Raw genomic sequence first — 113,873 nt, 5'->3', positions numbered from 1 at the left:
GCCAAAGAGCGTAAGCCAGCGCGTGCGGTTATAGGTTGATGTGTTCATGGCAGTTGTCCTGCAAGAGAAATTAAGGAAGTTCGCTGAGGACAACGATAAACAAAACCTTAAAACGCCTGGGGTAAAACGGCATGAAATGCAGGCGGAACGGAATGAAATGCCTGGAATCGGGAATGAATGGCCTGGCCCGGGAATAAAGCGACAGCATGTTAGTATCTGCTATCGCTGTAAAGCCCGTGGTTATTGTATTCGAGATGTTATCGTAACGTTTAAAAAAGTAACAACTCTAGAATTTCGCGCTAACGCCGAGAGTGTATAAAAACTCCTCACCGGTGGTGGTGTGCTCCCCCTGAGCCAGCGACGCATAGGCCGCCATGTACGTGTTAAAGGGAATATCCGTTCCCACGGTGACATCCATCCAGCTACCGCTTTGGGCAGGGGCTGGCGTTTGCGGCATTCCAAACTGCGATTTCCACTGGTTTTCACCAAACTGCTGGTTATAGCTAATCTGCGCCCATGGACGAAGATCGCCGTACTGGGTATTCACGCGCCATCCAAGCGTGCTGACGCTGGCATGCCAGAGCGGGTCGGTGATTGCCTGCGTCGACGCGCTATCACCAAACTCGTTGATCATCATGGGCGCCGTGCCGTCGTATCGCCACGCCACCACCGGGCCGGTGGTGATACGTGCTGAAACGGGAAAATTCCAGCCCACGCTCATTGCCCCCTCCGTCGTTCTGCCAGACGGTATATTCAGGGCAAGTCCCGGTGCGTTCTGCGAAGACTGAATACGCTCAGCCAGAATATCCTCATAACGCGGTTGGTGATCCGCATCCCATGTATAGCGTTCCGCCGTATTATTTTGGGCATCTGAAACGATATATTCCTGTTGCCAGGCAGACGCTGTATTACAAAAAAACAGGCAGGCTGAAATTCCCACCAGGCCAGAAGCAGCATGGCGACCACTGATTTTTTTTATCATCATCAACGCGACCCCAGAGAGAGCCGAATTCGGCGATATTTGTCGTTATTCAGGAAGAACTTATAGACCTTGTATTAACTATTGTCTTTATAGTAAACACGTCAAGCCAGTCAGAATGAAAATTTTGCGAAATCAGTAGTAATAAGGGAGATGACGGATGGAACGTTGCGGTTGGGTAAGCCAGGATCAGCTTTATATCGACTATCACGATCGGGAATGGGGCGTGCCGGAAACGGATGGCAAAAAACTCTTTGAGATGATCTGCCTGGAGGGCCAGCAGGCGGGGCTGTCGTGGATTACGGTACTGAAGAAACGCGAAAACTACCGCAACGCCTTCCACCAGTTCGATCCTGTTGCCGTCGCCGCCATGACCGATGAGGACGTGGAACGACTGGTGCAGGACGCGGGCATCATCCGCCATCGCGGTAAGATCCAGGCCATCATCGGTAACGCACGCGCTTATCTGGCAATGGAACAAAACGGTGAATCGTTCTCAGAGTTTGTCTGGACGTTTGTGAACAACGATCCGCAGGTCACCCAGGCCGCCACGCTTGCGGAAATCCCGGCCTCCACCCCGGCCTCGGATGCACTCTCGAAAGCCCTGAAAAAACGCGGCTTTAAGTTTGTCGGTTCCACCATCTGCTACGCCTTTATGCAGGCCTGTGGCCTGGTCAACGACCATGTTACCGGCTGCTTCTGTCATCCGGGAGGCCATCATGATCCGCAAATGGCAAAGTGAGAATACCGCGCCGCTTCTGAGCCTGTGGCTTGAAAGCACCACGGAAGCGCATCCGTTTATCGAGCCGGGTTACTGGAAAGAGAACGAGGCCATGGTGCGGGACGTTTACCTTCCGTCGGCGGAAACCTGGGTCTGGGAAGAGGATGGCGAACCTTGCGGATTTATCAGCGTGATGCAGTCTCAGTTTGTCGGCGCGCTGTTTGTCGCACCGTCATGCATAGGGAAAGGCATCGGGCGCGCGCTGCTGAACCATGTTCAACAGCGCTTCCCGCATTTAACGCTGGAGGTATATCAGAAAAATGTGCGGGCGGTGAATTTCTACCATGCTCAGGGCTTTCGCATTGAAGACAGCGCCTGGCAGGATGATACCCAGCACCCGACATGGATCATGAGCTGGCAGGCGGATCAAACGCCGTTAAGGTAAGCTCGGGTCCCTGATATTTCTCTACCCAGGCCAGCGCCGTGTTCCCTGCGCAGCCATTCCCCAGTTTCGAGCTGGGGAGATCTTTGGTCAGCACGTTAACCGCCCCGTTTTTACAGATCCCTCCCTCGGCGGGCTCAAGGTCGGGCCATGCGCCCTGATGAATGCAGATCACGCCCGGTTTAATCCCGTCGCTCACCACTGCCCCTGCCAGCACCTGCCCGCGCGAGTTCCAGACGCGCACCACGTCGCCGTCCGCGATCCCGCGGGCTTTCGCATCAAGGGTATTCAGCGTGATCGGCTCTCGCCCGGCGACCGCATACTGCTCGCGCAGGGAGGTATAGTTAAGCTGGCTGTGCAGACGGTGAGCGGGATGCGCAGACAACACCTGCAGCTGTTCCGGCTGGGCGTTGCCGTGCCACTCGTCCGGCTCGAGCCACATAGGGTGTGGCGGGCAGTCGGCATAGCCAAAGCTGGAGATACGCTCGCTATAGATCACGATCTTTCCACTCTCGGTTTTCAGCGGGTGGCTCTCCGGGTCGCGGCGGAAATCGGCAAAACGGACAAACTTCGCGTTCTGTTCGCTCTCCGGCATCTCGACGAGCTGGTTCGCCTCCCAGAATTCAGCAAATGGCGGAAGCGTCACGCCCTGCGCCGCGCCGCGCTGTCCGGCAATCTGGTAGAAGCTCTCCAGCCATTGCAGATCGCTTTTCCCCTCGGTAAAACGCTCGCGACCGCCCGCTTCCCACAGCTCGCTCAGTTCAGCAAACACGTCAAAATCATCACGCGCCTCATCGCGCGGGGCCAGAACGCGCTTCATCGGGACCATATGCTGGTTGCTGTAGTCGCCGGTCATGGTGAGATCGTTACGCTCAAACGAGGTGGTCGCCGGCAGCACGATATCTGCATGCTTAGCCGAACCGGTCCAGAAGCACTCGGAAATCACCACCAGCTCCGGCTTTTGCCAGGCGCGTATCAGCCGGTTGGTATCCTGATGGTGCGTGAAGTTCGATCCGCCCGCCCACCAGACAAATTTAATGTCCGGGAAGTGGCGGTCCAGACCGTTGTGCTGATAAAAACCGCCGGGGTTTTCCAGAGCTTCAACGATCCGCGCCACCGGGATTTTATCCACGGCATCCACGCCGCCCTGCACCGAGCCTTGCAGTGACGCCAGCACCGCCGCTTTACGCGTTGGATTACCGCCGTTCGCAAAGTGATAGGAGAGACCAAAACCCCCGCCCGGCGTGCCTATCTGCCCAAGCATTGCGGCAAGGGTGACCAGCATCCAGTGTTTTTGCTCGCCAAACTGCTGGCGCTGCATTCCCCAGCCGGACATTAACATGGTGGTATTTTTATGGAACAACGCCGCCAGTTCGCGGAGTTTGTCCGCAGGAACGCCACAAATTTCTGCGGCCCACTCTGCCGTTTTTGCTACCCCATCGGATTGGCCCGTCAGGTAGTGGGCGAATTTATCGAAACCGGTGGTACAGCGCGTCAGGAATTCAACATCGTGCCAGCCGTTTTCGACCAGCGTATGGGCAATCCCTAGCATCATCGCCACGTCGGTGCCCATATGCGGGGCAATCCACTCGGCGCTGTCGCCGAAGAAATCCATGGTTTCAGAGCGCATAGGGTCAATGCAGATGATGCGCTTGCCGCTTTTGCGCAGCGCGTCGAAATACCCGATGCCCTGCTCGTCGCTGGCGTTCCAGGCAATTTTCAGCGTGTTGAGGGGGTTAGCGCTCCAGAGCACCACCACGTCGGTATGTGCCAGCACCAGCGGCCAGCTGGTCTGCTGCTGGTACACTTCGTTCCCCCCCACGACGTACGGCATGATCGCCTGCGCCGCGCCGGTGGAGTAATCCCCCAGATGGCCGGTATAGCCTCCCGCCAGGCTCATGTAACGCTGCAGCAGCGTCGAGGCCTTGTGCAGCACGCCGTTAGAACGCCAGCCGTACGACCCGGCGAAAATGGACGACGGACCGTAGCTGTCGCGAATGCGCTTGTGCTGGGCGTGGATCAGCGCCAGCGCGTCATCCCAGCTCACGCGAACAAACTCATCCTGACCGCGAATCCCCTGTGGCTTATCCGGCGAGGCCAGAAAACCTTTACGCACCATCGGCCAGCGCACGCGCGTTTTGCTATGCACCTGATCGCGAACGACGGTCTGTAACGAGTTGGAATGTTGGGTTGGCAGTGCCCCGCGGGACGACAGAACATTTTCGCCATCGGTTTCGACCAGCATCGGCCCCCAGTGGGCGGCGGTCAGAATGGTTTTCGTTGAGGTGCTCAAGCGTGCGCTCCTGGTTGCGTGCAGGTTTACGGCCTTCTTTCTGAGGCAGTTTATGGTTTGTCACAAATTTCAGAGTTATACCCGGAATTTTCTCCGTATTTGGACGTCATAATCAACTGCCACGCTCGCCGTGGCAAAGAATAAAAAGGATTAAGGAAAGAAGATGAAAAAACGCGTACTCGTTATTGCCGCTCTGGTGAGCGGTGCCCTGGCTGTTTCTGGCTGCACAACTAACCCTTACACCGGTGAGCGTGAAGCGGGTAAATCCGGCATTGGCGCGGGTATCGGCTCGCTGGTCGGCGCAGGCGTGGGGGCGCTATCCTCCTCCAAGAAAGACCGCGGCAAAGGCGCGCTGATTGGCGCAGCGGCGGGCGCGGCGCTGGGTGGCGGCGTTGGCTATTACATGGACGTGCAGGAAGCGAAGCTGCGCGACAAAATGAAGGGAACCGGCGTGAGCGTGACGCGCAGCGGCGATAACATCATCCTGAATATGCCGAACAACGTGACCTTCGACAGCAGCAGCGCAACGCTGAAACCAGCAGGCGCAAACACCCTGACCGGCGTGGCGATGGTGCTGAAAGAGTACAATAAAACCGCCGTTAACGTGATTGGCTATACCGACAGTACCGGCAGCCAGGATCTGAACATGCGTCTGTCTCAGCAGCGCGCCGATTCCGTGGCCAGCTCGCTGATTACCCAGGGTGTTGAAGCGAACCGTATCCGCACCAGCGGCATGGGCCCTGCCAACCCTATCGCCAGCAACAGCACGGCGGAAGGCAAAGCGCAGAACCGCCGCGTTGAGATTACGTTAAGCCCAATTCAGTAGGTAAAAGCAAAACGGCAACGCTCGTTGCCGTTTTTAGTGGTTGCACCCTCTCCCGTGGGAGAGGGTTGGGGTGAGGGCACCAGACCGCAACCTCCGGTAAGCGCAGCGCCACCCGGCAAATTACTTGATTCGTCCGATTTTCCCGTTAAGGTATTCTCACTAAATTCAGGGAAATCAGCGATGAGCAAACCAGCCCGGGCCACCATCAGCGACGTGGCGAAAGCCGCCAAAACCGGTAAAACCAGCATTTCGCGCTACCTTAACGGCGAGAAACACCTGCTGTCCGACGCATTGCTGGCGCGTATTGAACAGGCCATTGCCGATCTCGACTACCGTCCCAGCCTCATGGCGCGCGGGCTCAAACGCGGCCGCACCCGTCTTATCGGGCTTATCATCGCCGATATCACCAACCCCTATTCCGTTAACGTGCTCAGCGGTATTGAAGCCGCCTGTCGCGAGAAAGGTTTCACGCCGCTGGTCTGTAATACCAACAACGAAGTTGACCAGGAGCTGCATTACCTCGATCTGCTGCGCAGCTATCAGGTCGAAGGGATTGTGGTGAACGCGGTGGGCATGCGGGAAGAGGGTTTAAACCGCCTGCAGCAGTCCTCTCTGCCTATGGTCCTCATCGACCGTAAAATCCCGGAATTTGCCTGCGATGTGGTCGGTCTGGATAACACCCAGGCCGCCACTACCGCCACCGAACATCTGATCGAACAGGGCTTCGAGGCCATTCTGTTTCTGAGTGAACCGTTAGGGATGGTCAATACCCGTCGCGAGCGCCTGAGCGCATTTCGCACCACGCTGGAGCGATATCCCGGCGTGATCGCCGAAAATGCCGAAACGCCGCTTCACGAAGCTGACCAGCTCGATAACACCCTGCGCCAGTTCCACACGCGCCATCGCGGCATGCGCAAAGCCGTTATTTCCGCCAACGGGGCGCTGACGCTTCAGGTCGCCCGCTCGCTCAAGCGCATTGGCCTGCACTGGGGCAGCGATATCGGTCTGCTGGGGTTTGATGAACTGGAGTGGGCGGAGCTGGCGGGCGTCGGCATTACGACCCTCAAACAGCCCACATGGCAGATTGGCTATGCTGCTGTTGAACAAGTGGTTCGTCGCATTGAAGGCACCAGCGATGCCGTTCGCGAGCAGGTCTTCTCCGGAGAGCTGATCGTTCGCGGCTCCACGGCGCGTTAATTTTCCCTTGTGATACCGATCATAAATTCGACATCCTGACCTTTTCTTTGGAACCGGTTCCATCTAGCGTAGTAGTATTGATATGTTGCGATGGAGTCCGAAGATGGGCAGGAAAATTATGGTGGTCACCGCCGCGTACGGTGCGGAACAGGTGCGACAGGCAGGCGGCCAGCGGGCAATGCTTCCCGTTATTGCAGGCGCGGGGGCAGACGGCGTGGAGATCCGCCGGGAACTGTTCAGCAGCGAAGAGCTGCTGACGCTGCCTGCGCTGGGCGAATCCATTGAGCTGCTCGGCCTGCTGGCGTGCTACTCCGCCCCCGCCGCCCTGTTTATGCCTGACGGCACCCTCAACCCGGACCTGACCCGCTATCTCTCTGAGGCCAGCACCCTGAACGCCCTGTGGCTGAAGGTTTCCCTGGGCCATTTCCGCGACGCGCAGCCTCTCGACGCCCTGCGTACCCTGCTGAACGCAAGCGGCATGGCGCTGGTCGTGGAGAACGATCAGACCGACTGCGGACAGCTCGCGCCCATGCAGCGCTTCCAGGCCGCCTGTCGGGAAATGGCCTTACCCGTCACGCTGACCTTCGATATGGGCAACTGGCTGTGGGTTGGCGATTCGCCTGAAGAGGCCGCGCGTCATCTGGCCCCTGCGGTGAGCTATATCCACGTGAAAGCGGCCGTGCCGCACAAAGATAACTTCCGTGCCGTGGCGCCAGACCACGCCGATGCGCGCTGGCTGGATCTGCTCGGCCAGCTGCCTGCCGATGCCCCGCGCGGTATCGAGTTCCCGCTGGAAGGGACGGATTTAACCGCCGTTACCCGCCATTACGTCAACCTGCTGCGCGAGGAGTAAACCATGCACAAGACGCTGGATGTCATCACGATCGGCGAAGCCATGGCGATGTTTGTCGCCACTGAAACGGGCGAACTGAGCGCGGTGGAGCACTTTATCAAGCGCGTGGCAGGCGCAGAGCTGAACGTCGCAACTGGCCTGGCGCGTCTCGGCCTTAACGTCGGCTGGGTCAGCCGCGTGGGGGACGACAGCTTTGGCCATTTCGTTCTCGACTCGCTGAAAAAAGAGGGAATTGATGCCGCAGGCGTCACCCTCGATGGACGCTTCCCTACCGGCTTTCAGCTTAAATCTAAGGTCGAAAATGGAACCGATCCCATCGTGGAATATTTCCGTAAGGGATCGGCCGCAAGCCACCTCTCAGTGGCAGATTACCACGCCGACTATTTCGCCTCCGCGCGCCATCTGCACCTGAGCGGCGTCGCGGCAGCGCTGTCCGCCAGCTCGTATGAACTGCTGGATCACGCGGCAGCCACTCTGAAAGCCCAGGGAAAAACGATCTCTTTCGATCCGAACCTGCGCCCGGTGCTGTGGAAAAGCGAAGCGGAAATGGTCGAGAAGCTCAACCGCCTGGCGTTCAGAGCGGACTGGGTTCTGCCGGGCCTGAAAGAAGGGATGATCCTGACCGGCGAAAGCACGCCGGAAGGCATTGCCGATTTCTACCTGAATAAAGGGGTAAAAGCGGTGGTGCTGAAGACCGGCGCCGATGGCGCATGGTTTAAGACGGCCGACGGCCAACAGGGCGCGGTCGCGGCGGTGAAGGTTGAGAACGTTGTCGACACCGTCGGCGCGGGCGACGGTTTTGCCGTGGGCGTGATTAGCGCCCTGCTGGAAGGCAAAACGCTGCCGAAGGCCGTGGCGCGGGGCAACAAGATTGGCTCGCTGGCCATTCAGGTGCAGGGCGACAGCGAAGGATTACCCACTCGAGCAGAGCTCGGCATTTAAATTCCCTCTCCCTGTGAGAGATGGCCAGGGTGAGGGCAGCAAGCCACACCAAATAATTAAGCCACCGTGTACCCTACAGACAACGGCGGTAACAACCTCAACAACAGAGGCAAGCCTATGAACAGTTCGACCAATCCAGTAAAACGCTGGTGGTACATCATGCCAATCGTGTTTATCACGTACAGCCTGGCGTACCTTGACCGTGCCAACTTCAGCTTCGCGTCCGCAGCGGGGATCACAGAGGACCTTGGGATCACCAAAGGTATCTCCTCCCTGCTGGGTGCCCTTTTCTTCCTGGGCTACTTCTTCTTCCAGATCCCGGGCGCGATTTATGCAGAACGCCGCAGCGTGCGTAAGCTGATCTTCGTCTGTCTGATCCTGTGGGGCGCCTGCGCATCACTGACCGGCGTGGTGAACAATATTCCTGCCCTGGCCGCCATTCGCTTTATCCTCGGCGTCGTTGAGGCGGCGGTCATGCCGGCGATGCTGATCTACATCAGCAACTGGTTTACCAAATCTGAACGCTCGCGCGCGAATACCTTCCTGATCCTCGGTAACCCGGTGACGGTGCTGTGGATGTCGGTGGTGTCTGGCTACCTGATCCAGTCCTTCGGCTGGCGCGAGATGTTTATCATCGAAGGGGTTCCGGCAGTGATCTGGGCATTCTGCTGGTGGGTACTGGTAAAAGATAAACCAGCCCAGGCGAAATGGCTTTCCGAAGACGAAAAAGCGGCGCTGCAGGCGCAGTTGGATAAAGAACAGCAAGGTCTGAAGGCGGTACGCAACTACGGTGAAGCCTTCCGCTCGCGCAACGTGATCCTGCTCTGCGCGCAGTATTTTACCTGGAGCATTGGCGTATACGGTTTTGTGCTGTGGCTGCCGTCGATTATCCGCAGCGGCGGCGAGAACCTCGGCATGGTAGAAGTGGGCTGGCTCTCTTCCGTACCGTATCTGGCCGCGACCATCGCCATGATCGTCGTCTCCTGGGCGTCGGACAAGCTGCAGAACCGAAAATTGTTTGTCTGGCCGCTGCTGCTGATCGCTGCTTTTGCCTTTATCGGCTCGTGGGCCGTGGGTGCAAATCACTTCTGGGCCTCTTATACCCTGCTGGTGGTCGCCGGTGCCGCCATGTATGCCCCGTATGGTCCATTCTTTGCCATCATCCCGGAAATGCTGCCGCGTAACGTCGCGGGTGGCGCGATGGCGCTGATTAACAGCATGGGTGCGCTGGGGTCGTTCTGCGGCTCATGGTTCGTCGGCTACCTGAACGGTGCCACCGGCAGCCCGTCCGCATCGTACATCTTTATGGGGGTGGCGCTTTTCGCCTCCGTGTGGCTTACTCTGATTGTTAAGCCTGCTAATAATCAACAACACCCTGTCGGCGCACGCCACGCCTGAATCCTTAAAAATTAACGGAGATTAGCATGAAGCCGTCCGTCATTTTGTACAAAGCACTGCCGGAAGATCTGCAGAAACGCCTTGAAGAACACTTCACCGTCACGCAGGTGAAGAACCTGAGCCCGGAAACCGTGGCGCAGCACGCCGAAGCGTTCGCCAGCGCCGAAGGCCTGCTGGGTTCAAGCGAGAAAGTGGATGTCGCCCTGCTGGAGAAAATGCCGAAGCTTCGTGCTACCTCTACCGTTTCCGTGGGTTACGACAATTTCGCTGTGGATGCCCTTAACGCCCGCAAGATCCTGCTGATGCATACGCCACATGCCCTGACGGAAACCGTGGCCGATACGCTGATGGCGCTGGTACTCACCACGGCACGTCGCGTGGTGGAAGTAGCCGAGCGCGTCAAAGCGGGCGAATGGACAAAAAGCATTGGACCGGACTGGTTCGGCGTGGACGTTAACGGCAAAACGCTGGGCATTGTTGGCATGGGGCGTATCGGGCTGGCACTGGCGCAGCGCGCGCATTTTGGTTTTAACATGCCGATTCTGTATAACGCGCGTCGCCATCACAGTGAAGCCGAAGAACGCTTCAACGCCCGCTACTGCGAGCTGGATACCCTGCTGGAGGAAGCCGACTTTGTTTGTCTGGTTCTGCCGCTGACGGACGAAACCCGTCATCTGATTGGCAAATCCGCATTTGAAAAAATGAAGAAATCCGCCATTTTCATCAACGCGGGTCGCGGCCCGGTGGTGGATGAGAAGGCGCTGATTGAAGCTCTGCAGAACGGTGAGATCCATGCCGCAGGTCTGGACGTATTTGAACAGGAGCCGCTGCCGGTGGATTCCCCGCTGCTGGCAATGCCAAACGTCGTCGCCCTGCCCCACATCGGCTCAGCCACCCATGAGACGCGCTACAACATGGCGGCCACTGCGGTCGATAACCTTATCGCCGCCCTAAGCGGAAAGGTGGAGATAAACTGCGTGAACCCGCAGGTGCAACGATAGAAACGAAAAAACCCGCCAGAAGGCGGGTTTTTGAATTTTGTGCTACTGGGTTGGAAGCTTACAGGCTTACAACGTTACCAGCTGCTGGGCCTTTAGCGCCGCTTTCGATGGTGAAGGAAACTTTCTGACCTTCGTCCAGAGATTTGTAGCCATCGTTCTGGATAGCAGAGAAGTGTACGAACACGTCTTTAGAGCCATCGTCAGGAGTGATGAAGCCGAAACCTTTATCAGCGTTGAACCATTTTACCAGACCAGTCATTTTAGCAGACATAGAAATTACCTTATTAACAAATATATTGAGCCTTCCGGCTTGATGGATTGCGTTACAGATTTTTAAGCGATGAAGGAAGGGTCACAACGAAGGGTATCTATGGATAACAATCTGGACTGCTTTACTAAACTGCTTTAGGTCTGTGTAACAAACCGACGGGGATAGTTATACCGATGTGGTAGAAGAATGACAAGCGTTATTTTCCATAAGCATAAAAAAACCCCGCCGGGAGCGGGGTTTTTTCGGTTTATTCTGTGGCCGTGACAGCGGCACTCCAGGCCTGGCTAAAGGCCTGATGCTGGGAGGCCAGCGGCCCAATCAGCGTATTGTACTGGCTTGCCTGCTGCGAGGTCGGGAACTGAATGCCGTTAGCAACGAAGCTCACCTGAGTATCCTGCTGGGCAATAAAGTCGCCCACCTGAACCAGCTGCTGCGTGAAGATTTGCGCGGCCGGAATCAGCGGTTGCAGCGCTTCAGACGGTTTCGTCACCACTTTCTCATACACTTTGTCGAAGACAGGTTTGAGATCGTCACCCTGCTTCAGCGCAGAACGTGACGCGTCAGCCTGCATTTTCGCATTCTGCAACTGCTGGCTCAGCACGCCAAGCGCACCGTTGGACTGGCGCAGCGGTTCACGCTGCGTCACATAATCCTGTGGAACGCGGATGGCGTTCACGCTATCCACTACCGGGCGGATACCGGAATCCATCGCCTGGCTCACCTGCTGTGAATAACCATAAAGAATGGCGTAATCGGACACGAAGGGGCCAAACTGTTTTTTCTGATCCGCAGTCAGCGTCGGCAACCGCTCGCCGCTGCGCATCACTGTATTCTGCAGAAAATCGATAAACGCTTTGCGCTGATCGCCTTCTTTATCAAAACACCCACTCAGGCTAACAACCATCAACAACGCCGCAATAGGCGCAAACCAGCGAGAGCAGGACTTTCCTGTCGCCATTTTATTACTCCTTTCACCCAAAAAAGCGCACACCGGCACACGCGTGCCCGACGCTGACAAGGATAGTCCAGGTCAGCCTTGCAAGATACTCTTTTCATGCAAAACGGCTAGTGCCGATTTATTTCTTACCATTTACAAAAAAATACCTGCCGAAGCCGACATATGAGTAATCAGGTAATTAGCATAACTATCCATATCGCTGAATCGGGTAAAGCGATCGTTATCGCACGATTAATCACACCCGTGACGATCCTGGGTTCGTATTAGGGACTATTCTTAACTGGCTCTCTGATGTTCTTGATCACGATGTGAGATTTAAGAGGAGTCCTCAATGGAATATAAAGATCCTGAGTTTGAGCTGCTGAGCAGTCTGGAACAGATCATTTTTAAAGACGTACCGCAGACGATTAGCCTGCAACAAAAATCCAATCCCTTTACAGAATATGAGCAATTGCGCAAAGGGACAGGACTGAAAACCGAAGAATTCGCCAGAGCGATGGGTGTCAGCGTGGCTATGGTGCAGGAGTGGGAGTCAAAACGTGAGAAACCCACCCCAACCGAGTTAAGGCTGATGCGCCTGATTCAGGCCAACCCTGCACTCAGCAAACAGATAGCGTAGTGAAGATTGAATGCCCCCGCCTCTGCGGGGGCTTGTGTTTTAAAGGCTCTCGCAACGCCAGCCCGCCTCTTCCCATACCCACTCATGCGTTAACGTTAAGCCTCTTAAAAAAGCCTCGTCGTGTGATACCACCAGCAGAGCTCCAGGGAAACCGGCCAACGCCGCTTCAATGGCCTGGATCGAGGCCAAATCCAGATGGTTGGTCGGTTCATCCAGCAGCAGAAGCTGCGTGGCCTCCGCGCGCCACAGCACGCAGGCCAGGGCGGCCTTAAGACGCTCGCCGCCGCTGAGCTCCGCCAACGGGAGTGTAACTTTGTCGGCACCCAGTTGAAGCTGCGCCAGACGAGTTCGCAATATCCCCTCTTCCAGAGGCGTATGACTCAGGTTGAGATGCGTCATGACTGACTGCGAAAGATCGAGCCGGGACAGATGCTGGTCGAGATAAGCACAGCTGACGGAAACCTTACAGGTACCCGAACGAGGAGCAATCTCGCCGAGGAGGGTTTTTAACAGCGTCGATTTGCCGCAGCCGTTCGGTCCCTTAAACGCCACGCGCATCGGTCCGTCCATTCGCAAGTTGAGCGGAGGAACAGGCACATGCGGCAGCACCAGATCCTCCAGTACCAGCACCTGCTTCCCCTCCGGGATCTGACTCCCCGGCAGGGTGAACATTACCGGGTTATCTTCCTCAACGCGTTCACGCGCCTTATTTACCGCGGCGTTCAGGGCTTCATTTTGCTCGCTGTGCTGTTTTTTCCAGGAGCCGATCCGCTCCTTTGCCGCGCCTTTATATTTGACCCGCTCGAACGACGCGATATTCAGGGTATCGACGGTGCGCAATGTCTTTGCCGAACGCCGCTGGCTGTCGTCATGCTCTTTTTGCATGCGTACCCGGGTGCGTTTGCGCTCGGTTGCCGCATGTTCCAGCGCCGCGCGGGCCGCCTGCTGTTCGGTATCGCGCTGGGTTTGATAATCCGCATAATTCCCGCCGTAGCTGCGCAGACCCGAGGCGCTCAGCTCAAGGATACGCGGCACCTGCTCCAGAAGTTCGCGGTCATGGGAGGCTAGCAGCACGCCGCCCTGAAAACGGTGGAGCTGGTCGTAGAACCACGCCCGGCCCTGTCGGTCCAGATGGTTAGTGGGCTCGTCCAGCAGCATGAAATCGGCTTCAGCCGTAAACGCCCCGCACAGCAGGGCGCGAATGCGCTCGCCGCCGCTGAGTTCGCCGGCGGGTTTATCCGGATCAAACGGTGGGAGCTGCGCATTGATAAACGCCTCGCTCAGGCGCTCGGCGACATCCCAGCGGCCGTCAAGCAGCTCCAGATCGTCAGGCTGGTAATCGCCGCTGTCGATGCGCTTACGCGCCGCAAAAATCGCGTCATACCCGAGCAGTTCAGCAAGCGTCGTCTGCGACGAAATGACGTGCTGCTGCGCCACCCAGGCATGCGAGCCAAAGCGTTCAATATGACCGGAAGCCGGTTCGTCCAGCCCCGCAAGCAGACGCAGCAGACGCGTTTTCCCGCTGCCGTTGCGGCCAACCAGCGCGCACAGGGAGGGTTCCAGCGTGAGATTCAGCGGACCAAAAAGGGTATCGCCCGTCGGAAACTGACAGGTGACCTGATGCAAAATAAAAGAAGGGGACTGCGCAAAATGAGCCATAAGCACTCCTGAATGAAATCAAAACATCCCCTGCCGACGCGGTGGCGTTTAGCAAGGATCGAAATTCATCAGTCGTGTTTGTTCATTTTTGGGGGGGCGCTCCAGCGCGAGAAAGTTAACACGTTAAGGATAGCGGTAATGCGTTGAAGGTTTCAAGGTTAAATTTTGGGCGAAACGGTATAAAAAAACCCGCCGAAGCGGGTTTTTCTCACCTGTAGGCCCGTGCAAGCGAAGCGCCGCCGGGCAGCGGGCACATTACTGCAGCAGCGAAATATCCGCTACGCGCAGGAACAGCTCGCGCAGTTTCTCGAGCATAGAGAGACGGTTAATACGCAGTTCTTTATCTTCTACGTTCACCATCACTTTCTCGAAGAAGGCGTCGATAACGTCACGCAGCTCGGCCAGCTCCACCAGCGCTTCCTGGTAGCGACCTTCCGCGAAGTACGGCTCGAGCTTGTCGCGCAGCACCACAACCTGCATCGCCAGGGCGATCTCTTCCGGCTCTTTCAGGGTTGCAGCGTTCACGCGCTCGTTCAGCGTCTCGTCGGATTTCGCGAGGATGTTGGATACACGCTTGTTGGCCGCGGCCAGGGCAGATGCCGCTTCCAGCGTACGGAAGTGGGAAACCGCCTTCATACGCGCATCGAAATCAGCCGGACGGGTTGGACGACGCGCCAGCACCGCCTGAATGGTGTCAACGGTGTAACCTTCGTCCTGATACCACGCGCGGAAACGACCGAGCATAAAGTCGATCACATCATCCACAACCTTCGCGTTGGTCAGCTTGTCGCCGTACAGACGCACCGCTTCTTCGGTCAGGGTCTGCAGATCGAGGTTCAGGTTCTTCTCAACGATGATGCGCAGCACGCCCAGCGCGGCACGACGCAGCGCGAACGGGTCTTTATCGCCTTTAGGATGCTGACCGATACCGAAGATACCCGCCAGGGTGTCCATCTTATCGGCAATCGCCACAGCGCACGCAACCGGGTTGGACGGCAGGTCGTCACCCGCGAAGCGCGGCTGATACTGCTCGTTCAGGGCCACGGCCACGTCTTCCGCTTCGCCATCGTGACGCGCGTAGTGCATGCCCATCACGCCCTGGGTGTCGGTAAATTCGAACACCATGTTGGTCATCAGGTCGCACTTGGACAGCAGGCCTGCACGCGTCGCGTGGTTGACGTCAGCACCGATTTCACGGGCAATCCAGCCTGACAGCTCCGCAATGCGGTCGGTCTTGTCGCGCAGCGTGCCCAGCTGCTGCTGGAACAGTACGGTCTGCAGGCGCGGCAGGTTATCTTCCAGACGCTTTTTACGGTCGGTGTTGAAGAAGAACTCCGCATCCGCCAGACGCGGACGAACGACTTTCTCGTTACCGGAGATAATCTGGATCGGATCTTTCGATTCGATGTTTGCCACGAAGATGAAGTTTGGCAGCAGCTTGCCGTCGTTGGCGTAAACCGGGAAGTACTTCTGGTCACCCTTCATGGTGTACACCAGCGCTTCAGCCGGAACGGCCAGGAATTTCTCCTCGAACTTCGCGGTCAGCACAACCGGCCATTCAACCAGAGAGGTCACTTCTTCCAGCAGGCTTTCGCTCAGGTCGGCGTTACCGCCAATCTGGCGCGCCGCTTCTTCAGCGTCCGCTTTGATTTTGGCTTTACGCTGTTCGTAGTCGGCAATGACCTTACCGCGCTCCAGCAGGATCTGCGGATACTGGTCGGCATTGTCGATGGTGAACTCTGGCTCGCCCATAAAGCGGTGGCCGCGGATCACGCGATCGGACGCCACGCCCAGAATGGTCGCCGGGATAACGGTATCGCCCAGCAGCAGGGTCACGGTGTGAACCGGACGCACGAAATGCACGTCGGACGCGCCCCAGCGCATCAGCTTAGGAATCGGCAGCTTTGCCAGAGACGTGGCAATCATGTCCGGCAGCAGCGCTTCCGCGCTTTCGCCTTTCACGTGCGCACGGTACAGCAGCCACTCGCCTTTATCCGTGGTCAGACGCTCGGCCTGATCGACGGTGATGCCGCAACCGCGCGCCCAGCCTTCAGCCGCTTTGCTCGGCTTGCCTTCCGCGTCAAACGCCTGGGCAATCGCCGGGCCACGTTTTTCGACTTCGCGATCCGGCTGAGACGCCGCCAGATTTGCCACTTTCAGCGCCAGACGGCGAGGTGCGGCAAACCACTCAATTTTACCGTGTGCCAGGCCAGCGTTATCCAGCTCGGCGGTTACGTTCGCAGCGAAAGATTCAGCCAGGCTGCGCAGGGCTTTTGGTGGCAGCTCTTCGGTGCCGATTTCCACCAGGAAAGTTTTCTCAGACATGGCCGCCTCTTATTTGTTTCGGTTGCACATCGGGAAGCCAAGGGCTTCACGGGACGCGTAGTAAGCTTCTGCAACGGCTTTGGTCAGGGTACGAATACGCAGAATGTAGCGCTGACGTTCAGTCACGGAGATGGCTTTGCGGGCGTCCAGCAGGTTGAAGCTGTGGGCGGCCTTCAGAATACGCTCGTAGGCAGGCAGAGGCAGCGGAGTCTCCAGCGCCAGCAGCTGCTGCGCTTCTTTCTCGTACTGCTCGAAGCAGGTGAACAGGAAGTCCACGTCCGCGTATTCGAAGTTATAGGTGGATTGCTCCACTTCGTTCTGATGGAACACGTCGCCGTAGGTGGTTTTACCCAGCGGGCCGTCGCTCCAGACCAGGTCGTAAACGCTGTCTACGCCCTGAATGTACATCGCCAGACGTTCCAGACCGTAGGTGATTTCACCGGTGATTGGCTTACACTCCAGACCACCCACCTGCTGGAAGTAGGTGAACTGGGTCACTTCCATGCCGTTCAGCCACACTTCCCAACCCAGCCCCCAGGCACCCAGCGTTGGGTTTTCCCAGTTATCTTCCACGAAGCGAATGTCGTGGATGGTTGGATCCATACCCAGCTCTTTCAGCGACCCGAGGTACAGTTCCTGAATGTTGTCGGGTGATGGCTTAATTACCACCTGGAACTGATAGTAATGCTGCAGACGGTTCGGGTTCTCACCGTAACGACCATCGGTCGGACGACGGGAAGGCTGCACATACGCGGTCGCCATTGGCTCTGGCCCCAACGCGCGCAGGCTGGTCATCGGGTGTGAAGTGCCGGCGCCGACTTCCATGTCCAAAGGTTGAACAATGGTACAGCCCTGACGAGCCCAGTAATCCTGTAAGGTCAGGATCAGGCCCTGGAAGGTCTTGGTATCAAACTTTTGCATAGTATTTCGTGCTGGATACGTGTGGTTTTAAATGGAAGGGACCAGTATACCCGCTGGCTGCAAGATATACAGTACGAAACGGGGTTGTTTAGGGAAAATTGGGAAATAAGCCTTCCGGCCAGAACGCTGACGGCGTCTGGCTGCTGATTATACGAGCAGGCTAGCGCATGGAGAGGTGTAAAAACTGACCGTCCGCATCAAACGAGCAGACAAAGCCCTCTTTACGCGCCGTATATCCTCTTAGTTCATAGCTGCCCTGAAAGCGCTCGAATCCGATGATGTTAATTTTCTGAATGTCCGAGTTATAGCGGCGGGCGGCCTTGTCCTTGCAGAGAGACTCCATATTCAACGAACGTTCCGGGCTCATTTTACCCTGCTGCGCTTTTTGCACAGGTGCTTCTTGCGACGCGCTGCATCCCGCCAGGATCACCAGCAGAAAGAGTGACGCCACACGCTTCATCATCATTTTTATTACCGCCCTGGTCAGTGGCTGTTATTTTTAGTATCAAAGCTTTTATAGATTAAGGTCCGGCATTCTGCGAATCTCGCGGCCTCCCTACAAGCCTGCTGAATAAAACTCAGAATTTTCCAAGCGAAGACTTTTGGACAATGGCAGTCACACTCAATTTACAGGGAATATGAGGAACTGATGCAGTCAAAAATTAACTGGATTGATAACCTGCGAGGAATAGCGTGTCTGATGGTGGTCATGATCCACACGACGACCTGGTACGTCACGAATGCCCACAGCATCAGCCCCGTTAACTGGGATATCGCCAATATTCTCAACTCTGCGTCACGCGTCAGCGTGCCGCTGTTCTTTATGATTTCCGGCTTTCTCTTTTTTGGCGAGCGTAGCGCGCAGCCGCGGCACTTCATCCGCATCGCGGCCTGTCTGGGGTTCTACAGCGCCGTTGCCCTGCTCTATATCACGCTGTTCACCTCCATTAACGCCGGGCTATCGCTGAAATACTTGCTGCAAAAACCGGTGTTCTACCACCTGTGGTTCTTCTTCGCCATTATCGTTATCTATCTGGTCTCCCCGCTCATCCAGGTAAAAAACGTCAGCGGTAAAATGCTTCTGGCCCTGATGGTGGTTATCGGTATTGTCGCCAACCCGAATACGCTCTCACAGAAAATCGACGGATTTGAGTGGTTGCCGGTGAACCTTTATATCAATGGCGATACTTTTTACTACGTGCTTTACGGCATGCTGGGGCGCGCCATCGGGATGATGGACACGCAAAAACGCGGTCTGAACTGGCTCTGCGGGGCGCTGTTTATCGCTGGGGTGGCGGTGATTTCACGCGGGACGCTGCACGAGCTGCAGTGGCGCGGCAATTTTGCCGATACCTGGTATTTGTATTGCGGGCCGATGGTCTTTATCTGTGCCGTTTCGCTGCTCACGCTCGCCAAAAATACCCTGAACGCGCGCGCCCTGCCCATGCTGAGTCTTATCTCGCGGCACTCTCTTGGGATTTACGGTTTTCATGCGCTGGTGATCCACGCGCTGCGCACGAGAGGCGTTGAGCTTAAAAGCTGGCCGGTGCTGGATATCGTCTGGATTTTTGCCGCCACGCTGGCGATCAGCCTGCTGCTGTCGATGCTGCTGCAAAAAATAGACGTTCGCCGCTTCGTCAGTTAACGCTGCGCTGCCGGGCACGATGATACTGGCGCGGGGAGGAAAACCCTGCCGCCAGTGAGGCCTGTTCCACGCCGCGCCCCTGCAATAGCCACTGTTCCGCCACCGCCAGACGCAGCTGCTCCAGATAATCGCGAACGCTAATCCCTAAATGTGACTGAAAAAGCCGGGTGAGGTGACGCGGGCTGACGTGCGCCAGCGCAGCAATGTCAGGCAAGCTCCACGTTTTTTGCGGCTCGGCGGTGAGCGCATCCTGCGCCCGATGAATCGCCGGGTGAAGATGATTGCGGTAGCGCAGCCACGGAGATAGCTGGGGATCGTCGCCGGAACGGCGGAACCAGATCACCATCTCACGCGCCACGGTCAGTGCCTTTTCAGGGCCGCACAGGCGGTTAATCATGTGCAGCGCCAGATCGATGCCCGACGTGATCCCGGCGCTGGTCCAGATATTCTCATCCTGCACAAATATGCGGTTTTCTTTAATCGTCGCCGTGGGCGCCGCAGTGCGTAAACGGCTAATAACGTCATGGTGAGTTGTGCACTGTCGATTGTTCAGCAGGCCCGATTTTGCCGCCAGCAGCGCGCCAGAACAGACGCACATCACCGTGATATCCCGGCGCTGTATCTGCGGCTGCAGGCGCATCAGCCAGTGCTGTATCTGTAACGCCTGTGGTGTCGAAAACTGAGCGCGGGAGTCGCTCACGCCGGGCAATACCAGCAGGCTTCCCTCTGGAAGACGCTCCGGCAACGGCTGGATGCCGCCCATCGTCAGGCCAATCGACGTCGGAACCTCCGGCTGAGGGCCAATGTAATGCAGACGAAACGCGTCGCCTGCCAGCACAAAGGTTTCTGCCGGGCCGGTCATGTCTAATGACAGCACCCCGGGCAACATCACGAACCAGACGTCGATGCTCATTACAGGGACTCCAGCGTCTCCGCTACCGTTTTAATCTCGGCAAAACGCCCGGACAGTACCGTTTCGGTACGGTGGCGAATTTCCGCTGCGCTAAGGGTAATGCCCCTGTACGTCATGGGGAACGTCAGCGTGGCCTCGCTAACAAAGGACACAGCATAACCCAGATCGGATGCCACCCGGGCGGTGGTTTCACAGCATTGTTCAGTGCGAATGCCGCAGATAATCACACTGTTGATATCACGCTCGCGCAGCCAGCGGTCAAGCCCGGTATCCGTGAAGGCATTATGGACGTGTTTCTGGAAAACCACATCCGGCTGATGGCGTAAAAAGGCCATCGGTTTGACGTAGCCGCTTTGTAGCGTGAAGGGGCCATCTTCATCCACATGAAAAATATCAACGACCGGAATACCGCGCGCCTGGCAGCCTTCAATCAGCCCCAGCATCGCCTGCTGAAAGGCAGGAATGTCGTCCTCCTGCCAGTAATTGCGATGATGGAACGACTGCTGAGTATCGATGTTGATTAATGCAGTGCGTGACATGTTGGATCTCCTCGCCAGTGGGTGTAACACCATACTGGCAAGGAAATGAAGGCACGCACAGACCAAAAAAGGACATCCTCGTGCCTCTCCAGGACAAGCGTATTTACGACATCAGAGGCAGCAGCTGCTGGTAGATTTTGCGGAACACGTCGCGCCTTTCCGCGTACCGCGCATGGCGCGTTGCATCAGGCAAATGCGCCTGTTCAAGCTTCAGCTGCGGCAACAGTTGCGAAAGCAGCTGTTCCGGATGAATGGCTATCTGCGCCAGACGCGCGGCACCGAGCGCGGGCCCGACATCCCCGCCGGTGCGGAAATCCAGCTGCAAACCGCTGATATCCGACAGCATCTGTCGCCAGTAAGGGCTTCGCGCACCGCCGCCAATCAGGGTGACGCTCGTCGGTTTCAGGCCGCAGTCGTGCACCACGTCCATCCCGTCGGCCAGCGCATAGCCCACGCCTTCCAGAACCGCACGCGCCAGTTCTGCCGGGCCATGTTGATGAGTTAAGCCAAAGAACACCCCTTTCGCTTCCGGGTTGTTGTGCGGCGTACGCTCGCCGGAAAGATACGGTAAAAACCAGACGGTACCCGCAGCGTCATCCGCCTGCTGGGCTGCGGAAATGAGCGCCGGAACGTCGGCCATGCCGGTGAGTTTTGCCGCCCAGTCCAGGCAGGATGCCGCGCTGAGCATCACCGACATCAAATGCCATTTCCCGGGAAGGGCATGACAGAAACTGTGCACAGCGCTTTCAGGATTACTGCGATACCCGTCGCTGACGGCAAAATAGACGCCAGACGTTCCCAGTGACAGCATCGCCTGGCCCGCCTCAACCATCCCTACACCGACTGCGCCCGCCGCGTTATCGCCGCCCCCGGCTACCACCGGTACGGCAGGCATATTCCAGCGTTCAGCAACGGCTGGCAGCAGTGCGCCTGTCACCTCACAGCCTTCGTACAGCGCGGGCATATGTTCCCGGGTCAAATGGCAGGCATCCAGCATCGCCTCGCTCCAGTCGCGCTTCGCCACGTCGAGCCACATGGTGCCCGCGGCATCCGACATGTCGCTGGCGAAATCGCCCGTCATGCGAAAACGCAGATAGTCTTTCGGCAGCAGGACTTTCGCCACCTGACGGAAAATCTCCGGTTCATGGCGCTGCACCCACAGCAATTTGGGCGCAGTAAAGCCGGGCATCATCAGGTTATCGGTAATCTCGCGGGAATTGGGTACGCGTTCCTCAAGAAGCGCACACTCTTCCGCACAGCGGCCATCGTTCCAGAGGATCGCAGGACGCAACACACGATGCTGGCTATCGAGCAGCGTAGCGCCGTGCATTTGTCCGGCAATCCCCAGCGCTTTCACGTCGCGCAGGCTGTGCTGCTCACCTAAGGCTTTGATTGCGCGATCCGTCGCCTGCCACCACTGTTCCGGATCCTGTTCCGACCATAGCGAATGCGGACGTGAAACCTGCAGCGTTTCCGTCTGCGTTGCTAACACGTCGCCCTGCTCGCTCAACAGGATAGCTTTCACACCCGATGTGCCAAGATCGATCCCGATATACATTACGGTGACTCCTTTAACAGAAATGCCCGGTGGCGCTAACGCTTACCGGGCCTACGTGCATCTTCAGCTCAATCACTTATCAAACAGATAGTGGTTTACGAGATTTTCCAGCAGTTCCTGGTGCCCGCTCTGGTGCTGCGGCGCCAGCTGCTGTTGTTCAGCGTACTTCGCAATTTCCGCCAGCGATAACTGACCTTTCAAGATTTGCTGGCCCAGCTCACTGTTCCAGCCGCTGTAACGCTTCGCTACGCGCTTATCCAGCTCGCCGTCTTCAATCATGCGCGCGGCCACTTTCAGCGCCAGCGCCATGGTGTCCATCGCGCCAATGTGGCCGTAGAACAGATCGTATTTGTCGGTGCTCTGACGACGTACCTTGGCGTCAAAGTTCAGGCCGCCGGTGGTGAAACCGCCCGCTTTGACGATCTCGTACATCACCAGCGCATTCTCTTCCACGCTGTTCGGGAACTGATCGGTGTCCCAGCCCAGCTGTGCATCGCCACGGTTCGCATCGACAGAGCCGAAAATGCCCAGCGCAATGGCAGACGCGATCTCGTGATGGAAAGAGTGGCCCGCCAGCGTGGCGTGGTTGGCTTCAATGTTCACTTTGATCTCTTTTTCCAGACCGAACTGCTTCAGGAAGCCATACACTGTCGCCACGTCGTAGTCATACTGGTGCTTGGTCGGTTCCTGCGGTTTCGGCTCGATCAGCAGCGTGCCGCGGAAGCCGATTTTGTGCTTATGGTCGACAACCATCTGCATAAAGCGGCCAATCTGCTCGCGCTCCTGACGCAGGTCGGTGTTCAGCAGCGTTTCATAACCTTCACGGCCACCCCACAGGACATAGTTCTCGCCACCCAGCTGATGCGTAGCGTTCATTGCCGTCACCACCTGCGTGGCTGCCCAGCTAAACACTTCCGGATCCGGATTGGTTGCCGCGCCCGCGCCGTAGCGTGGGTTGGTGAAGCAGTTTGCCGTGCCCCAGAGCAGCTTCACGCCGCTTTGCTGCTGTTTCGCCGCCAGTACATCCACCATCTGCGCAAAATTGTTCAGATACTCTTTCAGCGACGCCCCTTCCGGCGACACGTCCACGTCATGGAAGCAGTAGTACGGCACGTTCAGCTTGTGGAAGAACTCAAACGCCACATCGGCTTTGCGCTTTGCCAGCTCAATGGCCTCACCCGGCTGCTGCCACGGGCGGTCAAAGGAACCCACGCCGAACATATCGGCGCCGTTCCAGCAGAAGGTATGCCAGTAACAGGCGGCAAAGCGCAGATGATCTTCCATGCGCTTACCCAGCACCAGCTCATCCGGGTTGTAGTGACGAAATGCTAAAGGATTGGTCGTTTTTGGGCCTTCGTAACGAACACGATCGAGTTGGTCGAAATAAGCTTGCATATTGAGCTCCATAATCAGGGTATGCGGCGAGTCGTTGATACAGGAGTAATAGTGAATAGACATTTTGGGTTGCTCAATTACGTTATTTCACACTGCTATTGAGAGAATGCACAACTGTGCGCTGGCTCGCAAAATAATGCGCAGACAAACTATTTTTCGGCGCGTATTCCAGAATCAAATGTAATTAAGACGTTACGTATTTTAAAATCCGATCGCGGTCATAAATTCAGAAATAAACCAAATATCATAATGAGAAGATAAAAATCTGTAATTGCCAGCCCGCCTTTCCGCGTTAAAAATTTGCTGCGTCTCAGCAGTGAATGTTTCTTTTATCTCAGCAACACATACCCCTACAAAAAGGCCTAATAATTATGAAGATAAAGAACCTGACTCTAACGCTCTGCACTACGCTCCTCCTTGCAAGCTTTGCAGGACATGCCAAAGAGGTCAAAATTGGTATGGCGATTGACGACCTCCGCCTGGAGCGCTGGCAAAAAGATCGCGATATTTTTGTGAAGAAAGCAGAATCCCTCGGCGCCAGCGTGTTTGTTCAGTCGGCTAATGGCAATGAAGAAACACAAATGTCGCAGATCGAGAATATGATCAACCGTGGCGTCGATGTTCTGGTCATTATCCCCTATAACGGCCAGGTATTAAGTAACGTGGTGAAAGAAGCCAAACAGGAAGGCATAAAAGTCCTGGCCTATGACCGCATGATTAATAATGCGGATATTGATTATTATATTTCGTTCGACAATGAAAAAGTCGGGGAATTACAGGCGCAAAGCCTGATCGACAAAGTGCCTCAGGGCAATTATTTTCTGATGGGCGGCTCTCCGGTAGATAACAACGCCAAACTGTTCCGCGAAGGGCAAATGAAAGTCCTTAAGCCGTACATCGATAACGGGAAAATTAAAGTGGTTGGCGATCAGTGGGCCGACGGCTGGCTGCCAGAAAACGCGCTGAAAATTATGGAAAACGCGCTGACGGCCAACAACAACAAAATTGATGCGGTTGTGGCCTCCAACGATGCCACTGCAGGCGGTGCTATCCAGGCCCTGACCGCACAGGGGCTGGCCGGAAAAGTCGCCATTTCAGGACAGGATGCCGATCTGGCTGGCGTAAAACGCATTATCGCAGGCACCCAAACCATGACGGTCTACAAACCGATTACCCAGCTGGCCAATACGGCGGCGGAAATCGCCGTGGAGCTGGGCAATGGCAAACAACCTAAAGCAGATGCAACGCTGAATAACGGCCTGAAAGACGTTCCAGCTCGCCTGCTCACGCCGATTGAAGTCAACAAAGAGAACATTGACGCCACCGTGGTTAAAGACGGTTTCCACAAGAAGAGCGAACTGTAATCCGGCGCAGCCCCTGCTCTGCGGGGGCGCATCACGTTGTACTGTTCTTCCCTCGGGTTATGTGGAGCGGTTATGCCCTATTTACTTGAAATGAAAAGCATCACCAAGCGCTTCGGCACGGTGAAAGCCGTCGACAACGTTAGCCTCCGGTTGAACCCCGGCGAAGTGGTTTCGCTGTGCGGCGAGAACGGCTCGGGCAAGTCGACGCTGATGAAAGTGTTGTGCGGGATTTACCCCCACGGCAGCTACGAAGGCGAAATCGTCTTTGCCGGCGAAGTGATTCAGGCGACACACATCCGCGATACCGAGCGCAAAGGCATCGCCATTATTCACCAGGAGCTGGCGCTGGTGAAGCATCTCACCGTGCTGGAGAACATTTTCCTCGGGGCCGAAATTTCCCACCGCGGCGTGCTGGATTACGACACCATGACGCTCCGCTGCGAAAAGCTGCTGGCGCAGGTGAGCCTCAACATTTCACCGGATACCCGCGTGGGGGATCTGGGCCTCGGGCAACAGCAGCTGGTCGAAATAGCGAAAGCGCTTAATAAGCAGGTCAGGCTGCTGATCCTTGATGAGCCCACGGCCTCGCTCACCGAACAGGAAACCGCGGTTCTGCTCAACATCATTCGCGATCTGCAAAACCACGGCATCGCCTGTATCTACATTTCGCACAAGCTGAACGAGGTTAAAGCTATTTCGGACGCCATCTGCGTGATCCGCGACGGGCAGCACATCGGCACGCGTGAAGCCGCAGGCATGAGTGAAGATGACATCATCACCATGATGGTGGGCCGCGAGCTGACGGCGCTCTACCCGAATGAACCCCACGCAACGGGCGATGAAGTGCTGCGCGTGGAAAACCTGACCGCGTGGCACCCCGTTAACCGCCACATCAAGCGCGTCAATAACGTCTCGTTTTCCCTTCACAGCGGTGAAATTCTTGGGATTGCTGGCCTCGTCGGTGCCGGGCGCACCGAAGCCGTACAGTGCCTGTTTGGCGTGTGGCCTGGGCGCTGGGAGGGCACGGTTTATATCGACGGTCAGCCGGTGAAAATCGACAACTGCCAGCAGGCGATTGCCCACGGCATTGCCATGGTGCCGGAAGATCGTAAGAAAGACGGCATCGTACCGGTGATGGCTGTGGGTAAAAACATTACGCTTGCGGCACTCGATCGGTTCTCCGGCGCGCTGAGCAGCCTGGACGACGCCGCCGAGCAGCAGTGCATCCTCCAGTCGCTTGCCCGGCTGAAGGTCAAAACCTCCTCGCCGGAACTGGCGATTGGCCGTCTGAGCGGGGGAAACCAGCAGAAGGCGATTCTGGCACGCTGCCTGCTTCTCAATCCACGCATATTAATCCTTGATGAGCCGACGCGCGGGATTGATATCGGTGCCAAATATGAAATCTACAAACTGATTAATCAGCTTGTACAGCAAGGGATTGCCGTCATTGTCATTTCGTCTGAGTTACCCGAAGTGCTCGGCCTGAGCGACCGCGTGCTGGTCATGCACGAGGGAAAACTGAAAGCCAACCTGATTAACCAGAACCTGACGCAGGAGCAGGTGATGGAAGCCGCTTTAAGGAGCGAACGTCATGTCGAAAAGCAATCCGTCTGATATCAAAGTCGCTGTTCCGACGCCCGGTGCGTTCGCGGGGCTAAAAGCGCTTAACCTGCAGGTTTTCGTGATGATCGCGGCCATTATCGTCATCATGCTGTTCTTTACCTGGATGACCGATGGCTCGTACTTAAGCGCGCGTAACGTCTCCAACCTGCTCCGCCAGACCGCTATTACCGGCATTCTGGCCGTGGGCATGGTGTTCGTGATTATCTCCGCGGAGATCGACCTGTCGGTCGGGTCGATGATGGGTCTACTCGGCGGCGTGGCGGCGATTTTTGACGTCTGGCTCGGGTGGCCGCTGCCGCTGACCGTGGCGGTCACGCTGGTGCTGGGTCTGGTTCTGGGTGCCTGGAACGGCTGGTGGGTTGCCTACCGTAAGGTGCCATCGTTCATTGTCACCCTGGCGGGGATGCTGGCCTTTCGCGGAATTTTAATCGGTATTACTAACGGTACCACGGTCTCCCCCACCAGCGCGGCCATGTCGCAAATTGGCCAGAGTTACCTCTCAGATAGCGTGGGCTTTACCCTCGGTGTGGTTGGGTTGCTGGGGTTTGTCGCGTGGCAATGGCGTGGACGCATGCGTCGTCAGGCGCTGGGGCTGGCATCGCCTGCATCAACGTCCGTGGTGGGGCGCCAGGCGCTCACGGCGGTCATTGTGCTCGGCGCCATCTGGCTTTTAAACGACTATCGCGGCGTTCCGACCCCCGTCCTGCTGCTGGCGCTTCTGCTGCTGGGCGGCATGTTTATGGCCACGCGCACCGCGTTTGGTCGCCGTATTTATGCCATTGGCGGCAACCTTGAAGCGGCCCGCCTCTCGGGTATCAATGTCGAGCGTACCAAGCTGGCGGTCTTCGCCATTAACGGCCTGATGGTCGCTATCGCCGGGTTGATCCTCAGCTCGCGTCTGGGTGCTGGCTCTCCCTCCGCCGGTAACATCGCCGAGCTGGATGCTATCGCCGCCTGCGTCATTGGCGGCACCAGCCTCGCAGGGGGTATCGGGAGCGTGGCGGGCGCGGTCATGGGGGCATTTATCATGGCGTCGTTGGATAACGGGATGAGTATGATGGACGTCCCGACGTTTTGGCAGTATATCGTCAAGGGGGCCATTCTTTTACTGGCAGTCTGGATGGACTCGGCCACCAAGCGACGGGCCTGATAACCGTATTGTGACTTAATTGGGAAGTGAGCCATGTTTGAAAAGCGTCACCGCATTACGTTGTTATTCAATGCCAATAAAGCCTACGACCGTCAGGTGGTGGAAGGTGTTGGTGAATATTTGCAGGCGTCGCAATCTGAATGGGACATTTTTATTGAAGAAGATTTTCGCACCCGTCTGGAGAACATTAAAGACTGGCTGGGCGATGGCGTCATTGCCGACTATGACGATCCCGTCATTGAGCAGCTGTTGACCGACGTCGACGTCCCGATTGTGGGCGTCGGCGGCTCCTATCATGCGCCCGAACACTATCCGCCGGTCCACTATATTGCCACCGATAACCATGCCCTGGTCGAGGCCGCCTTTCTCCATTTAAAAGAGAAAGGCGTCCATCGCTTCGCGTTTTATGGGTTACCGGCCACCAGCGGCAAGCGCTGGGCCGTTGAGCGAGAACACGCGTTTTGCCAGCTGGTCGCACAGGAGAAGTATCGCGGCGTGGTGTACCAGGGGCTGGAGACCGCGCCGGAAAACTGGCAGCACGCGCAAAACCGCCTGGCGGACTGGCTGCAAACGCTGCCGCCGCAAACCGGTATTATCGCCGTGACGGACGCTCGCGCGCGGCACGTGCTGCAGGTCTGCGAACACTTACACATTCCGGTGCCCGAAAAGCTGTGTGTGATTGGCATAGATAACGAAGAACTGACCCGCTATCTGTCTCGCGTGGCGCTCTCCTCCGTTGCTCAGGGCACGCGTCAGATGGGCTATCAGGCGGCGAAGCTGCTGCATCGTCTGCTGGATAAAGAATCTCTGCCGCTTCAGCGTTTGCTCGTGCCTCCTGTCCGCGTGGTGGAGCGTCGCTCAACCGATTATCGCTCCTTAAGCGACCCGGCCGTCATTCAGGCCATGCACTACATTCGCAACCACGCCTGCAAAGGAATTAAGGTCGATCAGGTGCTGGATTCGGTGGGCATTTCGCGTTCGAATCTGGAGAAGCGTTTTAAAGAAGAGGTGGGCGAAACCATTCATGCCGTCATTCATGCTGAAAAGCTGGAGAAAGCACGCAGCCTGCTCATTTCCACGTCGCTGTCGATTAACGAAATCTCGCAGATGTGCGGTTACCCGTCTCTGCAATATTTCTATTCGGTGTTCCGCAAAGAGTATGACACCACGCCGAAGGAGTATCGGGATCGCCACAGCGAGGTGCTGATCTAGAAAAGAAAACGCCTTCCGGTGGAAGGCGTTTTTTTGAGATTACATATGGGCGGCGATTAAGCGCTGGTTATCCTGGTACATGGCGAACAGATAGTTGTTATAGCTCTGTCCCTTTGTCGAATAACCTTTCAGCTTGTGGATCATCGTACTGGCCGTCACTTCCTGGTCCGCTTTACGCAGCTGAGCGCGTGATTTACGGAAAGATGAGTAGGCCGGGTGCGTGTTCAGATTCACTACGTAAGCGCTGACGGAATCTTTCACAGATTCAAACTGCGAATAGCCTTTCACCTTGCCAGGGGCATTATTACAACGACCTTTCACACATTTCATGCCGAAAAGGTTGTTGTTGCTACGCGCAAGCTTAGACGTCCCCCAGCCGCTTTCGGCAGCAGCCATGGTCGCAACCATGCTTCCCGGGATGATATCAACACGCTCAAGGAGAGCATTCCACGGCACACGACGGGTGTTACCGTTCCAGCTCAGCTTGTAGCGCTTCGTGATATCTTTCAGACGCGCGCGCTCTGATGGCGACCAGCGGCTATCGTACTGTTTGGAAATCAGCCAGTTACGATCCGCAGTAATCGCGGCATTTTGACTCGTGATGTAAGGCATTACCGTCCGGAGAAACGCTTTTTTCCTTGGTGTTCCGGAAGGGTATTTTCGCAAATCAGGAAGTGAACTACTCTTTGCACTATTGCGAGAATACTCTTGTTTACTGCTAACCTTACTACTTGTCGTCTTTATTACGTGGGCTTTCTTACTCGTTGTATCCGTGTGCGTCTTCGCAAGCACCTCACCCGAAAATGCCGTGGTGAGTAACATGAGTATCGCAGCCCCATATCGTCGAATGGGAGTCGATATCATTAGGTCTCCTGGTCGGATGTAATCATCCCAACACCTTATTTTTTTCACAAATTTGAGAGCGGAATCTCAAATCATATCAAAAATAGACTTCAAGAGCACGTATAGAAATAGTCCAATTCCGAAACTATGTCACCTGAAACTTGCTCATAAAAACATCATTCCACAAAAACTGTGTGCGCTATCGCAGATAACTGCCTAATTTTGCGCGAGATCACTCATCCTCACGCATCCTCCTGGCAGAAAGCGACAGGGGATGAGTTTCATCCCCCCGCCTGATGGCACACTGGTCAAAAATGCCGCGACAGGAAAAAGGAATGAAACGTACCGCATTAGCCTTTCTGATGTTACCCGCACTGGCACATGCCGACTGGTCATCGCCGGGGTTTAACGCATTTACCGCCGAAGGCACCGGTGTCTTCACCAGCCAGGCAAAGCTTGCGAAGGGTACGCGTCCTCTGACGCTGAGTTTTGACAAGACGTGCTGGCAGCCTGCGGATGCGATAAAACTCAATGAGATGCTGTCGCTCAAGCCCTGTGACGGCACGCCGCCGCAGTGGCGCCTTTTCCGCGACGGTGACTACCAGATGCGGATTGATACCCGCTCCGGCACGCCCACCCTCATGCTGACGATTCAGAGTACCGCAGAACAGCCGGTTGCAAACGTTATCCGCCAGTGTCCGAAGTGGGACGGCAAACCGCTGACGCTGGACATCAGCAGTACCTTCCCGGAAGGCTCCGTGGTGCGCGACTACTACAGTAAACAGACGGCGACGGTGCAGAATGGAAAAATCACCCTGCAGCCAGCCGCTAACAGTAACGGCCTGCTGCTGCTTGAGCGCGCCGAAACCGACAGGCCGGCGCCGTTTAGCTGGCAAAACGCCACCGTCTATTTTGTGCTGACCGACCGTTATGTGAATGGTGACCCGGGCAACGACAACAGCTACGGTCGTCATAAAGACGGTATGCAAGAGATTGGCACCTTCCACGGCGGGGATCTCAAAGGACTTGCCGGCAAGCTCGATTATTTACAGCAGTTGGGGGTGAACGCGCTCTGGATAAGCTCCCCGCTTGAGCAGATCCACGGCTGGGTAGGCGGTGGCACCAAAGGAGATTTCCCCCACTACGCCTATCACGGCTACTACACCCAGGACTGGACCAGGCTCGACGCCAACATGGGCACCGAAGATGATTTACGCCATCTTGTCGACGAAGCGCACAAGCGCGGGATCCGCGTTCTGTTTGATATCGTTATGAACCACGTTGGCTATGCCACGCTGGCAGACATGCAGGAATTTCAGTTTGGTGCCCTGTACCTTCAGGGTGATGAGCTGAAAAAGACGCTGGGAGAACGCTGGACGGACTGGAAGCCGGGCGCGGGCCAAAGCTGGCACAGCTTTAACGACTACATCAACTTTAGCGACAAAGCCGCATGGGAGAAATGGTGGGGCAAGAAATGGATCCGCACGGACATCGGCGATTACGACAACCCTGGCTTCGACGATTTGACCATGTCGCTGGCATTTCTGCCGGATCTGAAAACGGAATCCACGACGCCTTCCGGATTGCCTAACTTTTACCAACACAAGCCCGACACCCGCGCGAAGGCCATCCCGGGATATACCCCGCGCGATTATCTGACCCACTGGCTGAGCCAGTGGGTACGCGACTACGGCATCGACGGTTTCCGGGTGGATACGGCGAAACACGTTGAGCTTGCGGCCTGGCAACAGCTGAAAGACCAGGCAAGCCAGGCGCTGGCCGCCTGGAAAGGGGCGAACCCGGACAAAAAGCTCGACAACGCACCCTTCTGGATGACCGGGGAATCCTGGGGCCACGGGGTGATGCAAAGCGATTATTACCGCCACGGTTTTGATGCGATGATTAACTTTGACTATCAGGAGCAGGCGGCAAAAGCGGTGGATTGTCTGGCAGATATGGATCTCACCTGGCAGCAGATGGCGGAAAAGCTGCAAAGCTTCAACGTGCTGAGCTATCTCTCATCACACGATACGCGTCTGTTCCGCGAAGGGGGCCAGCGAGCTGCGGAGCTGCTTCTGTTAGCACCGGGCAGCGTACAAATCTATTACGGGGATGAATCCGAGCGTCCGTTCGGGCCGACAGGTTCTGACCCATTACAGGGCACCCGATCAGATATGAACTGGCAGGACGTCACGGGCAAGCAGGCCCTAACCGTCGCCCACTGGCAAACGCTGGGTCAGTTCCGCGCCCGCCATCCGGCGATCGGTGAAGGCAAGCAAACCACATTGTCGCTGAAAGAGGGATATGGCTTCGTGCGAGAGCACAAGGGCGATAAGGTGATGGTGGTATGGGCAGGTAATCAATAATTCTCCCCCACCCTAACCCTCTCCCCACAGGGGAGAGGGAACCGCACGGCGCCGTCTTTTCCCCTTCTCCCTCTTGGAAGAGGGTCGGGGTGAGGCAAAATCCACCAGAACTATTCACTGTATAAATCCAACTCCGCCATACAAAACAACAAATCCGACCACATCACCCGATTTGCACCAGCACGGTGCTAGCGTTATGGTTACCCACTTTCAAAATAAGCTCGACAGATCACCTGCTATGACGTTTTCACTTTTCGGCGACAAATTTACCCGCCATTCAGGCATTACTCGCCTGATGGAGGACCTCAACGACGGGCTGCGCACACCGGGCGCAATCATGCTCGGCGGCGGAAACCCGGCTCAAATTCCGGAGATGAATACCTATTTCCAGACGCTGCTCGCTCAGATGCTGGAAAGCGGCAAAGCAACCGATGCGCTTTGCAATTACGACGGCCCGCAGGGGAAAACTGAACTGCTGGCACTCCTCGCCGAAATGCTGCGTGACGAGCTGGGTTGGGATATCGAACCACAGAATATTGCACTGACAAACGGCAGCCAGAGCGCGTTTTTCTACTTGTTTAACCTGTTCGCAGGGCGTCGCGCCGACGGCACCACCAAAAAAGTGCTGTTCCCGCTGGCGCCGGAGTATATCGGCTACGCCGATTCCGGCCTGGAAGAGGATTTGTTCGTCTCCGCGCGCCCGAACATCGAGCTGCTGCCGGAAGGCCAGTTCAAATATCACGTCGATTTTGAACACCTGCATATTGGTGAAGAGACGGGCATGATCTGCGTATCGCGTCCGACTAACCCAACGGGCAACGTGATCACCGACGACGAACTGATGAAGCTGGATGCGCTGGCGAATCAGCACGGCATTCCGCTGGTGATCGATAACGCCTACGGCGTGCCGTTCCCGGGCATTATCTTCAGCGAAGCACGTCCGCTGTGGAACCCGAACATTGTCCTGTGCATGAGCCTCTCTAAGCTGGGTCTGCCGGGCAGCCGCTGCGGCATCATCATCGCCAACGAGAAAATCATCACCGCCATTACCAATATGAACGGCATTATCAGCCTTTCACCGGGCGGCATTGGCCCGGCGATGATGTGCGAAATGATTAAGCGCAACGATCTGCTGCGTCTGTCTAATGACGTGATCAAGCCATTCTATTACCAGCGCGTTCAGGAGACGATTGCGATACTTCGCCGCTACTTGCCGGAAGAACGCTGCCTGATCCACAAGCCTGAAGGGGCGATTTTCCTGTGGCTGTGGTTTAAGGATTTGCCTATCACCACCGAACTGCTCTACCAGCGCCTGAAAAAGCGCGGCGTGCTGATGGTACCAGGCGATTATTTCTTCCCGGGACTGGATAAGCCGTGGCCGCATACACACCAGTGCATGCGCATGAACTACGTGCCCGATCCGGAAAAAATCGAAGCGGGTGTTAAAATTCTCGCCGAAGAAATTGAAAAAGCCTGGCGCGAAGACGGTCAGTAAGTTCTTACGCCAGATTATGCAGCCGTTCGGCGCGTAGTCTGGCAGGATCAACGCATCGCAACGCGTGGGTTGGACAGGCCTCCACGCAGGCCGGTCCGCCTTCGCGTTGCAGGCATAAATCACATTTCAGCGCCTGCGCCCTATTTCCCTCCAGGCGCACCTGCATCGCCCCGAACGGACACGCCACCATACAGCTTTTGCACCCAATGCAGCGCGTCTGCTCAACGAGCCAGGCTCCCGCCGTACGACTGATGGCATGGGTTGGGCAGACGTTAGCACAAGGCGCGTCCTCGCACTGATGGCAACCCACTGCCGTTGTGTAGTCGTCCCCCTTAACCACCCGAAGGCGGGGCGTAAAGGCATGAGCGGAGACGGCGTCCTGATGCGACACCGCGCAGGCCACTTCGCAGGTGCGGCACCCAATGCATTTTTCCGCATCCGCCACGATAAATCGGTTCATCTGTTACGCCTCGCGCACGTTAAAATCCAGTTCTTTTGAGATAGCCGCTGGCGCTACCGTCGGAATCAGAATGAATGTAAGCTGGATAAAACATAACGACTCCTGATATCCGTGCTTAATTCCCACCCGTCGCCAAATACGGGCGAGAGTGCACGGTTTAATTTTCTTTAAGAATGATACACATGATGCACACCTTTATTGATGGCGCAGATCGCATTAGCGTATCAGGAATATTAATGAGGAAGTCATGACGGGAAGGGAAAACGGAAGATCGGTACTCTCAAATATGCCCGGCGGCGCTTCGCTTGCTCGGGCCTACGTAAAACTGCGATGGCAGTCCATGTAGGCCGGGTAAGGCGAAGCCGCCACCCGGCTTTAACGCATCAGAAACGCCAGGTCAGGCCGGTCATCAGCGCGAAGCTGTCGTCGCGGTCGATCATCGGGCTGTTCTTCACGTCGTCAGGCAATACGGTGTAGACCGCGCTGGCGTTGAGATACAGCTTCTGGGTTAACTGATATTTGGCCGCCAGGCCAACGTATGGCGTCCAGCTGTCACCGGCGGTGTATTCATCCAGACCTGAGCGGCGAGACTCGCTGCCGGATACGCCGTAGTAGTAGTCGTTATAGCTTTCGTCGCTATAGAAAATACCGACAGAGGGCGTCAGGGTCAGGCGTTCCATCCTGATTGGACGGAAGTAAGAAACCTCGCCGATCATACCGCCGCTTTCATCCGTGGCATCACCGGAGACCGCCACTTTCAGAGAACCCCAGCTTTCGTGGCGGTAGTAAGCGCCGCCGAGGAAGGCAGAGGCTTTACGCTCATCAAGCTGTTTCATCTGATGGTCGTCGTTGTCATCTGGATCGAAATGCAGCGGCATCCACGATGCGGTCAGGCTGAGTTCATTTTTTGCATCTTTCCACAGGATCCATCCGCCCGTGGTCTGGCGAACATAAAAGTTGTCGCCTTCGTAACTAATTAACGGTACTGCGGTCGTATTTTCGTTATAGCCTTTGTAAGGAGACTCATTAAATACAGCCCCCGCTCCTAGTGAAAAGTCACCGGCCATTGCTGAGGATGTTGCAAATAACGTGGCCGCGATGAGTAAATTGTATTTAATAGTCATTACATGTAATCCATTAAAATGCCAAACAAGCGAGGCGCATAATAATAGTTACAAATTTGCCAATGCAACGCTGTGGTTTATATAATATTATATATAAAATCATATAGATGGGTGTGCAGGATGAGTAATTTACAGCTGAAGCCACGCGAATTAAAAATCATATCCGTCATCGCCGCAACTCGCAGCATTGGTGATGCCGCCGCCCTGCTGGGCATGGCGCAGGCCAACGTCAGCAAATATCTGTCTGATTTTGAAACACGGGTTGGACTCAAGGTTTTTGAACGCACCACGCGTCAACTGGCGCTTACTCAGTTCGGTGAAGCGTTACTTCCCTATGTTAACGCCACGCTGGATAAAAATACTCAACTTGTTAATTTCATTGCGGATTACAAGCATGAAAAACGCGGAAAAGTCACGATTTACGCCCCTACGGGTATCGTGACCTATCTGTCGCGGCATGTGATCCACAAAATCAATGATATCGGTGACATCCGCATATCCCTGAAAACGTACAATCTGGATCGCAATGAATTTGCGGAAGGTGTTTCGTTTCCAGATGATTGCGATATTTTAATTACCTATGCGCAGCCGAAAGATGAAAGCCTGGTCGCCAGCGTGTTGACAAAATATTCCGTTACGGCATTCGCAACCGTTGAGTATTTAAATAAACACCCCTTAAAGGGACCTGAAGATTTAATTAATCATTCCTGTATTCTCATTGACTCCATGCTGGTCGATGATGCAAATATCTGGCGTTTCCGCGTGCACGGCAGTGATAGCGTGCATGACTACCGGGTGACCGGTAATTATATTTGCGACAATACGCAGACGGCCCTGGAGCTGGCAAGAAATAATCTTGGGATTGTTTTTGCGCCAAAAGAGAGTCTGAAAAAAGAATTAACGCAAGGGATGCTGGTCCCCTGCTTCCCGCACCAGGAAGAGTGGTGGCTCGATCTGACGGCCATCTTCCGCAAACGCGAATACCAGCCCTGGCGCGTGCAATACGTTCTGGATGGCGTTCTGAACTGCCTGCGCCAGCAAATTGCTCAGGCCGCCCATGGACGGCCTGAGCTGGGCGATTAGAACAGCCCCAGCGGTTTATCGGAATAGCTGACCAGCAAACATTTCGTCTGCTGGTAATGCTCCAGCATCATCTTGTGGGTTTCACGCCCGATGCCCGATTGCTTATAACCGCCAAATGCCGCGTGCGCAGGATAGGCGTGGTAGCAGTTGGTCCATACGCGCCCGGCCTGAATGCCTCTGCCCATTTTATAGGCCAGATTACCGTTGCGGCTCCAGACGCCTGCCCCCAGGCCATACGGCGTGTCGTTGGCAATCTCCAGCGCCTCCTCCATCGTTTTGAAGGTGGTCACGGCCAGCACCGGTCCGAAAATTTCCTCCTGGAAGACGCGCATGTTGTTCTGACCGAACAGGATCGTTGGCTCCAGGTAATACCCTTCCTGCAGATCCCCACCGAGCACCTTACGGCGACCGCCGGTCAGAATATCCGCCCCCTCTTTCTTGCCGATATCGATGTAGTTGAGGATGGTTTCCAGCTGTCCATGCGAGACCTGCGCCCCCATCTGCGTCACGTTATCGAGCGGGTTACCGCTGCGGATAGACTCGACGCGGCGAATGGCCCGCTCCATAAAGCGCTCATAGATGGACTCCTGCACCAGCGCGCGGCTTGGGCAGGTGCAGACTTCGCCCTGGTTAAACGCAAACAGCGCAAACCCTTCTAGGGCTTTATCAAAGAAGGCATCCTCTTCCTCCATCACGTCCGCGAAGAAGATGTTCGGGGATTTCCCGCCCAGCTCCAGGGTCACGGGAATGATGTTCTGCGTGGCGTACTGCATAATCTGCTGGCCCACTTCCGTCGACCCGGTAAACGCCACTTTAGCGATCCGTTTCGAGGTAGCCAGATATTCCCCTATCTCACCGCCCGCACCGTTGACCACGTTAATCACGCCCGGCGGCAGAAGGTCGCCAACGATTTCCATCAGCAGCAGTACCGAGAGCGGGGTCAGACGCGCCGGTTTCAGCACAATGCAGTTGCCGGCCGCCAGCGCGGGCGCCATTTTCCAGCTCGCCATCAGCAGCGGGAAGTTCCACGGAATGATTTGCCCGACGACGCCCAGCGGTTCGTGGAAATGATACGCCACGGTGTCGCTGTCTACCTCGCTTATTCCGCCCTCCTGAGCGCGAATGCAGGAGGCAAAATAGCGGAAGTGGTCGATGGCCAGCGGCACGTCTGCCGCCATCGTTTCCCGGATCGGCTTGCCGTTATCCCAGGTTTCCGCCGTCGCCAGCAGCTCCAGATTCTGCTCCATCCGGTCAGCGATTTTGAACAAAATAGCCGCGCGGTCCTGAACGGAGGTATGGCCCCATTTATCTTTCGCTTTGTGCGCCGCATCCAGCGCCAGATCGATATCGCGCTTGCCGGAGCTGGCTATTTCGCACAGCGGCTGGCCGGTTACGGGGGTCAGGTTGGAATAGTATTCGCCGTCGACGGGAGCTACCCAGTCGCCGCCAATAAAGTTGTCATAACGAGGCTTCAGCTTGAGGGGAAAACCATACTCGCCGGGCTGGATACGCGATGAGGGAGGATTGTTTGTCATGACCGTCTCCTTGCTGTTGGTGTACAACAAGGGTAGTTCCGGCTGGCGTTTTTCTCGCCAGTGGGTGACGGGTTTACGAGCCGTATCACGGATTACCGTACTTTACGTTTCGTTTCTGCCACTGAGCCATACTTAACAAGTCAAGAGCTCATAAGGAACGATGCGATGCAGCTATTTATCGGTTTTGACGTAGGCGGAACCCATATCAAGCACGGCGTGATTGATGAAAATGGCAAGGAGCTGACGACAGACGAGTACGATACCCCTGAGGATAAAAACACCTTCAAAAAGAAGTGGAAAGCGGTAGTTGAAGCGTATCAGGACGAATACGATATCGTCGGTATCGGCGTGAGCTTTCCCGGCCATATTAATCACCATAGCGGCGAAGCGGCTAAAGCGGGCGCGCTCGACTATCTCGACAGCGAAAACCTGTGCGAACTCTTCTCCGATCTGACCGATCTTCCCGTCACCGTGGAAAACGACGCCAACTGTGCAGCGCTGGGCGAGCGCTGGCAGGGCGCGGGTAAGGATTACGAGCATTTCGTCTGTATCACCATTGGCACGGGCATCGGTGGCGGGATTGTGATGGAAGGCGATCTCTATCGCGGGTCGCATTACCGCGCCGGCGAATTTGGCGTGCTGCCCGTGGGGGACCAGGGCGAACCGATGCACGAGGTTGCGTCTGCCAGCGGCCTGATGAAAGCCTGCCGCCGCGCGCTGGCCGTTTCAGAAGAAGAAATGCCTGACGGCAAGGAGCTGTTTAAACGTATGGAGAGCGACGTGCATCTGCGCGAAGCTATTGAAGCCTGGGCGCATTTTCTCTCGCGCGGCATTTATAGCGTGATCTCGATGTTCGATCCACAGGCAGTGCTGATTGGCGGAGGGGTAAGCGAGCAGGAGAAAATCTATCTCCTGCTCGATAAGTACCTGGAGCGATTCGAGGAATGGGAAGCACTCAAAGTGCCCATTCTGCCCTGCGAGCTGGGTAACCAGGCAGGAAGACTGGGCGCGGTATGGCTGGCAAAGCAAAAACTCTCCCGCCACACGTAGCGCTCAGGGAAATAGCTGCGCGTCACGAAGCAGATGGTCATTACCCCGACGGCGGGTAAAGCCGATACGGTTGAAATATTCCAGGATCTGTATCGCCAGCTTGCGGCCCACGTTCAGTCGATCGCGGAAATCGGCTGCGCAGGTAGAGCCCCGCTCCTGATCCAGCTCGCGGATCAGGTTCGCAAACGCCACAATGCGATCGTTACGGTAATAACGATCTTTCACGATCGCGACTATCAGCCCCTGCTGCGCCGCATGGCGCAATACCTGACGCATTACCTGCTCGTCGGTATTCGTTTCGCGGGCCAGATCGCGAACCCACCACGGCTCATCGCCAAACAGCGAGGCCACTTTTTGCCATACCGCTTCTTGCTCTGCGGTAAACCCGGCCTTGTGATCCGGCAGATGCAGCCAGCCGTGATGGCTTTTGATCGCCCCGCTTTCGCGCATGTTTTCAATCAGCAGCAGCACCAGCGCATCGTCTTCCATCGGCAGCGCCATGCGCCGCAGACGCTCACGACCCGGGCCAGGCTCATCCTGATGCTGTTCATGGTACGTTGCGAGCGTGCTCAGTATCTTACGCTGCCAGTTCGCAGCAACCGGGGCGTTTAGCAGACTGTTTCCAGCCTGAATAAAGCCCGGCTGCTGGGCCAGCAGGCGTAACCCTTCCTCGCTCAGCTGGCGTGCCCATGCAAAATCACGCAGGCTCACCGCACCGCGCTCAAGATGCACCCGCAGCGCGGCGTTATCATCGCTGGCCTGCGCCAGAGCAGCCAGCCACTGCAGATATTCAGGTTTACGCTTGCCGCGTCGAGGTGGATTCAGCGCGACCACCCGTGCCCCGGCAAGCGTTTCCCGCGCGGAAATATCACGCAGAACCAGACGATCGTTGTCTGCAAGCCAGAGCGGTGAATCGAATACCAGTTCGGCAAGGTCGTTTTCCAGCAGCGACACGCGTCCGGTGATATGGCTGGCCGCGTGGTGAATATGCAGCGGCTGCCATTGGGTCAGGGGCACGTTTGTCTGCAGGCAAACAATGACGCGTTCAGACGGCTCAGGTGGGGCATCGGCCAGCAGCCAGTCGCCGCGGTTAAGCTGCTCTTTTTCCGCATCCCCGGCAATGTTCAGCGCGATCCGCTGCCCGGCATGAGCACGCTCCGCGGGCTGGTTTTGCGCATGTAAGCCGCGCACGCGCATCGGCTTGTTAACGCCCGTCAGCCAGAGCGTATCACCTACGTTCACTTCACCGCTCAGCGCCGTACCGGTCACCACCAGCCCCGCGCCTTTGACGGTAAACGCCCGGTCAATTGCCAGACGGAAGCGGTGATGGCTGGCGTGGTCACGCGACGAAAGCTGCCGTAAGTGGTGGCGAAGTTCATCGATACCGCGCCCTTCTGTCGCCACGGTGACAAAAAGTGGTGCATCGGCAAAACCATACTCCTGCAAGGTCGCCTGTACCGCTTCGCGCACCTCGCTGACGCGTGCGTCATCCACGCGATCGGCTTTGGTGAGCGCCACGGTCAGCTGCGGGTTGCCGGTCAGTTGCAGGATCGCCAGGTGCTCGCGGGTTTGCGCCATCACGCCGTCATCACAGGCCACCACCAGCAGGGCATGATCGATGCCGCCCACGCCCGCCAGCATGTTAGACAGAAACTTTTCATGCCCCGGTACATCTATAAAACCCAGTACGCGACCGTCAGGCTGGGGCCAGTAGGCATAGCCCAGATCGATGGTCATACCGCGCTTTTTCTCTTCCGGCAGGCGGTCGGCGTTTATGCCGGTAATCGCCTGCAGTAGCGTGGTTTTTCCGTGGTCGACATGACCGGCGGTGGCAATAATCATTTCAACAACATCTCCAGAAATCGCTCTTCATCTTCAAGGCAGCGCAGATCCAGCCACATTCGGCCATCGTAAATCCGCCCGATAACCGGCGCGGGCAGGCCACGCCAGCGCGACGACAGGGCTTCAAGGTGGCTGCCGCGCCCGTCACGCGGGGTGAACGTGAGCGCTTCACTCGGCAGCCTGTCCACCGGCAGCGAACCGCTGCCAATCTGCGACTGGCAGGGTTCAATGCGAACGTCAAAATCGGGGTAGCACGGGGCAATGCGCGGCAGCAGTAATACGGCCTGGGCGCGAATCGAAGCGGCATCGCGGGTTAACAGACGCAGCGTGGGCAGGCGGTCGGCCAGTTTCTCCGGATGGAGATAGAGCCGCAGCGTCGCCTCCAGCGCGGCAAGCGTCATTTTATCGGCTCGCAGGGCGCGCTTGAGCGGATGCTGCTGGAGCTGCGCAATCAGCTCGCGCTTGCCGACGATAATCCCGGCCTGCGGCCCGCCAAGCAGCTTGTCGCCGGAAAAGCTGACCAGGCTGACGCCTGCGGCAATCATCTCTTGCGGCATCGGCTCTTTGGGCAGCCCGTAAAGGCTCAGATCCACCAGCGAGCCGCTGCCGAGATCGGCAATCACCGGAATATTCAGTTCGCGGCCAATCGCCGCCAGCTCGCCCTCTTCAACCGTTTTGGTGAAGCCTTCAATATGATAATTGCTGGTGTGAACCTTCATCAGCAGGGCGGTATTTTCATTCACCGCCGCGCGATAATCTTTCGCATGGGTGCGGTTGGTAGTGCCCACCTCATGCAGCGTGCAGCCCGCCTGGCGCATCACGTCCGGAATACGAAACGCCCCGCCAATCTCCACCAGCTCGCCGCGGGAAACCACCACCTCTTTGCCGCTGGCGGTGGCCGCCAGCATCAGCAGCACCGCTGCGGCGTTGTTATTCACAATGCAGGCATCTTCCGCGCCGGTCAGCTGGCACAGCAGGTCCGCCAGCGCCCGGTCACGATGCCCGCGTCCGGCGCCGTCCAGATCGTACTCCAGCGTCACGGGCGCCCGCATGGCCTGTACAACCGCAGCCACCGCTTCTTCCGCCTGCTGCGCGCGTCCCAGGTTGGTATGCAGGACGGTACCGGTCAGGTTAATCACCGGGCGTAACGCGCTTTGCGCTTTCTCATCCAGCCGGTGCTCAACTTCCTGCTCCCACGCCGCGCACCAGTCGGGCAAGGCGTTTTCTGCCTGAATAGCGCATCGGGCTTCGTCCTGAAGCAGGCGTAACATTTCCACCGTCGCGGTATGGCCGAAACGCTCAACTGCAGCATGAATGCGGGGCTCGCGAAGGAGACGGTCGGTAGCGGGGATCTGGCTGTACAGCGAACGATGAGTAGTCATGAAAGCGCCTGGCGAGTAAATATCTTCCCCCCTCCCGACGGGAGAGGGAGTTAACATGTGGAGGGATTGTACCGCCTCCGACGCCGAAGTGTTATAACCCGCATCAAGCCTTTGGCGGTTCGGTACGGGCAAAGCTCTCGCGGCTAAAAAGCGTGTCTGCAAGTTTCACCAGCAGCGGACGGTCGACGCACCAGCCAGGGGAAACCCGGCGGAAGTTGAGATAGCCGATGGCGCAGGCGATAGCGATAGTTGCCAGGTTCAGGCTGTCTGTTTGAATCTTTCCTTCCCGGATGAGCTGTTCGCACCTGTCCAGGCTGCGGCTGATTTTTTCCCGCTGGCGTAACAGTTCCGCTTCCGACTGCTGGGCGACGGGCCTTGCCTGTTCACGCACGGAGGTTAACGCCGCATCCATAATGCCATCGGCCAGGGCTTCAATTTGCTTCACTGCCAGCGCCGCTTTTGGGTCAGCCGGCAGCATTGCCGGGGCAACGCCCAGCAGCTCGATATACTCCGCAATAATCGGGGAATCGAACCAGTATTCGCCCTCGTCCGTCACCAGCGCCGGGACTTTCCCCAGCGGGTTGTACTGCGTGACGCCGTTTTCAGCGTTGTAGGGCTGTTCATTGATGAATTCAAATTCAATCCCTTTCTCCAGCAGGAGAATCGAGATCTTTCGCACGAAGGGACTGGTGTAGCTACCGATGAGTTTCATTGCCTGATCCTTGATGCCGGAAAAAAATCAGTATGGATCAAGCGATGAAAAAAGGGCAGGTTTGCGTGTCGCATTCCTGCCCCGGAAGGATTAGTGATCGAGATAGAGGTAGTGCATCCAGCTGGTCATGCGCAGCAATACTTTACGCATCACCGAGACGTGGGCGAAATGGTCCGAGTAGACCGCCACCTGGGCATAGATACCGTCTGGCAGGGCATCGACATCGGCGTTAGGCTCCAGCTCAATCAACGCCTGTACGCCATCCGTACCCGGCACGACTGTCAGTGCCTGCAGCGCACCCTGTGCCTGATAAGACCCGCCTGGCACTACTGGCAGAACGCTGGTGAGCTTACCGGTAAACACCTGACCCGGGAGTGCGTTAAACACCACTTCCGCTTCATCGCCCGGCTTCAGACGCAACAGCGAGTTCTGGCGGAACTGGGCCACAATCTGACGCTTCTGTTCAGGAATAAAGACCATCACCGGACGCAAAGGCAGCGCGGCGGCATAGGTCCCCGGACGAATCAGCACCTGGGTGATATAACCATTGCTCGGCGCACGCACCACGGTCTGATCCAGGTTGTATTTCGCTTCAGCAAGCTGCGCGCGTAAGGAGGCAATCTGCGACTGCTCGCCGTTCACCATGCTGTCCAGCTGGCTTTGAATTTGCGTCTGTTCAGCAACGGAGCCTTTCACCAGCGCATCCTGCGCGAGCGCGAGATAGTTCTGCCGCGCGTTGTCGATATCGCTTTCAGAGAACGGATTCACCTTCGCCTGACTGCCTTTCAGGTAGCGCTGATAATCTTTATACAGGCGGTCACGCTCTGCGGAGACGCGCGTCGTATTGGCGACGGCTTCCGCCAGCTGCGCTTTAAGATTGTCGATATTATGCGTCGCGGTCACCAGGTCGGCCTGGAGTCTGTCGACGCGCGCCTGATAGCGGCCCGGATCCAGTTTAAATAACACTTCGCCTTTTTTAATGAGCTGGTTATTTTTATCGGTCACTTCACTAACCACCCCGGTAACCTGCGGCGTAATCGGAATAGAAATAACCGCTTTTTGCGCCGTAAAGGTGTACGGATGGTTATAGTTCATTAACAGAATAAGTCCGGCAACAATAAACACCCCGCCTAATGTTGCGGTGGCAAGCGTCCACTGGTTTACCGGAATGCGGAATATTTTAAAGATGGCCCAGGCAAATGCCACGTAGGTCAAAATAATCAACAGATCCATGATTAGCGCTCCAGCGTGTTATTATCAGCAGCAGGCTTTACCGCGGCCAGCTTTTGTTCTAATTCTGCCACGCGTTTGGCCAGCGCATCCATGCCCGGAACCTCATCAGGCTTGGTGATGTGGTTTTGCATCCCCCAGCCGCGATCTTCACGGTACAGCGTGGCCCATATCCACAGGAACGGCCAGATGGCATGGAGCGTAAACAGGCTAATCCAGCCTGCCGTATGAATCGCATCGGCATGCGGATGGTTACGCTTTTTGGCCATATTATAAGGAATGTCATGGATGGCGATGATTCCATAAAACAGAACCAGAAATACAAAAATCAATACGCCCAGCGCAAAATAGTTGAGAAACATATTCTCCTCACTTAAACAACGTCAACTCATTGAATTAATAAAACAGTACGCAACCTAATTAATTTATTTTAAAATACATAAGGTATACTGGTTATTTCAGAGCCGGGGAGTATCGGTTTTTATAATATCTCCGTGCAAGTTTATAAGCGTGTCAAAATATATCCTGAATAATAATATACTTAACCTTACAATATGAGCGTAATCCACCTTTTAACTTTTCGCCATACCACACATCAAAAGTGGTTTTTTAGCTTAACGTGTCGCGCTATGCCATCCTGACGCCGAATCGCTAAGCAGAGTTTGCCCCCGATCACAGCCGGAGAAATCTGCATAAAAATATTTTGTGAAATCAGTCACAATCCAGAAACAAACACACAAAACAAAAGTGCGACAACCATCACAGAAAAGAGTGGTTTTTGCCGCATTTCTCGCCGTCGTATTTTTTTTGCCCACCTTTTTTGTGACCAGGATCACCTCATAGGCATCCACACCCCCCACCTTTACGTGATATGCGTCACACAAATTTTCACTGTCTGGACAGTTGAACGATTCAGTGCCAGATTTCACAGCATCAGAACAGGGCCCGGCTACCTCTGCCGCCTCATTAACAATAAACCTCGGGCCGCAAGCCTAAGCGTAAACAGAAGAAGGGGTGTTTTATGTCATCCGATTTCAAGATCAAAGTTCAAAGCTTTGGTCGTTTCCTCAGCAACATGGTGATGCCAAATATCGGCGCGTTTATCGCGTGGGGTATCATCACTGCATTGTTCATTCCGACAGGGTGGTTGCCTAACGAAACGCTGGCGAAACTTGTTGGCCCAATGATTACCTATCTCCTTCCGCTGCTCATCGGTTTCACCGGTGGTCGTCTGGTGGGCGGTGACCGTGGTGGCGTAGTGGGCGCTATCACGACCATGGGTGTTATCGTCGGTGCGGATATGCCGATGTTCCTCGGAGCAATGATTGCCGGTCCTCTGGGCGGCTGGGCGATTAAGAAATTCGACGTCTGGGTTGATGGTAAGATCAAATCCGGCTTCGAAATGCTGGTGAACAACTTCTCTGCGGGCATCATCGGGATGATCCTCGCGATTCTGGCGTTCCTCGGCATTGGCCCTGCGGTTGAAGTACTGTCCAAAATTCTGGCGGCAGGCGTTAACTTCATGGTTGCGCACGACATGCTGCCGCTGGCGTCTATCTTCGTTGAACCGGCGAAAATCCTGTTCCTGAACAACGCCATCAACCACGGCATCTTCTCGCCGCTGGGTATTCAGCAGTCTCACGATCTCGGCAAGTCTATCTTCTTCCTGATTGAAGCTAACCCGGGTCCGGGTATGGGCGTTCTGCTGGCGTACATGTTCTTTGGTCGCGGCAGCGCTAAGCAGTCTGCTGGCGGTGCGGCAATCATTCACTTCCTGGGCGGTATTCACGAAATTTACTTCCCGTACGTGCTGATGAACCCACGTCTGATCCTGGCCGTTATCCTTGGCGGTATGACCGGCGTGTTCACCCTGAGCGTGCTGGGCGGCGGTCTGGTGTCTCCAGCCTCTCCGGGTTCTATCCTGGCGGTGCTGGCGATGACGCCAAAAGGGGCGTACTTCGCGAACATCGCGGCCATCTGTGCGGCAATGGCGGTCTCATTCGTGGTCTCTTCTATCCTGCTGAAAACCAGCAAAGTGAAAGAAGACGACGATATTGAAGCGGCGACCCGTCGTATGCACGACATGAAAGCCGAATCCAAAGGCGCGACCCCGCTGGCGGCTGGTGATGTCTCTAACGACCTGAGCCACGTGCGTAAAATCATCGTTGCCTGTGACGCCGGTATGGGTTCCAGCGCAATGGGTGCAGGCGTGCTGCGTAAGAAAGTGCAGGATGCGGGCCTGACCAACATCTCCGTCACCAACAGCGCCATTAACAGCCTGCCGCCGGACGTTGACCTGGTCATCACGCACCGCGACCTGACTGAACGCGCCATGCGCCAGGTACCGCAGGCACAGCACATTTCGCTGACTAACTTCCTCGACAGCGGCCTGTACACCAGCCTGACCGAACGTCTGGTTGCGGCGCAGCGTCACGAAGACAACGAAGTGAAAGTGCGCTCAAGCCTGCAGGACAGCTTTGACGAGAGCAACGCCCACCTGTTCAAACTGGGTGCGGAAAACATCTTCCTCGGTCGCACAGCGGCAACCAAAGAAGAAGCGATTCGCTTTGCCGGCGAGCAGCTGGTGAAAGGAGGCTACGTTCAGCCTGAATATGTTGACGCGATGCTGGAACGCGAAAAACTGACGCCAACCTACCTGGGCGAATCCATCGCGGTGCCGCACGGTACGGTTGAAGCGAAAGATCGCGTCCTGAAAACCGGCGTCGTATTCTGTCAGTATCCGCAGGGCGTGCGCTTCGGTGAAGAAGAAGACGACATCGCCCGTCTGGTGATTGGTATCGCCGCTCGCAACAACGAGCACATTCAGGTGATTACCAGCCTGACCAACGCGCTGGACGATGAGTCTGTCATTGCGCGTCTGGCGAGCACCACCAGCGTGGAAGAAGTCCTGGCACTTCTTAACAAATAAGTCCTCTTCCCTCTCCCCTCTGGGGAGAGGGTTAGGGTGAGGGGTAACGTTCCTCACCCCAGCCCTCTCGGGTAAAAACATTGATGAAGGTTAACACTATGAAAGCATTACATTTTGGCGCAGGTAATATCGGTCGTGGTTTTATAGGTAAACTGCTGGCAGACGCGGGCATTACGCTGACATTCGCCGATGTGAATCAGGTGGTCCTGGATGCCCTGAATGCGCGTCATAGCTATCAGGTCCATGTAGTCGGTGAAAACGAGCAGGTTGAGACGGTATCCGGCGTCAACGCGGTCAGCAGCATCGGGGAAGACGTTATCGACCTGATCGCCAGCGTCGATCTGGTCACCACGGCCGTGGGTCCGGTCGTTCTTGAGCGCATCGCCCCTGCGGTTGCGAAAGGCCTGGCAAAACGTAAAGCGCAGGGCATCGACACCCCGCTGAACATCATCGCCTGTGAAAACATGGTGCGCGGCACCACGCAGCTGAAAGGCCACGTGCTCAACGCTGTAGCAGACGAAGACAAAGCCTGGGTTGAAGCGCACGTCGGGTTTGTGGATTCCGCCGTGGATCGCATCGTTCCGCCGTCTGAATCCGCCACCAACGACCCGCTGGAAGTGACCGTGGAAACCTTCAGCGAGTGGATCGTTGATAAAACCCAGTTTAAAGGCGCCCTGCCGACCATTCCGGGAATGGAATTAACCGATAACCTGATGGCATTTGTCGAACGCAAACTCTTCACGCTGAACACCGGGCATGCTATAACCGCGTACCTCGGAAAATTGGCCGGTCATCAGACCATTCGTGATGCGATCCTCGATGAGAAGATCCGCGCGGTGGTAAAAGGGGCAATGGAAGAGAGCGGCGCGGTGCTGATCAAACGCTACGGTTTTGATGCTGATAAACACGCAGCATACATCCAGAAAATCCTCGGTCGCTTTGAAAACCCGTATCTGAAAGATGACGTTGAGCGCGTGGGCCGTCAGCCTCTGCGCAAACTGAGCGCGGGCGACCGTCTGATTAAGCCGCTGCTGGGCACGCTGGAATACGGCCTGCCGCACGCCAACCTGGTGAAAGGGATCGCCGCTGCAATGCACTACCGCAGCGAGCAGGACCCACAGGCGCAGGAACTGGCTCAGCTTATTGATGACAAAGGCGCGCAGGCTGCACTGGCGCAGATTTCCGGTCTGGACGCCAACAGCGACGTGGTTGTGGAGGCGGTTAACGCATACAACGCAACCAAATGATGCACAGTGCGGCGCAGGTTAACCTGCGCCCAAATAATAGATTGTCAGATATGCAGGCAATAATGGAACAAACCCAGGCCTTTGAAAATCGTGTGCTTGAGCGTCTGAATGCTGGCAAAACCGTACGAAGCTTCCTGATTGCCGCCGTCGAGCTGTTAACCGAGGCGGTGAATATCCTGGTGCTTCAGGTGTTTCGCAAAGACGACTACGCGGTAAAGTATGCTGTAGAACCGTTACTGGACGGAGACGGACCGCTGGGCGATCTATCCGTGCGTCTGAAGCTGATTTATGGTCTTGGCGTGCTCAACCGACAAGAGTATGAAGATGCGGAGCTGTTAATGGCGCTGCGCGAAGAACTCAATCATGACGGTAACGAGTACACCTTTACCGATGATGAGATCCTGGGGCCCTTCGGCGAGCTGCACTGCGTCACCGCGCTGCCCCCTGCTCCCCATTTTGATGACAGCGACCCTGAGCTCTACGCGATGCAAAAGCTGCGTTATCAGCAGGTTGTCCGTTCCACGATGGTTCTCTCCCTGACTGAGCTGATTTCCCGAATCAGCTTAAAAAAAGCGTTTCAGAAGTAAGCCTGCTCACATTGGTGTATCCTTCCCTGTAAATTCCCCGTTTTCAGAGTTATTTGTCATGAAAGAAGTCGAAAAGAACGAAATTAAACGCCTGAGCGACCGCCTGGATCTGATCCGCCATCAGATGGCTGGCCTGTCACTGGTCGATTCCGCCGAGAAGTACGCCGAGCTGGAAAAAGAAGCCGCCACGCTGGAAACAGAAATCGAGCGCCTGCGCGAAGTGAAAGGCCAGAAGCTGAGCAAAGAAGCGCAGAAGCTGATGAACATGCCGCACCGCCGCGCGATCACCAAAAAAGAACAGGCCGACATGGGTAAGCTTAAGAAAAGCGTCCGCGGTCTGGTGGTGGTACACCCGATGACCGAGCTTGGCCGCGAAATGGGCCTGAAAGAGATGACGGGTTTTTGTAAGACCGCGTTCTGATACTTCCCCCTCACCCAAACCCTCTCCCCAAAGGGGCGAGGGGACTGTACGGTGCGGTTTTCTCCCTCTCCCCGTGGGAGAGGGCGGGGGGTAGGGCATCAGGCCCCACCCCGCTTCAAATTGGCCCAACCAATCCCCCTTTTCTTTCTTCCCTGGTTCACAATTCCATTATTTCCGCTCACAAACTCATTGCTTGACCATAACATTTGGTTAACCATTCATTGTCATTAACCCTACAACACAACATTGGCAGGACCACTTTTACACAACCTGTGACGCAGAGTTGAGCGGAGACTCACCCGCAGCGCAGGCTGTCTGGTCCCCAGGAGACCTGCATGAGCCTCTGGCAACAAAACTACGACCCGGCCGGTAATATCTGGCTGTCGAGCCTGATCGCATCGCTTCCGATCCTGTTCTTCTTCTTTGCGCTGATTAAGCTCAAGCTGAAGGGCTACCTCGCCGCGACGTATACCGTTGCTATCGCCCTGATGGTGGCGCTGTTCTTCTATAAAATGCCGGTCGATCGCGCGCTGGCCTCCGTCGTCTACGGTTTCTTCTACGGCCTGTGGCCGATTGCGTGGATCATCATCGCGGCGGTGTTTGTCTATAAAATCTCGGTGAAAACCGGGCAGTTCGACATTATCCGCTCGTCGATTCTTTCCATCACGCCGGACCAGCGCCTGCAGATGCTGATTGTCGGCTTCTCCTTCGGGGCATTTCTGGAGGGCGCGGCAGGCTTTGGCGCACCGGTGGCGATCACCGCCGCGCTGCTGGTCGGTCTGGGCTTTAACCCGCTGTATGCCGCGGGCCTGTGCCTGATTGTGAACACCGCGCCGGTTGCGTTTGGCGCGATGGGTATTCCGATTCTGGTGGCCGGACAGGTTACCGGGCTGGACAGCTTCGAGATCGGCCAGATGGTCGGCCGCCAGCTGCCCTTCCTGACCATTATCGTCCTGTTCTGGATCATGGCGATTATGGATGGCTGGCGCGGCGTGAAGGAAACCTGGCCTGCGGTGATGGTGGCGGGCGGTTCGTTCGCTATCGCTCAATACCTCAGCTCGAACTTCCTCGGCCCGGAGCTGCCGGACATCATCTCTTCGCTGGTGTCGCTGGTCTGTCTGACGCTGTTCCTGAAACGCTGGCAGCCGGTGCGTATTTTCCGCTTCGCCGACATGGGCGCTTCGCAGGTTGATCAAACCCTGGCCCGTACGGGCTATACGGCAGGACAGGTGATCCGCGCCTGGTCGCCGTTCCTGTTCCTGACCGCAACGGTTACCCTGTGGAGCATCCCGCCGTTTAAAGCCCTGTTCGCGCCGGGTGGGGCGCTGTACGACATGGTGATTAATATTTCCGTACCGTTCCTCGACAAGATGGTCGCCCGTATGCCGCCGGTGGTGCACGCTGCCACGCCGTATGCCGCGGTCTATAAATTCGACTGGTTCTCCGCCACCGGTACCGCCATCCTGTTTGCCGCTATTCTTTCCGTAGTATGGCTGCGCATGAAGCCTGCGGCCGCGGTGCAGACCTTTGCCGCGACCGTTAAAGAGCTGATGCTGCCGATTTACTCCATCGGCATGGTGCTGGCGTTCGCGTTTATCTCGAACTACTCCGGCCTGTCATCGACGCTGGCGCTGGCGCTGGCCCATACCAGCCACGCCTTCACCTTCTTCTCGCCGTTCCTCGGCTGGCTGGGGGTGTTCCTGACCGGTTCCGATACCTCGTCTAACGCCCTGTTCGCCGCGCTGCAGGCAACGGCGGCCCAGCAGATTGGCGTGTCGGACGTCCTGCTGGTGGCCGCGAATACCACCGGCGGCGTGACCGGGAAAATGATCTCTCCACAATCCATCGCCATTGCCTGTGCGGCGGTGGGACTGGTCGGTAAAGAGTCGGATCTGTTCCGCTTTACCGTGAAACACAGCCTGATATTCACCTGCATGGTGGGGGTGATCACCACCCTGCAGGCCTATGTCTTAACCTGGATGATCCCATGATAGTAATGCCCAGACGCCTGTCCGACGAGATTGCCTCTCGCGTGCGGGCGCTGATTGAAGAACAACAGCTGGAAGCGGGCATGAAGTTGCCCGCCGAACGCCAGCTCGCCGCCCAGCTTGGCGTGTCGCGCAATTCTCTGCGTGAGGCGCTGGCGACGCTGGTTAGCGAAGGGGTGCTGGTGAGCCGTCGCGGCGGCGGCACCTTTGTACGCTGGCAGCATGACGACTGGTCCGAGCAAAACATCGTGCAGCCGCTGAAGACGCTGATGGAGAACGACCCGGACTACAGCTTCGACATCCTTGAAGCGCGTCACGCCATCGAAACCAGTACCGCCTGGCACGCGGCCATGCGGGCAACCGACGCCGACAAAGAGAAACTCATCGCCTGCTTTGAGGCCACGCAAAGCAGCGACCCGGATATCGCCTCCCAGGCGGACGTCCGTTTTCACCTGGCGATTGCCGAGGCGTCGCACAACGTGGTGCTGCTCCAGACCATGCGCGGGTTCTTCGACCTGCTGCAATCCTCCGTGAAGCAGAGCCGCCAGCGCATGTATCTGGTTCCGCCAGTGTTTGCCCGACTAACCGAACAGCACGAGGCGGTGCTCAACGCCATTCTGGCCGGTGATGCCGAGGCCGCGCGCAAAGCGATGATGGCGCATCTCGGTTTCGTGCACACCACCATTAAACGATTCGATGAAGACCAGGCCCGACAGGCGCGTATTACCCGTCTGCCTGGCGACAGTGATATTTCCAGGGAGAACAAAGCATGATTATTTCAGCAGCCAGTGACTATCGCGCCGCGGCGCAGCGCATTTTGCCCCCGTTCCTGTTCCACTACATCGACGGCGGGGCGTATGCCGAATACACCCTGCGCCGCAACGTGGAAGACTTGTCGGAGGTGGCTCTGCGCCAGCGCGTGCTGAAGAATATGTCTGACCTGAGCCTTGAGACAAAGCTGTTTAACGAAACGCTTTCCATGCCCGTCGCGCTCGCGCCTGTGGGCCTGTGCGGCATGTATGCCCGCCGTGGCGAAGTGCAGGCGGCCGCGGCGGCGGATGCCAAAGGCATTCCGTTTACCCTTTCCACCGTGTCCGTCTGCCCGATTGAAGAGGTCGCCCCGACCATCAAGCGCCCGATGTGGTTCCAGCTGTACGTCCTGCGCGATCGCGGCTTTATGCGCAACGCGCTCGAGCGCGCCAAAGCGGCGGGCTGCTCCACGCTGGTCTTTACCGTCGATATGCCAACGCCCGGGGCACGCTATCGTGATGCCCACTCAGGCATGAGCGGCCCGAATGCTGCGTTACGCCGCTACTGGCAGGCCATGACCCATCCGCAGTGGGCGTGGGATGTCGGCCTGAACGGTCGTCCGCACGATCTCGGGAATATCTCGGCATACCTCGGTAAACCGACCGGGCTGGAGGATTACATTGGCTGGCTGGCGAACAACTTCGATCCGTCGATCTCGTGGAAAGACCTGGAGTGGATCCGCGAATTCTGGGACGGCCCGATGGTGATCAAAGGGATCCTCGATCCGGAAGATGCCCGCGACGCGGTACGCTTTGGCGCAGACGGGATTGTGGTCTCTAACCACGGCGGACGCCAGCTTGACGGGGTGCTCTCTTCCGCACGCGCCCTGCCGGCCATCGCCGATGCGGTGAAAGGCGATATTGCGATCCTGGCCGACAGCGGCATCCGCAACGGGCTGGACGTGGTGCGCATGATTGCGCTGGGCGCCGACAGCGTGCTGCTGGGACGCGCGTATCTGTATGCGCTGGCGACGGCGGGCCAGGCAGGGGTGGCGAATCTGCTCAACCTGATCGAAAAAGAGATGAAGGTGGCGATGACGCTGACAGGAGCGAAAACGATCGGTGAAATCAGCAGAGATTCTCTGGTGCAGGAGTTAAGCAAATTACCGGCGGCGCTGGCGCCACTTGCTCAGGGAAACGCGGCGTAAATTCTCCTCCGTTAATACACCTTTTTCTCGCGCCCGATTTCCCCCTCGGGCGCTTTTTTACGCCAAAAATAACATCCAGATAACATATTGGATAAGAAAATTTGACATCCACCCGCCGCCCGCAATTGTATAGACAAGCAAATACAAGAACACAAAAACAACATCAGATCGGAGTGGAGCGTATGGCGTATTCAGGTAAGGTGGATATTCAGCAGGTGATCGATGAGAGTCCCTTTTCAGGGTTTCACTGGCTGCTCATTGTACTAGGCTTTCTGGTTCTGGCGATCGATGGTTTTGATACGGCAGCGATGGGTTACATCGCGCCTACGCTGTCGGCGGAATGGGGAATACACAAACAGGATCTGGGGCCGGTGCTGAGCGCAGCGCTGCTGGGGCTGTCGCTGGGCGCGCTGATTGCCGGTCCGGTATCGGACCGGATGGGGCGCAAGCGGGTGCTGGTCTTTTCGTGCCTGTTCTTCGGCCTTGCGAGCCTGGGGACGGCCTGGGCGCAAAGTCTGAATAACCTGACGCTGTGGCGCTTTCTGACGGGACTGGGCCTCGGCGCCGCAATGCCTAACGCCATCACGCTGATCTCCGAGTTTGCCCCCCAGCGCTGTCGCGCCATGGCGATCAATACCATGTACTGCGGCTTCCCTCTGGGCGCGGCGGGCGGCGGCGCGATCTCTTCCTGGCTTATCCCCCACCACGGCTGGCGAAGCGTGCTGCTGACCGGAGCGATTGCGCCGCTGGTTTTAACGCTGCTGCTGGCGCTGTTTTTACCGGAGTCCGTGAAGTTTCTGGTGCAGCGCGGGAAAGACGTCATGCAGGTCCGCCGCATCGCCAGCCGGTTTGCCCGCAGCACGCTGGATAGCGTCACGGGCTTTTTCCTGGCGGAGGAGAAAGTCGCCTCTAAAAAAGGGAGCGTGTCGCAGCTGTTTTCCATGCCCTGGCTGCCCGGCACCCTGATGCTGTGGGTGACCTATTTTATGGGGCTGGTCATTTACTACGTTCTGCTGAGCTGGATGCCGACGCTGATGCAGGGAATGGGCTATGCCCTGGCAGAATCCGCATGGCTGACCTCGCTGTTCACCTTCGGCGGCACCGCAGGCATTCTGCTCGCGGGCTGGATGATGGACCGCTGGGAAGCGCACCGGGTGGTCGCGTGTGGTTTCGTGCTGACAATGGGCCTCATCCTTTTGCTTGGCATTGAGCATAACCATATCGCCCTGTTTGGCGGGCTGATTTTCCTGATGGGGATCGCGATGAACGGCGCGCAATCGGGCATGCAAACCCTGGCCGCCACCTTTTACCCTACCGAGTGCCGCGCGACGGGCATCGCCTGGATGCAGGGGATCGGCCGCTTTGGCGGCGTGGCGGGAACCATGACCAGCGCCCAGCTTCTCTCTATGCAGTGGCAGGCAGACAGTATTTTAATGATCCTCAGCGTGCCCGCTCTGGTAGCCGCTGCGGCAACCGTCTACAAAATGCTGTACGGCCGCTCGCAGGAACCCGGCGTCGCGTAGTTCCTCTCTTTTCTGCTATTCTGCCCCCGCAATTAAGGGGGCAGCATGCTTAACATCGTTTTATTCGAACCAGAAATTCCGCCGAATACCGGCAATATTATCCGCCTGTGTGCCAACACCGGTTTTCGTCTGCATATCATTGAGCCGATGGGCTTTACGTGGGACGACAAACGTCTGCGTCGCGCAGGGCTGGATTATCATGAATTTACCGCCGTCGTTCGCCATCACGATTACGCCGCGTTTCTGGAAGCAGAGAAGCCGCAGCGCATGTTCGCCCTGACTACCAAAGGCACGCCAGCGCATAGCGCCGTGAGCTATCAGGCAGGTGACTATCTGATGTTTGGCCCGGAAACCCGCGGCCTGCCGGCCACGATCCTGGATGCCCTGCCCGCCGAGCAGAAAATCCGTATTCCGATGATGCCGGACAGCCGCAGCATGAACCTGTCGAACGCGGTGTCGGTGGTGGTGTATGAAGCCTGGCGCCAGCTGGGGTATCCGGGCGCCATTCTCAGAAGTTAAATGCCGTCACCATACTCGAACGTATGGTGAATGCCGTTGAAGTGCTGATCCATGTCCATGGACGGCTTATCGCTGTCTGGTTTACCGACGATGCGCGCCGGTACGCCAGCGGCGGTGGTATGCGGCGGCACGGGCTGGAGCACCACGGAGCCTGCGCCGATCTTCGCACCGCGCCCGACTTCGATATTGCCAAGGATTTTGGCACCCGCGCCAATCATCACCCCTTCACGGATTTTCGGATGGCGATCGCCGCTGGTTTTACCGGTACCGCCCAGGGTAACCGACTGCAGGATCGAGACGTCATCTTCAATGACCGCCGTTTCCCCGACGACAATCCCGGTGGCGTGGTCGAGCATGATCCCGCGGCCAATTTTCGCAGCCGGGTGAATATCGACCTGGAACGTCACGGAAACCTGGTTTTGCAGGAAGATCGCCAGCGCGCGGCGGCCTTCATTCCACAGCCAGTGGCCGATGCGGTAAGCCTGCAGGGCGTGGAAGCCTTTCAGGTACAGCAGCGGCGTAGAATATTTATCGACCGCCGGATCACGCGTGCGCACGGCCTGAATATCGCAGGCGGCAGAGGCGATCATTTCCGGGTCTGCAGCGTAAGCCTCTTCCACCACTTCCCGAATGGCGATAGCTGGCATGATCGAGGAAGCCAGCTTGTTGGCGAGCATATAGCTCAGCGCGCTGCCGAGGTTTTCGTGCTTAAGTAGCGTCGCGTGGTAGAAACTGGCCAGCATAGGCTCGCAGTCGGCCAGCGCCCGGGCTTCGGCTTTAATATTGTTCCAGACGATATCCAGTTCTTCACACGGCATTGCTTACTCCAGACGATAGTTAATGACCAGCCAGTTCTGCGCTGGCTGGGTCATTCAGGTGACAACGGTTCCGACTAGTTACTGCTGCGCTCGTCCTTGCGCGCACGACCTAATAAGGTCAATGCTGCCTCGCGCGCATTTTTTCCGCAATACAATACCTGATAAATTTCCTCGGTTATTGGCATTTCGACACCGAAACGGTGCGCCAACTCGCGGACTTCCTTGGTATTGCGGTAGCCTTCAACCACCTGACCAATCTTCTCCTGCGCGCCTTTAACATCGCTGCCCTGTCCGAGCATCATGCCAAAACGGCGGTTACGAGACTGGTTATCGGTACAGGTCAGCACCAGGTCGCCCAGGCCAGCCATTCCCATAAAGGTGGCCGGATCGGCACCCAGCGCTTCGCCCAGGCGGGACATTTCGGTCAGTCCTCGGGTGATCAGCGCCGTACGCGCATTGGCACCAAAACCAATGCCGTCTGACATCCCGGCACCAATCGCAATCACGTTCTTCACCGCACCGCCCAGCTGCACGCCGATAAAATCGGGGTTGCTGTAGACGCGGAAGCTCTTGCCGCAGTGCAGCAGCTGTTGAAGATCGTCGGAGAAGGCCTGATCGGTGGAGGCCAGCGAAATCGCCGTCGGCAGGCCAGCAGCCAGCTCTTTGGCAAAGGTCGGGCCGGAGATGACCGCCAGCGGGATCGCATCACCCAGCGCTTCGCGGGCAACGTCCTGCAGCAGGCGTCCGGTTTCGGCTTCCAGTCCTTTAGTCGCCCAGACAATGCGCGCATCCGGGCGCATCAGCGGCTTAATCTGACGGAGCACGTCGCCAAATACATGGCTCGGGACCACAATCAGAATGTTGCGGCTGGCCGCCAGCGCGGTCGCAAGGTCGCTTTCAAGGTTCAGGGAGTCGGGGAACGGAACGTCCGGAAGAAACGCCACGTTACAACGGTCGCGTTGCAGCGTTGCGATATGTTTTGGGTCGTGGCCCCAGAGAACCACTTCGTGACCATTTCTTGCCAGCGTGATGGCAAGAGCGGTGCCGTATGAGCCGGCACCGATCACAGTCATTGACGCATTAACAGTGCTCATCAGGCATCCTGATGTTGTTCAGCACCTTCGCCAGCTTGCTGCTGCAGATAGTTCATGAACAGCGCATCAAAGTTAACTGGCGCAAGGTTCAGTTGCGGGAATGTACCGCGGGAAACCAGGCTGGTGATGCATTCACGCGCATACGGGAACAGAATGTTCGGGCAGTACGCACCCAGGCAATGCGCCATCTGGTTGCCTTCGATACCGCCGATAGAGAAGATGCCGCCCTGCTGAACTTCACACAGGAATGCATTTTCTTCGCCCAGGGACGCGGTAACGGTCACACGCAGCACGACTTCATACACGTCATCTGCCAGCTGGGTAGATGCGGTATCCAGATCAAGTTTAACCTCTGGCTGCCAGTCTTTCTGGAAAACATGTGGCGCATTTGGCGCTTCGAAAGAGACGTCCTTGGTGTAGATACGCTGGATCTGGAAAGTCATTTCGGTGTTGTTTTGTTCTGACATGGAAATACCCTTTTTAATTGTCCTAAAGTCTCTTAGCTCAGCAGCGGATCGAGTCCACCACGGGCGTCGAGCGCATACAAGTCATCACAGCCGCCAATGTGCTGCGCATCAATAAAAATCTGCGGAACCGTCGTGCGACCACTACGTTTGATCATCTCTTCGCGTTTAATCGCGTCACCGTCGATCGGCAGTTCCTGGAACGTGACGCCTTTGCTGTTCAGCAGCGCTTTCGCACGATGACAGAACGGGCACGTCGCTTTGGTATAGATCTCAATATTGGCCATGACTGAACTCCTTATTTACCGCGTACCAAAGGAAGATTTTCCCCGCTCCAGCCGGAAATACCTTCTTTCAGCACCGTTACGTTTTCGAAGCCTGCTTTATGAAGCGCGCTGGCAGATTCCTGTGCCTGCATGCCGGTCGCATCGACAACGATAATCGGCTGGGCTTTGTGTTTCTCAAGCTCACCGACGTTGTTCGCTTTGATTTCAGCTGGCAGCAGGTTGATTGCGCCCGCAATGTGACCTTTACGGAAATCGTCACGCTGACGCAGATCGACCACGACGGCATCTTCTTTGTTGATCAGACGCGTCGCTTCACCACGGGTGATAACCTTAATTTTAGACGTCAGGCTCTTAAATGTGGTGAACAGCACAGCAGCCAGCAGGCCAATCCACGCGATGCTCAGAACCGGATGGCGGCTAACGAATTGCATAATTTCTTGCATGGAGGGTAACTACTCCCGACTAAGTGATAAAAAAACCAGGACAGGAGTATACCTGTGCGTTCTGGCAAATACAGCCAGCGACCATAACCTAATCCATTTTCTGCGGCATGCCACCTAAAAAAATGCCTCAAAATGGTCTGATGAACATCTTGCCCCTGCGCTTTCTTTGATCTTCTGCGGCTATTTGATCGATTCAGCTGTAGTAAAATTACGCAAATTTTGACTCTTGAGCATGAGGTTGTCGCAATGTCGGTTTCTAAAAAACCTATGGTACTGGTGATTCTGGATGGCTATGGCTACCGTGAAGATAGCCAGGATAACGCTATTTTCAACGCCAAAACCCCGGTCATGGATGCCCTGTGGGCGAAACGTCCGCATACGCTGATTGACGCGTCTGGCCTGGAAGTAGGCCTGCCGGACCGCCAGATGGGCAACTCCGAAGTCGGCCACGTAAACCTGGGCGCCGGGCGTATTGTGTATCAGGATCTGACGCGTCTGGACGTTGAAATCAAAGAACGCACCTTCTTCTCCAACCCAACGCTGTCTGGCGCGGTCGATAAAGCCGTTGCCGCTGGCAAGGCCGTACACATCATGGGCCTGCTCTCTGCTGGCGGCGTGCACAGCCACGAAGATCACATCATGGCGATGGTTGAACTGGCCGCTGAACGCGGTGCAGAAAAAATCTATCTGCACGCCTTCCTGGACGGTCGCGATACGCCACCACGCAGCGCAAAAGGCTCTCTGCAAGCCTTCGAAGAGAAGTTCGCCGCGCTGGGTAAAGGCCGCGTAGCGTCCATCATTGGCCGTTACTACGCCATGGACCGCGACAACCGCTGGGATCGCGTTGAACAGGCCTATGACCTGATGACCCTGGCAAAAGGTGAATTCCAGTTCGCGACCGCCGTTGAAGCGCTGGAAGCGGCCTATGCACGTGATGAAAACGACGAATTCGTTAAAGCGTCCGTGATCCGCGCTGAAGGCCAGGCCGACGCCGCCATGGAAGATGGTGACGCGCTGATCTTCATGAACTTCCGCGCTGACCGCGCGCGTGAAATCACCCGTGCCTTCGTCAACAGCGACTTCGACGGTTTTGCCCGTAAGAAAGTGGTAAAACTGGACTTCATCCAGCTGACCGAATACGCCGCCGATATCAAAGCGCCTTGCGCGTATCCGCCAGCATCTCTGGCAAACACCTTTGGCGAGTGGATGGCGAAGAACGACAAAACGCAGCTGCGTATTTCCGAAACTGAAAAATACGCGCACGTGACCTTCTTCTTTAACGGTGGCGTTGAAGAGCCGTTCAAAGGCGAAGACCGCACTCTGATCAACTCCCCGAAAGTCGCTACCTACGATCTGCAGCCAGAAATGAGCTCTGCAGAATTGACGGAAAAATTGGTTGCGGCCATCGAGAGCGGTAAGTACGACACCATCATCTGTAACTACCCGAACGGCGACATGGTTGGGCATACCGGGGTGATGGAAGCGGCAGTGAAAGCGGTTGAAGCGCTGGACCACTGCGTTGAGCAGGTAGCGAAAGCGGTTGAATCCGTTGGCGGCCAGCTGCTGATCACCGCTGACCACGGTAACGCTGAACAGATGCGCGACCCGGCGACCGGCCAGGCGCACACGGCCCATACCAACCTGCCTGTTCCGCTGATTTATGTGGGTGATAAATCACTGAAAGCAGTGGAAGGCGGCAAGCTTTCTGACATCGCGCCAACCATGCTGTCGCTGATGGGTATGCCGATCCCTGAAGAGATGACTGGTAAGCCGCTGTTCATCGTGGAATAATCGCTCCCCATGAGGGGAAAGGCGATTTTTTCAATCACATGGGTCGTGAAGCCGCTTAGGTTATCAGTCAGACCTCTGTTTTACGCCAGCGCACTCAGCGCTGGCGTATTGCTGTGCGCCGTATCCGCCCACGCGGATGACCGCGACCAGCTGAAATCCATTCAGGCCGATATCGCCGCCAAAGAGCGTGCGGTACGCCAGCAGCAGCAGCAGCGCTCCGCCCTGCTCGCCCAGCTTAAGCAGCAGGAAGAGGCGATCTCCGCCGCAACGCGTAAACTCCGTGAAACGCAAAATACCCTCGCCCAGTTGAATAAACAGATCGACGAGATGAACGCGTCGATTGCCAAACTCGAGCGCCAGCGCGATGCGCAGGAGCGCAATCTTGCCGCACAGCTTGATGCCGCATTCCGTCAGGGTGAACATACCGGACTCCAGCTGATCCTCAGCGGCGAAGAGAGCCAGCGCGGCCAGCGCCTGCAGGCCTACTTTGGCTATCTCAACCAGGCGCGTCAGGAGACGATCGCGCAGCTGAAGCAGACGCGCGAAGAGGTCTCAACGCAAAAAGCCGAGCTGGAAGAGAAGCAGAGCCAGCAGCAGACGTTGCTCTACGATCAGCAGGCCCAGCAGGCGAAGCTCGAGCAGGCCCGCAACGAGCGTAAGAAAACCCTGGCCGGTCTCGAGTCCTCGATTCAGGAAGGACAGAGCCAGCTGAGCGAAATGCGCGCCAACGAATCCAAACTGCGTAACAGCATCGCCCGTGCGGAAGCCGCGGCGAAAGCGCGCGCCGAAAAAGAGGCGCGCGAGGCGCAGGCCGTTCGCGACAAGCAGCAGGAAGCCTCCCGCAAAGGCACCACCTACAAGCCAAGCGAAAGTGAACGTTCCCTGATGTCGCGTACCGGCGGCCTGGGCTCACCTCGCGGCCAGGCTTTCTGGCCCGTTCGCGGTTCAATTCTGCATCGCTATGGCGAACAGCTGCAGGGTGAGCTACGTTGGAAAGGGATCGTTATCGGTGCGTCTGAAGGTAGCGAAGTGAAAGCGATTGCCGATGGTCGTGTGATTCTGGCCGACTGGTTGCAGGGTTACGGACTGGTGGTGGTAGTCGAACACGGTAAAGGTGATATGAGCCTTTACGGCTACAACCAGAGCGCGCTGGTCAGCGTCGGCACGCAGGTGCGCGCGGGCCAACCCATCGCCCTTGTGGGCAGCAGTGGCGGTCAGGGCCGCCCGTCACTCTATTTCGAAATTCGTCGTCAGGGTCAGGCGGTCAATCCACAGCCGTGGTTGGGAAGATAAGTTTTGCTTCAATTTCGTCGAATCGTTTTCTCCGTCGTCAGCGCGCTGGCGCTGGCTGCACCGGTATACGCAGGTAAGCTCGCTATCGTGATTGATGACTTTGGTTATCGTCCGCACTATGAAAATCAGGTGCTGGCGATGCCGTCAGCCATCTCCGTTGCCGTCCTGCCAAATGCCCCCCATGCGCGTGAGATGGCGACCAAAGCCCACAGCAGCGGGCATCAGGTTCTCATCCACCTGCCCATGGCCCCGCTCAGCAAACAGCCGCTGGAAAAAGATACCCTGCGCCCGGATATGAGCAGCGAGGAGATCGAGCGCATCATCCGCGACGCCTACAACAAGGTGCCGTATGCCGTAGGGCTGAACAACCATATGGGCAGCGCTATGACCTCCAGCCTGTACGGGATGCTAAAAGTGATGCAGGCGCTGGAGCGTTACAACCTCTACTTCCTCGACAGCATGACCATCGGCAACAGCCAGGCAATGCGTGCCGCTCAGGGAACGGGCGTAAAGGTGATTAAGCGCAAGGTGTTCCTGGATGATACCCAGAACGAAGCCGATATTCGCATGCAGTTTAATCGCGCAGTACAGCTGGCCCGCCGCAATGGCTCAGCCATCGCCATCGGTCACCCGCACCCGTCTACTGTCCGCGTCCTGCAGCAGATGCTGCCGACCTTGCCTGACGATATCACGCTGGTGCGTCCGAGCGATCTGCTGAACGAGCCGCAGGTGGATACCTCTAAACCAAATTCTGCGCAGCCTGTCCCGACAGCGCCGCGCAATCCGTTCCGCGGCGTGAAGCGCTGTGTACCTAAGCAACCGCTTGAGCCGGTCTATGCAACCCGCTTCTTCTCCGTCATCGGAGACAGCATCAGTAACAGTACGCTGGTGAATTACGTCCAGCAGCAGTGGCAGGGATGGGGTAAGAAAGCCTGACGCTTATTTCGCAATCTGAGAGTCCGTCTGCTCGTTAGCAACGGGCTCTTTTTTTTCCTGATGCTGATACCAGGATTTGAAATACTTCAAAAAGCTATAGGCTGTGGCGTACAGTCCCGTCGCCACCCCCACTTTGCCCTTACGCCAGGCGCCGCTAAACAGATACCATTTGAAAAAAGCCCCGATGGCGCTGATTACGCCGCGCCCGATAGAGGGCCGTATTTTTTGATGTTGAACCAGGCGGGTTGTATAACAATTTAATTTGTTAAAAAGCTCATGCAGCGTGGGAAACGTATCATGTTTTACATAACCCGGAATACGTTCACAACGGAGAAAACCTTCGACCTGATCGTCTACCGGTCGGTTATTAAACCGGGACTGGTTACGGTTAAAAAGACGCACAGGATAATCAGGGGATGAAACAGGATAAATCGTCCGGACTTCCTCACCCAGAACAAACCAGTGGCGGCATATTTGCCATGCCATTCCCGGGTCTGGCTCATCGCCTGCTTTTAACGTTAAAACGGCATTAACCGTTTCCTGATCAAGAATTTCGTCGCTGTCGATGCACAGGACCCAGTCATGGCTGGCTAAGGATATGGCATAGTTCATCTGCTCGCCATGCCAGCCAAATTTTTTATAGACGGGTTGAAGGCCAAAGCTTTCACAAATATATCGTGTTTTGTCCGTACTGCCAGAATCGACTACGACAATTTCATCCGCTATTTTTAAAAGAGGCGGGATAACATCGTGCAATAATCTTTCAGAATTAAACGTTAATAAGCAGACCGTTATTTTAAACATTTCCCCACTCTCAATAGCAGTCTAAATTAATATTATTAATACTATATAAATGAGTAGAGACGATTAAAGTCCTGAATCACACTTTTCAAATAAGCTCGCTTGAAATTTTGTCTAATCCTGAAGCGCAATAAAATAGAAAAATCTATTTTATTTCAACAGATTCTTTATAATGCAGTCAGTTGAAGGGTAGCACACGGATTCAGACATGCCGCACAAAAGTAAAATTCTCCTCCTGGATACGGGTAAAGAATGGGGGGGAGGCACCAACAGTATGCTTGAGCTCCTGAAGCGAATCAATCGCGATAAATTCGATATTACCTGTTGTTTTTACAGTGATTATAGTCGTGCTAAAGGTGAGACGATTGGCCAGGTGCTCAACGGCATCGGGATCCCACTCATCGTTATCCCTCAACGCCAGCAGCCGGTCTGGGCCAAATTGCTGAAGGAAGCGGGACGTAGCCTGCTGTTTTTCTCACGCGGCGCCCGCAAGGCATTTACACGTCATGTGGATATCATATGGCGCATCAGGCCTAACGTCAGCAAAATCGAAACCCTTTTCAAGCAGGGCGGTTTCGATACGCTCTATATGAATAACCAGCCGGGCTCAAATGAGGAAGGCTATCTCGCGGCGGCAAAGCTGCAGGCGCGGTTGATTCAGCACTGCCGCATTGAACCTGTTTTAACCCCGCCGCTGGTAAAGCTGGTTAATGCCCATGCCACAAAAATCATCGCCGTCTCGCACGGCGTTGAACGCGTGTTGCTTGAGCATGGCGTCCGGCCCGAACTGTGTACGACGGTCAATAATGCCATCGACATCCACCAGCCTTTACCTGACCGACGCGCGATGCGCCAGCGCCTGAACATCGATGACGACACGTTTGTGTTCGGCAGTATCGGGTCGTTAATCCCTCGCAAAGCCAACCACCACACGCTGGAGGCGCTGGCACAGTTCAGCCAGAAACATCCCGAGGCGAAATGGAAAATGGTGCTGGTCGGAGAAGGTGGCGAACGCCGCGCTTTAGCGGAACAGGCCCGAGCGCTGGGAATTGAACACAACGTCATCTTCACCGGTTTTCAGAATACCCCCTTTGATTACCTCGCTACGTTTGACGCCTTTATTCTGGCCTCAAAAAGCGAAGGGCTGCCGCGCGTGGTGCTGGAAGCGATGCTTCTCAATATCCCCGTGATTGGCTCTCAGGTGACCGGCACGGCGGAATTGATTGATCATGATTCGACAGGGCTGCTCTTCCCCTGGAGCGATGTTTCACAGCTTGCACAGCATCTGGACAATATCTGGTCAGATGCGGACCTGCGGGCTCGACTGGCTGCGGCTGCATACCAGAACGTCTGTCATACCTATGCCATCGAAAACTATGTCAGCGGTGTCGAAGCCGTGCTTGGCGCGCACTAACCAAACGAGATAACTATGTTTAAATTTCTTAATGCTCGCTATCGTCATATCACCGGGCGACACAACATTCCTTACAGCTCTCTGCCCGTGACGGGCGCGCTTGCTGCGGTGGATTCTATTGTGATTCCGTGTACCGGCGCAGATTTCGTCGAAGAAGCATTACTCTCTGCCACCTTCGCGGAACGCTATGCCACCGGGGTGAGCGAAATCGTCATCGTCAGCGATCAGCCTGAATCCGCCTTTGGGGTACTGCCGCCGAAAACACGCGTAGTGACGCTTAACCTTCCGGTTCGTGAGGAAGGTTACCGCTATAAGCAGATCTACCTCAGCCGCCTGGTGAAGCTTAACGCCCCGCTGCAGGCGCGCGGTGAAGGCGTATTGATGATCGATTCCGATCTCAACTTGCTCAAGATGCCCGAGATCAACATGGCAGATATGCATATCTACTCCAGCTTCCGTCAGGGCAAAATGATTGCCAAGCTGGACGGTGCGCCAGCGGAGAAAGTGCCGGCGTATTACAAAGAGACGGTGCGCCCGTATCTGGTCGATCACGTTAACGGCGCGTTTCTTGCGGCAACTAAAAAAACCTGGCGCCGTATCTGCCCGCTGTGGCTGACGCTGTTCCAGGATACCTGGGAGCTGATGGACGACACGCAGCCGCCGACCGATCAATTACCCCTCGCCGCGCTGCTGGACATGCTGGATCTAAAAACGGTTAACCTGGGCGACTGGATGAACTGGCCGGTCTCCAAGAAGATCGGTGGTCAGGAAGCCGTTGTACCGAAAGAGGTGATTGGCGCGCACGGCGGTTTCCCTCTCTCCGAATGGCAGAAGTATCTTGAATCGCCGGATAACAAACTGTTGTTCAAAGGTCAGGACTACACCCGCAAGGTGCGTTACCTGACGGACGAAGAGAAAAAGAATCAGTAAAAAAGGGGCCTCAGGCCCCTTTTTGATTACTTATCCCAGCTCAGGATCACTTTTCCTGACTGGCCGGAACGCATCGCGTCGAAGCCCTGCTGGAACTCATCGATGGAGAAGCGGTGAGTAATAATCGGGGACAGATCCAGACCGGACTGGATCAGCGCCGCCATCTTGTACCAGGTCTCGAACATCTCGCGGCCATAGATGCCCTTGATGAACAGCCCCTTGAAGATGACTTTGTTCCAGTCGATAGACATATCTGACGGCGGAATACCCAGCATCGCGATACGGCCACCGTGATTCATGGTGTCGAGCATGGTGCGGAACGCCGGTGGCGCACCGGACATCTCAAGACCCACGTCAAAGCCTTCGGTCATGCCCAGCTCTTCCATCACGTCGGTCAGGCTCTCTTTCGAGACATCTACCGCACGGGTGACGCCCATTTTGCGTGCCAGCGACAGACGGTATTCGTTCACGTCGGTGATCACAACGTTGCGCGCACCCACGTGCTTCGCCACCGCAGCCGCCATAATGCCGATTGGGCCCGCGCCGGAGACCAGCACGTCTTCACCGACCAGGTCGAAGGAGAGCGCCGTGTGCACCGCGTTGCCGAACGGGTCGAAGATGGAGGCCAGATCGTCAGAGATATTGTCCGGGATTTTGAACGCGTTAAACGCCGGGATCACCAGGTATTCCGCGAAGCAGCCCGGACGGTTTACGCCCACGCCAATGGTATTACGGCACAGGTGCGTACGCCCGCCGCGGCAGTTACGGCAGTGGCCGCAGGTAATATGGCCTTCACCGGAGACGCGATCGCCAATTTGGAAGCCTTTCACTTCCTGGCCGATACCCACCACTTCACCGACATATTCGTGACCGACAACCATCGGTACCGGAATGGTTTTCTGCGACCACTGGTCCCAGTTGTAGATGTGAACGTCAGTACCGCAGATGGCGGTTTTACGAATTTTGATCAGCAGATCGTTATGACCGACTTCCGGCTCCGGCACGTCGGTCATCCAAATCCCTTCTTCCGCTTTCAGTTTGGATAACGCTTTCATCACACGTCCTCAGGCAATTACGCCCAGCTGTTTGCCGATGCGGGTAAAGGCTTCCACCGCACGTTCAATTTGTTCAGGCGTATGCGCCGCAGACATCTGGGTGCGGATACGCGCCTGACCTTTTGGCACCACCGGGAAGAAGAACCCGGTGACGTAAATCCCTTCTTTCTGCAGCTCGCGGGCAAATTGCTGCGCGACGACCGCATCGCCCAGCATCACCGGAATGATCGCATGGTCAGCACCGGCCAGGGTGAAACCTGCGGCGCTCATTTTTTCACGGAACAGACGGGCGTTGGACCACAGGCGGTCGCGCAGCTCAGCGCCGGACTCCACCATCTCCAGTACCCTGATGGAGGCCGCAACAATCGCCGGCGCCAGGGAGTTTGAGAACAGATACGGGCGAGAGCGCTGACGCAGCCACTCCACCACCTCTTTGCGCGCGGCGGTGTAGCCGCCGGACGCGCCGCCGAGCGCTTTGCCCAGCGTACCGGTGATGATGTCCACGCGGCCCATCACGTCACAGTATTCGTGGGAACCACGGCCGTTTTCGCCGACAAAACCGACCGCGTGAGAGTCATCGACCATCACCAGCGCGTCGTATTTATCCGCCAGGTCGCACACGCCCTTCAGGTTGGCGATCACGCCGTCCATGGAGAACACGCCGTCGGTGGCGATCAGCACGTGGCGAGCGCCAGCTTCACGCGCCTCTTTCAGGCGCGCTTCCAGCTCGACCATGTCGTTGTTGGCGTAGCGGAAACGCTTCGCTTTGCACAGGCGTACGCCGTCGATGATGGAGGCGTGGTTCAGGGCGTCGGAGATAATCGCATCTTCTGCGCCAAGCAGGGTCTCAAACAGACCGCCGTTGGCGTCAAAGCAGGAGGAGTACAGAATCGCGTCTTCCATTCCGAGGAAGCTCGCCAGCTTTTGCTCAAGCTGCTTGTGGCTGTCCTGCGTACCGCAGATAAAGCGTACGGAGGCCATGCCGAAACCGTGGGTGTCCATGCCGTTTTTTGCAGCGGCAATCAGCTCAGGGTGATTCGCAAGACCTAAATAGTTGTTCGCGCAAAAGTTGATCACATGGCTGCCGTCGGCAACGGTGATGTCCGCCTGCTGGGCAGACGTGATAATACGCTCTTCCTTGAACAACCCTTCCGCACGTGCGATGTCGAGGTCGCTGTTTAACTGTTTGTAAAAATCACCACGCATTGCAATTCTCCAGACTCGGCAAATTTCGGGACATATTACCCAAACCTATAGTTCATGACGAGATGACACGTCATCTCTTGTCGTTTTTGCAGCATAAATCACGCGTACCCCTGCGCTGTGAAGGTGAATGGCTGAAGGGCAGCCATACTAATGATATGATAGAGACATTAGCGTCCGGGATTGTCCCCGGGCTCCACACTTCAAAGGTTACAGTTATGATCATCGTTACCGGCGGCGCGGGCTTTATCGGCAGCAATATTGTTAAGGCTCTCAATGACAAAGGCATCACCGACATCCTGGTGGTTGACAACCTGAAAGACGGCACCAAGTTCGTCAACCTGGTGGATCTGAACATCGCTGACTACATGGATAAAGAAGACTTCCTTATCCAGATTATGGCAGGCGAAGAGTTCGGCGAGATCGAAGCTATCTTCCACGAAGGTGCGTGTTCTTCCACCACCGAGTGGGACGGCAAGTACATGATGGACAATAACTATCAGTACTCCAAAGAGATCCTGCATTACTGCCTGGAGCGTGAAATTCCGTTCCTGTATGCCTCTTCCGCGGCAACCTACGGCGGTCGCACCTCTGACTTCATCGAATCTCGTGAATATGAGCAGCCGCTGAACGTCTACGGCTACTCCAAATTCCTGTTCGACGAGTACGTGCGTCAGGTACTGCCAGAAGCGAACTCGCAGATCGTTGGCTTCCGCTACTTCAACGTCTACGGACCGCGCGAAGGCCACAAAGGCAGCATGGCGAGCGTGGCGTTCCACCTGAACACCCAGCTGAATAACGGCGAAAGCCCGAAACTGTTCGAAGGTAGCGACGGCTTTAAGCGCGACTTCGTTTACGTGGGCGACGTTGCCGCAGTGAACCTGTGGTTCTGGGAAAACGGCGTATCCGGCATCTTCAACCTGGGTACAGGCCGCGCGGAGTCCTTCCAGGCCGTGGCTGACGCAACGCTGGCGTATCACAAAAAAGGCAGCATCGAGTACATTCCGTTCCCTGACAAGCTGAAAGGCCGTTACCAGGCGTTCACCCAGGCCGATCTGACCAACCTGCGCGCCGCAGGCTACGACAAGCCGTTCAAGACCGTTGCCGAAGGCGTAACGGAATATATGGCCTGGCTGAACCGCGACGCTTAAGTATGAAGATTCTGGTGATCGGCCCGTCATGGGTGGGCGACATGATGATGTCGCAAAGTCTCTATCGCACGCTCAAGGCGCGTTATCCCCAGGCGATAATCGACGTGATGGCACCCGCGTGGTGCCGTCCGCTGTTGTCGCGTATGCCGGAAGTGAACGAGGCGATCCCGATGCCGCTTGGCCACGGGGCGCTGGAAATTGGCGAACGCCGTAAACTCGGCCATAGCCTGCGTGAGAAGCGCTACGATCGGGCGTATGTCCTGCCAAACTCCTTTAAATCCGCCCTGGTGCCCTTTTTTGCGGGTATTCCACATCGTACCGGCTGGCGCGGTGAAATGCGCTACGGCCTGCTGAACGATGCGCGGGTGCTGGATAAAGAGGCCTGGCCGCTGATGGTGGAGCGCTATGTGGCGCTGGCCTACGACAAAGGCGTGATGCGCAGCGCGAAAGACCTGCCGCAGCCGCTGCTCTGGCCACAGCTTCAGGTTAACGACGGTGAAAAATCCCAGACCTGTAACGCGTTTGGCCTTTCGTCTGAACGCCCGATGATTGGCTTCTGCCCCGGCGCCGAGTTCGGCCCGGCAAAACGCTGGCCGCACTACCACTATGCGGAGCTGGCGAAACAGCTGATTGACGAAGGCTACCAGATTGTCCTGTTCGGTTCGGCAAAGGACCACGAGGCAGGCAACGAAATTCTCGCGACGCTCAGTAATGAACAGCAGGCCTGGTGCCGCAACCTGGCGGGAGAAACGCAGCTTGAACAGGCGGTTATTCTGATCGCCGCCTGTAAGGCTGTGGTCAGCAACGATTCGGGCCTGATGCACGTCGCTGCCGCGCTCAACCGCCCGCTGGTGGCGCTGTATGGCCCAAGTAGCCCGGACTTCACGCCCCCGCTTTCTCATAAAGCGCGCGTCATCCGCCTGATCACGGGCTACCATAAAGTTCGCAAGGGCGATGCCGCAGAAGGCTACCATCAGAGCCTGATCGACATTACGCCAGAGCGCGTTCTCGAAGAGCTTAACGAACTGCTGTTGAGTGAAGAAGGATAACGAATGCGGGTACTGATCGTTAAAACTTCTTCGATGGGCGATGTGCTGCATACGCTCCCGTCACTGACGGACGCCATGCGGGCCGTTCCCGGCATTCGTTTTGACTGGGTGGTGGAAGAAGGCTTCGCGCAGATCCCCACCTGGCATGAAGCGGTTGACCGCGTGATACCGGTGGCGATTCGCCGCTGGCGCAAAGCGTGGTTCTCCGCGCCGATTAAAGCCGAACGCAAGGCCTTCCGTGAGGCGGTGCAGGTACAGCATTATGACGCTATCATCGACGCCCAGGGGCTGGTGAAAAGCGCCGCGCTGGTGACGCGTCTGGCACATGGCGTAAAGCACGGTATGGACTGGCACACCGCCCGCGAACCGCTGGCGACCCTGTTCTATAACCGCCGCCACCGCATCGCAAAGCAACAGCATGCCGTCGAACGTACCCGCGAGCTGTTTGCAAAAAGCCTGGGCTACGCGAAACCGGAAACCCAGGGCGACTACGCCATTGCGCAGCACTTTTTGCGCAATACAGATCCCTGTGCTCAGCCTTATCTTGTCTTCCTGCATGCCACAACGCGCGACGATAAACACTGGCCGGAATCGCACTGGCGAAGCCTGATTGAACTAACGCAACCCACCGGCATCCATATTAAACTCCCGTGGGGTGCCGAACATGAGCGGCAGCGTGCAGAGCGTCTGGCAGACGGCTTTTCACACGTCGAGGTATTGCCAAAACTCACGCTGGCACAGGTTGCAGCGCAGCTGGCGGGAGCGAATGCTGTTGTTTCCGTTGATACAGGTTTAAGCCATTTAACCGCGGCGCTGGATCGTCCGAATATTACGATTTTTGGTCCGACCGATCCTGGATTGATCGGGGGTTACGGCAAAAACCAGCATCAGATGGTCAGCCCGACCCAGCAAACGAAGGATATCAGCGCAGATGCTATTTTTTCATTTTTACAGGGCAGCCGTTGGCTTTCCAACAGGGATATCTAACGCATGAGTTACGTATTTCTGCTGATTTTACTCTTTCCGGTGAAGCTTATCCGGAAGCTGTTCCGCAAAGAGACGGGTAAAAACCTGGTCATTCAGACAGCAAAAATCGGCGATTTTGTTAATGCAACGCCCCTTCTGGCGTACCTGCAAAAAAGCGACGTGCTCATCAGTCGTAGCGTGGGTGCGCTGGCAAAGCATGATGAGACGATCGATAAGATTTTTTTTATCGACCAGCATAAGCGTAGCCTGTGTCGAAAGCTGGTCTTTGCCTGCCGGATAATGAACCGCTATGACAATGTCTATCTCCTGCAACCCAACAGCGTGAACCTCTTTTTCGCCTCCGTATGTAACGCTAAAAACAAACAGTTTTTAAGCACTTACACGCGCAGATGGTATCACGGTATTTTCTATGCAACGGCAGACGGCACTGTTGAACACGGCAGAAAGACGCTGTCGGTAACGAACTATCTCAAACTGGCCGATCGCACCTTAACCTGGAAAGACTCGCCAAAGCACGCCACAAAGCCGCTTTTCAAACCGGCGACCTATCCGGCAATCCTCGATAAACCCGGCGTGATCCGCATTGGCATCAGCGTAGCCGCGGGAAATAAAGCGAAAACCGTTCCGCCGGTCATCTGGAAGCAAATTGCCGATCGTCTCGCCGACCTGCCCTGCGAATTTTATGTGTTTGGCGCCCCGAATGAACAATCGTGGATGGATGATATCACCCGCGCTTACGGTGAACTGCCCAACTTTATTAATCTGATTGGCAAAATCTCGCTTGAAGAGCTGCCGTGGGCCATTTCTAAAATGGATTGCTATATCGCGTCTGACTCGGGGAATGTCTACATTGCCGATGCGGTAGGCGTGCCGGTAATCTTACTGTTCGGGCCTTGTTGCCACTATGAACAGCGTCCGCTGGGCAACGTATTGCTGATTGGTAATGATGACAACATTTGCTCATATGTTTTTGAAACACGATATTACTTCTCACAGAGCCGGGAAGAACTCTTCGCTGTAACAGACGAATCGCTGCGTGAACTTAAACATTTCATCTGTGAGCTACCAACAATTAACGCAACCGCATACTCCTTTGATGCTCAGGGAAAATAATTTTTATGGCTTTTCTAAGCATCATTATTGCCGCGCATAACGCCAAAGAGACGCTTCACACAACGCTAGAAAGCCTGCAAAACGCGATTGAAGGTGCGGGCGATGATGTAGAGATCATTATCTTTAACGACAGTTCCAATGACTCTACACAGGATATTATCGAGGCGTGGCTGCCAGCGTTTCCGAATGCGCAATCCCGATACGTTGAGTACCGTAACGTCGGTCATGTTCGAAGCAGTGCCCTCTCGCTGGCCTCAGGCGAATACATTACCATGCTGGATAGCGATGACCGATTGAAACCAGGCAGCATCAGGGACGCCGTGGCGTTTCTCAAAACAGAGCGCCCTGATATGCTTCTGACGCGCCTGCTGGAAATTCGCGACACAAAAAAAATTACAGCCGAGTGGCAGGGGTTCTCTCCTGTTGCTTTGTCACAGCATGAGGCAATAAAGCGATTCCTGCAGCACAAAGATTTTCAGGCACACCTCATCGGGCAATTCATTCATCGGAAATTGTATGTAGATAACCCGATTCCTTCGATGGTTTGCTATGAAGATTTCGCCGTATTTCCCGGCATGCTGGTGCAATCGAGTAAAATCGTTTATCAGCGTCAGGGACACTATTATTACATCAAACGTAGCGACAGTTTGTCGAGCCGTCTCGACGCCACTAAAATCGCTACGCTGGTTGAATGCACATTACAGATGGAAAAAACATTCCCTCGTTCTTTTCAGCATCTTGTTAATTGTCACTGGTTTGATATCTACCGTAACCACCGGCAGCATCTGACTGACCTGCAACTCAAACTGGTCAAACAGCGGGTCAATGCACTTTATTCTCTCTCTTTCTTCTTCTCAAGAGATGTACGTTTCAGCTACAAAAAAAGGGTTATTGAGGCATTATGGAAAAAGTAAAACTGCGACTTTATCAGCTTACGCTGATTATGAGCCTTATTTCGCTCGCGCTGGCGCTGCTGAGTTCTGGTAAGCAGCGAGAGTTTTTCTATATTGCGATTTATGCCAGCATTATCGGCTTAGCGTGCGAATATAAAAAAATCACAGTGCGTCCTTTTTCTATCGCCTTACCGATTCTACTAATTGGGTTGCTCAATCTTGGCTGGTATCTGGTGTATGAATATCATAGCGAAGGTCTGAACGCTTATAGCGATTATCTCGGTGCAAGTAAAAAGTTGATTCTCGCAAGTATTCTCATTTTTTACCTTGACCGGTTTAAGTCTTATATTGATAAAGCTTCCTTCCAGAAATATTTTTTATACGCCTCTGGTGCAGGGGTTATACTTGCCACTGGTTATGGCTTATGGCAGGCATCACAGGGTATGGGACGTATTGAGATGGCCATAAACCGTGCGACCGTGTCGGCCTATGTTTACTCTGTACTGTCGCTGGCGTTTGTATACAGCCTTTATCTACAGAAAAATATAAAACTGTATGTAGCCGCAGGACTCATCATCTTAATATCTTATTTTGTTATTCTTCTAACGGGCACGCGTGCCGCAATGGGATTATATTTGATCCTGGCGATTGTACTCACGCTTTATCACTTCAAAAGAATACACCTTAAATCAACGCTGATTTTCTTATGTATTGTGGCGGGTATTGCTATCGTTAGCTACAAGCCATTAATTTTACCCAAGTTACAACAAACACAAACTGAAGTTGAAAGTTATCAAAAAGGCAATGATGCAACTTCACTCGGCGCACGTTTTTCTATGTGGAGTGTTGGTATTCAAAATGGCCTTGCCCATCCTTTAGGGCAGTCAGTTGAAGACCGTGAAGTATGGACACAGCAATATGTGAAAAATGGACATCCACATCTTGCATCCGCACTCGATTATATCAGGGTGCATCTACATAATGAGTTTATTGAAAAATATTCTCTGCAAGGGATCCCCGGGCTGGTGATATTATTCTTTTTCTATATATCGATTATCGTTTACGCACTTAAAAACAGGAATGGCCTGCTGCTGACGACCATGCTTCTTTTATTACTCTATGGCCTGACGGATGTCATATTGTTGAGTTCAGAAGCCTTAATCTTCTTTGTCACCGTGTTTGCGCTGAGTACACCTTTTTCGCAAACCAGGCAACGCTAATGATAATGCCCGCGTCGCGGGCATTATTTTTTCTTGTATTGATAAAACTCCGCCAGCGTCATTCCTACTGTCTTATCAGACAACCAGCTAAAGAGCGTTTCTAAATCCTGATACAACCCTTCAATCGCCGCCTCATCTTTAAACGTGGGGCTTCCGCCCGGCATAAATTCCGACGAATGAAGCATAAACTCCACGTACTCACTTCCCTGCGACAGACATTGCTGTGCGACCTGAATCATCTGCGCCGCATTCCCACCGGACGGTCTTAGCCAGTTCACAGAGGGTGAGCGGTATTTACCGCGAAGCCTGTCGTAACCCTGTTTGATCGTGTTCAACCAGGCCGGGTGTTTATACTGGATGCTCATCGGCACTTCGAGTAGTGGGCTATTGCCCGCCCGGGAAATATTATCTAAATCGATAAAATAGGCGTGGTCGGGGAAATGCTGGTAATTCGTTCCGCCATTACCCTGCGGCGCACCTTTCGCATTGCGCCAGTTCACCCGCGGCGTCACGGAGCAATCAACCTGGTAACCCAGTTCAACGAGCAATTTTGCGTAGCGACTGTCAAATGCCCAACGCCCGGCACGGTGGCTTAACATTTTGGTCTGGAATGTCTCTTCCAGCAGGCGGGTCATGAACAGCACTTTCTCGCGCATCACCTCATCCGAAAATTCAATTAAATAAGGCTGCCAGCGCCAGTCGTCTCCCGTGAGATCGTGTTCCGGTGGGCTATTCCAGGCGTGAAGGTGCATTCCCACCTCGCCCTGACCGCGGCCAATCACGTCCCTGGCGAATTCAATGAAAACGGGTTCGATCGCCATCTCGTAATTGGTCAGCCACACGGGCTTAAAACCGAAACGCTCACAAAGCGTCTGGAACCGCGCCAGATAGCGCGCATTTTCCGTTTTAATGACGCGGTGATTTTGCCAGAGATTATCGCCCTCAGTATCAATTGTGATGATAAACGCTGGTTTGTTCATAATGAGTCCGCAAGACAGGAAAGTTAGCGCTATGTTACGCACTCTCCAAAGCATGAGTAAACCCTTCCAGGGAAATTCCTGAGATTATGGAGAAAGAGTGCAAGTCGCTATCAGGTCTATTAGAATTGCCATCAGTACAACGCCGATAAGATGATGATGAATAACTTACCTGACACACCTGATTTGCGCATTTTACTTATCAAACTCCGCCATCATGGCGACATGTTGCTGACCACTCCCGTCGTTGATTCATTACGTCAAAAATGGCCGCAGGCGCAAATTGATGTCCTGCTGTATGAAGAAACGCGCGATATGCTCGCCGCGCATCCGGCGATCGGTACAATTTATGGAATCGATCGTAAATGGAAGCAGCTGGGCACGCTGAAGCATCTTCAAAAAGAGTGGCAGCTACTGTGTGCGTTAAGAAATCAGCATTATCATCTGGTCATTAACCTGGCCGATCAATGGCGTAGCGCGATCGTCACTCGTTTTACCGGCGCACCCGTTCGCCTCGGATTTGCGTTTAACAAACGCAATAGTGCCTTTTGGCGTTTTTGTCACACCGATCTGGTCTCTGTCGACGGCCACAAATCCCTGCATACGGTCGAGCAGAATCTCTCCATTCTGGGGCCATTACCTGTCGCGCCGCAGCCTGCCGTCACCATGGCCTACACCGCAGAAGACTGGGATCATGCCCGTCAAAGACTGACGCAGACGGGTGTTGGCGACAGCTACATCGTGATCCAGCCGACGTCCCGCTGGTTCTTTAAATGCTGGAGCGAAGACAAAATGGCGCAAACCATTTCTGCACTGCAGCAGGAGGGCCATACGGTTGTGCTCACCGCGGGGCCGGATAAAAAAGAGCTGGCGATGATCGATCGCATTCTCGCCGCCTCGCCGAAGACGGGGGTCGTCTCTCTGGCGGGCCAGCTAACGTTGCGCCAGCTGGCCTCACTCATCGATCATGCGCGTCTTTTTATTGGCGTTGACTCCGTTCCTATGCATATGGCCGCCGCGCTTCAAACGCCCTGCGTGGCATTGTTTGGTCCATCAAAACTGACGTTCTGGTCACCGTGGCAGGTTAAAGGGGAAGTGATCTGGGCCGGCGATTACGGCCCGCTACCCGATCCGGATGCCATTGATACCAAAACGAAAGAACGCTATCTCGACGCCATTCCCGTTGATGCTGTCGTCTCCGCCGCAAGGAGATATCTGTCATGAAACCCAATCGCCTGGCCATTGTTCGCCAAAAGTATCGCCCTGATGGCGGAGCAGAACGCTTCGTTTCGCGCGCCCTCACCGCGCTGAGCAATCAGAACCTTGAGCTAAACGTCATCACGCGCGAGTGGCAGGGAGAGAAGCAAGACGACTGGCATATCCACATTTGCAACCCTCAGAAATGGGGCCGTATCAGTCGAGAACGCGGATTTGCACAGGCCGCGCGCGCGCTGTGGCAGCAACAGCAGTTTGATATTGTTCAAAGCCATGAGCGCATCCCGGGGTGTGATATTTATCGCGCGGGTGATGGGGTGCATCGTCGCTGGCTGCTGCAGCGCGCGCGCATTTTACCTGCCTGGCGCGCGCAAATGCTGATGTATGACCGCTATCACCGCTATGTGATGCGTGCGGAACGGGAAATGTATCAGGCGCCTGAGTTAAAAGCCGTAATCTGTAATGCGGAGATGATCAAACGCGAAATCGTTGAAGACTTTAATATTGACGCAAAGAAAATTCATGTGATTTATAATTCTATTGATTCCAGCCGCTTCGTTCCGGCCCAGGAGGCACAGCGTGCGATTTTGCGCCAACAATTTGGTTTGCCAGCCGATGCCGTTGTGTTCTGTTTTGTAGGCTCAGGGTTTGAACGAAAAGGATTAGCCAGCGCCATACGCGCTATTGCTGGAACATCTGCCTGGCTGATTGTGGTTGGGCAAGATAAAGCAGAACGTCGTTACCGCGACCTCGCCCGTTCGTTAGGCTGCGAGGGGCAAATCCGTTTCCTGGGGATGCAAAAAGAAACTCTGCCTTTTTATCAGCTATCCGATGGTTTACTGTTGCCAACGCTGTATGATCCCTTTCCTAACGTCATTCTTGAAGCGATGGCCTGCGGCTTGCCCGTCATTACTTCAGAGAGTTGCGGTGGTGCAGAATTTATTCAACAAGGCCAGAACGGATTTTATTGTGACGCACTTGATATCAGTACATTGAAGGAAGCGGTAGCCGCTATCCCTTCACTGGAAAAAAATAACAATATGGGACGAGCGGCACGTGAACGTGTAAAAGACGCCACTCCCGAAAAACTATCAAGTCAGCTTATTACGCTTTATCAAAAATTACTGGATTAAAAATGCGCATCCTAATGATTATTGATGGTTTACCCGGTGGAGGAGCCGAAAAAACGGTTCTTACACTCTCCCGCGGGTTAATAGAAATGGGGCATCAGGTCTCTCTATTCTCTCTGCGGAAAGTGTGCGACTACGCCATCCCGGAAGGCATCGATTATCAGGTTGTTCAGGACACATGTAAAAAACCGTGGCGAAAGCTGACGGAGATCCCACGCCGCGCCCAACTGCTTGATCAGGCGATTGAGCGAGCTGAGCGCAGCGGCAAATTTGATGTGGTGTTCTCTCACCTGCACAAGACAGACCGCATTGTGGCGCACTGCCGCGCGCTGGAACGTGACAAAGTCTGGTTCTGCGTGCATGGCATGTTCTCGTTTTCCTATCTTCGCCATCGCAGCGGACTTTCGCGCTGGTTTAAACATCTTAAAATTCGTCATACCTACGAAAACCGCAACGTTGTCGCCGTCTCAGGCGCCGTGTTGAAAGATCTTTCCGAGACGCTGGCGCTCAATCTTCGACGCAAAGCGGTTATCCATAATCCTTTTGATATTCCTGAAATTCAGCGTCTGGCGGATGCGCCTTTCGAAATGCAGGGAAAGGATTACATTATTCATGTTGGCCGCTTCCATGAGCACAAACGCCACGACCGACTCTTACGTGCGTTCGCCCTGAGCAAAATTGACACCACGCTGGTCATGATGGGCAATGGCTCTGACGCTCAAATTCGCAAACTCAAGCAGCTTGCAGCCGAGCTGGGTATTGAAAACAAAACGGTTTTCCGCCCGTTCGACTCCAATCCCTATCCCTGGATTAAAGGGGCACGCCTTTTAGTGTTAAGTTCTGACTGCGAAGGTTTTGGTAATGTGCTGGTCGAAGCCATTATCTGCCAGACGCCACCGGTCAGTACAAATTGCCCCGGAGGCCCTGCTGAAATCCTCACCGGAGCCTTAGCGCGCGGGCTGGCAGAGTTAAATGACGCGTCACTGGCAAAAACGCTGGCGGATATTTATACCGCCCCGCCGGTCGTTGGCGATGCAACCATCGCGTCGTTCGGTATCAGTGCCATTTGCCAGCAATATATTGCTCTGGTCGACAATCAAAAATAATCAGGTTTCTTATGCAAAATTCTGCCCCATTGTTAAGCGTGGTGGTTGCCGTTTATAACGGTGAAGCTTTCCTGGATCAGTTCTTTACCTGCCTTGTCAATCAACGCATCGACAGCATGGAAGTCATCATTGTCAATGACGGCTCTACTGACCGCTCGATGGAGATCGTCGAAAAATGGCGAGAAAAACTACCGCAGATGCAGGTTATAGAACAGCAAAACCAGGGCGTATCCATCGCGCGTAACACCGGTCTGGCCGTTGCGACGGGTCAATATCTCTCTTTCCCGGATATTGATGATGTCTTTAAACCCGGCATGTACCAGCGCCTGCTGGATATGGCCGTCACGCAGGATCTGGATGTCGCCACCTGTAACGGGAACTACGTCTGGGAGAACAACAAGAAACCCTCACGCCCGATCTTCCCTGAAGACAAACTGGCTTCCACAGGGGTCATGGCTGGCCCTGCGTGGTTAAAAATGGCGCTGGATTCACGTAAATTCCTTCACGTCACCTGGCTGAACATCTATCGCCACGACTTTATCCGTAAACACAGTTTCCATTTCGAACCCGGCCTGCGCCATCAGGATATTCCGTGGACCACCGAAGTGCTGCTTGCGGCAGAGCGGGTTCAGTACACCAGTGAACGTTATTACGACTACTACATTCACTCTGCATCGGTGTCTCATATGCCGGACAATGACGACACGCTAATTCGCTCCGCGCGTCACTACATGAAAATCCTGCAGATGCTCGACGCCATCAATCAGCGCTACCCGGATAAAGTGAAAGGGATCCCTGCCTGCCACTGGCAAATTGCCAAAGAGGGGTTGGGCATTATTCACACCTTCGACAACATGAAGGATGAGAAGAAGAAATCAATGATTATTAAAGAGTTCTTCGAAACAGGCATCTGGAAACTCATCTGGAAAAGTGCAAAAAATCCGCGTCTGCGCTGGCGGCTGGGTCGACGTTATTTCCGTTTGAAACGGTATCTGGCATAAGAGATAGCTTTACCTGGCCTAAATGCTTAGAATTTGCCCGCCGAAACTAAAAAAACGGATAATCGCTTGGAATTGTTGTATACCGCTCTGCTCTACATCATTCAGCCACTGGTGTGGCTGAGACTGTTGCTTCGTAGCCGGAAAGCGCCTGCGTATCGTAAACGCTGGGCTGAACGCTATGGCTTCTGCCGCAATAAAGTCGTACCGGACGGTATTTTGCTGCATTCCGTTTCTGTCGGTGAAACGCTGGCGGCGATCCCGCTGGTTCGCGCCCTGCGTCACCGCTACCCTTCGCTGCCAATCACCGTCACGACGATGACGCCAACCGGCTCGGAGCGCGCGTTATCCGCTTTCGGCAAAGACGTGCAGCACGTCTATCTGCCTTACGATCTGCCCTGCGCCATGAATCGTTTCCTCAACACCGTTCGCCCGAAGCTGGTGATCGTGATGGAAACCGAACTGTGGCCGAACATGATTTCCGCTCTGCATGCCCGTAAAATCCCGCTGGTCATTGCCAACGCGCGCCTGTCAGAGCGCTCGGCGATAGGTTACGGCAAGCTGGGTAAATTTATGCGCCGCCTGCTGGGCAAAATCACGCTGATTGCCGCGCAGAACGAAGAGGACGCGGCGCGCTTTATCTCTCTGGGCCTGAAACGCAACCAGCTTGCGGTAACGGGCAGCCTGAAGTTCGATATTTCCGTTACCCCTGAACTCGCCGCCCGTGCGATCACGCTGCGTCGCCAGTGGGCCCCGCGTCGTCAGGTCTGGATTGCGACCAGTACCCATGATGGCGAAGAAGAGATCATCCTGCAGGCTCACCGCAAGCTGCTGGAAAAATTCCCTGATTTACTGCTGATCCTCGTGCCTCGCCATCCGGAGCGTTTTAAAGATGCCCGTGAAATGGTTCAGAAAGGCGGCTTCAGCTTCACGCTGCGCAGCAGCGGTGAAATCCCTTCCGGCAGCACCCAGGTGGTGATTGGCGACACGATGGGCGAGCTGATGTTGCTGTACGGAATCGCTGACCTCGCGTTTGTCGGTGGCAGCCTGGTGGAGCGCGGCGGTCATAACCCGCTGGAGCCGGCAGCCCACGCCATTCCGGTACTGATGGGGCCGCACACGTTTAACTTCAAAGATATCTGCGCGAAATTACAGCAGGCCGATGGTTTAATTACCGTGACCGATGCGGATTCGGTGGTTAAAGAGGTATCGACCCTTCTGACTGACGAAGATTATCGCCTGTGGTACGGGCGTCATGCCGTCGAAGTGCTGCACCAGAACCAGGGCGCACTGACCCGACTGCTGCAGCTTCTGCAACCTTATCTGCCCCAGCGGAGCCACTGATGTCAACGCGTCTGTCGGTCGTCATGATCGCCAAAAACGCCGCCGACCTGCTTCCGGATTGCCTGGCGTCGGTTGCCTGGGCTGACGAGATAGTCATTCTTGACTCCGGAAGTACGGATAACACGGTGGATCTTGCCCGGGCAGCGGGCGCAAACGTCTTTGTCGACGCTGACTGGCAAGGCTACGGCATCCAGCGCCAGCGCGCACAGGGGTATGCCACAGGTGATTATGTCCTGATGCTCGACACCGACGAACGCATCACGCCGGAGCTTCAGCAGGCCATTCAGGCTGTACTTTCCTCGCCCCAGCCTGGCGCCGTGTACAGCATTGCCCGCCGCAACTACTTCCTTGGCCGTTTTATGCGCCACAGCGGCTGGTATCCTGACCGCGTGATGCGCCTCTACGAGCGCGAGCGGTATCAGTACAACGACAATCTGGTGCATGAATCCCTGAGCTGCGATAGCGCTCAGGTCATCCCCCTGAAGGGCGATTTGCTGCACCTGACCTGCCGTGATTTCGCGAGCTTCCAGCGTAAACAGCTCAACTATGCCACCGCATGGGCGCAGGAGCGTCACCAGCGCGGCAAGAAGGCCTCGCTGACGGGAATCTTCACCCACACGCTGGGCGCGTTTCTGAAAACGCTGCTGCTGCGTGGTGGCGTGCTGGACGGCAAGCAGGGCTGGTTACTCGCGGTAGTGAATGCCCAGTATACTTTCAACAAATACACCGAGCTGTGGGCGCTCTGCCGCGGCTACTCAGAGAAAACGTGAGCCATGAGCACAAAAGCGATTTATCCGGGTACCTTCGATCCTATCACCAACGGTCATCTTGATATCATCACCCGTGCGGCGTGCATGTTCGACAAGGTGATCCTGGCCATTGCCGCCAGCCCCAGCAAAAAGCCGATGTTTGACCTCAACGAGCGCGTACAGCTCGCCACCGATGCCATTTCGCACCTGCCGAATGTTGAGGTGGTCGGGTTTAGCGACCTGATGGCTAACTTCGCCCGCGCTCAGCAGGCAAACATTCTTATCCGTGGTTTACGCGCGGTGGCAGACTTCGAGTATGAGATGCAGCTGGCGCACATGAACCGCCACCTGATGCCGGAGCTGGAGAGCGTTTTCCTGATGCCCTCCAAAGAGTGGTCGTTTATCTCTTCTACTCTGGTAAAAGAGGTGGCGCGTCATCACGGCGACGTCACACATTTCCTGCCGACTAACGTCCACCAGGCATTGATGGAAAAGCTAAAGTAACCTTATTTCTGGCACTGACGGCAGTAGAACGTGGCGCGCTGGGCGTGCTTCGTGGCAATCACTGGCGTGCCGCAGACTCTGCACGGTTCGCCTTTACGGCCATACACCTGCAGCTCCTGGGCAAAATAGCCCGGCTTGCCGTCACTTTGCAGGAAGTCCTTCAACGTTGTCCCGCCCTGCTCAATCGAGCGAAGTAATACGGCTTTAATCACCCGGACCAGCAGCTCGCACTCCTGCGCAGACAGCGAAGAGGCCAGCCGATCGGGATGGATCCCGGCCGCAAACAGCGATTCGCTGGCGTAGATATTCCCCACGCCGACCACCAGCTTGTTATCCATCAGCCAGGGCTTAATCGGGCTTTTCTTCTTCGCACACTTCGCCTTGAAGTATTCCGCGTTAAACGCGTCTGAGAGCGGCTCCGGGCCCAGATGCGCCAGCACGTTATGCCCTTCCAGCTCCTTCGTCCACAGCCACGCGCCAAAGCGCCGTGGGTCGGTGTAACGGAGCACTTTGCCGTTGCTCATCACCAGATCGACATGGTCATGCTTTTCCGCAGGCAGTTCTTCGGTAAGAATGCGCAGGCTCCCGGACATTCCCAGGTGGATAATAATCCAGCCGTCGGGCAGCTCCAGCAGCAGGTATTTCGCGCGACGCTGTACGCTAAGGACGGGTTTATCGCTCAGAGTATGGATCTCATCGGACACCGGCCAGCGCAGACGTCCATTGCGGACCACCGCGTGAAGAATCGTTGCGCCGACCAGATGGGGCTCAATGCCGCGACGGCTGGTTTCTACCTCAGGTAATTCAGGCATGGTTCCTCCGTTGAGATTCAGAATGCAAAAAACCCCGCAGTTGCGGGGTTTTTCGATACAAGGAGACTAAAATTATTTGATTTTAGCTTCTTTGTACAGTACGTGCTGGCGTACAACTGGATCGAATTTTTTCAGTTCCAGTTTTTCCGGCTTAGTACGTTTGTTCTTCGTGGTGGTGTAGAAGTGACCTGTACCAGCAGAAGAAACCAGCTTGATTTTCTCGCGAATACCTTTAGCCATGATTTATTTCCTCTTTAAGTACTTAGTACTTTTCGCCACGGGCACGCAGTTCGGACAGAACTGTATCGATGCCTTTCTTATCGATTACACGCATACCTTTAGCAGATACGCGCAGGGTGACAAAACGCTTCTCGCTCTCAACCCAGAAACGGTGAGAGTGCAGGTTCGGCAGGAAACGGCGTTTAGTCGCGTTCAGTGCGTGGGAACGGTTGTTACCGGTCACCGGACGCTTGCCAGTAACTTGGCAGACTCGGGACATGTCTATTCTCCAAAAATCAAATTAGCTCGAGCTTCGTATGGGGTATCGGCGCCTCGTCAGGCTTTACAGCCCGGTCATCGCATAGTTCTAAGTGAACTCTCGATTGCCAGGCCCAAATGCCAAACCCGAGATTCTCAAAGGTGGCGTAGTATACGCTGACTCGGCGGTGTGCTCAAGTCCCGAACAGACAAAGATCCCGACGGATCGCGAGAAATAGCCTAAATCCAGCCATGTTCTGCGAAAGAAATGTACTCACCGCGGCCAATTATCAGATGGTCCAGCACACGAATGTCCATGAATTGACAGCATTTGATAATGCGTTCGGTGATTTCTTTGTCCGCTCTGCTCGGTTCTGCACAGCCAGAGGGGTGATTATGCGCGAGGATCACGCCCGCTGCATTCACTTTTATCGCTTCCCGCACAATTTCACGCGGATGCACCTCAACGTGGCTCAACGTGCCCGCAAAGAGACAGCTATGTTTCAGCACCCGATTTCTGTTATCGACAAAGATCACCATAAAGATCTCGCGTTCAATATCGGTTAACTGGCTCTGCAGGAATTCACGCGTCATTTCTGGCGTCAGGATCGGATCTTCCTTCTCCATGCGGACATTGTAAAAACGGCGGGCAAGTTCAGCAATGCCCCTCAGCTGGGCATATTTCGCCACGCCAATTCCCTCAACGTGCTTAAACTGCGCCAGGTCGGCGGTCAATAAACCGTACAGTGAACCGAAATGTGCTATCAGCTCTTTTGCCAGCGTAAATACCGTTTTTCCGGGCGTGCCGGTACGTAAAAAGAGCGCCAATAGTTCATCGTCTTTTAACAGGGTGACGCCATAGCGCAGCAGTTTTTCGCGCGGCAGCAGCTCCTCATCCTCTTCTTCCATGCTCTTTCTCCTTTTTAACCTCATGCTGCCACAGGCCAATCCGTCGCTCGACGGCCACATTGCGTTCTTGCGTAGCGCCTCGCAAAGTGGACGAAGTACAAAATCACTCCGCTTTGGGGATTGTGATAAAATGCCCGCTCTCTGGTGAAACCCAACAGGAAAGAATCATGATGAGCCTGGCCGGTAAAAAAATCGTTCTTGGCGTGAGCGGCGGCATTGCTGCTTATAAAGCGCCGGAGCTGGTGCGTCGTCTGCGCGAGCGCGGAGCTGACGTGCGGGTCGCGATAACCGAAGGCGGTAAAGCCTTTATCACTCCTCTGAGCCTGCAGGCCGTTTCAGGATACCCGGTATCTGACAGCCTGCTCGATCCGGCCGCCGAAGCCGCCATGGGCCATATTGAGCTGGGTAAATGGGCAGACCTGGTTATCCTCGCCCCCGCCACGGCTGATTTAATCGCTCGGGTGGCGGCCGGTATGGCAAACGATCTGGTCTCCACCATTTGTCTGGCCACGCCAGCTCCAGTTGCCGTCGTTCCTGCCATGAACCAGCAGATGTACCGTAACGCGGCCACCCAGCACAATCTCGAGACGCTGGCCTCACGCGGCCTGCTTATCTGGGGTCCGGACAGCGGCAGCCAGGCCTGCGGCGACGTTGGCCCGGGTCGCATGCTTGATCCGCTGACGATTGTTGATATGGCCGCTGCCCATTTTTCGCCTGTCAACGATCTGCAACATCTCAACATCATGATTACCGCGGGCCCCACGCGCGAGCCGCTGGATCCGGTGCGCTACATCACCAACCACAGCTCCGGCAAAATGGGCTTCGCGATTGCCGCCGCCGCCGCAAGGCGTGGCGCGAACGTCACGCTGGTGAGCGGCCCGGTATCGCTGCCTACCCCTGCGTTTGTGAAGCGAATTGACGTGACTACCGCGCTGGAGATGGAAGCCGCCGTGCAGGCACATGCGCAAAGCCAGCAGATTTTTATCGGCTGTGCGGCCGTCGCAGACTATCGTGCCGAGACGATCGCCGAGGCTAAAATTAAAAAGCAAGGCGATGAATTAACACTAAAAATGGTGAAAAACCCGGACATTGTTGCCGGCGTCGCCGCACTAAAAAGCCATCGTCCATACGTTGTTGGGTTTGCCGCAGAAACGAATAATGTGGAAGAATATGCCCGGCAAAAACGTACCCGCAAAAACCTCGATTTGATTTGCGCGAACGACGTATCGCTGGCCACACAAGGATTTAACAGCGACAGCAACGCACTGCACCTTTTCTGGCAGGATGGAGATAAAGTCTTACCGCTTGAGCGCAAGGAACTCCTGGGCCAACAATTACTGGACGAGATCGTTACCCGTTATGATGAAAAAAATCGACGTTAAGATTCTGGACCCGCGTGTTGGCGAGCAATTCCCGCTGCCAACCTATGCCACCTCCGGTTCTGCCGGTCTTGACCTGCGCGCCTGTCTCGATGACGCCGTAGAACTGGCTCCGGGTGCCACTACCCTGGTTCCAACTGGCCTGGCAATTCACATTGCTGACCCGTCTCTGGCAGCGGTGATCCTGCCGCGTTCTGGTCTGGGCCATAAGCACGGCGTTGTGCTGGGTAACCTGGTGGGCCTGATCGACTCCGACTACCAGGGTCAGCTGATGGTCTCCGTCTGGAACCGCGGTCAGGACAGCTTCACCATTGAACCGGGCGAGCGTATCGCCCAGATGGTCTTTGTACCGGTGGTACAGGCAGAATTTAACCTGGTGGCAGACTTTGACGCCACCGACCGTGGCGAAGGCGGCTTCGGCCATTCCGGGCGCAAATAACGGCCCGAAAGACACGTATCTCACAGCGTTATAATGCAATAACAAACCGCAAACGCCCGTTTGCGGTCGCTGTGTGGATGCCAGCCTGGCAAGTGCTTATTTTCAGGGGTATTTTGTAACATGGCAGAAAAACAAACTGCGAAAAGGAATCGTCGCGAAGAAATACTTCAATCTCTGGCTCTGATGCTTGAATCCAGCGATGGCAGTCAACGCATCACCACCGCTAAACTGGCCGCCTCTGTAGGCGTGTCTGAGGCGGCGCTGTACCGTCATTTCCCGAGCAAGACCCGGATGTTCGACAGCCTGATCGAGTTTATTGAAGACAGCCTGATTACGCGCATCAACCTGATTCTGAAAGACGAAAAAGACACCACCGCGCGTCTGCGTCTGATTGTGCTGTTAATCCTGGGCTTCGGTGAACGCAATCCGGGCTTAACCCGCATTCTCACCGGCCACGCGCTGATGTTTGAACAGGACAGACTGCAGGGCCGCATTAACCAGCTTTTCGAGCGTATTGAAGCGCAATTGCGCCAGGTTCTGCGCGAGAAGAAAATGCGTGAAGGCGAAGGTTACAGTATTGATGAGACTCTGCTGGCGAGCCAGATACTGGCGTTTTGTGAAGGGATGCTCTCCCGCTTTGTGCGTAGCGAATTTAAATACCGTCCAACGGACGATTTTGACGCCCGCTGGCCGTTAGTGGCTGCTCAGTTGCAGTAATCTGTAAGCCCGGTAAGCGTAACGCCACCGGGCAATTTAATTACACCCCGAACTCTTCGCGATACGCTTTTACCGCTGCCAGATGGTCCGCCATTTCAGGCTTCTCTTCCAGATACGCAATCAGCTCTTTCAGGGTAATAATCGACGTCACTTTGCAGTTATAGTCACGCTCCACTTCCTGAATAGCGGAAATCTCGCCACGGCCACGCTCCTGACGATCCAGCGAAATCAGCACGCCAGCCAGCGTCGCAGCGTTGGCCTGGATAATTTCCATCGATTCGCGGATCGCCGTGCCCGCGGTGATTACGTCATCGACCAGCATGACGCGGCCCTGCAGCGGGCTGCCGACCAGATTCCCGCCTTCGCCGTGGGTTTTAGCCTCTTTGCGGTTAAAGCAGTAGGGCACGTCGCGGTCATGGTGTTCCGCCAGCGCCACCGCGGTGGTGGTCGCAATCGGAATGCCTTTGTAGGCCGGGCCAAACAGCAGGTCAAAATCAATCCCGGAATCCACCAGCGCTTCGGCATAGAAACGGCCTAACAGTGCCAGATCGCGCCCGGTATTAAACAGCCCGGCGTTGAAGAAATAGGGACTCTTACGCCCGGATTTCAGCGTAAATTCGCCAAACTTAAGTACCTGCTTGTTAAGCGCAAACTCAATAAACTGGCGCTGATACGATTTCATGGATTTGCTCCTTTGGTTTTTCTGTCTTACAGGCAAAAAAAAGGCGACTCATTGGTCGCCTTTAAAATCAATTTTCTAACGCCGCTTTCTGCGTCGTTACAATGGATTCGATTCCCCCTCGGGCCAACGCCAGCAGGGAGAGAAGTTCTTCGTGGGTGAACGGCTCGCCTTCTGCCGTGCCCTGCACCTCAATGATGCGACCGTCTTCGGTCATCACCACGTTCATGTCGGTTTCTGCTGCGGAATCTTCAACGTATTCCAGATCGCAAAGCGCTTCACCATTAACGATACCGACAGAAACCGCCGCAACCATGCCTTTCATTGGGTTGGTTTTCAGCTTGCCGGCCGCAACCAGCTTGTTCAGGGCATCGGCCAGCGCCACGCAGGCACCGGTAATCGACGCCGTACGCGTACCGCCGTCAGCCTGAATCACGTCGCAATCGAGAGTAATGGTGAATTCGCCGAGGATTTTCAGGTCAACGGCGGCGCGCAGCGCACGCGCGATCAGACGTTGAATCTCCATGGTACGCCCGCCCTGCTTACCCTTCGCCGCTTCACGGGCGTTACGGGTATGGGTCGCACGCGGCAGCATGCCGTATTCAGCGGTGATCCAGCCCTGGCCCTGACCTTTCAGGAAGCGCGGAACGCCTTCTTCGATGGAGGCGGTGCACAGCACTTTAGTGTCACCAAACTCAACCAGCACGGAGCCTTCAGCGTGTTTTGTATAGTTACGGGTCAGGGTGACGGGACGCACCTGATTGGCGCTACGACCTGATGGACGCATGATGGATTCTCCGGCTTGAAACGAATGTGGCTGCGCATTATACGGATAAAGGACGCTTATTCCTATCCTGAGAAGCCCCCGAAAGCTATAATCCCCCCATCTCTCCTTTAAAAACGGGAATGTCTATGATCCGCAGTATGACCGCCTACGCCCGGCGTGAAATCAAGGGTAGCTGGGGTAGCGCCACATGGGAAATGCGCTCGGTAAACCAGCGTTACCTGGAAACGTATTTCCGTATGCCGGAGCAGTTCCGCAGCCTTGAGCCTGTCGTACGTGAACGTATCCGTACGCGTCTGACGCGCGGAAAAGTGGAATGTAACCTGCGCTTTGAGCCCGATGCCAGCGCACAGGGCGAGCTCATCCTCAACGAAAAACTGGCGAAACAGCTCGTGAATGCAGCGAACTGGGTCAAAATGCAGAGCGATGAAGGCGAAATCAACCCGGTTGATATTCTGCGCTGGCCTGGCGTCATGGCGGCCGGTGAGCAGGATCTGGATGCTATTGCCGCTGAAATCCTGGCAGCCCTCGACGGCACGCTGGACGACTTTATCGTTGCCCGCGAAACCGAAGGCCAGGCGCTGAAAGCGATGATTGAGCAGCGCCTTGAAGGCGTGAGCACCGAAGTAGCGAAAGTCCGCACCCATATGCCAGAAGTGCTGCAATGGCAGCGCGAGCGCCTTGTCGCCAAACTGGAAGAAGCCGAAGTTCAGCTGGAAAACACCCGTCTGGAACAAGAGCTGGTGCTGATGGCGCAGCGTATTGATGTCGCTGAAGAGCTGGACCGTCTGGAAGCGCACGTTAAAGAAACCTACAACATTCTGAAGAAGAAAGAAGCTGTGGGCCGCCGTCTGGACTTTATGATGCAGGAGTTCAACCGCGAGTCGAACACCCTGGCGTCTAAATCGATCAATGCAGAAGTGACGAATTCAGCGATTGAGCTGAAAGTGCTGATTGAGCAGATGCGCGAGCAAATCCAGAATATCGAATAATGCTTTTCGGGTGGTGTCGACCGCACCACCCATTACTATTTCTAATCCATCACAACGGCAATTTTTTCGCTTTACCGCCCTCCATCAAGCTTTCTCTATAGAACTTGATAAAAATTTATAGGGCAAACTGACTCGCCTTAGAAAATCTCAATCGTGATCTTGCGCACAAATCGCTAACCTCCCCCACGTTCACACCGGAGGGTATATGCTGCTTCACATCCTTTATCTCATTGGCATCACCGCAGAAGCCATGACCGGCGCGCTTGCCGCCGGACGTCGCCGTATGGACACCTTCGGCGTGATCATTATTGCTACGGCGACCGCACTGGGCGGCGGTTCCGTGCGCGATATTCTGCTTGGCCATTACCCGCTCGGCTGGGTTAAACACCCTGAGTACGTGATTATTGTGGCGACGGCCGCCGTGTTAACCACCATAGTGGCGCCCGTTATGCCCCATCTTCGCCGCCTGTTTCTGGTGCTTGATGCGCTGGGGCTGATTGTCTTTTCGATCATCGGCGCACAAATCGCGCTCGATATGGGGGAAGGACCGGTTATCGCCACCATCGCCGCCGTGGTCACGGGCGTATTCGGCGGTGTGCTGCGCGATATGTTCTGCAAACGCATCCCCCTGGTCTTTCAAAAAGAGCTGTATGCCGGCATCTCCTTTGCGGCAGCGGTGCTCTATATCGCTCTGCAGCATTACGTTTCAAACCATGACGTGGTGGTCATCTCAACGCTGCTGTTTGGCTTTACGGCCCGCATGCTGGCGCTGCGTCTGAAGCTCGGGCTGCCCGTTTTTCATTACAAACACAGCGCCCACTAGCTTCAGAACCCGTTGATGTGCTGTTCAGCGAGCCATTTCGCCAGCACATCTATCTGAGGGGCGTGAATCCAGTTAACGATTTGTCGCGCTTTCTCCTCTCCTGTTCCCGGCAGGGTCTGCCAGTCCTTTGCGTTGCGCCCGCTCATCTTCTGCCACGATATGTCTCCCATCGCCTTCAGCGAAGCCTGGGTCAATGGCACACCCATTGCCATGAGCCAGCGGATAAACGGCTTCTCGCGCACCAGATTAAATCGGTGCCAGAGCGCCAGCCCGCGTGCTGAGGAAAACCCCGGTGTAGCCTGCAGCTGCGCCTGCGTTAATAACAGCCATGAAAAGAGATGTTCAAAATGATGCGCCTGCCAGAGGGTTCGCCAGCCTGACTCGCCTACTCCTTCAATATCAAGTACCTGCTTTGAACTGAGCCAGGTCAGCCGGGCAAAGAACTGCTCCATACACTCCGGTGAAGCATAGAAACAGCTAAGAGCATGATAGCGTGAGGCCGGTGGCTCTGGTTTATGTCTGTCCGTTCCGCGCCAGAGCACCTTATCAAACCGGGGGATACCCTGCCCGGCCAGGCTGATCTGTATCTGATCCCCTGGAGCAATATCCAGATTCTGCCAGCGCCCAACCGAGCCCAGACTCACCCGCTGCACCTGTTTATCATCCAGTTGTACGGGCTCCAGCGCTGCTACAACGGAAATTTTGCCCGTGCGCCCCACGGAAAAATGAATATCACTCACCTCTGCAACCTGGGCTGCGGGAGGATATTTCCACGCGACAACCCAGCTGCCTTCTCCCGGTAACCACTCTTCACCCGCGGGTTCATCCTCCGAACGCACCACAATCCCATCCGTGGCAAAGGGTAATGCGGTCACGTGCCAGGCCGCGCGCTGCTTCTCGACGGCATCGACAGATTCGGCGGGTAGCGTATACCGTGCCGACAGCGTAAAACCGGCCTGAGACAGTTCAGCTAAAGAGGTACGCATATCTTTCGGTCCGTCCGGCCAGGCCCAGATGAATACGCCGATCTTGCTCAATAACGAGTTATCCTTTTGCCGCATCATCGCCCCTGCCACCTTTGCGCGAGCGTTCATTCCGCCCATCTGCTGCTGAATGTGATTGTCGCGTAACCAGAAAAGCTCGCCCTGTAAGACGCTATTCGCCAGCGCGCCGGTGAGCTTTTGCGGAACAGACGGGATTAAACGCACCTTCCCGGTCCAGTCTTCCCCTTTCAGGCCATCACCGCGACTGATAGCCTGGGTTAACTTTCCGTTGCGATAGACCAGCGTCACCGCCACACCGTCAACTTTCGGCTGCATCCACAGATGCTGTCGGGCACGCATCCACTGTCTCAACTCCTCTTTGCTGGCCACTTTATGTACACCCGTATGGGCAACAGGATGTTTTACGCTTCCCACCAGCGCCGGGAGTTTCTCTTCTGAAGGCTCGCTGCCAAAACAGCGCTGCCACAGCGTTAACCGCCCGTGAAGCTGGTCGTAAACCTCGTCGCTGATCTCGCTCACGCCCTGCTTCCAGTAGGCCTCATCCCAGCCTTTGATTTGCGCGCTTAACGACGCCATCTCTTTTTCTGCTTTTGCCTGCGACCACACCGGACACACTGCCGCGCCATAGCCACACCACAACAGCATTAACCCGCTTATCCATCGCCACATCGCTACCCCTCCTTTGCATTGCAGGAGGTATACCCGGATGCCTGAAACAACGCTAACGGCAACGTTTCACAATGCGAGACGCTATCCGGTGTTTCTTTTGGTTGCTGAAAACCACGGATAAAACCTGAAAACGGCACGCAAAATTCAATAATCCAGGGGAAAAAGTGTGACAAAGGCTACGTCACACGGCGGTGACGTGTATAATAAGCCCGTATGTAGGACTTCTTCGTTAACACATACAAAAGACTCTCATGGCTCAAGGCACGCTTTATATTGTTTCTGCCCCTAGTGGCGCGGGTAAATCCAGCCTTATTCAGGCACTGTTAAAAACCCAACCGTTGTACGACACACAGGTTTCTGTTTCTCACACCACGCGAGCGCCGCGTCCGGGTGAAGTGCACGGTGAACACTATTTCTTTGTGGATCACGACGAATTCAGAGCGATGATCGGCAGAGACGCGTTTCTTGAACACGCTGAAGTATTCGGTAATTACTACGGTACCTCGCGTGAAACCATTGAGCAGGTTCTTGCCACGGGCGTGAATGTGTTCCTTGATATCGACTGGCAGGGCGCACAGCAAATTCGTAAGAAAATGCCTGACTCGCGCAGTATCTTTATTTTACCGCCATCGAAAGATGAGCTGGATCGCCGCCTGCGTGGCCGCGGTCAGGACAGCGAAGAAGTGATCGCAAAGCGTATGGAACAGGCTGTTGCAGAAATGAGCCATTACGCGGAATATGATTACCTTATTGTGAATGATGATTTTGATGCCGCACTGAGCGATCTCAAAACCATTCTTCGTGCAGAACGTCTGCGTATGAGCCGCCAGAAGCAGCGACATGACGCATTAATCACCAAACTGTTGGCAGACTGAACCCACTTTCAGTATCATGCCCAGTCATTTCTTCACCTGTGGAGCATTTTAAGTATGGCACGCGTAACTGTTCAGGACGCTGTAGAGAAAATTGGTAACCGTTTTGACCTGGTGCTGGTCGCCGCGCGTCGCGCTCGTCAGATGCAGGTAGGCGGTAAAGATCCGCTGGTACCGGAAGAAAACGATAAAACCACCGTTATTGCACTTCGCGAAATCGAAGAAGGTCTGATCAACAACCAGATCCTCGACGTGCGTGAGCGCCAGGAGCAGCAAGAGCAGGAAGCCGCAGAACTGCAGGCCGTAACCGCTATTGCTGAAGGTCGTCGTTAATTAAACCTGCGGGTCGCCCTTGTATCTGTTTGAAAGCCTGAATCAACTGATTCAAACCTACCTGCCTGAAGACCAGATTAAGCGTCTTCAGCAGGCGTATCTCGTTGCACGTGACGCTCACGAGGGCCAGACACGTTCAAGCGGTGAACCCTATATCACGCACCCGGTAGCGGTGGCCTGTATTCTGGCCGAGATGAAACTCGACTACGAAACGCTGATGGCCGCTCTGCTGCATGACGTGATCGAAGATACCCCTGCCACTTATCAGGACATGGAACAGCTGTTTGGCAAAAGCGTTGCCGAACTGGTGGAAGGGGTCTCTAAGCTTGATAAGCTGAATTTCCGCGACAAGAAAGAGGCGCAAGCCGAAAACTTCCGCAAGATGATTATGGCGATGGTGCAGGATATCCGCGTCATTCTCATCAAACTCGCTGACCGTACCCACAACATGCGCACGCTGGGCTCACTTCGCCCGGATAAACGTCGCCGCATTGCCCGTGAAACTCTCGAAATCTACAGTCCGCTGGCGCACCGTTTAGGTATTCACCACATTAAAACCGAGCTGGAAGAGCTGGGTTTTGAAGCGTTGTACCCGAACCGCTATCGCGTGATTAAAGAGGTGGTGAAAGCCGCACGCGGTAACCGTAAAGAGATGATTCAAAAAATCCTCTCGGAAATTGAAGGGCGCTTACAGGAAGCGGGAATCCCGTGCCGCGTCAGCGGTCGTGAAAAACATTTGTACTCCATCTACTGCAAAATGGTGCTCAAAGAGCAGCGTTTTCACTCGATCATGGATATCTACGCTTTTCGCGTGATCGTCAACGACTCGGACACCTGTTATCGCGTGCTGGGGCAGATGCACAGCCTCTACAAACCGCGTCCGGGGCGCATGAAAGATTACATCGCTATCCCAAAAGCGAACGGCTATCAATCTTTGCACACCTCGATGATCGGTCCGCACGGCGTGCCTGTTGAGGTGCAAATTCGCACCGAAGACATGGACCAGATGGCAGAGATGGGTGTTGCCGCACACTGGGCGTATAAAGAGCACGGTGGCGAAAGCAGCACGACCGCACAAATCCGCGCCCAGCGCTGGATGCAGAGCCTGCTGGAGCTTCAGCAGAGTGCGGGTAGCTCGTTTGAATTTATCGAGAGCGTTAAATCCGATCTCTTCCCGGATGAGATTTACGTTTTCACCCCAGAAGGCCGCATTGTCGAACTGCCTGCGGGCGCAACGCCGGTCGACTTCGCTTACGCCGTGCACACCGATATCGGGCATGCCTGCGTAGGCGCGCGCGTCGACAGACAGCCTTATCCGCTCTCTCAGCCGCTCTCCAGCGGCCAGACGGTAGAAATTATTACCGCGCCGGGCGCACGTCCGAACGCGGCCTGGCTGAACTTTGTCGTGAGCTCCAAAGCACGCGCCAAAATTCGCCAGCTGCTGAAAAACCTCAAGCGTGATGATTCCGTCAGCCTGGGGCGTCGTCTGCTCAACCACGCGTTGGGCGGCAGCCGTAAGCTGGCTGAAATTCCGCAGGAGAACGTCCAGCGCGAGCTGGAGCGCATGAAGCTCGCGTCGCTTGACGACCTGCTTGCAGAGATTGGCCTCGGCAACGCCATGAGCGTGGTGGTGGCGAAGAACCTGCAGCAAGGCGACACGACAGCGGTGCCTGCAACCACGCAAAGCCACGGACACCTGCCGATTAAAGGCGCGGATGGGGTACTGATCACCTTCGCAAAATGCTGTCGTCCAATCCCTGGCGACCCGATTATTGCGCACGTCAGCCCGGGTAAAGGGCTGGTTATCCACCACGAGTCCTGTCGTAACATTCGCGGCTACCAGAAAGAGGCCGAGAAGTTTATGGCGGTCGAGTGGGATAAAGAGACGGCGCAGGAATTTATCACCGAAATTAAGGTGGATATGTTCAACCATCAGGGTGCCCTGGCGAACCTGACGGCAGCGATCAACACGGCTTCTTCCAACATTCAAAGCCTGAATACGGAAGAAAAAGATGGCCGCGTGTACAGCGCCTTTATTCGTCTGACCGCCCGCGACCGCGTGCATCTGGCGAATATTATGCGCAAGATCCGCGTCATGCCGGACGTGATTAAAGTCACCCGAAACCGAAACTAGGTTTATGAATTCACAACGTTATGCACGTATCTGCGAAATGCTCGCCAGGCGTCAGCCTGACCTGACGGTCTGCATGGAGCAGGTGCACAAACCTCATAACGTCTCTGCTATCGTTCGTACCGCAGATGCCGTCGGTGTGCATGAAGTGCACGCCGTTTGGCCGGACGGCCGTATGCGCAATACGGTCTCGGCGGCGGCAGGCAGCAACAGCTGGGTGTCTGTCAAAAATCATCACACCATTGGCGAAGCCGTATCGCACCTGAAAGGGCGCGGGATGCAGATCCTTGCCACTAACCTGTCAGCTAAAGCCGTAGATTTCCGCGAGATCGACTACACCCGCCCGACCTGCATTTTGATGGGTCAGGAGAAAACCGGGATCTCCCGGGAAGCGCTGGATCTGGCGGATCGTGACATTATCATTCCGATGATCGGCATGGTGCAGTCTTTGAACGTCTCCGTGGCGTCCGCACTCATTCTGTATGAAGCGCAGCGCCAGCGTCAGAACGCCGGGATGTACGAGCGCAGCAACAGCATGCTGCCGGAAGATGAACAGCAGCGCCTGCTGTTTGAAGGTGGTTATCCGGTGCTGGCTCGCGTTGCGAAGCAGAAAAAATTGCCTTACCCTCACGTCAATGCGCAGGGCGAAATTGAAGCCGATGCCGAGTGGTGGGCCACCATGCAGTACGCCGGGTAAGCGATGAAAGGCCGCCTGCTGGATGCCATCCCGCTTAACAGCCTGACAGGCGTGGGCGCGGCGCAAAGCAATAAGCTGGCAAAAATTGGCCTGCACACCGTGCAGGATCTCCTGCTTCACCTCCCCCTGCGTTACGAAGACCGCACTCAGCTCTACAAGATTGGCGATCTCCTTCCCGCTATTTACGCCACCGTTGAAGGCGAAGTCCTGAACTGCAACATCACCTTCGGCGGACGCCGGATGATGACCTGCCAGATTAGCGACGGCACTGGCATTCTCACCATGCGTTTTTTCAACTTCAGCGCGGCGATGAAAAACAGCCTGGCGACGGGCCGCAGAGTGCTGGCCTATGGCGAAGCCAAACGCGGGAAATACGGCGCAGAGATGATCCACCCGGAGTACCGCGTGCAGGGCGATCTCAGCACGCCGGAAATGCAGGAGACGCTTACCCCGGTTTACCCGACGACCGAAGGCATCAAGCAGGCGACGCTGCGTAAGCTCACCGATCAGGCGCTGGAGCTGCTGGATACCTGCGCCATTTCCGAGCTGCTGCCGCCCGAGCTGGCGCAGGGCATGATGAGCCTGCCCGAGGCGCTGCGAACCCTGCATCGACCGCCGCCAACGCTGCAGCTCAGCGATTTAGAAAGCGGCAAACACCCCGCCCAACAGCGTCTTATTCTTGAGGAATTACTGGCACATAACCTGAGCATGCTGGCGCTTCGCGCGGGCGCGCAGCGTTTCCACGCTCAGCCGTTAAGCCAGAATGATGCGCTCAAAGATAAGCTGCTGGCCTCTCTGCCGTTTAAGCCCACCGGCGCGCAGGCGCGCGTCACCGCCGAGATTGAACGCGATATGGCGCTCGACGTGCCGATGATGCGCCTGGTGCAGGGCGACGTGGGCTCCGGTAAAACGCTGGTTGCCGCCCTGGCGGCCCTGCGCGCGATTGCCCACGGTAAACAGGTGGCGCTAATGGCGCCGACCGAGCTGCTGGCTGAACAGCACGCCAACAATTTCCGCGCCTGGTTTGCGCCACTCGGGATTGAAGTGGGCTGGCTTGCCGGGAAGCAAAAAGGCAAAGCGCGCCTTGCGCAACAGGAGGCTATTGCCAGCGGGCAGGTGCAGATAATTGTCGGCACGCACGCTATCTTCCAGGAGCAGGTGCAGTTTAACGGTCTTGCGCTGGTGATCATCGACGAGCAGCACCGCTTCGGCGTGCATCAGCGTTTGGCATTATGGGAGAAAGGGCTGCAGCAGGGCTTCCACCCGCATCAGCTGATCATGACCGCCACGCCGATCCCGCGCACCCTGGCGATGACCGCGTACGCCGATCTGGATACCTCCACCATCGACGAACTGCCGCCGGGCCGTACGCCGGTCACCACGGTCGCCATTCCCGACACGCGCCGCAGCGATATCATTGACCGCGTGCGCAACGCCTGCACCCAGGAAGGGCGTCAGGCCTACTGGGTCTGTACGCTGATTGAAGAATCTGAACTGCTGGAAGCGCAGGCTGCCGAAGCCACGTGGGAAGAGCTTAAGCTGGCGCTGCCGGAGCTGAACGTGGGTCTGGTTCACGGACGCATGAAGCCCGCTGAAAAACAGGCGGTCATGCAGTCGTTCAAACAGGGTGATTTGCATTTGCTGATCGCCACCACGGTGATCGAAGTCGGCGTGGACGTCCCGAATTCCAGCCTGATGATCATCGAAAACCCGGAGCGTCTCGGCCTTGCCCAGCTCCACCAGCTGCGCGGGCGCGTCGGCCGTGGCGCGGTTGCGTCCCACTGCGTTCTGCTCTACAAAGCGCCTCTTTCCAAAACCGCCCAGATGCGTCTTCAGGTGCTGCGCGACAGCAACGACGGTTTTGTGATTGCGCAAAAAGACCTGGAGATCCGCGGCCCGGGCGAACTGCTGGGCACGCGTCAGACGGGGAACGCCGAGTTTAAAGTGGCGGATTTGCTGCGCGATCAGGCCATGATCCCAGAAGTTCAGCGCCTGGCTCGCCATATTCATGAACACTACCCCGAACAGGCGGCAGCGTTAATTGAGCGCTGGATGCCGGAAACCGAGCGCTATTCCAACGCCTGATTTCAGGCAAACATCGGCAGCATCAGATACAGCTTAATCACCAGCGCGTTGACGATATCAATGAAGAATGCGCCAACCATCGGGACCACAAGAAACGCCATGTGCGATGGCCCGAACCGTTCTGTGATCGCCTGCATATTGGCGATAGCCGTTGGAGTGGCCCCCAGACCAAACCCGCAGTGACCCGCCGCCAGCACCGCCGCATCGTAGTTTTTGCCCATCATGCGCCAGGTCACGAACATGGCGTACAGCGCCATAAACAGCGCCTGTACCGCCAGAATCGCCACCATCGGCAGCGCCAGCGAGGCCAGCTCCCACAGCTTGAGGCTCATCAGCGCCATCGCCAGGAACAGCGACAGGCAGACGTTGCCGAGCACCGATACCGCCCGTTCAAACACGCGGTAGAAGCCCATCAGCGCCAGACCGTTGCTCAGGATCACCCCGATAAACAGCACGCAGACAAACGTCGGCAGTTCAAACGCGGACCCCGCCAGCCATTGCGCAACCACTTTGCCCACGGTCAGGCAGATGGCGATCGTCGCGATGGTTTCAATCAGCACCAGCGAGGTAATGCTGCGCCCGACGTCCGGCTTTTCGAACGCGGTCGGCACCAGCTCATCGTCAGGCCTGCCGTTCGGCGTGGTGGAGTGCTTAACCAGATACCGCGCCACCGGGCCGCCAATCAGGCCCCCCAGCACCAGGCCAAAGGTCGCACAGGCCATCGCCACTTCCGTCGCGTTTTCAAACCCGTAGCGCTCGATGAACAGCTTGCTCCACGCGGCCCCGGTTCCGTGACCGCCCGAAAGGGTAATCGACCCCGCCAGCAATCCCATCAGCGGATCCAGCCCCAGCAGCGTTGCCATGCCGATGCCAATGGCGTTTTGCATCAGCAGCAGCCCCACCACCACAATCAGGAATACGCCGAGCACCTTACCGCCCGAGCGCAGGCTCGCCAGGTTGGCGTTCAGGCCGATAGTGGCAAAGAAGGCCAGCATCAGCGGATCTTTCAGGGACATATCAAAATCGATTTCCCAGCCCATGCTTTTTTTCAGTATCAGCAGGGCCAGCGCCACCAGCAGGCCACCGGCGACAGGTTCAGGAATGGTGTATTTCTTCAGAAGGGAAACGCTATGTACCAGCTTGCGACCAAGCAGAAGAACCAGCGTTGCGGCAACAAGGGTCGACAACGTATCGAGATGAATCATAAAAGGCTCCTGTAATGCGCGTGTTCCATACACACGCGGCGTTATCCTGGGCCGGGTTGCGCTCTTCATGAGCTCCCGGCGCAAAAAGTGTAATTTTTTTTCCCCACGCGTTGTAGAAAACCTGCTCACAGCAGCAGATTTTCTTCCCTTTTTTTGCTGGCAATCGTTTGCTTTTACCAGGTGGTCAGATAAAATGCCCGCTTTTCCACCGTGGGATTGCCGCCGATGTCCGTTAACACCATAGAGTCGCCTGATGCGCAACCGATTGCGCAGAAGCAAAATAGCGAACTGATTTACCGCCTTGAAGACCGCCCGCCGCTGCCGCAAACGCTTTTCGCCGCCTGCCAGCATCTTCTGGCAATGTTTGTTGCGGTGATCACCCCGGCGCTGCTGATTTGCCAGGCGCTCGGTTTACCGGCGCAGGACACGCAGCACATTATCAGCATGTCTCTCTTCGCCTCCGGCGTGGCCTCGATTATTCAAATTAAAGCGTGGGGTCCGGTGGGGTCGGGATTATTGTCGATTCAGGGCACCAGCTTTAACTTCGTGGCACCGCTGATCATGGGCGGTACGGCGCTGAAAACCGGCGGTGCGGATGTTCCGACCATGATGGCGGCGCTGTTCGGCACGCTGATGCTGGCCAGCTGTACGGAGATGGTGATCTCCCGCGTTCTGCATCTGGCTCGCCGCGTCATCACCCCGCTGGTTTCCGGCGTGGTCGTGATGATTATCGGCCTGTCGCTGATCCAGGTGGGCCTGACGTCCATCGGCGGCGGCTATGCCGCAATGAGCGACCACACCTTCGGCGCGCCGAAAAACCTGCTGCTGGCGGGTGTCGTGCTGGCGATCATTATTCTGCTTAACCGTCAGCGTAACCCTTACCTGCGCGTCGCCTCGCTGGTGATCGCCATGGCGGCGGGCTACCTGCTGGCGTGGGCGCTGGGCATGCTGCCGGAGAACACCGCGCCGACCAACAGCGCGCTGATCGTCGTTCCTACGCCGCTGTACTACGGACTGGGCATTGACTGGGGCCTGCTCCTGCCGCTGATGCTGGTCTTTATGATCACCTCTCTGGAGACCATCGGTGATATCACCGCCACCTCGGACGTCTCCGAGCAGCCGGTGTCCGGCCCGCTGTACATGAAGCGCCTCAAAGGCGGCGTGCTGGCGAACGGCCTGAACTCGTTTGTCTCTGCGGTATTCAACACCTTCCCGAACTCCTGCTTCGGTCAGAACAACGGCGTGATCCAGCTGACCGGCGTTGCCAGCCGCTACGTCGGTTTTGTGGTGGCGCTGATGCTGATCGTTCTCGGCCTGTTCCCGGCGGTAAGCGGCTTTGTGCAGCATATCCCTGAGCCAGTGCTGGGCGGCGCGACGCTGGTGATGTTCGGCACTATCGCGGCCTCCGGCGTGCGTATTGTCTCCCGCGAGCCGCTGAACCGCCGCGCGATCATGATTATCGCGCTGTCGCTGGCCGTTGGCCTGGGCGTGTCCCAGCAGCCGCTGATCCTGCAGTTTGCGCCTGACTGGGTGAAAAACTTGCTCTCTTCCGGCATTGCCGCGGGCGGTATCACCGCTATCGTTCTGAACCTCGTTTTCCCGCCTGAAAAGAACTGATCATCTTCACGGCAGGTAGTCAATGCCTGCCGTGACATCTAATTACACCATTCCCGCCTTGAGGATTGCGCATAAATCGTGCATAACTCCCTTATGTGCGTTTTGCGGGATGGAAGACCATGAAATTTATTGGAAAGCTCCTCATCTATCTTCTGGTAGCCCTGCTCATTGTGCTGCTGGCGCTCTATATTCTGCTCCAGACCCGCTGGGGCGCGTCTCAGGTCAGCAGCTGGGTGACGGTGAATACCGACTACGAACTCAGTTTCGACAAGATGAATCACCGCTTTTCGTCGCCTTCCCACATCATTCTGGAAAACGTCACCTTCGGTCGGGACGGTAAACCCGCCACGCTGGTTGCCAAAAAAGTCGATATCGGCCTGAGCAGCCGCCAGATAACCGATCCGCTGCATATGGACACCATCACCCTGTTCGACGGCACGCTGAATCTCTCGCCTCAAACGGCACCGCTGCCGTTCCAGGCGGATCGCCTGCAGCTGAACAATATGGCGTTTAACAGCCCGAATACCGAATGGGACCTGAGCGCGCAAAAGGTCACGGGCGGCGTCAGCCCGTGGCAGCCGGAAGCGGGCAACGTGCTGGGGAACAACGCGCAGATCCAGATGAGCGCGGGCTCGCTGACCCTGAACGGCGTACCGGCAACCAACGTGCTGATCGAGGGCCAGCTTAACGGCAGGGAAGTGGTGCTGAAAACGATTGGCGCCGATATGGCCCGTGGCTCGCTTACCGGCTCCGCCCTGCGCAACGCCGACGGGAGCTGGATTATCGACACCATGCGCCTGAATGAGATCCGCCTGCAGAGCGATAAAACGCTAATGGCGTTCTTTGCGCCGCTGGCCTCCATCCCTTCTCTGCAAATTGGTCGTCTGGACGTGACCGACGCCCGGCTTCAGGGCCCGGACTGGGCGGTGACCGATCTCGATTTAAGCCTGCGCAACCTGACTCTCAGCAAAGGCGACTGGCAGAGCCAGGAAGGCCGCCTGTCCATGAACGCCAGCGAGTTTATCTACGGCTCCCTGCATCTGTTTGACCCGATCCTGAATGCGGAGTTTTCCCCGCAGGGCATGGCGCTGCGTCAGTTCACCTCCCGCTGGGAAGGCGGCATGGTTCGCACGTCCGGTAACTGGCTGCGCGATGGCAAAGCGCTGGTGCTGGACGATGTTGCCATCGCCGGGCTGGAGTACACCCTGCCGCAGAACTGGAAAACGCTTTGGATGGAGCCCCTGCCGGAATGGCTGAACAGCGTCACGCTGCAAAAATTCGGCCTGAGCCGTAACCTGGTGATCGACATCGATCCTGCCTTCCCGTGGCAGATCACCTCTCTGGATGGCTATGGCGCAAACCTGCAGCTGGTGAAAGATCGCCAGTGGGGCATCTGGGGCGGCAGCGCGACCCTGAACGGCGCGGCGGCGACCTTTAACCGCGTCGACGTGCGCCGTCCGTCGCTCGCGCTGAATGCGAACGCCGCCACGGTGAACATTACCGACCTTAGCGCCTTTACCGAGAAAGGTATTCTTGAAGCAACGGCGACGGTTTCACAGCTTCCGCAGCGGCAGACTACGGTGAGCCTGAACGGGCGCGGCGTGCCGCTCAACGTGCTGCAGCAGTGGGGCTGGCCTGCGCTGTCGATTACGGGCGACGGCAATATTCAGCTCACCGCCAGCGGCAGCGTGCAGGCAAATGCCCCGTTGAAGCCAACGGTGAACGGCAAGCTGAACGCGGTGAATATGGATAAACAGCAGGTACAGCAGACGATGACGGGCGGAGTGGTTTCAACACCGGTGCAATAAACAAGCCGGGTGGCGCAAGGTAAATGCAAAACGGCAACCCTGTTGCCGTTTTTGATGTTTGTTCCCTCTCCCTGTGGGAGAGGGTCAGGGTGAGGGCACCAGACCGCATAATTATCGTAGGCCCGGTAAGCGAAGCGCCACCGGGCATTTTTCCAGCTCAGAAGTGAACCACCACCTCATTTCCCTCCGCTTTCACCACCACGCCCCACTCGCTGCCAGCGTGTGAACCGCCCTTCACGCCGCTCACCTTCTGCACGTTGCGCAAGCACACCGACCAGTTTTGTGCGTCTCCCGCACCGGTAAAGGTAACGATGTCGCCCCGACGTGACGCCTTCAGCGTATACGCCACGGAGCCGTCCGCCGCAGGCACTTGGCTCACCGCCGTTGCGCCGTCGTCCAGGTTAAACAGCTGGAAGGCCGTCCCCTCATTCCACGCGTAGTCCGGCTTCTGGTTGTTGCTGCCCAGCGCCAGCAGCGTATTGTCGCGCACGTAGACCGGCAGGCTCATGAAATCGTGCTGCTGCTTATGCCAGCGGCTACCCTGAATTTCGTCGTTGTGCCACAGGTGCGTCCAGCGTCCTTCCGGCAGGTAGAACTGCACGTAGCCCGCCTCGGAAAACACCGGCGCCACCATCAACGAATCCCCCAGCATGTACTGGCGGTCGAGGTAATCGCACGCCGGATCGTCCGGGAACTCCAGCATCATCGCCCGCAGCATCGGCGTGCCAAACTCGCGCGCCAGCGCCGCCTGACGATACAGATACGGCATCAGTTGACACTTCAGCTGCGTGAAGTGGCGCACCACGTCGCAGGACTCGTCATCGTACGCCCACGGCACGCGGTAGGATTTGCTGCCGTGCAGTCGGCTATGGCTGGAGAACAGTCCGAACGCGCACCAGCGTTTATAGACGTGCGCCGGAGCGGTGTTTTCGAACCCGCCGATATCGTGGCTCCAGAACCCGAAGCCGGACAGGCCAATCGACAGCCCGCCGCGCAGGCTTTCGGCCATCGACTCGTAGTTGGCGTAGCAGTCGCCGCCCCAGTGCACCGGGAACTGCTGCGCCCCGACGGACGCCGAGCGGGCAAACAGCACCGCCTCTTCCTCCCCCACTGTCTCTTTCAGCACGTTCCACACCAGCTCGTTGTAGATGTAGGCGTAGTGGTTGTGCATTTTCTGCGGATCGGATCCGTCAAACCACTGCACATCCGTCGGGATACGCTCGCCGAAGTCGGTCTTAAAGCAGTCGACGCCGATCTCCACCAGGCCTTTCAGCTTGTCGGCATACCACCGGCACGCGTCCGGATTGGTGAAGTCGTAAATCGCCAGCCCCGGCTGCCATTTGTCCCACTGCCACAGGGAGCCGTCCGGGCGCTTGAGCAGGTAGCCCTTCTCTTTCAGCTCCCGGAAGATCGGGGATTTCTGGCCGATGTACGGGTTGATCCACACGCAGACCTTCAGCCCTTTCTCTTTCAGGCGGCGGATCATCCCTTCCGGGTCCGGGAAGGTCACCGGGTCCCACTCGAAATCGCACCACTGGAAGGCCTTCATCCAGAAGCAGTCGAAGTGGAAGACGTGCAGCGGAAGGTCGCGCTCGGCCATGCCGTCGATAAAGCTGTTTACCGTCGCTTCGTCATAGTTGGTGGTGAACGAGGTGGTGAGCCACAGGCCGAACGACCAGGCAGGCGGCAGCGCCGGACGCCCGGTGAACTGCGTATAGCGGTTCAGCACCTCTTTCGGCGTCGGGCCGTCGATCACGAAGTATTCGAGATATTCCCCTTCCACGCTGAACTGCACTTTGGAGACCTTCTCGGAGCCGACTTCAAACGAGACGTTCTCGGGGTGATTCACCAGCACGCCGTAGCCGCGGTTGGTCAGGTAGAACGGGATGTTTTTGTAGGACTGCTCGGTGCTGGTGCCGCCGTCGCGGTTCCAGGTTTCGACCGTCTGGCCGTTGCGCACCAGCGCGGTAAAGCGCTCGCCCAGACCGTAGACCGTTTCCCCCACGCCCAGATCCAGACGTTCGAATACGTAATTGCGGTCGGCGTTGGTATCCTGCACGTAGCCGTTGTTTTTCAGCTGGCTGCCGGTGATGCGCTGCCCGTCGCGCAGGAAATCCAGCGCCCAAAACTCGCCTTTGGTGACGCGCACGCTGACGCTGCCGCTTTTCAGCTCGGCAAACTCGGCGTTGTTTTCAATCTCTACCTTCACGTCTTTCAGAACGTTAAGCGGATAGTGCGGGCCGTTGTTTAGCGCGCCCTGGAAGTGCTCGATGCGCACCCCGACAATCCCTTCCTGCGGGGAAAACAGGCGCACCGTGAACATCAACGTGTCGAGCTGCCAGGTGCGCTCGCGCACGTCGCGCGGCGCAACAAACACCACCAGGTCGTTGCCCTGCTGCTCCACGTCGAACACCTGAACCGGATACGTCACGTTCAGGCCCGGTTGAATAAGCCAGTTTCCATCACTGATTTTCATGCTCTCGTCCTCTTAGTTCTGCAATTCTTTGCTGACCGGCAGGTTTTCAAATTCCTGCTGGTTGCGGCGCGCGCCCTGCGCCAGCTCGCCCAGGATTTTGGTCAGGAAGGGGGTTTTCAGCGTGTAGTAGCGTTTAGCGATGATGGCGCTCAGCACGTAGCAGACCGCCGGGGCCAGGGTAAACAGGCCGATAATGATGCTGATGGTCGCACTGTTCTGAGTTTTGGCTGCCGCGTCGTAGCCGCCGCCTGCCAGCATCCAGCCGATCATCGCTCCGCCCAGCGCCAGGCCGAGCTTCAGCACGAACAGCGTGCCCGCAAAGCTGATGCCGGTCAGACGCTTGCCGTTGGTCCATTCGCCGTAGTCGACGGTATCGGACATCATCACCCACTGAATCGGCGTCACCAGCTGGTGCAATACGCCAATGACGAAGATAAAGGCGAACATCAGCACGGTGGCGTGCATCGGCACGAAGAACATCGCCACGCTGACCACCGCCAGCGCGGCGTTGGTCCACCAGAAGATGCTGACCTTGCACTTCCAGTCGGTGAGGGGTTTCGCCAGCGCGGAGCCGATCAGGTTGCCGACGCAGTAGGTGGTGAGGAAGGCGACGAACACCTCCGGCGAGCCCATGATCCAGGTGCAGTAGTACATCATCGCGCCGCCGCGCACGCAGACGGCGAGGATGTTGAGGATGGTGAGCACCCCGACGATGCGCCACTGATCGTTGTGCCAGATGTCGCGCAGGTCTTCCCGCATGGAGGTGGTGCTCGGCGGCACCTGAATGCGCTCTTTGGTGGTAAAGAAGCAGAACGCCAGCATCAGGAACGCGACAACCGACAGCACGGCGATCCCGCCCTGGAAGCCGAACGCCTTATCGTCGCCGCCAATCAGCTTCACCAGCGGCATCATCAGCACCGTGGAGAGCATGCCGCCCGCGGTCGCCAGCACAAAGCGCCAGGCCTGAAGGGAGATACGCTGCGTCGGGTCACTGGTGATCACGCCGCCGAGCGCGCAGTAGGGAATGTTCACCACGGTATAGAGCAGGGTCAGCAGGGTGTAGGTAACGGCGGCGTAAACCATTTTGCCGTTGAGGCTGAGGTCCGGCGTGGTGTAGGCCAGCACGCAGACGATGCCGAACGGGATCGCGCCGAACAAAATCCACGGACGAAACTTGCCCCAGCGGCTGCGGGTACGGTCGGCAATCAGCCCCATGCACGGGTCGGAGATCGCATCCAGCGCGCGCGCCAGCAGGAACATGGTGCCAACAAACCCGGCGGGAATGCCGAAAATATCGGTGTAGAAAAACATCATGTACAACATGACGTTATCAAAAATGATGTGGCTGGCGGCGTCTCCCATGCCGTAGCCGATCTTCTCTTTTACTGACAATATTTCGCTCATCTTTTTTATCCTTCACGCTGTAGGGGGCGCTGAGACCGGTTGCATTGGTTTTAAACCATTGTTTCAAAGGCGGGTATTGCGTTTTCTGGTTAGCAGATTACGTTTCTTGTTTTTTGTGATCGCGGTAAATGTTGGAAGCACGAGGGGCTAACATGAGGATTTTCTTAGGAATTAACTGAAACAGGGGTGTACAGGTCAAAAGAGAGGTGAAAAAAGTGTGTCTGGGTATGTGGTAAATGCCTGAAAGTAGCTATAATGCGCCCCGCCTCCATGTAGCAATGCAGGCGCGGAAGATCGTCATCTCCGGTGAGGTGGCTGGACTTCAAATCCAGTTGGGGACGCCAGCGTTCCCGGGCAGGTTCGACTCCTGTGATCTTCCGCCAAAATTTATAAAACGGCTAAGAACCGTCTTCCCATTAAATTTTTATCCTTAAAATTGCTAAATTCAGCAATCATCTCCATAGATTGACTTTCGTTGAATTGCCGTATCAAGTTAATTCATTTATACTTTTCAAGTTCTCTAGCTTGGCAATCTTGCCTTGTCGGGTGTTTAGCCAGACACTAAGTTATTGAACGAGTTTGCATGCGGTGTGTACGCATTCCAAACTCGTTCCCTCATTTGGAATGCGTACACACCGCATTCTCAAGTAGAGAACGTAATGAGGAGCTCAGCACTTTGCTAGCTCCTCATTCTATCCTGCTGAATGTAATGGATAAATTAATGAATATCATACATTTACTTGCTAGATCACTTAATGAAGATGACATAACAATCAAGAATTACCTAGCAAAAGCACCTTTAAAATATAAAGTTTTTGCGATCCCTAAACGTACCCACGGACATCGTATAATTGCGCAACCAGCCAGAGAATTAAAACGATACCAACGTGCATTTATAAACTATATTGAATTTCCTATTCATGACTGTGCCTCTGCTTATATAAAAAATCGCAGTATAAAAAATAATGCCGAGCATCATAAAGAGAATAGTTTTCTGCTTAAAATGGATCTTGAAAATTTCTTCAACTCCATTACTCCACAAATTTTCTGGGATGCATGGAGAGAAAATTTCCCTTTACCCGATAAAGAGCAAATGTATTATTTTGAAAGATTATTGTTTTGGGATGTTGGAAATAATGAATTAGTGCTAAGTGTAGGAGCTCCATCTTCTCCGATGGTATCCAATTTTTGTATGTATCTGTTTGACTCAACGATCTACTCTTTTTGTAAAAGCCGGAGTATCACGTATACACGTTATGCCGACGATCTTACTTTTACAACTAATTTAAAATCGAATTTATTTGATATTCCTAACGAAATTCAAGTTATACTAAAGAATAATTTTTCTGATCAGATTAAGATTAACCGTTCAAAAACTAAATTTTCCTCAAAAGCACATAATCGCCACATTACCGGAATAACAATAACCAATGATAACAAAATATCTATAGGTAGAAATAGGAAGAGATACATTAAACATCTAATACATCAATTTTCGATAAGCAAAATGGAGCAGAGTGATCTTTATCACCTTAAAGGATTAATTAGTTTTGCTATGTACATCGAACCAGAATTTTTTAATGCGTTAACTAAAAAATATGGTTCATCTATCATCAACTGTATTATGAGCAATAATAATGGAAAAAATAATTAGAACGCTTAAGAGCAAGGCTCAAAAAAATGATATTTTAGCCAACTATACATTATATGATAAATATCTAGAAGGAGAAGACACAAAATCTAATATCAATATTGCCATGCAATATTTAAATAAATGCTATGAACTATTAGAAATGCGTGAGGAAGTCCATGAGAAGCCTTTATCGCGATTAAAAATTGAGAAGTTGATCCTTAAAGACTTTAGAAAATTTAGAGAGCTGGAAGTTACATTCCATGATAAAATAACCGTTATTATCGGTGATAATGGCTCCGGGAAAACGACTATTACGGATGCTTTGGCAAAATTGCTAAGTTGGTTAAGCGCGAGAATTGAAACTGCCAAAAAAGGCGCAAAAACACTAACTCCATCCGAAATAAATATAAACAGCGAAGATTTCTCAGAAATAATATCTCACCTTAGCTTCTATAATAAAAATATATTTAGCTCAAGCTTGTCAAGACCAACACTTGGATTCAAAGGAAGAAAAGTAAGTGATTTAGAGGATTTTAATAACATCTCTGAACTATATAGAGTGGTTAATGCATCATCAAAAGAAAATTATGACCGCGAACTTAATCTTCCCCTCTTTTGCTATTACTCAGTTGATAGAGCATCTTCCTACTCAACGTTTAATAGTAATAGTAATTCTCAGGAGCCTCAGTCACGATTTAAGGCATATAACGGTGCGCTCGATGGTCCTGGTCGTTTCAACGAATTTTTTGATTGGTTTCTTTTTATTAATAATTATCTTGGCTCGTCAGTTGTTAATACTCCCGAAGAACTATCCTTAATAAAAGAAATCGAAGCTTTTGAAGAATTGAAACTTGACGTAAACAGTCCTCTTTTTTCGATTTATAAAGAAAAAAAGAAATCTTTTGAAAAAATAAAAAAAAGTAAAGATAACGAACTAAATAAACACGTTATGTTACAAAATGATGTTGTTAAAAAAGCAATAATCTCATCAGTGACTAGCGTAAGTGATATATTCACAGACAGCAGTACAGGTAAACATGAATTAAAGATAATAAATGATGGTGTGCTTATAAATATTAATCAAGCATCTCAAGGCCAAAAAACATTAATAGCAATGATCGCAGACTTATCACGTCGATTAGTTTTGTTAAACCCCAACCTTAAAAATCCTTTATACGGTCAGGGTATTGTGATAATTGATGAGATAGAGCTACATCTTCATCCTCAGTGGCAACAGTCTATTGTACATTCATTGACATCAACATTTCCTAATATTCAATTCATAATAACTACCCATAGCCCTCAAATTCTTTCAACTGTAGATAAAGATTGCATTAGGAAAATTAAAGAAACAACTGAAGGTAATTATGAGGTCTATACTCCTAAATTCCAAACTAAAGGAGTCCAAAGCACAAAGATCCTTGAGTATATTATGGAAACAAATTCTATTCCCGACCTCGAGGAAGCTCGCAGAGTGGATCTTTTTTCCTCATTATTACAGCAAGGTAAAAAGGAAAAGGCACTGGAAGTATTGGAGATATTGAAAGAACATTTTTCAGAATTTGAGGGACAAGAACATCCCGTTATTCAAAAATGCATTAATCAGTTAAAAATTTATGATATGAAACATCGCATTTTAGGCAATAAGGATAACGATAAATGAAAAAACTTAATCGTGGATTATCAACCCCCCCAACATTATTAGAGAACTATTCTTACCTTACGAATAGCTGGGACGATATAACTTCCAGAAAGAAAAGAAAAATATGGCGAGAAATAAAGAAATTTCAAGAGGATTTTTGTGTATATTGCGAACTGCCTGCTTCGTACGGAAACGGGCATATCGAACATTTCTTTCATAAAGGAGAAAATGATGATGGAGCTAAACCTTTTATCCACTTGACGTTTGAATGGAATAATTTATTTGGCTGCTGTGCTTCCAGTACACATTGCGGTCATTACAAAGACCAAATATTAGTTGGTGGGTTACATAGAAAATACGATCCTAATAAACTGTTAAAACCTGATGATCTAGATCCTCAAAACTTCTTTGTATTTACTCCTTCTGGAGATATTATTCCAAATGAAGAAATAAACGATAATGACAAAGAAATAGCTGAGGAAACTATTAAAGCTTTAAATTTAAAAGAGCCTTCATTGCAGTCATCTAGAAGATCTCAAATTAATGCATGCACTGAAAGATTATTAGAACTTAATTCCATAGAAGGAATAATACCTGAGAATCAATTTAATGCAGAATATACAAAAATTATGAATGAATTTAGTATACAAAAACACAGAACGGCAGTAAAACAAACCTGTTTTATATGAATCATTTCTTTGGCTCAATTCCTTTTTTAATGAGTTCTTTCCGACCCAAGGTCTTGAGCCAATTTCCCAAACTTACACCTTCTTTCTTGGCTTCTTCCTCAAACTGCGCCTTCAACTCCGGCGTAATACGAATCTGGAAAGTTGGTGCTTTTCCGGACTTTGAATGATTAGGGTCACGTTTGGTTGTTGACATGTACGTACCTACAAGAGCAAGATATCATCATTCAGGTACGTACCTTAACACACGATAACCTGAGATTGAAACGCCCCCGTCAGGTACTCGCAATACCGGACGAGAGCTAACCTCACCAACTATCAAGGAGTTGATTATGGCTGATTCGCATTCTACCCCAGACACCGGCCAATCCGGAACCGAGCGTTCGTTAATTGTGGGATACCGCCCGAATGTTTTCGACAAATCCACGCCGAAAATCATCCTTTCTGGCAAGTGGCTGCGCGCGGCGGGTTTTGATACCGGACAGCAGGTCACGATAAAAGTCATGAAGGGATGCATCGTTCTGGTGGCGTATAACGAGCAGGAGCAGAGGTTGCAGGACGATTATAAACGGACGAAGGCAAAGCTCATTGAGATTGAGGATGCACTTGCAGCGATCCAAGCTCCGCGTCCTGGAAAGCGCCTCGCAAAATCAAATTCAAACCACCTGGCTTAGCGGCTGTTTCTGGCGTACTACGAACTTCCAGGCATCAACCTTATGAAGCGGAGGTAGCATGACATATGAAGAATTAATCAATTCACCAGTCGGTGAGTTTGTCATGTTTGCCAGCAAAGATGGAAAAGTTCGCATTGAATGCCGCTTTGAAAGCGATACGTTGTGGCTCTCACAGGCCACGATCTGTGAGTTATACGGCAAAGCCAAAGCCACGATCAGTGGGCATATCAAGAATATTTTTGATGAGAGTGAGCTGGTCGAAAATTCAGTTGTTCGGTTTTACCGAACAACTGCCAGCAATGGAGTAGGTATTTTTACGAGACTGGCAAACTAAGCTCGATCAGTTCCTGCAATTTAACGACCGGGACGTTTTAGAAGGGTCAGGCAAAATCAGCAAAAAAGCGGCTGATGAAAAGGCGTGCTCAGAATACGTTGAGTATGAAAAAAAGCAGCGCCTGCTGAAAGAAGCCGAAGGTGAGAAAGATATCATCGGCTTATTAAAATGGGATAAGCAGGCTAAGCGCTAATCCCGGTATTCCTAATCAGCTTCATATGCAGCAACGGAAACGGATTCCCCTGCCCGTCCAGTTCCGAGCGTCCGACCTGCTCAAACCCCATATGGCGATAGAACGCGACGCCCTGCGGGTTCTGCTCATTCACGTCCACTTCGTTCGCCCCAAACTCTGCGATGGCATGTTTTAGCAGTAATTTCCCGACGCCCTTCCCGCGGCTCGCGTCATCAACAAACAGCATTTCAATGCGGTTTTCATCCACGCCTGAAAAGCCGTGAATAACGCCTGCGTCATCGCGAGCGATCACGACCTTGAGGTTAGGCAGATAGGCGTTAAGCAATAACGGGCGCAACGCCGCAATATCGCTTTCCTGTAAAAAGTGATGGGTGGCGCGAACAGAGGATTCCCAGATCGCGACCAGACGTTCAAAGTGTGTGGGGAGTGCGGTTTCTATTTTCATGGGGGGATCATGTGCGGTTTAGAACGTTAATTCAAGTAACTCAGCGCGCCCTGTTCCCCCTCACCCTAGCCCTCTCCCTCAGGGAGAGGGAACCGATTGTGCGGTTTGTCCCCCCACACAGCTCGCGCTAAACCCTAATCTCCATCACCGCATACACCCCATCCTTCGGCACCACCACGGTGACGTTTTCCACCGGCACGCCCGCCGCGAGGTGAATATCCTGCAGCTGCTGTAACGACCTCGGGTGAATATCCTCCCAGCCGATACCGCGCAGCACAAAGTCAATGTGCGGGCTGCTGGTGAGCATGTTTGACACAATCACCGCCCCGCCGGGCTTGACCAGCCGCAGCGCGCGCTGGAGAAAAATCACCGCGTCGGTATCGTTGAAGTATTCGAAAATCCCCAGCGCGTCGACCAGTTCGGCCTGCTGCTCGCCCAGCTCCAGCAGCAGGTCTTCGTTACGCACCAGCGTATGGAGCAGGTTGCGCCTGAGCAGGGTCAGCTGTTCGCCCACCACAATCCCTTCCTGCGCCGCCATGGTTTCGGCCCAGCTGAGCGCCACCGGGTCTTTGTCCACCAGCGTGAGATACACCTGCTGGCCGTCGAGCTTTGCTTCACGCAGCGCCTCCAGCACCGGAATGGCGGCGCCGCTCGCGAGGCTGACCCAGTTGTTCTCGCTCTCATTATGAATGTACTTATCCACCAGCGCGGCCAGCACTCTGGCGCGGGAGCGCACGCCAATCGCATCGTTAGCGTGGATAAACCACTGGCGGCTGTCGCTGTCCATTTTCGTGCCGTCGGGCAGGCGGTCTTCCAGCGGGTTTTGCACCACAAACAGCGCCAGCGCGGAGGGCACCAGCCGGGTGCGCCACGCGGTGAGCGCCGGGCGGTTGCGGAAGGCCTGTTCGGAATAGCGGTTCTGGGGAACCAGCACGGCCTGCCCCCCTTCGTCGTATTCCACCCTCGGGGGCCGGAGCGCTGGCTCGGCTTTCAGGGCGCGGTCAAGGGAGGCGATCTCGCGGGCAGCGTCGTCTTTCATCGGCCACTGGTCGCTGACGTCGGGAAATGACGCGCTGAAAATCGTCATATTTTCCGGTGCATCGCCGCGAAAAGGCTGCCAGTTCATGTCGTCTTCCCTCCGTTAGGCTTTTAACGGAAGTCTATCCAGGCGAGCCAGTAATACCCTACGAAGAAAGCACGAAATAGGTGCATCAGTTCTGCGACGTGCGCCATACCCCCGGCGTGCAGCCGTACTCGGTCTGAAAATGACGAATAAAGTGGGCGCAGTCGCTAAACCGCATCCGTCGCGCAATATCCGTAACGCTTTGCTGAGAGTTTTTCAGCAGCCAGCAGGCATAGCGCAGCCTGGCGCTGCGAATAAATTCCCGCGCCGTTTTGCCAAACTCGGCGTGAAATAGCCGGTTAAGCTGGCGCTCGCTCAGCTTAACGTCCTGCGCGAGCCTGGCGGCGTTCAGCGGGTGAGTCAGATACTGTTCGACGATCGTCACCGCCCTGCGCAGCCGTGAATCAGGGATCATGGCGATATTCGCGGGCCGCGGCATGGCGGCGTCATGCGGAGGAAGGGACAGCCGCCGGGAGGTGGTGGCCGCAATGTCGTCTCCCCCGTGGGCTCGGATAAGCGCCGTTACCAGGGTGAGCGTTGAGATCCCGCCCGGGCAGGTCAGCAAATCGCCTTCGTCGATAAAATCGAGGCCTTGCTCAGCATAAACCTGCGGAAAGCGTTGCGTGAAAACGTCATGGTGATGAGGATGAATCGAGGCGCGGCGCTCGTTCAGTAAGCCTTCCTCCGCCAGGATAAAGCTGCCGGTACCAATACCTATCAGGGGAACGTTGTTGTGATAAGCCTCCGTGAGAAACGCTCTGTCGCCACG

General features: G+C 55.3%; 107 protein-coding genes, 1 tRNA gene and 1 pseudogene (2 of these 109 running past the window's edge). 63 read left to right on the top strand and 46 right to left on the bottom strand.

Annotated elements, in window-relative coordinates; all coding sequences use genetic code 11:
• Both ACMWLG_RS11275 and ACMWLG_RS11270 read right to left on the bottom strand, forming a co-directional pair.
• On the bottom strand, window positions 1–48 hold the 5' end (the start) of the coding sequence (locus tag ACMWLG_RS11275; protein WP_023309959.1) for an MFS transporter. 1,155 nt of this gene lie to the left of the window's left edge; only the first 48 of its 1,203 coding nucleotides appear in the window; the start codon lies at window positions 46–48; the stop codon falls past the left edge of the window.
• A gap of 238 nt (window positions 49–286) precedes the next feature.
• The gene (locus ACMWLG_RS11270) at window positions 287–985 is read right to left on the bottom strand and encodes an autotransporter domain-containing protein (RefSeq protein WP_045400217.1); all 699 of its coding nucleotides are present in this window, start codon (window positions 983–985) and stop codon (window positions 287–289) included.
• A gap of 154 nt (window positions 986–1,139) precedes the next feature.
• Between ACMWLG_RS11270 and tag the strand changes: the two genes are divergently transcribed.
• Both tag and ACMWLG_RS11260 read left to right on the top strand, forming a co-directional pair.
• Window positions 1,140–1,721: a DNA-3-methyladenine glycosylase I gene (tag, locus tag ACMWLG_RS11265; RefSeq protein ID WP_023309957.1), complete on the top strand. Its 582-nt coding sequence runs from the start codon at window positions 1,140–1,142 to the stop codon at window positions 1,719–1,721.
• Complete coding sequence (locus ACMWLG_RS11260) at window positions 1,699–2,145, top strand: N-acetyltransferase (RefSeq protein ID WP_023309956.1); 447 nt, start codon at window positions 1,699–1,701, stop codon at window positions 2,143–2,145. The genes tag and ACMWLG_RS11260 overlap by 23 nt, the downstream gene beginning before the upstream one ends.
• Here ACMWLG_RS11260 and ACMWLG_RS11255 read toward each other — a convergent pair.
• Window positions 2,108–4,387 carry a molybdopterin guanine dinucleotide-containing S/N-oxide reductase gene (locus ACMWLG_RS11255; RefSeq protein WP_045400476.1) on the bottom strand — a complete coding sequence of 760 codons (2,280 nt, stop codon included), beginning with the start codon at window positions 4,385–4,387 and terminating at the stop codon, window positions 2,108–2,110. The two genes, ACMWLG_RS11260 and ACMWLG_RS11255, sit on opposite strands and share 38 nt — an antisense overlap.
• 211 nt (window positions 4,388–4,598) lie before the next feature.
• Here ACMWLG_RS11255 and ACMWLG_RS11250 point away from each other — a divergent pair, with 211 nt between their 5' ends.
• From ACMWLG_RS11250 to ghrB, 6 genes are all read left to right on the top strand, one after another.
• Window positions 4,599–5,261 carry an OmpA family lipoprotein gene (locus tag ACMWLG_RS11250; RefSeq protein WP_008502762.1) on the top strand — a complete coding sequence of 221 codons (663 nt, stop codon included), beginning with the start codon at window positions 4,599–4,601 and terminating at the stop codon, window positions 5,259–5,261.
• Between the two features lie 180 nt (window positions 5,262–5,441).
• Window positions 5,442–6,458, top strand: a complete 1,017-nt coding sequence (locus tag ACMWLG_RS11245) for a LacI family DNA-binding transcriptional regulator (protein ID WP_023309954.1) — start codon at window positions 5,442–5,444, stop codon at window positions 6,456–6,458.
• A 103-nt stretch (window positions 6,459–6,561) separates the two neighbouring features.
• Entirely contained in the window at window positions 6,562–7,311 is a 750-nt protein-coding gene (locus ACMWLG_RS11240) for a sugar phosphate isomerase/epimerase family protein (protein WP_045400220.1), read from the top strand.
• 3 nt (window positions 7,312–7,314) lie between these two features.
• Complete coding sequence (locus tag ACMWLG_RS11235) at window positions 7,315–8,253, top strand: sugar kinase (protein ID WP_045400223.1); 939 nt, start codon at window positions 7,315–7,317, stop codon at window positions 8,251–8,253.
• Between the two features lie 117 nt (window positions 8,254–8,370).
• Entirely contained in the window at window positions 8,371–9,651 is a 1,281-nt protein-coding gene (locus ACMWLG_RS11230) for an MFS transporter (protein ID WP_045400225.1), read from the top strand.
• 26 nt (window positions 9,652–9,677) lie between these two features.
• Window positions 9,678–10,652, top strand: a complete 975-nt coding sequence (gene ghrB, locus ACMWLG_RS11225) for a glyoxylate/hydroxypyruvate reductase GhrB (protein WP_045400228.1) — start codon at window positions 9,678–9,680, stop codon at window positions 10,650–10,652.
• A 58-nt stretch (window positions 10,653–10,710) separates the two neighbouring features.
• Here ghrB and cspA read toward each other — a convergent pair whose 3' ends face one another.
• Both cspA and ACMWLG_RS11215 read right to left on the bottom strand, forming a co-directional pair.
• Complete coding sequence (gene cspA, locus ACMWLG_RS11220; protein ID WP_003860775.1) at window positions 10,711–10,923, bottom strand: RNA chaperone/antiterminator CspA; 213 nt, start codon at window positions 10,921–10,923, stop codon at window positions 10,711–10,713.
• A gap of 247 nt (window positions 10,924–11,170) precedes the next feature.
• Entirely contained in the window at window positions 11,171–11,881 is a 711-nt protein-coding gene (locus tag ACMWLG_RS11215; RefSeq protein WP_014882044.1) for a DUF3053 domain-containing protein, read from the bottom strand.
• Window positions 11,882–12,212: 331 nt separating this feature from the next.
• On the opposite strand from ACMWLG_RS11215, the gene ACMWLG_RS11210 reads away from it, so the two are divergent.
• Window positions 12,213–12,500 (top strand): HTH-type transcriptional regulator, encoded by a 288-nt coding sequence (locus ACMWLG_RS11210; RefSeq protein ID WP_023309948.1) that lies wholly within the window; start codon window positions 12,213–12,215, stop codon window positions 12,498–12,500.
• Window positions 12,501–12,539: 39 nt separating this feature from the next.
• Here ACMWLG_RS11210 and ACMWLG_RS11205 read toward each other — a convergent pair whose 3' ends face one another.
• From ACMWLG_RS11205 to ACMWLG_RS11190, 4 genes are all read right to left on the bottom strand, one after another.
• Window positions 12,540–14,159: an ABC-F family ATP-binding cassette domain-containing protein gene (locus ACMWLG_RS11205; protein WP_045400235.1), complete on the bottom strand. Its 1,620-nt coding sequence runs from the start codon at window positions 14,157–14,159 to the stop codon at window positions 12,540–12,542.
• A 255-nt stretch (window positions 14,160–14,414) separates the two neighbouring features.
• A complete protein-coding gene (glyS, locus tag ACMWLG_RS11200) occupies window positions 14,415–16,484 on the bottom strand; it encodes a glycine--tRNA ligase subunit beta (RefSeq protein WP_029740977.1) in 2,070 nt (689 codons plus the stop codon).
• Window positions 16,485–16,493: 9 nt separating this feature from the next.
• Complete coding sequence (gene glyQ / locus ACMWLG_RS11195) at window positions 16,494–17,405, bottom strand: glycine--tRNA ligase subunit alpha (protein WP_003860141.1); 912 nt, start codon at window positions 17,403–17,405, stop codon at window positions 16,494–16,496.
• Window positions 17,406–17,565: 160 nt separating this feature from the next.
• The gene (locus ACMWLG_RS11190; protein WP_045400239.1) at window positions 17,566–17,871 is read right to left on the bottom strand and encodes a YsaB family lipoprotein; all 306 of its coding nucleotides are present in this window, start codon (window positions 17,869–17,871) and stop codon (window positions 17,566–17,568) included.
• A 183-nt stretch (window positions 17,872–18,054) separates the two neighbouring features.
• Here ACMWLG_RS11190 and ACMWLG_RS11185 point away from each other — a divergent pair, with 183 nt between their 5' ends.
• On the top strand, window positions 18,055–19,050 hold the full coding sequence (locus tag ACMWLG_RS11185) for an acyltransferase (RefSeq protein WP_045400242.1): 996 nt from the start codon (window positions 18,055–18,057) through the stop codon (window positions 19,048–19,050).
• Here the strand turns inward: ACMWLG_RS11185 and ACMWLG_RS11180 are convergent.
• From ACMWLG_RS11180 to xylA, 4 genes are all read right to left on the bottom strand, one after another.
• Window positions 19,043–19,963, bottom strand: coding sequence for a GlxA family transcriptional regulator (locus ACMWLG_RS11180; protein WP_045400244.1), 921 nt, complete (start codon window positions 19,961–19,963; stop codon window positions 19,043–19,045). The two genes, ACMWLG_RS11185 and ACMWLG_RS11180, sit on opposite strands and share 8 nt — an antisense overlap.
• Window positions 19,963–20,502 carry an isochorismatase family protein gene (locus ACMWLG_RS11175; RefSeq protein WP_045400246.1) on the bottom strand — a complete coding sequence of 180 codons (540 nt, stop codon included), beginning with the start codon at window positions 20,500–20,502 and terminating at the stop codon, window positions 19,963–19,965. The genes ACMWLG_RS11180 and ACMWLG_RS11175 overlap by 1 nt, the downstream gene beginning before the upstream one ends.
• Window positions 20,503–20,605: 103 nt before the next feature.
• On the bottom strand, window positions 20,606–22,060 hold the full coding sequence (gene xylB / locus ACMWLG_RS11170) for a xylulokinase (RefSeq protein ID WP_414762984.1): 1,455 nt from the start codon (window positions 22,058–22,060) through the stop codon (window positions 20,606–20,608).
• A gap of 72 nt (window positions 22,061–22,132) precedes the next feature.
• Window positions 22,133–23,455, bottom strand: coding sequence for a xylose isomerase (gene xylA / locus ACMWLG_RS11165; protein WP_087823749.1), 1,323 nt, complete (start codon window positions 23,453–23,455; stop codon window positions 22,133–22,135).
• 371 nt (window positions 23,456–23,826) lie between these two features.
• Between xylA and xylF the strand changes: the two genes are divergently transcribed.
• From xylF to xylR, 4 genes are all read left to right on the top strand, one after another.
• Window positions 23,827–24,819: a D-xylose ABC transporter substrate-binding protein gene (gene xylF, locus ACMWLG_RS11160; RefSeq protein ID WP_045619363.1), complete on the top strand. Its 993-nt coding sequence runs from the start codon at window positions 23,827–23,829 to the stop codon at window positions 24,817–24,819.
• A gap of 72 nt (window positions 24,820–24,891) precedes the next feature.
• Window positions 24,892–26,433 (top strand): xylose ABC transporter ATP-binding protein, encoded by a 1,542-nt coding sequence (locus tag ACMWLG_RS11155; RefSeq protein ID WP_045400253.1) that lies wholly within the window; start codon window positions 24,892–24,894, stop codon window positions 26,431–26,433.
• Window positions 26,411–27,592 (top strand): xylose ABC transporter permease XylH, encoded by a 1,182-nt coding sequence (gene xylH, locus ACMWLG_RS11150; protein WP_045400256.1) that lies wholly within the window; start codon window positions 26,411–26,413, stop codon window positions 27,590–27,592. The genes ACMWLG_RS11155 and xylH overlap by 23 nt, the downstream gene beginning before the upstream one ends.
• 33 nt (window positions 27,593–27,625) lie before the next feature.
• On the top strand, window positions 27,626–28,804 hold the full coding sequence (gene xylR, locus ACMWLG_RS11145) for a D-xylose utilization transcriptional activator XylR (RefSeq protein WP_023309935.1): 1,179 nt from the start codon (window positions 27,626–27,628) through the stop codon (window positions 28,802–28,804).
• 39 nt (window positions 28,805–28,843) lie between these two features.
• Here the strand turns inward: xylR and ACMWLG_RS11140 are convergent, their stop codons facing one another.
• Window positions 28,844–29,668 (bottom strand): protein bax, encoded by an 825-nt coding sequence (locus tag ACMWLG_RS11140; RefSeq protein WP_032661838.1) that lies wholly within the window; start codon window positions 29,666–29,668, stop codon window positions 28,844–28,846.
• A 314-nt stretch (window positions 29,669–29,982) separates the two neighbouring features.
• On the opposite strand from ACMWLG_RS11140, the gene ACMWLG_RS11135 reads away from it, so the two are divergent.
• Both ACMWLG_RS11135 and avtA read left to right on the top strand, forming a co-directional pair.
• Window positions 29,983–32,013, top strand: a complete 2,031-nt coding sequence (locus ACMWLG_RS11135; RefSeq protein WP_045400259.1) for an alpha-amylase — start codon at window positions 29,983–29,985, stop codon at window positions 32,011–32,013.
• Window positions 32,014–32,251: 238 nt separating this feature from the next.
• The gene (gene avtA / locus ACMWLG_RS11130) at window positions 32,252–33,508 is read left to right on the top strand and encodes a valine--pyruvate transaminase (RefSeq protein ID WP_023309932.1); all 1,257 of its coding nucleotides are present in this window, start codon (window positions 32,252–32,254) and stop codon (window positions 33,506–33,508) included.
• 4 nt (window positions 33,509–33,512) lie between these two features.
• Here the strand turns inward: avtA and ACMWLG_RS11125 are convergent, their stop codons facing one another.
• Window positions 33,513–33,968 carry a 4Fe-4S dicluster domain-containing protein gene (locus ACMWLG_RS11125; RefSeq protein WP_045619360.1) on the bottom strand — a complete coding sequence of 152 codons (456 nt, stop codon included), beginning with the start codon at window positions 33,966–33,968 and terminating at the stop codon, window positions 33,513–33,515.
• Between the two features lie 383 nt (window positions 33,969–34,351).
• On the bottom strand, window positions 34,352–35,092 hold the full coding sequence (locus ACMWLG_RS11120; RefSeq protein WP_023309930.1) for a MipA/OmpV family protein: 741 nt from the start codon (window positions 35,090–35,092) through the stop codon (window positions 34,352–34,354).
• 120 nt (window positions 35,093–35,212) lie between these two features.
• On the opposite strand from ACMWLG_RS11120, the gene ACMWLG_RS11115 reads away from it, so the two are divergent.
• On the top strand, window positions 35,213–36,175 hold the full coding sequence (locus tag ACMWLG_RS11115; protein WP_023309929.1) for a LysR family transcriptional regulator: 963 nt from the start codon (window positions 35,213–35,215) through the stop codon (window positions 36,173–36,175).
• Here the strand turns inward: ACMWLG_RS11115 and aldB are convergent.
• The gene (gene aldB, locus ACMWLG_RS11110) at window positions 36,172–37,710 is read right to left on the bottom strand and encodes an aldehyde dehydrogenase AldB (RefSeq protein WP_023309928.1); all 1,539 of its coding nucleotides are present in this window, start codon (window positions 37,708–37,710) and stop codon (window positions 36,172–36,174) included. The two genes, ACMWLG_RS11115 and aldB, sit on opposite strands and share 4 nt — an antisense overlap.
• Before the next feature lie 165 nt (window positions 37,711–37,875).
• On the opposite strand from aldB, the gene ACMWLG_RS11105 reads away from it, so the two are divergent.
• On the top strand, window positions 37,876–38,760 hold the full coding sequence (locus ACMWLG_RS11105) for an ROK family protein (RefSeq protein WP_045400261.1): 885 nt from the start codon (window positions 37,876–37,878) through the stop codon (window positions 38,758–38,760).
• Between the two features lie 3 nt (window positions 38,761–38,763).
• On the opposite strand, the gene selB is transcribed toward ACMWLG_RS11105, so the two are convergent.
• The 6 genes from selB to ACMWLG_RS11075 form a co-directional block, all read right to left on the bottom strand.
• Window positions 38,764–40,602: a selenocysteine-specific translation elongation factor gene (selB, locus tag ACMWLG_RS11100; protein ID WP_045400265.1), complete on the bottom strand. Its 1,839-nt coding sequence runs from the start codon at window positions 40,600–40,602 to the stop codon at window positions 38,764–38,766.
• Complete coding sequence (selA, locus tag ACMWLG_RS11095) at window positions 40,599–41,984, bottom strand: L-seryl-tRNA(Sec) selenium transferase (protein ID WP_045400269.1); 1,386 nt, start codon at window positions 41,982–41,984, stop codon at window positions 40,599–40,601. The genes selB and selA overlap by 4 nt, the downstream gene beginning before the upstream one ends.
• Before the next feature lie 103 nt (window positions 41,985–42,087).
• Window positions 42,088–42,696, bottom strand: coding sequence for a glutathione S-transferase (locus ACMWLG_RS11090; RefSeq protein ID WP_045400272.1), 609 nt, complete (start codon window positions 42,694–42,696; stop codon window positions 42,088–42,090).
• 90 nt (window positions 42,697–42,786) lie between these two features.
• Window positions 42,787–43,929 carry an HlyD family secretion protein gene (locus tag ACMWLG_RS11085; protein WP_045619358.1) on the bottom strand — a complete coding sequence of 381 codons (1,143 nt, stop codon included), beginning with the start codon at window positions 43,927–43,929 and terminating at the stop codon, window positions 42,787–42,789.
• Window positions 43,930–43,931: 2 nt separating this feature from the next.
• Window positions 43,932–44,288 (bottom strand): DUF3302 domain-containing protein, encoded by a 357-nt coding sequence (locus ACMWLG_RS11080; RefSeq protein WP_045400278.1) that lies wholly within the window; start codon window positions 44,286–44,288, stop codon window positions 43,932–43,934.
• Between the two features lie 252 nt (window positions 44,289–44,540).
• The gene (locus ACMWLG_RS11075; RefSeq protein ID WP_127348409.1) at window positions 44,541–44,777 is read right to left on the bottom strand and encodes a hypothetical protein; all 237 of its coding nucleotides are present in this window, start codon (window positions 44,775–44,777) and stop codon (window positions 44,541–44,543) included.
• Between the two features lie 170 nt (window positions 44,778–44,947).
• Between ACMWLG_RS11075 and ACMWLG_RS11070 the strand changes: the two genes are divergently transcribed.
• From ACMWLG_RS11070 to trmL, 9 genes are all read left to right on the top strand, one after another.
• Window positions 44,948–46,855 (top strand): PTS mannitol transporter subunit IICBA, encoded by a 1,908-nt coding sequence (locus tag ACMWLG_RS11070; protein ID WP_023309922.1) that lies wholly within the window; start codon window positions 44,948–44,950, stop codon window positions 46,853–46,855.
• 98 nt (window positions 46,856–46,953) lie between these two features.
• Window positions 46,954–48,102, top strand: a complete 1,149-nt coding sequence (gene mtlD, locus ACMWLG_RS11065) for a mannitol-1-phosphate 5-dehydrogenase (RefSeq protein ID WP_023309921.1) — start codon at window positions 46,954–46,956, stop codon at window positions 48,100–48,102.
• On the top strand, window positions 48,099–48,689 hold the full coding sequence (gene mtlR, locus ACMWLG_RS11060; RefSeq protein ID WP_045400281.1) for a mannitol operon repressor MtlR: 591 nt from the start codon (window positions 48,099–48,101) through the stop codon (window positions 48,687–48,689). The genes mtlD and mtlR overlap by 4 nt, the downstream gene beginning before the upstream one ends.
• A gap of 58 nt (window positions 48,690–48,747) precedes the next feature.
• Window positions 48,748–49,110, top strand: a complete 363-nt coding sequence (locus ACMWLG_RS11055; protein ID WP_010436679.1) for a YibL family ribosome-associated protein — start codon at window positions 48,748–48,750, stop codon at window positions 49,108–49,110.
• 335 nt (window positions 49,111–49,445) lie between these two features.
• Window positions 49,446–51,101, top strand: coding sequence for an L-lactate permease (gene lldP, locus ACMWLG_RS11050; RefSeq protein WP_023309919.1), 1,656 nt, complete (start codon window positions 49,446–49,448; stop codon window positions 51,099–51,101).
• Window positions 51,098–51,871, top strand: a complete 774-nt coding sequence (gene lldR / locus ACMWLG_RS11045; protein WP_045400284.1) for a transcriptional regulator LldR — start codon at window positions 51,098–51,100, stop codon at window positions 51,869–51,871. Before lldP ends, lldR begins: the two co-directional genes overlap by 4 nt.
• The gene (lldD, locus tag ACMWLG_RS11040) at window positions 51,868–53,055 is read left to right on the top strand and encodes an FMN-dependent L-lactate dehydrogenase LldD (protein ID WP_045400286.1); all 1,188 of its coding nucleotides are present in this window, start codon (window positions 51,868–51,870) and stop codon (window positions 53,053–53,055) included. Before lldR ends, lldD begins: the two co-directional genes overlap by 4 nt.
• 182 nt (window positions 53,056–53,237) lie before the next feature.
• Window positions 53,238–54,578: an MFS transporter gene (locus tag ACMWLG_RS11035; RefSeq protein WP_045400289.1), complete on the top strand. Its 1,341-nt coding sequence runs from the start codon at window positions 53,238–53,240 to the stop codon at window positions 54,576–54,578.
• Between the two features lie 45 nt (window positions 54,579–54,623).
• Window positions 54,624–55,097 carry a tRNA (uridine(34)/cytosine(34)/5-carboxymethylaminomethyluridine(34)-2'-O)-methyltransferase TrmL gene (gene trmL / locus ACMWLG_RS11030; RefSeq protein ID WP_033147028.1) on the top strand — a complete coding sequence of 158 codons (474 nt, stop codon included), beginning with the start codon at window positions 54,624–54,626 and terminating at the stop codon, window positions 55,095–55,097.
• Here trmL and cysE read toward each other — a convergent pair.
• The 5 genes from cysE to ACMWLG_RS11005 form a co-directional block, all read right to left on the bottom strand.
• Window positions 55,094–55,915, bottom strand: coding sequence for a serine O-acetyltransferase (gene cysE, locus ACMWLG_RS11025; RefSeq protein ID WP_008502718.1), 822 nt, complete (start codon window positions 55,913–55,915; stop codon window positions 55,094–55,096). The genes trmL and cysE overlap by 4 nt on opposite strands.
• A 74-nt stretch (window positions 55,916–55,989) precedes the next feature.
• Window positions 55,990–57,009 (bottom strand): NAD(P)H-dependent glycerol-3-phosphate dehydrogenase, encoded by a 1,020-nt coding sequence (gene gpsA, locus ACMWLG_RS11020; RefSeq protein WP_045400291.1) that lies wholly within the window; start codon window positions 57,007–57,009, stop codon window positions 55,990–55,992.
• The gene (gene secB, locus ACMWLG_RS11015; protein ID WP_045400294.1) at window positions 57,009–57,476 is read right to left on the bottom strand and encodes a protein-export chaperone SecB; all 468 of its coding nucleotides are present in this window, start codon (window positions 57,474–57,476) and stop codon (window positions 57,009–57,011) included. Before secB ends, gpsA begins: the two co-directional genes overlap by 1 nt.
• 32 nt (window positions 57,477–57,508) lie before the next feature.
• Window positions 57,509–57,760, bottom strand: a complete 252-nt coding sequence (gene grxC / locus ACMWLG_RS11010; RefSeq protein WP_023309914.1) for a glutaredoxin 3 — start codon at window positions 57,758–57,760, stop codon at window positions 57,509–57,511.
• Window positions 57,761–57,771: 11 nt separating this feature from the next.
• The gene (locus tag ACMWLG_RS11005; protein WP_023309913.1) at window positions 57,772–58,203 is read right to left on the bottom strand and encodes a rhodanese-like domain-containing protein; all 432 of its coding nucleotides are present in this window, start codon (window positions 58,201–58,203) and stop codon (window positions 57,772–57,774) included.
• Between the two features lie 246 nt (window positions 58,204–58,449).
• Between ACMWLG_RS11005 and gpmM the strand changes: the two genes are divergently transcribed.
• The 3 genes from gpmM to ACMWLG_RS10990 are packed head-to-tail and all read left to right on the top strand — an operon-like array spanning window position 58,450 to window position 62,223.
• Window positions 58,450–59,994, top strand: a complete 1,545-nt coding sequence (gene gpmM / locus ACMWLG_RS11000) for a 2,3-bisphosphoglycerate-independent phosphoglycerate mutase (RefSeq protein ID WP_023309912.1) — start codon at window positions 58,450–58,452, stop codon at window positions 59,992–59,994.
• Between the two features lie 33 nt (window positions 59,995–60,027).
• Window positions 60,028–61,287: a murein hydrolase activator EnvC gene (gene envC / locus ACMWLG_RS10995; protein WP_229218481.1), complete on the top strand. Its 1,260-nt coding sequence runs from the start codon at window positions 60,028–60,030 to the stop codon at window positions 61,285–61,287.
• Between the two features lie 3 nt (window positions 61,288–61,290).
• Window positions 61,291–62,223, top strand: a complete 933-nt coding sequence (locus ACMWLG_RS10990; RefSeq protein ID WP_045400299.1) for a divergent polysaccharide deacetylase family protein — start codon at window positions 61,291–61,293, stop codon at window positions 62,221–62,223.
• A 3-nt stretch (window positions 62,224–62,226) separates the two neighbouring features.
• Here the strand turns inward: ACMWLG_RS10990 and ACMWLG_RS10985 are convergent, their stop codons facing one another.
• Window positions 62,227–63,027, bottom strand: a complete 801-nt coding sequence (locus ACMWLG_RS10985) for a glycosyltransferase family 2 protein (protein ID WP_045400302.1) — start codon at window positions 63,025–63,027, stop codon at window positions 62,227–62,229.
• 205 nt (window positions 63,028–63,232) lie between these two features.
• Between ACMWLG_RS10985 and ACMWLG_RS10980 the strand changes: the two genes are divergently transcribed.
• Window positions 63,233–64,438 (top strand): glycosyltransferase, encoded by a 1,206-nt coding sequence (locus tag ACMWLG_RS10980; protein ID WP_045400304.1) that lies wholly within the window; start codon window positions 63,233–63,235, stop codon window positions 64,436–64,438.
• Between the two features lie 15 nt (window positions 64,439–64,453).
• A complete protein-coding gene (locus ACMWLG_RS10975) occupies window positions 64,454–65,368 on the top strand; it encodes a hypothetical protein (protein WP_032661890.1) in 915 nt (304 codons plus the stop codon).
• Between the two features lie 26 nt (window positions 65,369–65,394).
• On the opposite strand, the gene tdh is transcribed toward ACMWLG_RS10975, so the two are convergent.
• Both tdh and kbl read right to left on the bottom strand, forming a co-directional pair.
• Entirely contained in the window at window positions 65,395–66,423 is a 1,029-nt protein-coding gene (gene tdh, locus ACMWLG_RS10970) for an L-threonine 3-dehydrogenase (RefSeq protein ID WP_023309906.1), read from the bottom strand.
• Window positions 66,424–66,432: 9 nt separating this feature from the next.
• Window positions 66,433–67,629 (bottom strand): glycine C-acetyltransferase, encoded by a 1,197-nt coding sequence (gene kbl, locus ACMWLG_RS10965; protein WP_045400307.1) that lies wholly within the window; start codon window positions 67,627–67,629, stop codon window positions 66,433–66,435.
• Between the two features lie 215 nt (window positions 67,630–67,844).
• On the opposite strand from kbl, the gene rfaD reads away from it, so the two are divergent.
• The 6 genes from rfaD to ACMWLG_RS10935 are packed head-to-tail and all read left to right on the top strand — an operon-like array spanning window position 67,845 to window position 74,039.
• Window positions 67,845–68,777 carry an ADP-glyceromanno-heptose 6-epimerase gene (gene rfaD / locus ACMWLG_RS10960; RefSeq protein ID WP_008502707.1) on the top strand — a complete coding sequence of 311 codons (933 nt, stop codon included), beginning with the start codon at window positions 67,845–67,847 and terminating at the stop codon, window positions 68,775–68,777.
• 2 nt (window positions 68,778–68,779) lie between these two features.
• Complete coding sequence (gene rfaF, locus ACMWLG_RS10955) at window positions 68,780–69,826, top strand: ADP-heptose--LPS heptosyltransferase RfaF (protein WP_032661897.1); 1,047 nt, start codon at window positions 68,780–68,782, stop codon at window positions 69,824–69,826.
• 3 nt (window positions 69,827–69,829) lie between these two features.
• On the top strand, window positions 69,830–70,813 hold the full coding sequence (rfaC, locus tag ACMWLG_RS10950; RefSeq protein WP_045400309.1) for a lipopolysaccharide heptosyltransferase RfaC: 984 nt from the start codon (window positions 69,830–69,832) through the stop codon (window positions 70,811–70,813).
• Window positions 70,814–70,816: 3 nt separating this feature from the next.
• The gene (locus tag ACMWLG_RS10945; protein ID WP_045400312.1) at window positions 70,817–71,926 is read left to right on the top strand and encodes a glycosyltransferase family 9 protein; all 1,110 of its coding nucleotides are present in this window, start codon (window positions 70,817–70,819) and stop codon (window positions 71,924–71,926) included.
• A gap of 5 nt (window positions 71,927–71,931) precedes the next feature.
• Complete coding sequence (locus ACMWLG_RS10940) at window positions 71,932–72,840, top strand: glycosyltransferase family 2 protein (RefSeq protein WP_045400315.1); 909 nt, start codon at window positions 71,932–71,934, stop codon at window positions 72,838–72,840.
• The gene (locus tag ACMWLG_RS10935) at window positions 72,828–74,039 is read left to right on the top strand and encodes an O-antigen ligase family protein (protein ID WP_045400318.1); all 1,212 of its coding nucleotides are present in this window, start codon (window positions 72,828–72,830) and stop codon (window positions 74,037–74,039) included. Before ACMWLG_RS10940 ends, ACMWLG_RS10935 begins: the two co-directional genes overlap by 13 nt.
• A 23-nt stretch (window positions 74,040–74,062) precedes the next feature.
• Here ACMWLG_RS10935 and ACMWLG_RS10930 read toward each other — a convergent pair whose 3' ends face one another.
• The gene (locus ACMWLG_RS10930) at window positions 74,063–75,019 is read right to left on the bottom strand and encodes a polysaccharide deacetylase family protein (RefSeq protein WP_045620758.1); all 957 of its coding nucleotides are present in this window, start codon (window positions 75,017–75,019) and stop codon (window positions 74,063–74,065) included.
• A gap of 150 nt (window positions 75,020–75,169) precedes the next feature.
• Between ACMWLG_RS10930 and rfaQ the strand changes: the two genes are divergently transcribed.
• From rfaQ to coaD, 7 genes are all read left to right on the top strand, one after another.
• The gene (rfaQ, locus tag ACMWLG_RS10925) at window positions 75,170–76,240 is read left to right on the top strand and encodes a putative lipopolysaccharide heptosyltransferase III (protein WP_072254618.1); all 1,071 of its coding nucleotides are present in this window, start codon (window positions 75,170–75,172) and stop codon (window positions 76,238–76,240) included.
• Complete coding sequence (locus tag ACMWLG_RS10920; RefSeq protein WP_045400323.1) at window positions 76,237–77,364, top strand: glycosyltransferase family 4 protein; 1,128 nt, start codon at window positions 76,237–76,239, stop codon at window positions 77,362–77,364. Before rfaQ ends, ACMWLG_RS10920 begins: the two co-directional genes overlap by 4 nt.
• 2 nt (window positions 77,365–77,366) lie before the next feature.
• On the top strand, window positions 77,367–78,467 hold the full coding sequence (locus tag ACMWLG_RS10915; RefSeq protein WP_045400325.1) for a glycosyltransferase: 1,101 nt from the start codon (window positions 77,367–77,369) through the stop codon (window positions 78,465–78,467).
• Window positions 78,468–78,478: 11 nt separating this feature from the next.
• Window positions 78,479–79,468 (top strand): glycosyltransferase, encoded by a 990-nt coding sequence (locus tag ACMWLG_RS10910; protein WP_045400329.1) that lies wholly within the window; start codon window positions 78,479–78,481, stop codon window positions 79,466–79,468.
• A gap of 66 nt (window positions 79,469–79,534) precedes the next feature.
• Window positions 79,535–80,809 (top strand): lipid IV(A) 3-deoxy-D-manno-octulosonic acid transferase, encoded by a 1,275-nt coding sequence (gene waaA / locus ACMWLG_RS10905; protein WP_045400332.1) that lies wholly within the window; start codon window positions 79,535–79,537, stop codon window positions 80,807–80,809.
• The gene (locus ACMWLG_RS10900) at window positions 80,809–81,579 is read left to right on the top strand and encodes a glycosyltransferase family 2 protein (protein ID WP_045400335.1); all 771 of its coding nucleotides are present in this window, start codon (window positions 80,809–80,811) and stop codon (window positions 81,577–81,579) included. Before waaA ends, ACMWLG_RS10900 begins: the two co-directional genes overlap by 1 nt.
• Before the next feature lie 3 nt (window positions 81,580–81,582).
• On the top strand, window positions 81,583–82,062 hold the full coding sequence (gene coaD / locus ACMWLG_RS10895) for a pantetheine-phosphate adenylyltransferase (RefSeq protein WP_023334018.1): 480 nt from the start codon (window positions 81,583–81,585) through the stop codon (window positions 82,060–82,062).
• Between the two features lie 2 nt (window positions 82,063–82,064).
• Here the strand turns inward: coaD and mutM are convergent, their stop codons facing one another.
• The 4 genes from mutM to radC all read right to left on the bottom strand — a co-directional run bounded on the left by mutM (window position 82,065) and on the right by radC (window position 84,260).
• A complete protein-coding gene (gene mutM, locus ACMWLG_RS10890; RefSeq protein ID WP_045400338.1) occupies window positions 82,065–82,874 on the bottom strand; it encodes a bifunctional DNA-formamidopyrimidine glycosylase/DNA-(apurinic or apyrimidinic site) lyase in 810 nt (269 codons plus the stop codon).
• A 72-nt stretch (window positions 82,875–82,946) separates the two neighbouring features.
• Window positions 82,947–83,114 (bottom strand): 50S ribosomal protein L33, encoded by a 168-nt coding sequence (gene rpmG / locus ACMWLG_RS10885; RefSeq protein WP_003024094.1) that lies wholly within the window; start codon window positions 83,112–83,114, stop codon window positions 82,947–82,949.
• A 22-nt stretch (window positions 83,115–83,136) separates the two neighbouring features.
• Window positions 83,137–83,373 carry a 50S ribosomal protein L28 gene (rpmB, locus tag ACMWLG_RS10880; protein ID WP_002436699.1) on the bottom strand — a complete coding sequence of 79 codons (237 nt, stop codon included), beginning with the start codon at window positions 83,371–83,373 and terminating at the stop codon, window positions 83,137–83,139.
• Window positions 83,374–83,591: 218 nt separating this feature from the next.
• Window positions 83,592–84,260, bottom strand: coding sequence for a RadC family protein (gene radC, locus ACMWLG_RS10875; RefSeq protein ID WP_023309889.1), 669 nt, complete (start codon window positions 84,258–84,260; stop codon window positions 83,592–83,594).
• Between the two features lie 170 nt (window positions 84,261–84,430).
• Between radC and coaBC the strand changes: the two genes are divergently transcribed.
• From coaBC to slmA, 3 genes are all read left to right on the top strand, one after another.
• Window positions 84,431–85,642 (top strand): bifunctional phosphopantothenoylcysteine decarboxylase/phosphopantothenate--cysteine ligase CoaBC, encoded by a 1,212-nt coding sequence (gene coaBC / locus ACMWLG_RS10870; RefSeq protein ID WP_087823747.1) that lies wholly within the window; start codon window positions 84,431–84,433, stop codon window positions 85,640–85,642.
• Window positions 85,620–86,078: a dUTP diphosphatase gene (gene dut / locus ACMWLG_RS10865; protein WP_008502691.1), complete on the top strand. Its 459-nt coding sequence runs from the start codon at window positions 85,620–85,622 to the stop codon at window positions 86,076–86,078. Before coaBC ends, dut begins: the two co-directional genes overlap by 23 nt.
• A gap of 120 nt (window positions 86,079–86,198) precedes the next feature.
• Window positions 86,199–86,795 (top strand): nucleoid occlusion factor SlmA, encoded by a 597-nt coding sequence (slmA, locus tag ACMWLG_RS10860; RefSeq protein ID WP_008502690.1) that lies wholly within the window; start codon window positions 86,199–86,201, stop codon window positions 86,793–86,795.
• A gap of 40 nt (window positions 86,796–86,835) precedes the next feature.
• Here slmA and pyrE read toward each other — a convergent pair whose 3' ends face one another.
• Together pyrE and rph are read right to left on the bottom strand one after the other, a co-directional pair.
• Window positions 86,836–87,477 carry an orotate phosphoribosyltransferase gene (gene pyrE / locus ACMWLG_RS10855; RefSeq protein ID WP_045400340.1) on the bottom strand — a complete coding sequence of 214 codons (642 nt, stop codon included), beginning with the start codon at window positions 87,475–87,477 and terminating at the stop codon, window positions 86,836–86,838.
• Between the two features lie 67 nt (window positions 87,478–87,544).
• Window positions 87,545–88,261: a ribonuclease PH gene (rph, locus tag ACMWLG_RS10850; protein ID WP_010426431.1), complete on the bottom strand. Its 717-nt coding sequence runs from the start codon at window positions 88,259–88,261 to the stop codon at window positions 87,545–87,547.
• 125 nt (window positions 88,262–88,386) lie between these two features.
• Here rph and ACMWLG_RS10845 point away from each other — a divergent pair, with 125 nt between their 5' ends.
• A complete protein-coding gene (locus tag ACMWLG_RS10845) occupies window positions 88,387–89,250 on the top strand; it encodes a YicC/YloC family endoribonuclease (protein WP_023309886.1) in 864 nt (287 codons plus the stop codon).
• 205 nt (window positions 89,251–89,455) lie between these two features.
• Entirely contained in the window at window positions 89,456–90,073 is a 618-nt protein-coding gene (locus ACMWLG_RS10840) for a trimeric intracellular cation channel family protein (protein WP_023334014.1), read from the top strand.
• Window positions 90,074–90,075: 2 nt separating this feature from the next.
• On the opposite strand, the gene ligB is transcribed toward ACMWLG_RS10840, so the two are convergent.
• Entirely contained in the window at window positions 90,076–91,746 is a 1,671-nt protein-coding gene (gene ligB, locus ACMWLG_RS10835; RefSeq protein ID WP_045400343.1) for an NAD-dependent DNA ligase LigB, read from the bottom strand.
• 251 nt (window positions 91,747–91,997) lie between these two features.
• Here ligB and gmk point away from each other — a divergent pair, with 251 nt between their 5' ends.
• From gmk to recG, 5 genes are read left to right on the top strand one after another with little or no spacing between them, the layout of a single operon-like run.
• Window positions 91,998–92,621, top strand: coding sequence for a guanylate kinase (gene gmk / locus ACMWLG_RS10830; RefSeq protein ID WP_010426438.1), 624 nt, complete (start codon window positions 91,998–92,000; stop codon window positions 92,619–92,621).
• A 54-nt stretch (window positions 92,622–92,675) separates the two neighbouring features.
• On the top strand, window positions 92,676–92,951 hold the full coding sequence (gene rpoZ / locus ACMWLG_RS10825) for a DNA-directed RNA polymerase subunit omega (RefSeq protein WP_000135058.1): 276 nt from the start codon (window positions 92,676–92,678) through the stop codon (window positions 92,949–92,951).
• A gap of 19 nt (window positions 92,952–92,970) precedes the next feature.
• Entirely contained in the window at window positions 92,971–95,085 is a 2,115-nt protein-coding gene (gene spoT / locus ACMWLG_RS10820; protein ID WP_045400346.1) for a bifunctional GTP diphosphokinase/guanosine-3',5'-bis pyrophosphate 3'-pyrophosphohydrolase, read from the top strand.
• Window positions 95,086–95,089: 4 nt separating this feature from the next.
• Window positions 95,090–95,779, top strand: coding sequence for a tRNA (guanosine(18)-2'-O)-methyltransferase TrmH (gene trmH, locus ACMWLG_RS10815; protein ID WP_045354723.1), 690 nt, complete (start codon window positions 95,090–95,092; stop codon window positions 95,777–95,779).
• A gap of 3 nt (window positions 95,780–95,782) precedes the next feature.
• On the top strand, window positions 95,783–97,864 hold the full coding sequence (gene recG / locus ACMWLG_RS10810; RefSeq protein WP_045400349.1) for an ATP-dependent DNA helicase RecG: 2,082 nt from the start codon (window positions 95,783–95,785) through the stop codon (window positions 97,862–97,864).
• Between the two features lie 2 nt (window positions 97,865–97,866).
• Here recG and gltS read toward each other — a convergent pair whose 3' ends face one another.
• Window positions 97,867–99,069 carry a sodium/glutamate symporter gene (gltS, locus tag ACMWLG_RS10805; protein WP_023309880.1) on the bottom strand — a complete coding sequence of 401 codons (1,203 nt, stop codon included), beginning with the start codon at window positions 99,067–99,069 and terminating at the stop codon, window positions 97,867–97,869.
• 225 nt (window positions 99,070–99,294) lie between these two features.
• Here gltS and xanP point away from each other — a divergent pair, with 225 nt between their 5' ends.
• Window positions 99,295–100,686 (top strand): xanthine/proton symporter XanP, encoded by a 1,392-nt coding sequence (xanP, locus tag ACMWLG_RS10800; RefSeq protein ID WP_023309879.1) that lies wholly within the window; start codon window positions 99,295–99,297, stop codon window positions 100,684–100,686.
• A gap of 119 nt (window positions 100,687–100,805) precedes the next feature.
• Window positions 100,806–102,494 carry an AsmA family protein gene (locus ACMWLG_RS10795; protein WP_045400352.1) on the top strand — a complete coding sequence of 563 codons (1,689 nt, stop codon included), beginning with the start codon at window positions 100,806–100,808 and terminating at the stop codon, window positions 102,492–102,494.
• Window positions 102,495–102,651: 157 nt separating this feature from the next.
• On the opposite strand, the gene yicI is transcribed toward ACMWLG_RS10795, so the two are convergent.
• Together yicI and ACMWLG_RS10785 are read right to left on the bottom strand one after the other, a co-directional pair.
• Complete coding sequence (gene yicI, locus ACMWLG_RS10790) at window positions 102,652–104,970, bottom strand: alpha-xylosidase (protein ID WP_045400356.1); 2,319 nt, start codon at window positions 104,968–104,970, stop codon at window positions 102,652–102,654.
• Between the two features lie 12 nt (window positions 104,971–104,982).
• A complete protein-coding gene (locus tag ACMWLG_RS10785) occupies window positions 104,983–106,374 on the bottom strand; it encodes a glycoside-pentoside-hexuronide family transporter (protein ID WP_045400359.1) in 1,392 nt (463 codons plus the stop codon).
• Window positions 106,375–106,662: 288 nt separating this feature from the next.
• Here ACMWLG_RS10785 and ACMWLG_RS10780 point away from each other — a divergent pair.
• From ACMWLG_RS10780 to ptuB, 4 genes are all read left to right on the top strand, one after another.
• Window positions 106,663–106,757 (top strand) — tRNA-Sec (locus tag ACMWLG_RS10780).
• A 338-nt stretch (window positions 106,758–107,095) separates the two neighbouring features.
• Complete coding sequence (locus ACMWLG_RS10775; protein ID WP_045400363.1) at window positions 107,096–108,028, top strand: retron St85 family RNA-directed DNA polymerase; 933 nt, start codon at window positions 107,096–107,098, stop codon at window positions 108,026–108,028.
• On the top strand, window positions 108,012–109,670 hold the full coding sequence (gene ptuA, locus ACMWLG_RS10770) for a retron Ec78 anti-phage system effector ATPase PtuA (protein ID WP_045620826.1): 1,659 nt from the start codon (window positions 108,012–108,014) through the stop codon (window positions 109,668–109,670). Before ACMWLG_RS10775 ends, ptuA begins: the two co-directional genes overlap by 17 nt.
• A complete protein-coding gene (gene ptuB, locus ACMWLG_RS10765) occupies window positions 109,667–110,338 on the top strand; it encodes a retron Ec78 anti-phage system effector HNH endonuclease PtuB (RefSeq protein ID WP_045620827.1) in 672 nt (223 codons plus the stop codon). The genes ptuA and ptuB overlap by 4 nt, the downstream gene beginning before the upstream one ends.
• Before the next feature lies 1 nt (window position 110,339).
• Here ptuB and ACMWLG_RS10760 read toward each other — a convergent pair whose 3' ends face one another.
• Window positions 110,340–110,531 (bottom strand): toxin-antitoxin system HicB family antitoxin, encoded by a 192-nt coding sequence (locus ACMWLG_RS10760; RefSeq protein ID WP_045400371.1) that lies wholly within the window; start codon window positions 110,529–110,531, stop codon window positions 110,340–110,342.
• A 136-nt stretch (window positions 110,532–110,667) separates the two neighbouring features.
• Between ACMWLG_RS10760 and ACMWLG_RS10755 the strand changes: the two genes are divergently transcribed.
• Together ACMWLG_RS10755 and rhuM are read left to right on the top strand one after the other, a co-directional pair.
• On the top strand, window positions 110,668–111,009 hold the full coding sequence (locus tag ACMWLG_RS10755) for a SymE family type I addiction module toxin (RefSeq protein WP_045400374.1): 342 nt from the start codon (window positions 110,668–110,670) through the stop codon (window positions 111,007–111,009).
• A 58-nt stretch (window positions 111,010–111,067) separates the two neighbouring features.
• Window positions 111,068–111,536: pseudogene (gene rhuM / locus ACMWLG_RS10750) on the top strand (RhuM family protein).
• On the opposite strand, the gene ACMWLG_RS10745 reads toward rhuM, so the two are convergent.
• From ACMWLG_RS10745 to ACMWLG_RS10735, 3 genes are all read right to left on the bottom strand, one after another.
• Window positions 111,526–111,981, bottom strand: a complete 456-nt coding sequence (locus ACMWLG_RS10745) for an acetyltransferase (RefSeq protein ID WP_045400377.1) — start codon at window positions 111,979–111,981, stop codon at window positions 111,526–111,528. The pseudogene rhuM and the gene ACMWLG_RS10745 overlap by 11 nt on opposite strands.
• 127 nt (window positions 111,982–112,108) lie before the next feature.
• Entirely contained in the window at window positions 112,109–113,107 is a 999-nt protein-coding gene (locus tag ACMWLG_RS10740; RefSeq protein WP_045400380.1) for a class I SAM-dependent methyltransferase, read from the bottom strand.
• 85 nt (window positions 113,108–113,192) lie between these two features.
• A protein-coding gene (locus ACMWLG_RS10735; protein ID WP_045400383.1) for a GlxA family transcriptional regulator crosses the window boundary here: on the bottom strand, window positions 113,193–113,873 show its 3' portion. The gene runs 258 nt beyond the window's last position; 681 of the gene's 939 nt are visible here — the last part of the coding sequence; the start codon falls outside the window, past its right edge — the gene reads right to left on this strand; the stop codon is at window positions 113,193–113,195.

The sequence above is a fragment of the Enterobacter sp. 01-M-02-SI-ECC genome, assembly GCF_047530595.1.
Lineage (GTDB): Bacteria > Pseudomonadota > Gammaproteobacteria > Enterobacterales > Enterobacteriaceae > Enterobacter > Enterobacter cloacae_M.
The sequence above is the reverse complement of the archived record's forward strand: the minus strand, read 5'-3'. Positions and strand labels throughout refer to the sequence as shown.

Excerpts from the sequence above, each read along its gene's own strand:
- ACMWLG_RS11135 (WP_045400259.1), top strand. The coding sequence starts at position 29,983 with ATGAAACGTACCGCATTAGCCTTTCTGATGTTACCCGCACTGGCACAT.
- glyQ (WP_003860141.1), bottom strand. The coding sequence starts at position 17,405 with ATGCAAAAGTTTGATACCAAGACCTTCCAGGGCCTGATCCTGACCTTA.
- grxC (WP_023309914.1), bottom strand. The coding sequence starts at position 57,760 with ATGGCCAATATTGAGATCTATACCAAAGCGACGTGCCCGTTCTGTCAT.
- tag (WP_023309957.1), top strand. The coding sequence starts at position 1,140 with ATGGAACGTTGCGGTTGGGTAAGCCAGGATCAGCTTTATATCGACTAT.
- ACMWLG_RS11270 (WP_045400217.1), bottom strand. The coding sequence starts at position 985 with ATGATGATAAAAAAAATCAGTGGTCGCCATGCTGCTTCTGGCCTGGTG.
- ACMWLG_RS10795 (WP_045400352.1), top strand. The coding sequence starts at position 100,806 with ATGAAATTTATTGGAAAGCTCCTCATCTATCTTCTGGTAGCCCTGCTC.
- ACMWLG_RS11055 (WP_010436679.1), top strand. The coding sequence starts at position 48,748 with ATGAAAGAAGTCGAAAAGAACGAAATTAAACGCCTGAGCGACCGCCTG.
- pyrE (WP_045400340.1), bottom strand. The coding sequence starts at position 87,477 with ATGAAATCGTATCAGCGCCAGTTTATTGAGTTTGCGCTTAACAAGCAG.
- lldD (WP_045400286.1), top strand. The coding sequence starts at position 51,868 with ATGATTATTTCAGCAGCCAGTGACTATCGCGCCGCGGCGCAGCGCATT.
- ACMWLG_RS10975 (WP_032661890.1), top strand. The coding sequence starts at position 64,454 with ATGTTTAAATTTCTTAATGCTCGCTATCGTCATATCACCGGGCGACAC.
- ACMWLG_RS10785 (WP_045400359.1), bottom strand. The coding sequence starts at position 106,374 with ATGAGCGAAATATTGTCAGTAAAAGAGAAGATCGGCTACGGCATGGGA.
- ACMWLG_RS11245 (WP_023309954.1), top strand. The coding sequence starts at position 5,442 with ATGAGCAAACCAGCCCGGGCCACCATCAGCGACGTGGCGAAAGCCGCC.
- aldB (WP_023309928.1), bottom strand. The coding sequence starts at position 37,710 with ATGACAAACAATCCTCCCTCATCGCGTATCCAGCCCGGCGAGTATGGT.
- ACMWLG_RS11235 (WP_045400223.1), top strand. The coding sequence starts at position 7,315 with ATGCACAAGACGCTGGATGTCATCACGATCGGCGAAGCCATGGCGATG.
- yicI (WP_045400356.1), bottom strand. The coding sequence starts at position 104,970 with ATGAAAATCAGTGATGGAAACTGGCTTATTCAACCGGGCCTGAACGTG.
- ACMWLG_RS11190 (WP_045400239.1), bottom strand. The coding sequence starts at position 17,871 with ATGATGATGAAGCGTGTGGCGTCACTCTTTCTGCTGGTGATCCTGGCG.
- rpoZ (WP_000135058.1), top strand. The coding sequence starts at position 92,676 with ATGGCACGCGTAACTGTTCAGGACGCTGTAGAGAAAATTGGTAACCGT.
- ACMWLG_RS10980 (WP_045400304.1), top strand. The coding sequence starts at position 63,233 with ATGCCGCACAAAAGTAAAATTCTCCTCCTGGATACGGGTAAAGAATGG.
- ACMWLG_RS10840 (WP_023334014.1), top strand. The coding sequence starts at position 89,456 with ATGCTGCTTCACATCCTTTATCTCATTGGCATCACCGCAGAAGCCATG.
- recG (WP_045400349.1), top strand. The coding sequence starts at position 95,783 with ATGAAAGGCCGCCTGCTGGATGCCATCCCGCTTAACAGCCTGACAGGC.
- ACMWLG_RS11125 (WP_045619360.1), bottom strand. The coding sequence starts at position 33,968 with ATGAACCGATTTATCGTGGCGGATGCGGAAAAATGCATTGGGTGCCGC.
- mtlR (WP_045400281.1), top strand. The coding sequence starts at position 48,099 with ATGATGCACAGTGCGGCGCAGGTTAACCTGCGCCCAAATAATAGATTG.
- dut (WP_008502691.1), top strand. The coding sequence starts at position 85,620 with ATGATGAAAAAAATCGACGTTAAGATTCTGGACCCGCGTGTTGGCGAG.
- ACMWLG_RS10775 (WP_045400363.1), top strand. The coding sequence starts at position 107,096 with ATGAATATCATACATTTACTTGCTAGATCACTTAATGAAGATGACATA.
- xylR (WP_023309935.1), top strand. The coding sequence starts at position 27,626 with ATGTTTGAAAAGCGTCACCGCATTACGTTGTTATTCAATGCCAATAAA.
- selA (WP_045400269.1), bottom strand. The coding sequence starts at position 41,984 with ATGACTACTCATCGTTCGCTGTACAGCCAGATCCCCGCTACCGACCGT.
- gpsA (WP_045400291.1), bottom strand. The coding sequence starts at position 57,009 with ATGAGCACTGTTAATGCGTCAATGACTGTGATCGGTGCCGGCTCATAC.
- slmA (WP_008502690.1), top strand. The coding sequence starts at position 86,199 with ATGGCAGAAAAACAAACTGCGAAAAGGAATCGTCGCGAAGAAATACTT.
- rpmB (WP_002436699.1), bottom strand. The coding sequence starts at position 83,373 with ATGTCCCGAGTCTGCCAAGTTACTGGCAAGCGTCCGGTGACCGGTAAC.
- rfaF (WP_032661897.1), top strand. The coding sequence starts at position 68,780 with ATGAAGATTCTGGTGATCGGCCCGTCATGGGTGGGCGACATGATGATG.
- kbl (WP_045400307.1), bottom strand. The coding sequence starts at position 67,629 with ATGCGTGGTGATTTTTACAAACAGTTAAACAGCGACCTCGACATCGCA.
- glyS (WP_029740977.1), bottom strand. The coding sequence starts at position 16,484 with ATGTCTGAGAAAACTTTCCTGGTGGAAATCGGCACCGAAGAGCTGCCA.
- ptuA (WP_045620826.1), top strand. The coding sequence starts at position 108,012 with ATGGAAAAAATAATTAGAACGCTTAAGAGCAAGGCTCAAAAAAATGAT.
- ACMWLG_RS11120 (WP_023309930.1), bottom strand. The coding sequence starts at position 35,092 with ATGACTATTAAATACAATTTACTCATCGCGGCCACGTTATTTGCAACA.
- xylF (WP_045619363.1), top strand. The coding sequence starts at position 23,827 with ATGAAGATAAAGAACCTGACTCTAACGCTCTGCACTACGCTCCTCCTT.
- ACMWLG_RS10935 (WP_045400318.1), top strand. The coding sequence starts at position 72,828 with ATGGAAAAAGTAAAACTGCGACTTTATCAGCTTACGCTGATTATGAGC.
- ACMWLG_RS10945 (WP_045400312.1), top strand. The coding sequence starts at position 70,817 with ATGAGTTACGTATTTCTGCTGATTTTACTCTTTCCGGTGAAGCTTATC.
- ACMWLG_RS11255 (WP_045400476.1), bottom strand. The coding sequence starts at position 4,387 with ATGCTGGTCGAAACCGATGGCGAAAATGTTCTGTCGTCCCGCGGGGCA.
- ACMWLG_RS11210 (WP_023309948.1), top strand. The coding sequence starts at position 12,213 with ATGGAATATAAAGATCCTGAGTTTGAGCTGCTGAGCAGTCTGGAACAG.
- gpmM (WP_023309912.1), top strand. The coding sequence starts at position 58,450 with ATGTCGGTTTCTAAAAAACCTATGGTACTGGTGATTCTGGATGGCTAT.
- cysE (WP_008502718.1), bottom strand. The coding sequence starts at position 55,915 with ATGCCGTGTGAAGAACTGGATATCGTCTGGAACAATATTAAAGCCGAA.
- ACMWLG_RS11035 (WP_045400289.1), top strand. The coding sequence starts at position 53,238 with ATGGCGTATTCAGGTAAGGTGGATATTCAGCAGGTGATCGATGAGAGT.
- ACMWLG_RS11070 (WP_023309922.1), top strand. The coding sequence starts at position 44,948 with ATGTCATCCGATTTCAAGATCAAAGTTCAAAGCTTTGGTCGTTTCCTC.
- ACMWLG_RS10920 (WP_045400323.1), top strand. The coding sequence starts at position 76,237 with ATGAAACCCAATCGCCTGGCCATTGTTCGCCAAAAGTATCGCCCTGAT.
- ACMWLG_RS11230 (WP_045400225.1), top strand. The coding sequence starts at position 8,371 with ATGAACAGTTCGACCAATCCAGTAAAACGCTGGTGGTACATCATGCCA.
- ACMWLG_RS10745 (WP_045400377.1), bottom strand. The coding sequence starts at position 111,981 with ATGAAAATAGAAACCGCACTCCCCACACACTTTGAACGTCTGGTCGCG.
- rfaD (WP_008502707.1), top strand. The coding sequence starts at position 67,845 with ATGATCATCGTTACCGGCGGCGCGGGCTTTATCGGCAGCAATATTGTT.
- tdh (WP_023309906.1), bottom strand. The coding sequence starts at position 66,423 with ATGAAAGCGTTATCCAAACTGAAAGCGGAAGAAGGGATTTGGATGACC.
- rpmG (WP_003024094.1), bottom strand. The coding sequence starts at position 83,114 with ATGGCTAAAGGTATTCGCGAGAAAATCAAGCTGGTTTCTTCTGCTGGT.
- ACMWLG_RS10900 (WP_045400335.1), top strand. The coding sequence starts at position 80,809 with ATGTCAACGCGTCTGTCGGTCGTCATGATCGCCAAAAACGCCGCCGAC.
- gmk (WP_010426438.1), top strand. The coding sequence starts at position 91,998 with ATGGCTCAAGGCACGCTTTATATTGTTTCTGCCCCTAGTGGCGCGGGT.
- ACMWLG_RS11175 (WP_045400246.1), bottom strand. The coding sequence starts at position 20,502 with ATGTCACGCACTGCATTAATCAACATCGATACTCAGCAGTCGTTCCAT.
- ACMWLG_RS10760 (WP_045400371.1), bottom strand. The coding sequence starts at position 110,531 with ATGTCAACAACCAAACGTGACCCTAATCATTCAAAGTCCGGAAAAGCA.
- ACMWLG_RS10910 (WP_045400329.1), top strand. The coding sequence starts at position 78,479 with ATGCAAAATTCTGCCCCATTGTTAAGCGTGGTGGTTGCCGTTTATAAC.
- ACMWLG_RS11090 (WP_045400272.1), bottom strand. The coding sequence starts at position 42,696 with ATGAAACTCATCGGTAGCTACACCAGTCCCTTCGTGCGAAAGATCTCG.
- ACMWLG_RS11005 (WP_023309913.1), bottom strand. The coding sequence starts at position 58,203 with ATGCAAGAAATTATGCAATTCGTTAGCCGCCATCCGGTTCTGAGCATC.
- ACMWLG_RS11115 (WP_023309929.1), top strand. The coding sequence starts at position 35,213 with ATGAGTAATTTACAGCTGAAGCCACGCGAATTAAAAATCATATCCGTC.
- trmL (WP_033147028.1), top strand. The coding sequence starts at position 54,624 with ATGCTTAACATCGTTTTATTCGAACCAGAAATTCCGCCGAATACCGGC.
- selB (WP_045400265.1), bottom strand. The coding sequence starts at position 40,602 with ATGATTATTGCCACCGCCGGTCATGTCGACCACGGAAAAACCACGCTA.
- ACMWLG_RS11215 (WP_014882044.1), bottom strand. The coding sequence starts at position 11,881 with ATGGCGACAGGAAAGTCCTGCTCTCGCTGGTTTGCGCCTATTGCGGCG.
- avtA (WP_023309932.1), top strand. The coding sequence starts at position 32,252 with ATGACGTTTTCACTTTTCGGCGACAAATTTACCCGCCATTCAGGCATT.
- coaBC (WP_087823747.1), top strand. The coding sequence starts at position 84,431 with ATGAGCCTGGCCGGTAAAAAAATCGTTCTTGGCGTGAGCGGCGGCATT.
- ACMWLG_RS10930 (WP_045620758.1), bottom strand. The coding sequence starts at position 75,019 with ATGAACAAACCAGCGTTTATCATCACAATTGATACTGAGGGCGATAAT.
- ghrB (WP_045400228.1), top strand. The coding sequence starts at position 9,678 with ATGAAGCCGTCCGTCATTTTGTACAAAGCACTGCCGGAAGATCTGCAG.
- mutM (WP_045400338.1), bottom strand. The coding sequence starts at position 82,874 with ATGCCTGAATTACCTGAGGTAGAAACCAGCCGTCGCGGCATTGAGCCC.
- rfaQ (WP_072254618.1), top strand. The coding sequence starts at position 75,170 with ATGATGATGAATAACTTACCTGACACACCTGATTTGCGCATTTTACTT.
- ACMWLG_RS10740 (WP_045400380.1), bottom strand. The coding sequence starts at position 113,107 with ATGAACTGGCAGCCTTTTCGCGGCGATGCACCGGAAAATATGACGATT.
- ACMWLG_RS11085 (WP_045619358.1), bottom strand. The coding sequence starts at position 43,929 with ATGGATCTGTTGATTATTTTGACCTACGTGGCATTTGCCTGGGCCATC.
- ACMWLG_RS10940 (WP_045400315.1), top strand. The coding sequence starts at position 71,932 with ATGGCTTTTCTAAGCATCATTATTGCCGCGCATAACGCCAAAGAGACG.
- ACMWLG_RS11105 (WP_045400261.1), top strand. The coding sequence starts at position 37,876 with ATGCAGCTATTTATCGGTTTTGACGTAGGCGGAACCCATATCAAGCAC.
- trmH (WP_045354723.1), top strand. The coding sequence starts at position 95,090 with ATGAATTCACAACGTTATGCACGTATCTGCGAAATGCTCGCCAGGCGT.
- coaD (WP_023334018.1), top strand. The coding sequence starts at position 81,583 with ATGAGCACAAAAGCGATTTATCCGGGTACCTTCGATCCTATCACCAAC.
- cspA (WP_003860775.1), bottom strand. The coding sequence starts at position 10,923 with ATGTCTGCTAAAATGACTGGTCTGGTAAAATGGTTCAACGCTGATAAA.
- lldP (WP_023309919.1), top strand. The coding sequence starts at position 49,446 with ATGAGCCTCTGGCAACAAAACTACGACCCGGCCGGTAATATCTGGCTG.
- ACMWLG_RS11240 (WP_045400220.1), top strand. The coding sequence starts at position 6,562 with ATGGGCAGGAAAATTATGGTGGTCACCGCCGCGTACGGTGCGGAACAG.
- xylH (WP_045400256.1), top strand. The coding sequence starts at position 26,411 with ATGTCGAAAAGCAATCCGTCTGATATCAAAGTCGCTGTTCCGACGCCC.
- ACMWLG_RS11260 (WP_023309956.1), top strand. The coding sequence starts at position 1,699 with ATGATCCGCAAATGGCAAAGTGAGAATACCGCGCCGCTTCTGAGCCTG.
- radC (WP_023309889.1), bottom strand. The coding sequence starts at position 84,260 with ATGGAAGAAGAGGATGAGGAGCTGCTGCCGCGCGAAAAACTGCTGCGC.
- ACMWLG_RS10755 (WP_045400374.1), top strand. The coding sequence starts at position 110,668 with ATGGCTGATTCGCATTCTACCCCAGACACCGGCCAATCCGGAACCGAG.
- ACMWLG_RS11185 (WP_045400242.1), top strand. The coding sequence starts at position 18,055 with ATGCAGTCAAAAATTAACTGGATTGATAACCTGCGAGGAATAGCGTGT.
- ACMWLG_RS11155 (WP_045400253.1), top strand. The coding sequence starts at position 24,892 with ATGCCCTATTTACTTGAAATGAAAAGCATCACCAAGCGCTTCGGCACG.
- secB (WP_045400294.1), bottom strand. The coding sequence starts at position 57,476 with ATGTCAGAACAAAACAACACCGAAATGACTTTCCAGATCCAGCGTATC.
- ACMWLG_RS11250 (WP_008502762.1), top strand. The coding sequence starts at position 4,599 with ATGAAAAAACGCGTACTCGTTATTGCCGCTCTGGTGAGCGGTGCCCTG.
- xanP (WP_023309879.1), top strand. The coding sequence starts at position 99,295 with ATGTCCGTTAACACCATAGAGTCGCCTGATGCGCAACCGATTGCGCAG.
- rph (WP_010426431.1), bottom strand. The coding sequence starts at position 88,261 with ATGCGTCCATCAGGTCGTAGCGCCAATCAGGTGCGTCCCGTCACCCTG.
- lldR (WP_045400284.1), top strand. The coding sequence starts at position 51,098 with ATGATAGTAATGCCCAGACGCCTGTCCGACGAGATTGCCTCTCGCGTG.
- rfaC (WP_045400309.1), top strand. The coding sequence starts at position 69,830 with ATGCGGGTACTGATCGTTAAAACTTCTTCGATGGGCGATGTGCTGCAT.
- gltS (WP_023309880.1), bottom strand. The coding sequence starts at position 99,069 with ATGATTCATCTCGATACGTTGTCGACCCTTGTTGCCGCAACGCTGGTT.
- xylA (WP_087823749.1), bottom strand. The coding sequence starts at position 23,455 with ATGCAAGCTTATTTCGACCAACTCGATCGTGTTCGTTACGAAGGCCCA.
- ACMWLG_RS11140 (WP_032661838.1), bottom strand. The coding sequence starts at position 29,668 with ATGATATCGACTCCCATTCGACGATATGGGGCTGCGATACTCATGTTA.
- ACMWLG_RS11080 (WP_045400278.1), bottom strand. The coding sequence starts at position 44,288 with ATGTTTCTCAACTATTTTGCGCTGGGCGTATTGATTTTTGTATTTCTG.
- xylB (WP_414762984.1), bottom strand. The coding sequence starts at position 22,060 with ATGTATATCGGGATCGATCTTGGCACATCGGGTGTGAAAGCTATCCTG.
- ligB (WP_045400343.1), bottom strand. The coding sequence starts at position 91,746 with ATGTGGCGATGGATAAGCGGGTTAATGCTGTTGTGGTGTGGCTATGGC.
- ACMWLG_RS10845 (WP_023309886.1), top strand. The coding sequence starts at position 88,387 with ATGATCCGCAGTATGACCGCCTACGCCCGGCGTGAAATCAAGGGTAGC.
- ptuB (WP_045620827.1), top strand. The coding sequence starts at position 109,667 with ATGAAAAAACTTAATCGTGGATTATCAACCCCCCCAACATTATTAGAG.
- ACMWLG_RS10915 (WP_045400325.1), top strand. The coding sequence starts at position 77,367 with ATGCGCATCCTAATGATTATTGATGGTTTACCCGGTGGAGGAGCCGAA.
- ACMWLG_RS11205 (WP_045400235.1), bottom strand. The coding sequence starts at position 14,159 with ATGGCTCATTTTGCGCAGTCCCCTTCTTTTATTTTGCATCAGGTCACC.
- ACMWLG_RS11180 (WP_045400244.1), bottom strand. The coding sequence starts at position 19,963 with ATGAGCATCGACGTCTGGTTCGTGATGTTGCCCGGGGTGCTGTCATTA.
- mtlD (WP_023309921.1), top strand. The coding sequence starts at position 46,954 with ATGAAAGCATTACATTTTGGCGCAGGTAATATCGGTCGTGGTTTTATA.
- ACMWLG_RS10985 (WP_045400302.1), bottom strand. The coding sequence starts at position 63,027 with ATGTTTAAAATAACGGTCTGCTTATTAACGTTTAATTCTGAAAGATTA.